The following is a 111,742-nucleotide window of genomic DNA, read 5'->3' on the forward strand; positions in this document are numbered from 1 at the left end:
GGCTACGGGCCGCCCCAGCGCCACTCCGAGCCTAAATCCGTCAAACATTCCGACACGACCGCGTAAGCCGGCGACAAAACAAATAATTGCCCAGTCTCTTCGCTCTATCCGGGCTACAAGGGCGCCGCTAATCCTTCACCCGCATCAACAGTCCCAGCCCCGCGACGAAGAACACGACCAGCACGGCCATGCCGGCCTTTTGACTCGCCGTCACCGCGGTGATCGTGCCGATCAGCAGCGGGCCGATGAAGGACGTTACCTTCCCCGTCAGCGCGAACAGGCCGAAATATTGCGCGATGCGGTCCTTCGGCGCGAGGCGGATCAGCAGCGTGCGCGAGGCGGCCTGTAGCGGACCGCCGGCCGCGCCGATCAGGCAGCCCAGCACGAGATAGGCGCGCTCGGCCGCGCTCGAGAACAGGGCAGCACCCGGCTGCGGTGGCGCGACCTTGACGAACAGGACGCTATCCTTGTCGACCAGAAGGATCGCCGCCACCGACAGCAGCAGGACCAGCATGCTGCCGGCGATGACGCGCTTCGGCCCAAGACGATCGTCGAGCTTGCCGCCCAGCCATGCGCCAAAAGCGCCGGCAATCGCGAGCATGATGCCGAAGGTGCCGATCTGGATCGTGTGCCAGCCGAAGGTGCCGGCCGCATAGATGCCGCCGAACGCGAACAGGGACACCAGGCCGTCGGTGTAGATCATGTTGGCGAGCAGGAATGCCGCGAGCGATTTCTGCTGCGGCAGACGTTTGATCGATTGCTTCAGCTCCGACAGTCCTTCGTGCAGCGCCTTGCGCACCGGGTGCTTCGCCGGATAATCCGGCGTGAACAGGAACAATGGCGTCACGAAAATGATGAACCACAGCCCGGTCAGCGGCCCCACGATGCGATCGCCCTCATGGCTGACCGGATCGAGCCCGAACAGGGGCTTGAAGCCGAGCAGCGTGCGGCCGGTCTCGGGATTGGCGGCGAGGAAGCCGAGCACGATGGTCAGACTGACGATGCCGCCGATGTAACCGGTGGCCCAGCCGGTGCCGGAGAGCCTGCCGATCCGCTCAGGCGGCACCAGGGTCGGCATCATCGCGTTGTTGAAGAGAGTGGCGAATTCCGCACCGACGCTGGCGAGCGCGACCGCAATGAGCAGCGGCGGAATAATGGCGAGATCGCCGGGCTTGCCGATCCACAGCGTGCAGGCCGCCAGTACCAGCAGGGCGCCGAATCCTGCGATCCACGGCTTCCTGCGGCCTGAGGCATCGGCAATGGCGCCGAGCACCGGCGACATCAGCGCGATCGCGAGGCCCGCAGCCGCCATCGCAAAGCCCCACAACGACTGGCCGGTGGCGGGATCTGGCGCAATGCTGGTGGCGAAATAGGGCGCGAACACAAAGGTCGTGATCAGCGTAAAATAAGGCTGTGCGGCCCAATCGAAGAATATCCAGCTGATGACGGCAGCGCGCGGCGGATAGGTCCGATCCGTGCCGGCCAGGCGCGCGTCCGAGACGATCGTCGTCATCATTCATGTCCCATCACAAACAGTTTTGCCTCTCTTGGCGCAAACCGTATAGCATTATAGCGACGCGTGTGAATTGGCCGAAGGCCACGGCGGAAGTTTGATGATGTCGTCATTCTCGACACGGCGGACGTTTTTCGCATTCGTCGCCATTTTGGCGCTTGGTCTCGCGCCCACCACCGCGCAGGATGCGCGCCGGGCGTATCTTCCACCGGCGCTCGGGACGGTGCACGCCGTTTCTTCCGAGCACGGCATGGTGGTGGCGCAGGAAAAGATATCGGCGCGAGTCGGCGCCGATATCCTGCGCCGCGGCGGCAATGCGGTCGATGCCGCGGTCGCCACCGGCTTTGCGATGGCCGTGACTTATCCGCGCGCCGGCAATATTGGCGGCGGCGGATTCATGGTGATCCATTCGGCCGAGCGCAACGAGGACATCACGATCGACTATCGTGAGACCGCGCCAGCGGCGGCCACGGCGCAGATCTTCCTCGGCCCCGACGGCAGACCCGATGCCGCGAAATCACGCGATTCCGCGCTTGGCGTCGGCGTGCCCGGCACTGTCGCCGGGCTTGCGCTGGCATTGGAAGGATATGGCTCCGGACGGTTCACGCTGGCGCAGTTGCTCGAACCTGCGATCGCGCTCGCCCGCGACGGTTTTGTCCTCAGCGACGATATCGCCGATACGTTGCCGGGCTGGCACCGGCGGCTCGCGCGCTGGCCCTCGTCGGCCAAAATCTTCTCGCGCCCCGACGGCACGCCGCTCGGCGAAGGCGACAGGCTGGTGCAAAGCGATCTCGCCGAAACGCTGTCGGCCGTCGCTGCGCAAGGCTCGCGCGGCTTCTATGAGGGACCGGTCGCGGAAATGCTCGCCAAGGCCGTCTCCGATGCTGGCGGCATCATGACGCCAGCTGACCTGAAATCCTATCAGGCGATGATCCGAGCCCCGGTGCGCGGCACCTATCGCGGCTACGACATTGTCTCGATGCCGCTGCCATCCTCCGGCGGCGTGGTGCTGGTGGAGACGCTCAACATCCTCGAGGGCTTCCAGCTCGCCGATCTGAAACAGGGGTCGCCGGCATCGCTGCATCTGCTGATCGAAGCCATGAAGCGCGCCTACGCGGACCGCGCGCGCTATCTCGGCGATCCCGCCTTCGTCAACGCGCCGATCGGGACGCTCACTGCAAAGGACTACGCCGCCAAGCTGCGCGCTGGCATCTCCACCGATCGCGCTACGCCGTCGAAGCAGCTCGTCTCCGCCCCTCCCGCGCCGCGCGAGGGCACTAACACCACGCACTTTTCGGTTGTCGATGCCGGCGGCAATGCCGTCAGCAACACCACGACGCTGAACTTCAGCTATGGTGTCGGCCTCGTCGCCGGCGGAACCGGCGTGCTGCTCAACAACGAGCTCGACGATTTCACCGCGGCGGTCGGCGCTTCCAACGCCTACGGCCTCGTCGGCTTCGAGCCCAATCTGCCCGGGCCCGGCAAGCGGCCGTTGTCCTCGATGTCGCCGACCATCGTGCTCAAGGACGGCAAGCCGGTGCTGGTGACGGGCTCGCCCGGCGGCAGCCGCATCATCTCGACCGTGCTCCAGGTCATCGTCAACGTGCTCGACTACAAGATGGATGTGGCCGCCGCCGTTGCAGCACCGCGGCTGCATCACCAATGGTTGCCGGACGAGGTGCGCATCGAGAGCGGCTTTTCCGACGATGTGCTGTTCGAGCTGAAGGCCATGGATCACCTCATCGTCGAGCCGATGGGACAGACGTCGGCCAATTCGATTCTGGTGACGCCGAACGGGCCACTCGGCGCACCTGATCCACGCACGCGAGGTGCGGAAGCAGCGGGGCAGTAACTCTGTCCCTGCATAGCAAGGGGGCACGCCCAGGCTTACGCAGGCCGCCGCCCGTGCTACCACCGCCCGAATAAGCAATTGCCGGGGAAACGCACATGAGCACAGCCGATCCGACCCAGCACATTGAGCGTGCGGAGATCGAAGATACCAGCCTCCTCGCCTTCTACCGCGACATGAACGCGCCGGAGCGGCGGACGTTCTGGGCCTGCGCGGCGGGCTGGGCGCTCGATGGCATGGACTTCATGATCTATCCGCTGGTGATCGGCACCATCGTCGCGCTGTGGAAGGTCGATGCGGGTTCGGCGGGGCTCGCCGGCACGGTGACGCTGCTGGCGTCCGCGATCGGCGGCTGGCTCGGCGGCTATCTTTCCGACCATATCGGCCGGGTCAGGACGCTCCAGATCACCATCATCTGGTTCTCGTTCTTCTCGCTGGTCTGTGCGGTCGTGCAGAATTTCGACCAGCTCCTGATCGCGCGCGCCGTGCTCGGCCTCGGCTTCGGCGGCGAGTGGGCGGCGGGCGCGGTGCTCATGGGCGAGGCGATCCGGCCGCAATATCGCGGACGCGCGGTCGGCTCGGTGCAGTCGGGCTGGGCGGTCGGCTGGGGCCTTGCCGTGCTGTCGCAGGCGATCCTGTTCTCACTGATGCCGGCGGAGACGGCGTGGCGCTGGATGTTCGTGATCGGCGCGCTGCCGGCGCTGCTGGTATTCTACATCCGCCGCTCCGTCACCGAACCCGAGATCGCCGCCGAGGCTCGAGCAAAGCAGGCCGCGAGCGGCGATCGTCCGGCGCTCTGGGAAATCTTCTCCGGCCCGATCCTGAAGACCACGATTTTGGCGTCACTGATGGCGACGGGCTGCCAGGGCGGCTATTACGCCGTCACCTTCTGGGTGCCGCAGTTCCTGACCAAGGAGCGGCATCTGTCGATCGTCGGTTCGACCGGCTATCTCTCGACGCTGATCATCGGCTCCTTCATCGGCTATCTCACCGGCGCGTGGCTCGCCGACCGGATTGGACGGCGCAATCTCTTTCTGATCTTCTCGATCGGTGCCATGGCGGTGGTGCTGCTTTACACGCAGTTGCCGCTGACCAACGAAATCCTGTGGGTGCTCGGTTTCCCGCTCGGCTTTTTCGCCTCGGGCTATTTCTCCGGCGTCGGCGCATTCCTGACCGAACTTTATCCAACGCGACTGCGCGGCTCCGGTCAGGGCTTTTGCTACAATTTCGGCCGCGGCATCGGCGCGCTGTTTCCGTACCTTGTCGGAGCGCTGTCGGCGACGACGTCGCTTGCGAATGCGATCGCGATCTTCGCGGTGGTGGCTTACGCGCTGTTCTTCATCGCCGCCTTCGCGCTGCCGGAGACGCGCGGGCGCGTGCTGCACGCGGACTAGCGGGCACTGTCGCCCCGGGGAGGGCGGTGAGGAAACTTACCGCCCCACCTGATACGGCCCGCCCTTCTCGAGCGCTCTGGCGTACGCCGGGCGCGCGTGAATGCGCTCCAGAAACCCCATCGCCTTTGGATGGCCGAGCTCGAGCCCGCCGCGAGCCTGCGCCGCCTCAAGCGGAAAGCTCATCTGGATGTCGGCCGCGGTGAACTCGTTGCCGGCGAACCACTCGCTCTTGCCGAGTTCGCCTTCCCAGTAATCCATGTGCTGCTTGAGCTGCGGATTGACCAACGCAGTGAGCGCCTGGTTGGAGACCTTGCGCACCAGCGGGCGCAGCAGCGCGGGCGCGCGCTTCGGCATCAGCGTGAACAGCAGCTTGAGCAGCAGCGGCTGCATCGCGGAGCCTTCCGCATAGTGCAGCCAATAGGTGAAGCGCAGCCGCTCCGGCGTGTTCGGCGGCGGAACCAGCCGTCCGTTGCCGTAGGTGGCGATGAGATATTCGATGATCGCGCCTGATTCGGCGATGGTGTTGCCGTTGTCGGTGATGACGGGCGACTTGCCGAGCGGATGGATGGCACGCAGCTCCTTCGGCGCACGCATGTCGGGCTGGCGCTGATAGCGCACGATCTCGTAGGGCACGCCCAACTCCTCGAGCAGCCACAGCACGCGCTGCGAGCGGGAATTGTTGAGGTGGTGAACGGTCAGCATCGCGTGGTCCCCGGGGGCTAGGCGTGATCGATCGGCCGCGCGTTCGTGCCAGCCGGGGAACGCAATGTCGAGCCATCCGGTCGGGTATTTTCATCCGGGTATATTGACGTGGTGAATTTACCCGGATACTAAATCGCCAGCACGATCGATATGGCAATGATTCCAATGCAAACGACTTTCACAGCCTTCATCGGCCAGCGCCGTCTGGCCTCCGGCCCGGCGGGCGACGTCGCGCTGGCCGTGAAGCGGGCCGGGCCGGCGCCCGCCGAGCCGATCATCATCTTCGACGACGGGACGGGCCGATCGGTCGACTTCGACCTGCGCGGCGAGGATCGCGAGGTGCTGGCGCGGCTGGCGAAGCTTGCCCCCCCGCCGTCGAGCGAGCTGCCCGAACTGCCGGCGGAGCGGCGCGGGCGCGGCCGGCCGAAGCTCGGCGTGGTCGCGCGCGAGGTGACGTTGCTGCCGCGGCACTGGGAGTGGCTCAACGCGCAAGCAGGCGGCGCCTCGGTCGCGCTGCGGAAACTCGTCGACGAGGCAAGACGCGCAAGCGGCGACAAGGACCGCGAGCGGCAGGCGCGCGATGCGGCCTATCATTTCATGTCGACTATGGCGGGTAATCTGCCGCAGTTCGAGGAAGCTTCGCGCGCGCTGTTTGCGGATGATCGGCGGCGCTTCACCGCGCTGATCGCCGACTGGCCCGCTGATATCCGCGACCACATCGTCAAGCTCGCCACCAGCGACCGCGCTTAAACCGCCCGCAGTATTTGCGCCACAGCAATGTGTAAGCAACGCCGGATCGCGCTTGTCTGATCTGACTGGATTATCAAGATATTATGACCATCATTAAACGGGTGGACCTGTGGCGCGCGCTGCGCCACAATGCGCGAAAAGCGACGTCAGGGAGAACGATTTTGACCCGCACAGCTCCGCAGTTCCTGTTCGATTTCGGCAGTCCTAACGCCTATCTCAGCCATCTCGCGATCCCAGCGATCGAGCAGCGCATCGGCATCAAGTTCGAATACGTACCGATCCTGCTCGGCGGCATCTTCAAGTCGACCAACAACAAGTCGCCGGCCGAAACGCTCGCCGGCGTCAAGAACAAGCGCGAATTCCAGGCGATCGAGACCGAGCGCTTCGTCAAGCGTTTCAAGGTCGAGCCTTATGTTATGAACCCGTTCTTTCCAGTCAACACGCTGAACCTGATGCGCACGGCGATCGCGGCCCAGCTCGAAGGCGTATTCGAGACATACGTCGAGGCCGCCTTCCACCACATGTGGCGCGAGCCGAAGAAGATGGACGATCCTGAGGTCGCGGCGAAGGCGCTGGCGTCCGCCGGCCTCGATGCGCAAAAGCTGTTCGCCCGCGCCCAGGAACCCGAGGTCAAGGGCAAGCTGATCAAGAACACCGAGGAGGCGGTCGCGCGCGGCGCGTTCGGCTCGCCAACGTTCTTCGTCGACAACGAGATGTTCTTCGGCAAGGAGCAGTTGCGCGAAGTCGAGGAGACGGTGCTGGGTAAATAGCCCCCTCGGTTTCCGAGCGACAGAATGTGATCGCGGCAACATTCCGGATTGCTTCGCTTCGCTGGCAATGACGCCTATAGATAGGCCGCCAAGATCAACAACAAGCAAGAGCAACAACAAGGAAGATCCCATGCGTATCCTCGTGGTCGGCGCCGGCGCCATCGGCGGCTATTTTGGTGGCAGGCTGTTGCAGGCCGGCCGCGACGTCACCTTCCTGGTCCGGCCGCGGCGCGCCAGCGAGCTTGCGAGCGCGGGCCTCGTCATCAGGAGCCCGAATGGCGACGTGACGCTGAAGGATCCGCCGCGGGTCGAGTCGGACAAGCTCAAGGACAAGTTCGACGTCGTGCTGCTCAGCTGCAAGGCGTTTGACCTCGACGACGCCATCAAGTCGTTCGCAGCAGCCGTCGGACCTGATACGGCGATCATCCCGATGCTCAACGGCATGAAGCATCTCGATACGCTCGACGGCAAGTTCGGCAAGGAGCGCGTGCTCGGCGGGCTCTGCGCCATCGCCGCGACGCTGAACGACAAGCGCGAGGTGGTGCAGCTCCAGCCGATGCAGTCGATCAATTACGGCGAGCGCGACGGAAAACTGTCGGATAGGGTCAAGGCGATCGACGAGGCCTTCAAGAGCGGCATCGTTGGGGCCACCGCCAGCCAGAACATCATGCAGGACATGTGGGAGAAGTGGGTGTTCCTCTCTTCGCTCGCGGCGTCCACCAGCCTGATGCGCACCTCGGTCGGCAATATTCTCGCCGCCCCCGGCGGCCGGGACTTTTTGCTCGGCATGCTGGATGAGACCAGCGCGACCGCCACCGCGTCGGGCTATACGCCGGGCGGTCCGTTCTTCGAACGCGTCAAGGGTCTGATTACCACCGAAGGCTCGCCGATGACGGCATCCATGTTCCGCGACGTCAAGGCGGGCCTGCCGGTCGAGGCCGATCATGTGATCGGCGACCTCATCGCGCGCGCGGATGCGGCCAAGGTGCCGGTGCCGAAGCTGCGCATCGCGTATACGCATCTGAAGGCGTATGAGAAGCAGCGGGCGGGATAGGTTAGCCCACACTCCGCCGTCGTCCCGGACAAGCGGGAGCGTTGATCCGGACCCTTAACCACGAAATTGAGTTGTTGCGCGAAGGTGCAACTCCGAATCTCCGTAACCACATCTCCCTGTGGTTATGGATCCGGGATCTGCGCGCGCGCTCTTGCAACGCGTCGCGTTGAAGCGCGCTTGTCCGGGACGACAGCAGCGTTAAGGGTTACTGCAAATGCGCGAGATAATGCGCCAACGCGGTGATCTCTTCTTCGCTGAGGGAATAGGCGACGTCGGCCATGGCGGCGCCGGCCCCGCCCACACGCTGATTCGTCTTGTAGTCGTGCAGCGCCTTCACGAGATATTCCTCGCGCTGGCCGGCGAGGCGCGCCACGGCCTTGGTGCCGGCGTAGCTATCGGTATGGCATGAGGCGCAGCGGCGGCCGGCGGCGGCCTGCGCACCCTTCTTCGACAGATCGGGGTCCTTGTCCTCCTGGACCTTCGGCGGCGCGAGCTGCGAAAAGTAAGCCCCTAGATTGCGGATGTCCTCGTTGTTGATCTCCTCGACGATCGGTTGCATCTGCTCGTTCTTGCGTGAGCCGGCGCGGAAGAACACCAGCTGCCATTGCAGGAATTGATCAGGCTGGCCGGCGAGCGAGGGAATGTTCTCGGTCTGCGAGATGCCGTTCTCGCCGTGACAGCCGGCGCAGATTTCGGCCTTGGCCTTGCCTGCCGCGGCGTCGGCAGCGTTCGCAGGCAGAGCGCCGAGTGCGAGGAGCGCAACCGCGCGGATTGCGTGCGAGATGAACTGCCAGCGCATGATCGATGAGTCCATTGTCCCAGCTCGTCATTCCGGGACGTGCGGAGCACGCGCCCGAAATCCATAACCCGCAGTCGCGGTCATGGGTTCCGGGCTTGCGCGCAAGCGGCGCGCAATCCGGAACGACAGTTTGCGAAATTGAAATGAGAGAGGCTGCGGACGCTCTTCGGCCGCCGCAGCCTTTCTTTCACGTCGCGCTACTTCTTGCTGTAGCTGATGCGGTAGATCGCGCCGGCCCAGTCGTCGGCGACCAGGATCGAACCATCCTTGGCGAGGATGATGTCGTCGGGACGGCCGAGATAGTTCTGGTCGCCCTCGAGCCAGCCGGACGCGAACACTTCTTCCTTCGCGTTCTTGCCGTCAGGCCCAACAATCACGCGCACGATGCGCGCGCCCTGATATTTGTGCCTGTTCCAGGAGCCGTGCTCGGCGATCAGGATGTTGTTCTTGTACTCAGGCGGAAATTGATCGCCGGTATAGAACTTCATGCCGAGCGGAGCGACATGCGCGCCGAGCTTCACCACCGGCGGCGTGAACTCCGAGCACTTGTGACCCATCGCGAATTTGTCGTCGGGCAGGTCGCCCTGATGGCAGTAGGGATAGCCGAAATGCTCGCCGATCTTGTTGATCATGTTCAGCTTGTCGCTGGGCTTATCGTCGCTGATCCAGTCGCGAGCGTTCTCGGTGAACCAGAACTTGCCGGTGCGCGGATCGACGTCGCCGCCGACCGAGTTGCGAACGCCGAGTGCGTAGATTTCGGCGTTGCCGGTCTTGGGATCGACACGGCGGATCTGCGACACGCTGGTCGGGGGAACGCCGATGTTGAAGGGCGGTCCGAACGGGATGTAGAACCAGCCTTCCTTGTCGACCGCAATGTACTTCCAGCCATGCGCGGCATAGGACGGCATGTCGTCATAGACGACTTTGCCGTCGCCGAGCTTGTCGAGATTGGCTTCGGCGTTGTCGTAGCGGATCAGCTTGTCCACCGCGATGACGTAGAGCGCGCCGTCCTTGAAGGCGAGACCGGTGGGCATGTTCAGCCCCTTGAGGATGGTCTTGACCTCCTTCTTTCCGTCCTTGTCCTTGATGGCATAGACGTTGCCGAGGCCGAACGAGCCGACGAACAGCGTGCCCTTGTCGCCCCAGGCCATCTGCCGCGCGGCCAGCACACCGGACGCGTAGACCTCCATCTTGAAGCCCGACGGCAGCTTGACCTTCTTGACGATGTTGGCGAGCTCGGCATCGGAAGCGCCGGTGGGCGGACCCGATGGCGGCGCGAGACCCTTCTGCGCCTCGGTCTCGTCGCCGAGGAACCAGTCATCCGGCGGATGGGTCCAGAACTCCTTGGTGCCGGATTCATATTTCTTCAGCGGCTTGTTCTTGTCCTGCTGCTGCGCAAGACCGACGGCTGTCCCCGCAAGAAGGGCAACCGCTGCAAGCGCCAGAACGGATTGATGGAATTTCATCGCGTCACTCCCCTAAGGCAGCCGTCGGGGCTGCACGTTATTTGGTTTTGCTAGTCGAGAGGCGAAGTTCGGAGTCTGTCGAGAGGCAGACCCAAAAAGGGTAGCACATCTGCGAGCGGTGAGAAGGTTTGCACGGCGACGATAACGGTCTCGCTGCAACGCGGAATCAAGATGGCGCGCGGCTGATTTGCAGGCAGCAGGAGGGGCGGGCGCACAAAAAGTGCGAAAACAACCCCATGCAAAGTAGAACGGCTCGGGCCAAATTACTCCCGGTGACGCTGGTCAGACATTTGATGCATCGAGCAAAACGGCAAACGCGGCGATTACGGGGCGACGGGATAAGGCCCGTGGTCGAACACTGTGTCATGATAGCCTTTCGACCCGATCTCGCGTGCCAGCATGCTGCGAAAGTCCGTCCCCTCGCGCAGGCTGTTCAGAACATGCGCGAAGTCGCATTCGGGCCGCCAGCCCAATTCGTGCCGCGCACGGTCGTTGACATAGACGCGGTCGATTGCGGGGAATAGCCGCCAGCCGCGCGCCGCATAGAGCTCCGCGCAATCCGGGTAGAGCTCGCGCACGACACCGGCCGCATCGCGCGCGAGCGCCGCGAGATGGCGCGGCTCGAATGGGGTCGTGGCAGAAATGATGTAGCGGGCGAAGCCGATCTTCGGCGCGCGCTCAACGGCGAGCAGATGGGCGCTCACCGCGTCGGTGATATCCAGCCGGCGATAGAGCAGCTCGTTGGCCTGCGCGTTCTCCGGCGCGTAGGCCGACCGCATCGCGGGATCGTCATCGTCCTCGGGGAAGAAGCGCGAGGTCCGCAAGACGATGACAGGCAGGCCGCGTTCGCGAAAGAACAGCTCGCCAAGAGCCTCAGCCATCAGCTTGGTCGTGCCGTAGATGTTCTTGGGCACCGGCGCCAGATCCTCGGTGACCCACACCGCGGCTTGTCCGGCTTCGGGGCGAAGCTGCGAGCCGAACGCGCTGGTGGTGCTGGTGAAGACGAAGCGGCGCACGCCGGCCGCCAGCGCCGCCTCGAGCAGATTGAGCGTGCCGGTGACATTGGTGTCGACAAAATCCTGCTTGGTATGGGTCGCCACATGCGGCTTGTGCAGCGTCGCGGTGTGGATCACGGCGCTGACGCCGTCCATCTGGCGCCGCACGAAGGCGGAATCGACGATCGAGCCGACCGCATCGGTGAAGGGCGATCTCTTCAAATCGATCCCGCGCACAGGTGACCCGCGCCCCCGCAGGGTCCGTAGAATGGCCTCCCCGAGGTGGCCCGCGCTCCCGGTAACCAGAATTGTCACGACAGACCCAATACAGCCGCCAGCGGCGTGGAAAACCACGCTTCCGTCCGGGCAAGCTGGATACTCTAGAAAAAATTGGAGCGGGCGAAGGGGCTCGAACCCTCGACCCCGACCTTGGCAAGGTCGTGCTCTACCACTGAGCTACACCCGCATCCTGTGTCGGCCGCGTGACGCGCCCGGCAACGGCTGTCGTATGCCAAAAGCGGACGGCGAATGCAACAGCTACGCGCGGGATAGATTCGCGTCTGGGGCCCCATATGGACCCCGATTTCGGTCAGATCGGCCAAAATCGCTCCGGAACCACCGAATCGGCCGCCATGGATTGAAATTCGGCCGGCCCGGCCCAATTTTAGGCCGACAGCGAAGCATATGAATTGGCGACGTGCTAAAGACCCGCCATTCCAGACATCAGACGAGGGGATCCCGTGACGATCATCGACCAGGGTAACGGAGCGGCGGGCCCGGCCGCAGCCGATCTGATCAAGGACACCACCACCCAGACCTTCGTGAAGGACGTCATCGAGGAATCGAAGCGCCAGCCGGTGCTGATCGACTTCTGGGCGGAGTGGTGCGGCCCCTGCAAGCAGCTCACCCCCGCGCTGGAAAAGGCGGTCAAGGCGGCCAAGGGCAAGGTCAAGCTGGTCAAGATGAACATCGACCAGCATCCGGCGATTCCAGGCCAGATGGGCATCCAGTCGATCCCGGCCGTGATCGCCTTCGTCAATGGCCAGCCCGCCGACGGCTTCATGGGCGCGGTGCCAGAGAGCCAGCTCAACGCCTTCATCGACAAGCTGACCAAGGGCGTGACCGCGCCGGGCGAGGTCAATGTCGCCGAGATCGTGCAGGAAGCCGACGGCGTACTCGCCGAAGGCGATGCCGCGGTGGCGGCGCAGATCTACGCCGAGGCGCTGCAGCATGATTCGACCAACATCGCGGCCCTCGCCGGGCTTGCAAAGTGCTACACCGTCTCCGGCGCGATGGAGCAGGCCAAGCAGACGCTGGCCATGGTGCCGGAATCCAAGCGCAACGACCCCGCGGTGAAGGCCGTGCAGACCGCGATCGATCTTGCCGAGCAGGCGGAATCGCTCGGGCCGGTGGCCGAGCTGGAACAGAAAGTCGCCGCAAACCCGCTCGATCATCAGGCCCGATTCGACCTCGCGACCGCACTCAACGCGCAAGGCAACCGCGCCGCCGCCACCGAGCAGCTGCTCGAGATCATCAAGCGCGACCGCAAATGGAACGACGACGGCGCCCGCAAGCAGCTGGTGCAGTTCTTCGAGGCCTGGGGCGGCACGGATGATGCAACCGTCGAGGGACGCAAGCGTTTGTCGATCATCCTGTTTTCGTAAGGCGCGCTGGCAAGGCCAGGGGACCGGGCAGATGCCGATCAACATCGAATATCGCGGCCCCGCCGACCTTCCGGAGATCATTCCGGTGTTTCCGCTGCCGGGCGCGCTTTTGCTGCCCCGCGGCCAGATGCCGCTCAACATCTTCGAGCCGCGCTACCTTTCGATGGTCGACGATTCCTTCCGCGACGGCCATCGCCTGATCGGCATGATCCAGCCCGACGCCGCACATTCGCCGAAGAATTCCGACAAGCCGGCACTGTTCCGCGTCGGCTGCGTCGGCCGCATCACCCAGCTCGCCGAATCCGGCGACGGCCGCTACATCCTCGAGCTCACCGGCGTCTCGCGTTTCAAGATCGTCGAGGAGCTCGAAGTGCTGACCGCCTACCGTCAGTGCAAGGTGGACTTCTTCGCCTTCGCCAACGACTTCACCGCGCGCATGGGCGAGGACGAGGTCGATCGCGAGGCGCTGCTCGCGGTTCTGGCGGACTTCTTGAAGGCCAACAATCTCAAGGTCGACTGGGAGGGCGTCGAGAGCGCGCCCAACGAGGCACTCGTCAACGCGCTGGCGATGATGTCGCCCTATGGCCCGGCGGAGAAACAGGCCATGCTGGAGGCGCCGGATTTGAAGACCCGCGCCGAGATTTTGATCGCGGTCACCGAGATGGATCTCGCCAAGAAGCGCACCAGCGGCGACCCGCCGCTGCAGTGAGGGCCTGAATGCTCAGGCCGCGCGGACGACTGCTCCGGCACCGGGCCGCAGCATTCTGGCGATGTCGGATGCAGGCATCGGCCGGCTGAAATAGTAGCCTTGCGTTTCGACGCACCCCTCTTCACGAAGGATGTCCAGCTGCTCCTTGGTTTCGACGCCTTCGGCGGTCGTCGTCTTGCCGAGGCTGACTGCGAAACGAACCACCGCTCGCGCGAGATGGTGCGCCTCTGCCCTCGCGCTGGATAGTTCGTTGACGAAACTGCGGTCGATCTTGATCTTGTCGAACGGGAACCTCTGCAGAAAGCTCAGCGATGAATAGCCGGTGCCGAAATCGTCCAAGGCGATTCGTACACCGAGCTCGCGCAGTTGACCGAGTACCGCGAAGACAACTTCGCTGTCATGCATGATCACCGTCTCGGTGACCTCGAGCTCGAGCCGGTGCGGCGCAACGCCCGAACTCGCCAGCGCGCCGGCAATGACCGGAACAAGGTCCTTGCTCCTGAATTGAGCGGGAGACAGGTTGATCGCGATCCTGACATGCGCAGGCCATTTGGCGGCTTCCGCACAGGCGGTCCTCAAGACCCATTCTCCCAGCGGCACGATCAAGCCGGTCTCCTCCGCAAGCGGGATGAATTCGCTCGGCATGACCAGACCCTGCTGCGGGTGATGCCAGCGTAGCAAGGCCTCGAAGCCCCTGACCTTGCCGGTCGCGGCGCCGACGAACGGCTGGTAATGCAGCTCGAATTGACGGCCGGCAAGCGCATCCCGCATGTCGCGCTCCAGGTTGCGTCGCGCATGCATGAGCGCGTCGAGTTCCGGCTCGAAGAAGCGGAATGCACCGCGTCCGCCACTCTTGGCCGAATAGAGTGCGAGATCCGCGCTCTTCATGATCACGTCGGAATCGTTGCCGTCGCGCGGCGCAATGGCAATGCCGATGCTGGTGCCCACCGTGATCCGGTGATCGTCGAGATCGAAGGGTTCGAAAAGCGCCTTTCTGATGTTCTCGGCAAGGGCGGCGGCCTCCACGGCCGGGTTAGTCACGTAATCGATCACCGCGAACTCGTCGCCGCCCAGCCGGGCGATCAACGCGGTTTCCGTGGTGCATTCGCGCAGACGCGCAGCGACGGCGCGCAGCAGGGAATCGCCCGCCGGATGTCCAAGCGTATCGTTGACTTCCTTGAAGCGATCGAGGTCGAGAATGAGCACGGCCAGATCGACGCTGCCGTTGCGCGCAACTGCAATGGCATGCTCCATCCGCTCCTTGAGCAGCACGCGATTTGGCAGATCGGTCAGCGCATCGTGTTGCGCCATATGCGTGATCTTGGCCTCGGATCGGCGTTGCTCGGTGACATCGAGATGCGTGGCCACCCATCCGCCGCCGGCCATTGGCTGTCGCGTCACGCAGATCAGGCGACCATCCGCAAACTCGTCGATCCTGCTCGAGACTGCATCGAACGGCAACGCGGCCAGTTTCGAGATGAATTGCTCGGCAGCGCCCTCGCTGGGGTCGCCCTTGAGGATTCCCTTCACGATGCGGTGCCTGATGATGTCGGTGTGCGATGTCCCTGTCCGCAGCAGTTCCGGCGGCAGCTGATAGAGTCGGGCATAACGCTCGTTGCAGACGACAAGCCGCTTCTCGGCATCAAACATGCAAAGGCCCTCAACCATGTGGTTGATCGCCGTATCCAGCCTGAGCTTCTGTTGTTGCAGTTCTTTTTGTGAATCTTCGAGCTGCTGCCGGGCGGTCGAAAGCTGCCTGATGATCTCCTCGAACCTGGCGGTTCTGACTGCCAGGCGGCGATCGGCCAGCACGCCGATCAAGCTCATCCCAAGTACAGATAGCGCTACGCCAGCGATGGCAAGCGCGAGGAAGGCTGGCGAAAGCGACAGGGTGTCGGTCGCACGCGTCGGATCCGGAACGATCTCCACGCCACCCATGGCCGTGAAGTGATGCGACACGATAGCGAGTGTCAGCAGGACTGCCGCTGTCAGCGTACCCCAGTGGTCCTGGTACCTGAGTGCGACAGCGAGCGCGGCGTAGCCGAGACACATGCCCAAGCTGATCGAAACGAATACCAGGTCCACTGACCATGCAACGCGACCCGGCACTTCAAGTGCCCACATCCCGAGATAGTGCATGCTGGCGATGCCGCCGCCGATGATGACACCACCCGCGGCGCGCCACCGGCCGGAAATGCTGGCGGCAACGCCGAAGCCGATCGAGGTCAGGAGCATTGCCGTAGCAAGCGAAAGCGCCGTCAACACGATGCCGTAGCCGGTCGTAACGCCAGGCTCGTAGGCAAGCATCGCGACGAAATGCGTTGCCCAAATCCCGTATCCGATGGCAGCGCCGGCAATCGCGATCCAGATCAATCGTGTTCTTGCGCGCGTGGCGATCGCACGATGAAAGATACTGATCGCCACAATACTCGCGACGAAGCAGACCAGGCCAGCGAGCAGGACGAGCCGCCAATCGTGCTCGAGAGTGAGGCAAGAGAAAACGCGGAACATTCAAAGCCGCTCCATCGTCAATATTGTCGATGGTGGATGGGCTAAACGTTCTTCGCGTTAATTTTGTGCAATGTCTGGTTGCATGCTTACCGGCAGGTTAACGCAGCCTGTGCAATTCGACTTGCCGAGCATTTGCGGGTGAGGATGTCGCGTATCGACGCAGCCCGTGAACAAACTGTGCCGTGATCAGCAAGGAACGTTTAGAGGCGGCTGCGGATGCGCTTGCGTCCGGTGATCATCGCGCGGATCAGATTCTCGCGCTGGAGAATTCCCATCAGAACCACGCCCACGACGTGCAGCACGACCAGCACGATGACGGCGTCCGATGAATAGGCGTGGGTGTCCTCGACCCACCAGACGCCGAAGAAGGTGACGGTTACCGCCATCGCGCCCGTGATCGTCGAGACGGCGAGCGCCAGCAGCAGCGCCACCAGCATCAACGTGCCGGCGGGGTTGAGACCGATATAGCGTCCGCTCATGCCGCGGCGCAGATTCCAGAGATAGCCTGGCGCGGCACGAATCCTGACGCCGACCATGCGGAAGCGCGAATAGCGGCTTCCCAGGAAACCCCAGGCCAGGCGGAAGGCCAGGAGGCCGAGCACTGTATAGCCGAGGATGCGGTGAAGCCCGTCATAGATGGTGGGGGTGAACCAGGCGGCCAGAACGCAAGCCGCGAGGGCCCAGTGCCAGAGGCGTAGCGGGAGGTCCCAGACCGAAATCGTCCGCAAGGCGGTTCGATCCGCGGGGGTCCTATCGGACACCCCGCGCGCTTCTGGTACCGCTTCTTCGATCAAGCCAGGACCACCCTCAAACCTTACTTTGCGCTGCTTACTTGGCGCCGCTTAGGTGGCGCAGATCACTTGGCGCAGATCACTTCGCAATCGTGTGCTTCAGGCTGAGATCTTCGGGGCTGTAGAACAGCTCGTACAGCTTGCCTTCCTTGACGCCGTAGACCTCATAGCACGACCCCTCGATCTTGGAGCGCCGCACCTCGTAGCCGAGCGCCTTGGCCTTGGCTTCGGCGTCGCTCGCCGGTTTCCACGACGCCTTGTCGAGCTTGGTGCAGTCCTTGAAACCGTCGGCCACCGCCGCCGATCCCGTGCCAATCCCGATCGTCAGTGCAACGGCAATAACACGAATGACCTTCACGAACGTCTCCTCCTCTGTCGTGTGCGCTGTGTGCTCAGCGCGAAGCGCAGCCGAAGGAAGCAAAGGAGAGGGTGAAGTCAATCCGGTTCGGGGTAGCTGCTCTTAGATTCATTCTAACGGACACCAAAAGATCAGCGCTCTCCGCATGCAGCCTGCATTTGAGGCGGCGCTGCGGCCTTACGCCTCACGGTTCGGGAGATGGCCCCACCGAACTCGCCAGTTGCGCTAGGCCGCACGTCGCGTCTCCGGGTAATGGCGATGCAGCCAATCCGCCCAGGACAGACGTCCGCGCACGCCCTGACTGACGACAAGCCCCATGCCGTACGCCTTCGCTTTCGAAAGGCTGATCGGCAGTATCTTTCGAGGCGGTCTCCTCGCGTCCTGATATTGCCGGGCAAAGGCGACGAGATCGAGATCTTCGGGGCCGCCGATTTCCGCCCGCACCCCGCGCTGCCCGTCGAAGGCGCAAGTCACGACATGATCGGCAACGTCAGACGTGTCGACGGGATTGAACGGCGTCGTCGGCACCGGCCACACCGGAAGCCAGGCGAGACCCGAAAGCAGCCTGTCGAGCAGATAATAGAACGGCATCGCGCGAATCACAGACCAGGACAGGGCGGATGCACGCACCAGCCGTTCGCCGGCCAGCTTGACCCGCGCGTACGGCAAGGTCGCTTCGTCGAGGCCGACGATCGAGACGTGCAGGAGGTGCCGCACCTCGGCTTCGCCACTGAGCGACACCAGCTGCTCAGTGCCCTCAACATCCACGGCCGAGGGTGACCTGAAAAAATCTATTGGACGAATGCCGCCGCGCCGCGCGATTGGCGAACAGGTGGCCGCATTGATGACCGTGTCGACATCGCGCAGCGCTTCCCGCAGCCCGATGCCCGTCGCGAGGTCGCCGATCGCCCATTCGACATCCGATCGCGCGCCCGGCGATCGTGCAAACACCCGGACGCGGCGCCCGTCCCGAACGAGACGATGGACGATATCCCGGCCGAGATGGCCCGTGCCTCCGGTGACCAGCGTCAGCGCCATGCCTCAACTCCCTTCGGCTTTGCGCCGCGGCTCACCGGTGGGAACGAGCACGGTCTCGCCGGTCGCGACGAGCGAGAGCTCGCCTTGCTCGTCCTCGGCAAAGAGCTCGGCGCGGGCAAACACCTGCCTGCGCCCGGCGCGGAGCGTCGTTCCGTTAGCGACGAAGTGGCGGCCGATGGCCGGCTTCAGGCAGTTCATCGAGAAGTGCGAGGCGGCGACCGCGCCAACGAGCGTCGCCGCGGCGAAACCGCAGGCAGTGTCGAGCAGGGCTGCAATCAGGCCGGCGTGGAGATGTCCGGAATATTGAGTGAGGTCGCCGCGCCATGTCATGCGGATCGTTACCACGCCATGGCCGGCCGCAACGATGTCGAAGCCGACGGAGCGGTTGAACGCCGCGGATGCATTGATCGCGTTGAGCGTTTGCAGATCGAACCCGGGCGTCGCGCTCATGAGTAGCTCCATCGCGGCGGACGATTGAGATTACTCCTGACCGCTTCGGCATGATTGGGCGTGCCGAGCAGCGCCGCCTGTTCGGCCGTCTCCGCGGCGAGACCGGTCGCCTCGTCAGAGGTCGCAGACAGATTGAGCAGTCGCTTGGCCGCGCGGATGGCATCGGGGCTTCGGCTTGCGATTTCATGCGCCGTCGCTAGCGCAGCTGCCACGGGATCGTCGAACATCCGCGTCGCAAAGCCGTAGGCGAGCGCCTCTTCGGCCGAGAAGATACGCCCGGTATAGGTCAGCTCCCGTACGATATCCTCTCGCGCGAGGTGGCGCGCGAGGTGCGTGCCGCACATATCGGGCACGAGGCCCCATTTGGCCTCGATGATCGCGAGCTTTGTTCCGGGCGCGAAGTAGCGAAAGTCGGCACCGAGCGCGAATTGGAAGCCGCCGCCGAAGGCAACGCCGTGGACCGCTGCGATCACAGGCACCGGAAGCTCGCGCCAGAGCCAGACGAGGTGCTGGGCATAGTTCGCGATGCTGTGGGTTCGACGCGTCAGGTCAATGGACGGGAGCAGCGGATCGCCGTTCGCCGTGGCGATGAGGCGGTCCAGGTCGAGGCCCGCGCAGAACGCGCGCCCTTCGCCAGAGATGACAGCGGCCCGAACGTCCTTGCGTGCACCAAGCTGCGTGCCGGCCTCGATGATCGCCTTGAACATCGCCGGATCGAGCGCATTCATTTTGTCCGGACGGTTTAGCCGGAGATGAGCCACGCCGCTCTCGATAGTCAGCCGAACACGATTTTCCATGATTCCGCTCCGTTTGAATGCGCCGCTCGTCATTGCGACGCTCAGTAACCGGCAAGCGCCATGGCAACAACGGCACTGAGCGCCATCCAGCCGAAATGCCGGCCGCGCGTCGCCCATGCGTTGGCGAAAGCGGAGAAGGCGAACACGAAAGCCATGGTGATGACGATCCAGTGGCGCGCCGGCTCCGATTCCATCCGGGGTGCCGCGATCAGGAGCACACCACCGCCGATCCAGGCGACGGTCGAGGCCTGCCAGACCAGGCGAATCAGGGTGCGAAGCCGTTCCGGCTCGATGCGGGTGCGGGCAAAGACCTTGGTCTCGCCGAGAATGCCATGGATGAGGGCCACGGCAATGGTTACGACGCCGGCACACTGGAGCAAGAGGTCACGCATCGTCGCCTCCATACAGTAATGTATGGTGAGATAGACGCTGGCACATTCCCTGTCAATACACTAGTGTATGGATCGATTCTGGAATCCGTCATGACCGAACAACTCTCCGCCGACGAGTGGATCAAAGAGGGCCTGAAGGCACTGGCCAAAAACGGCTTCACGGCCCTGAAGGCCGATCCGCTCGCAAAGGCCATGGGCGTCTCGCGCGGCAGCTTCTATTGGCATTTCGCCGATCTCGGCGCGTTCCACGCCGCGGTCCTGAAGCGCTGGCGCGAGATTGCGGCCGAACAGATCATTGCCGACGTCGAGGCCGCCAGCGACGAGCCGCTGAAGGCGCTGCTGCAACGATCCTTTGGCGCGCGGCTCGATCTCGAGCGGGCCGTGCGCAACTGGGCGGCGTTCGATGCGGCCGCGCAAGGCGCGGTCCGCGCGATCGACCGCCGCAGGATCGACTATATCGAGAGGCGGCTTACGATGCGGGGGCTGGAGCCGGCGAAGGCGCAGGCGCGCGCGCAGATCCTGTACTGGACGTTCCTCGGCTTTGCCTTGTCGGGCACATCGGTACCGGCGCCACGGCTCCAGGGCATGCTCGACGAGATTATGCGGATGGTCTCTGCCTAGCCGCAGCAATGGGCGACCGCGATTTTCTGTGCTAGAGGCAACCGATCGTCGGAGCCCCCAATGAACGCACCCACCGAACGCCCCGAAACCAGCGTCGATCCCAAATTGCTGGAGATCCTGGTCTGCCCGCTGACCAAGGGTCCGCTGGAGTTCGATTCCGCAAAGCAGGAGCTGATCTCGCGCAGCGCCAAGCTCGCCTACCCGATCCGCGACGGCATCCCGATCATGCTGCCGGAAGAAGCGCGGAAGATCGATTGAGGAACTTGTAGATCCGGATGGAGCGCAGCGAAATCCGGGGTTCTCCAAGCTGACGCAGCGGTCCCGGATTACGCCGTGCTCCATCCGGGCTGGGACGGCTTCGCCGTCACACCTCCAGCGTCACCGTCACCGGCACGTGGTCCGACGGGCGCTCCCAGCTCCGCGCGTCGCGCAGGATTTTGAAATCGCTGACCGCGTCCTTCAGTGCCCGCGAGACCCAGATGTGGTCGAGCCTGCGGCCGCGATCGCCGACGGTCCAGTCGGCTGAGCGGTAGCTCCACCATGTATAGACCTTCTCCGACATCGGAAAGCGCGCGCGTGCCACGTCAACCCACTCACCGGCCGCCAGCGCTGCTTGCAGCTTCTCGGTTTCTACAGGTGTATGCGAAACGACTTTCAGAAGCTGCCTGTGTGACCATACGTCATTCTCGTGCGGGGCGACGTTGAGATCGCCGACCAGGATGTGACGGTCCTCCCCGCGCGGATGCAGCGGCTCGCAGGCCTTCATCTCGTCGAGGAAGCGAAGCTTGTGGTCGAATTTTTCGTTCAGCGCGGGATCGGGAATGTCGCCTCCGGCGGGAACGTAGAAATTATGCAGCACCAGCGGCTTTGCGATGCTGGCCTTCTCGCCGAACGACACCGAGATGTGGCGCGAATCGATCTTGTCGCAGAAGGTGCGGATGTCCTTCGATTCGAACGGGATCTTCGAGACGATGGCGACGCCGTGATAGCCCTTCTGCCCGTTCAGCGCGACATGCTCATAGCCGAGCCGCTTGAAGCGTTTCAGTGGAAAGGAATCGTCGATGCACTTGGTCTCCTGGAGACACAGCACGTCCGGCCGCGCGCTCTTGAGAAACTTCGCGACCAGGTCGATGCGAAGCCGCACCGAATTGATGTTCCAGGTTGTCAGGGAAAGACGCATGAGGAGTGCGTCTTAGCAAGCTCTCGCAGGGTGGGCAAAGGCGCAAAGCGCCGTGCCCACCACTTCTTGTCTAATCGTGGAGAGATGGTGGGCACGGCGCAAGGGCGCCTTTGCCCACCTTACGCACTGCACTCAGCCCGGCGACGGGCCGTAATTAGTGAAGTCGATCTTGAACATGCCGGGATCGAGCTTCTTGGTCGTGTCGAGATTGTAGACTGCGATCGTGGTGTCGTAGCCCTGCGGGTCGGTCACGGTCCACTGCTTCAACTGGCCGTCCTTGGCGCCGAACATCAAGAGCAGGCGGCTGGTGCCGACCAATGCCTGCTTCTCCTCGATGGTGACGCTGACGAAGACATCGTCGGCCGAGACGTTGACGACGTTGGTGTCCTTCATCAGGTCGATGCGGTCGGACAACAGGAAGCGGAGTGGCGTCTGTGACAACGGATAGACGTCCTGGGTCGCGAGCTTGCGGTCGCGCACCACCAGCGAGGATCCATCGGCGACGATGTCGATCGGGCTCGGCGCGTCATATTCGAAGCGCACCTTGCCCGGCTTCTGGATGTAGAAATCGCCTTGGGTCTTGCTGCCGTCCGGGCCGACCTGGACGAAATTCCCGACCAGCGTCGAAAGCGACGACAGATAAGCGCTGACCTTCGCCGCCTGCGCCTTCTGGTTGGCGTCGAAGGTCTGGAAGATGCTGCTCGGCACGTTGCGACGCGGATCCGGAATGACCGGATTCGGCGGCGTCTGGGTCGCGCCGGTGATGCTGGGGCCCCCGGCGGACGCCCCACCGTCGCGGCCCTTCGGCGCGGGCTTCGGCACGGGCACGTTCTGCGCGAACGACGTCGCGGTCACCATCGCGGCGGTGACGAGAAGCACGCCGACCATGCGCGCGCTTCGCGCGGCGAGGGTGGCAGCGAATCGAATGTCCGGATGTCTGATCAACGCGTCGTCCTGTATGGCTGGGCGCCTTTTAGCGTGATTTCGGGCAAACAGATATCGATTTTGCGTGAAATTATGTTCAGAGGCAGCTCGCCTCACATATGGCTGTCTTCTTCCTCGACCAGAATCTCGCGCTTGCCGGCGTGGTTGGCAGGGCCGACGATGCCTTCCAGTTCCATGCGCTCCATCAAGGACGCGGCACGATTATAGCCGATCTGCAGGCGGCGCTGGATATAGCTGGTCGAGGCCTTGCGGTCGCGTTTGACGATCGCAACCGCCTGCGAGAACAGATCGCCGCCGCCGTCCGCGCCCATGCCGGTGGTGTCGAACACCGCGCCGTCCTCGTCCTCGGCCGGCTCTTCGGCGGTGACAGCTTCGAGATATTCCGGCTGGCCCTGCGTCTTGAGGTGACGCACCACCTTTTCGACTTCCTCGTCCGAGGCGAAAGGTCCGTGCACGCGGCTGATGCGGCCGCCGCCGGCCATGTAGAGCATGTCGCCTTGGCCGAGCAGCTGCTCAGCGCCCATCTCTCCCAAGATGGTGCGGCTGTCGATCTTGGAGGTGACCTGGAAGGCGATGCGGGTCGGGAAGTTCGCCTTGATGGTGCCGGTGATGACGTCGACCGAGGGACGCTGCGTCGCGAGAATCACGTGCAGGCCGGCGGCGCGCGCCATCTGCGCGAGGCGCTGCACCGCGCCTTCGATGTCCTTGCCGGCGACCATCATCAGATCGGCCATTTCGTCGACGATGATGACGATGTAGGGCAGCGGGTCGAGCGAGAGCTTCTCTTCCTCGTAGATCGCCTTGCCGGTTTCCTTCTCGAAGCCGGTATGCACCGTGCGCGTCGGCTCTTCGCCCTTGGCCTTCAATTCGAGCAGACGCGTATTGTAGCCGTCGATGTTGCGCACACCGAGCTTGGCCATGTTCTTGTAGCGCTCTTCCATCTCCCGCACGGCCCATTTGAGCGCGACCACCGCCTTCTTCGGATCGGTCACGACGGGCGTGAGCAGATGGGGAATGCCGTCATAGACGGAGAGTTCGAGCATCTTCGGATCGACCATGATCAGCCGGCACTGGTCCGGGCGCAGCCGGTAGACCAGGCTGAGGATCATGGTGTTGATGGCGACCGACTTGCCGGAGCCGGTGGTACCGGCGATCAGCATGTGCGGCGTGCGCGCGAGATCGATGATAACAGGGTCGCCGCCGATGGTCTTGCCGAGGCAGAGCGGCAGTTTTGCAACCGTCTCGGTCGTTTCCTTGGCGACTAGCAGTTCGCGCAAATAGACCTTTTCGCGATGCGCGTTCGGCAGCTCGATGCCGATGGCGTTGCGGCCGGGCACGACCGCGACGCGCGCCGACAGCGCGCTCATCGAGCGGGCGATATCGTCGGAGAGCCCGATTACGCGCGACGACTTGATGCCGGGCGCCGGCTCTAGCTCGTACAGCGTGACCACCGGGCCAGGATTGGACTTCACGATCTCGCCGCGCACGCCGAAATCCTGCAGCACGCCTTCGAGCGCGCGCGAATTGGCTTCCAGCTCGGCCTTGCTGAGCGGCTGGCGATCGCCCGCCTTGGGCGCGGCCAGCACGGACACGGACGGAAGCTCGAATTTGTCAGAGGATTTCTTCGAAGCGGCCTTCGGTGCAGCCTTCTTGCGCGGGGCGCGCGCGGCCGGCTCCTCCTCTTCCTCCTCCTCGTCCTCTTCTACGTGCTCGTCCTCGTCATCCTCGTTTCCGGACTGCGGCGAGATCGACGGTGCGGCGCGGCCGGCGGTGCCGCCGAGATTCGGCTCCTGGCGACTGAACGCAACGGCCTTGGTCTTCGGTCCGCTCGAGACCAGCGAGCGGTAAGCGGTGCCGAGCAGCCAGATCAGCCGCGCCTTCGTGCTCATCAACGCGTGGAACAGCCAGCCCAGCGATACCGAGCCGCGATCGCTCACTTCGTCTTCGTCGAGCGGCTTGTCATCGTCGTCGATCTCCGCGAGCTCGTCATCATGCTCGCGTGCGCCAAGACCGCAGGCGATCAGGAAGGTCGCCGCCATCGCGGCGAACAGGATCGTGCCCAGCACCATGCGATAGATCGTGCCCGCCGGTCCGAAAATCACGGCGGGCGCGCGCACCAGGGCATCGCCGACCACTCCGCCGAGGCCGGTCGGCAGCGGCCAGGCCGCGCCATGCGGCCAGCAGCTGACAAAGCCCGCAGCGATCACGGTGCAGAGAATCCAGGAACCGAGCCGCAGCGCCTCGCGGTCGAACGGGCGATGGGTCATCATGCGCCAGCCCCAGACCGCGACCGTCAGGACCAGCATGATCGCGCCGAGCCCGAGGATCTGCATCGCAAGATCGGCGCCGATCGCACCGGCATAGCCGAGAATGTTGCGGATCGGCCGTGAGGTCGCGTGGCTGAGGCTCGGATCCTGCACCGACCAGGTCATCAGCGCGGCCGAGGCGAGGCCCGCCAGCGTGATCAGGCCAAGGCCGGTCAGCTCGCGCATGCGCCGCGTCAACGCCTCGCGGATCGACGGCGGCAAATGGCCGACCAGGGGAATGACACGTTCGATTGCCGACATGCTCACGGGCCCCGCCTAACCCAGAGTCTCGACCAGGCGATGCAGCGCTGCCGCCGTGGTCTCGCCATCCTGCACCAGCGCGAGGCGAATGTAGCCTGCGCCCGGATTGAATCCGTCAGGCTGCTGCCGCGCCAAAAAGCTGCCAGGCACCACGCGCACGCCCGCTTCCTTAAAGAGTCTCAGACACACCGACACGTCGTCGCCGAGCTCGGACGTGTTGAGCCAGACGCAGAAGCCGGCGTCGGGCCGGCGATAGCCGTAACGATTACCGATGATCTGGTCGGCAAGATCGAACTTGATCCGGTAGAGCCGGCGGTTCTCCTCGACATGCGCTTCGTCGCCGTAAGCGACGGTCGCGACATGCTGGAGCGGCACCGGCACCTGCGGCGCTGCGATGTTGCGCAGCTCGAGGAACATGCCGATCAGCTTCTTGTCGCCGGCGGCGAAGCCGACGCGCAGGCCCGGAAGGTTGGAACGCTTCGACAGCGACTGGAACGCAACCACGCGGGTGAAGTCGGGACCGGCGCATTCGAGCGCGCTGCCCGGGGCCTCGCGGGTGTAGATCTCGGAGTAGCACTCGTCGCTGAGAATGACGAAGCCGTAGCGGTCGGCGAGCTGCTTCAGCCGCCTGAAATAATCGGGCTTGGCGACCGAACCCTGCGGATTGGCGGGCGAGGCCAGATAGAACGCCACGGTGCGCGCCAGCGTCGCTTCGTCGATGGCGTCGAGATCGGGGAGGAAGCCGTTTTCGGCGGTGGTCGGCAGATAGGCCGGCTCGCAAGCGGCTGCGCGGGCGCCGGCGCCATAGACCGGATAGAACGGGTTCGGCATCAGGATGGCCGGCTTGCCGGGGCGCGGGCCGACATAGCGCGCGGCCGCAATCGCGGCGAGGAACAGCCCCTCGCGGCTGCCATTGAGCACGAGAATCTCGCTCCTGGGGTCGAGCGGCCGCGGCAGCTTGAAGCGCGACGACAGCCAGGCGCCCGCTGCCTGGCGGAACGGCTCGGTGCCCTGGTTCATCGGGTAGCGGCCGAAATCGGCGATGTGCTTGGCCAGCACCGGGCCGACGAAATCAGGCACGGGATGCTGGGGCTCGCCGACCGCGAGCGAAATCAAAGGCTTACCCGGCTGATGCGGGGCCAGCAGCTCGTTCAGCCGGACGAAGGGCGAGCGTTCGCTGTCGGAGCTTCCACCTTCCAGCGGCGCACGGGATGAAGCGGTCATGACCATTCTGGACGCCAGCACTCTTGGAACAGCCGGTCGCACCAAGGCGCCGGCGGGAAGCGGTTCAGTTCACCATAGATAGGGCGAGGTTAAGACGCGATTAACCATCGGCGGGCCGGCCCGTCCGGAGCGGGAATATTGAGGCCGGATAACGAGGCCGGATAACAATGAAATGTGTGGCGCTTCGCCGAGGCCGCGTTGGCACCGACCCCGGCAAACGAGCGCCGCATCCGGACTTCTTGCGTCTGCGGGGCTAATGGCCCGGCAGCCTCTCGAACGTCGCCATGCCCGCAGGGATGGCGTGAAACTCCTGTTTGTCGCAGGTGTAGATCGCCATCTGCGGCTGGAACTGTTTTGGCTCGTCCAGCGTGCCGACTTTCAGGATCGCGGCGGGCAGTCCCGGAACCTTGGTCACCAAATGCGTGCCGCATTCGGCGCAGAACTCGCGTGTCACCGCGCGTTCGAGGTCCTTGCGCGTGAACTGCCTGGGCTGGCCGGTGATGTAGCTGAAGCCGGCCGCCGGCATCGCGATGAAGGTGTTGGGCGCGCCGCCTGAGATGTACTGGCACTCGCGGCAATGACATTGGGCCTGCATCATCGGATCACCCTCGGCCACGTAGCGCACCTCGCCGCAATAACATCCGCCTTCCAAGCGCATGACGACCTCCCGGTTCGTTTTTTGTGGTCGATATTTCTGCGCCGGCCGCCGGGAATGGCAATCTTTTTCTTCGGCCTTGACCCGGCCGATCAAGAAGAAAGGGGCTCCAACTTGCGCTGGAGCCCCTCAACGGTCAGGGCATTGCCGGGTATGTGCCCGAACCGTAGTTGCAGGCGGGGTCCCCGAGGAGACCCCGCCCGGGAGGAGAGTTACATGTTGTAGGCGCGCTCGGTGTGCTCGGTGATGTCGAGGCCTTCACGTTCGCTCTCGACATTGGCGCGGAGGCCAACGATCACATCGACGACCTTGTAGAGGATCGCCGAACCGATGCCCGACCACACCAGCGTGGTGCCGACGGCCTTGAGCTGGGCGATCATCTGTACTGCGAAGTCGTAATCGGCCACCTTCGGCGGGATCGCGGTGTAGTCCATGATCCCGGCGCCGCCGAGAGCAGGATTGACCAGGATGCCGGTGCCGAGGGCGCCGACGATGCCGCCGATGCAGTGCACGCCGAACACGTCGAGGGAGTCATCGTAGCCGAGCGCGTTCTTCACCACGGTGCAGAAGAACAGGCAGACCACGCCGACCACGAGGCCGAGCACGATCGCACCCATCACGCCGGAGAAGCCGGCGGCAGGCGTGACCGCCACGAGACCCGCGACGGCGCCGGAGATGACGCCGAGCACCGACGGGTGACCCTTGATGATCCACTCCGCAAACATCCACGACAGCGCGGCGGCTGCGGTGGCGACGAAGGAGTTGGTCATGGCGAGGGCTGCGCCGCCGTTGGCTTCGAGGTTGGAGCCGGCGTTAAAGCCGAACCAGCCGACCCAGAGCAGCGAGGCGCCGATCATCGACATGGTCAGCGAGTGCGGGGCCATCAGCTCCTTGCCGTAACCGACGCGCTTGCCGATCAGGAGAGCGCCGACAAGGCCTGCGATGCCGGCGTTGATGTGCACCACGGTGCCGCCTGCGAAGTCGATCGCACCGGCCTTGAAGATCCAGCCGGCGTCGGCGTTGATCTCGTCGAGCTTGGCCTGCGCCGCGGTCTTGGCGGCGGCGTCAGTGGCAGCAGCGAGCGCCTTGGCTGCGTCCTGGATCATGTCCGGGCCGGGCCAGTACCAGACCATGTGCGCGATCGGGAAGTAGATCAGTGTGACCCAGAGCGGGATGAACAGCGCGATCGCCGCGAACTTCATGCGCTCGGCAAAGGCGCCGACGATGAGGGCGGGCGTGATCGCCGCGAAGGTCATCTGGAAGCACATATAGATGAGCTCCGAGATGTTGGCGTCGACCGAGAAGGTCGCGGCCTTCGAGTCCGTGGTGACGCCCATCATGAAGGCTTTGGAGAAGCCGCCGATGAAGTCGGAGCCGCCGGTGAAGGCGAGGCTGTAGCCGTACACGGCCCAGATCACGGTAACGACGCAGACGGTGTAGAACACCTGCATCAGCACGGAGAGCATGTTCTTGGATCGGACCAGACCGCCGTAGAACAGCGCGAGGCCGGGGATCGTCATCAACAGCACGAGCACTGTCGATGTCAGCATCCAGGCGTTGTCTCCCTTGTTGACCGTTGGCTCGGCATAGGCCGCGGTCGCAGCGAACATGCCGAATGCGAGAGCCGCCAATCCCGCGCCATAGGGACGCTTAAACGTCATTTTATTCACTCCTGATTGATAAAGGTTGAGCGCGAAATCAAAGGGCCGCGGCATCGGCTTCGCCGGTGCGGATGCGAACCGCATGGTCGAGGTTGATGACGAAGATCTTGCCGTCGCCGATCTGTCCGGTTTTCGCGGCGGACGTGATGGCGTCGATGGTCTTGTCGACCTGATCGGAGGCGACAGCGACTTCGATCTTGATCTTGGGCAGGAAGCTCACGGCGTATTCAGCACCGCGGTAGATTTCCGTATGACCCTTCTGGCGGCCATATCCCTTGACTTCCGTCACCGTGAGACCGTGAACGCCGATGGCGGTCAGGGCGTCACGGACTTCTTCCAGCTTGAATGGCTTGATAATCGCCATAACAATTTTCATGGGTCCTATCCCCGCTTGGCCCGGTCCGGACATGGCCGGGCGTTTCTCGACTGGTTCGCCACGAGGGAGAAAGTTCACTACGCGGGCACAGCCAGCACCCATAGAATCAAATGCCGTGCCAGATCGGGCGCGTTGGCTAACGAACTATGAAAACGGGTGTTTTCGCGTTTGGCGCGTAGTGCGGCGCAGTGCGTTATTACGTCGCGCTCAATACCTGATCATGCCTGACTAAAATAAAGGCACGACAGGCTGCCGACACAATGGTGCTCACGCGTCGGGCAGCAGAAGGTAATTCAGTAAGGCATCCGCCCATTGCAAGGCTTCTCCTGCTGCCAAATATCAGGCCCGTCGCAATTGTGCTCACGGGATACGCGCAACCGGCCAGCCAGCTTGGGCGGGTCGAGGCTTGCCGGACGCAGCCGGCAGAGACCATCAGGCGGCGTCGCGCTCTGCAAAAACCCGGTCGATCAATCCCCATTCGACCCCTTGCTTCGCGGTCATGAAGTGGTCGCGGTCCAGGGTCCGTTCCACGTCCTGCTCAGGGCGCCCGCAATGCTGCGCATAGAGCCGGATGATGCGCCGCTTGGTTTCCTGCATTTCGGTGGCATGGATCAGGATGTCGGACGCCTGGCCCTGAAAGCCGCCAAGCGGCTGATGCACGTGAAGGCTCGCATTGGGCAGCGCGGCGCGGTGGCCGGGTTCGCCGGCCATCAGCAGGAACGAGCCCATGGAGCGCGCGGTGCCCATGCACAGCGTGTGGACCGGCGCCTTGATGAACTGCATGGTGTCGTACATCGCGAGGCCGCTGGTGACCACGCCGCCATAGGAATTGATGTAGAGATTGATCGGCTTGTTCGGATTCTCCGCCTCCAGGAACAAGAGCTGCGCGCAGACCAGTCCGGACATCGCGTCATTGACCTCGCCGTTGAGGAAGATGATGCGCTCGCGCAGGAGCCGCGAATAGATGTCGAAGGATCGCTCGCCGCGAGCGGATTGTTCGACAACCATAGGGACGAGCTGAAGCATGTCGCGCATCGGCGACCTCCATTTCTGCAGGTGATGAAGTCTTTTTGCCGCTAGGCCGCGCGCATCAGGCAGCAATTGGTATTGGCGGCCTGCGGCAGCTTTACGCGATCGTCACAGGCTTGCTGGATGATGCGAACGCGGGTGCCGCCGGCTTCGTTCGGTTCGATCCGGAAGATGACGTGGCTTTCGCGAAACGGCGGCTCGGAATCGCGAAGGCGGTAACTCACCTGTTCGCCTGTGACCGATGATTCCGGCTCGGCGCCCGCAAGGTCGGTATCCGGCAGCCAGCGCTCACGCAAAGCCGGAATGGTCACGGCGCGCCAGACTTTTGCTGGCGGCGCATCGAAATCAAATTCGAGCACCAGGTTTGCGTCGGGGTGATCAGGCTTCACTGCGTCGCTCATTGATCAAGGTCCTTATTGATCCATGTCCTTCAAGAGATCGGCAAGCGCTTCCATGCGCTTCGGCCAGTAGGCGCGGTAGCGCGCAAGCCATGTCCCGATGGTGGCGATCCCGTCAGGATCGACCTCGTAGTTCACAAAGCGGCCCTGCCGTTGTTCGCGCACCAGGCCTGCCGCACGCAGCACCGCGAGATGCTGCGACATCGCCGGCTGGCTGATCTCCAACCCGTCGCGCAAAGCGCTGGCAGTCAGGCTTCCGCCAGCGAGCTTTTCAAAGACCTTTCGCCGCGTCGGGTCGGCCAGCGCCTTGAAGATGTCTGCTTCGATCATGACGACACATAAGCACACGCTTATGTGTTGCGCAAGCCGGAAGTGACCCGAGGCTGTCGAGTGATCTGAGCGACCCGCTCGCCGTGCTACTGCAACGCCTCGCCGTGCTGCGAAATATCCAGTCCTTCCAGCTCGTGCTCACGGGATACGCGCAAGGGCACGAACAGGGCGACCAGCTTGAGCAGGATAAAGCTCACGCCGGCCGACCAGACGAAGGTGACGACGACCCCGTAGAGCTGGATCAGCAATTGCTGGGGATGGCCCTCGATCAGGCCGGCGGTGCCGCCGATCGCGCTGGTCGCGAACACGCCGGCCAGCAGGGTGCCGGTGAGGCCCCCGATGCCGTGGACGCCGAACACATCGAGCGAATCGTCGTAATTGAAGCGGTGCTTCAGCCAGGTGCAGGCCCAGTAGCAGACCGCTCCGGCGATGATGCCGATGACGATGCCATGCCACGGCGCGACGAAGCCCGAGGCCGGCGTGATCGTGCCGAGACCGGCCACAGCGCCGGAGACCATGCCGAGCACCGAAGGCTTGCGCCGGGTCGACCATTCGATCGCGCCCCAGGTCAGTGCGCCGGAGCAGGCCGCAAGATGCGTCGCGATGATCGCCAGCACCGCCCGCGAATTGGCCGCGCCCGCCGAGCCGCCGTTGAAGCCGAACCAGCCGACCCACAACAGGCCGGTGCCCATCACCGCGAGCGACAGATCGAACGGCGACAGATTTTCAGTGCCGTAGCCGTGGCGGCGTCCCATCACCTTGGCGGCGACGAGGCCGGCAGTACCGGCCGACAGATGCACGACAAGGCCGCCGGCGAAATCCAGCACGCCCATGCCGGCGAGGAAGCCACCGCCCCACACCCAATGCGCCAACGGAATGTAGACGAAGATGAACCAGGCGACCGAGAACACGAGATAGGCGGAGAATCGCATCCGGTCGGCGACCGCGCCTGCGACCAGCGCCACCGTGATGATGGCAAAGGTCATCTGGTAGAGCATGAACAGCGCTTCCGGGATCGTCTTCGCCGCAGGGTTGACGCTGTCCATCGTCATGCCGGCGAGGAACCAGCGGTCGAGCGTGCCGATCCATGGCCCGTCGCCGACGAAGCAGAGCGAATAGCCGAATGCCACCCAGAGAATCGAGATCATCGTCACCGCGGCGAGGCTCTGCGCCATGGTGGCGAGCACGTTCTTCTTGCGCACCATGCCGGAATAGAACAGCGCCAAGCCGGGGATCGTCATCATCAGCACCAGCGCGGTGGCGACGATCATCCAGGCGGTGTCGGCGGTGTTGATCTCGGAGCCTGCGGCGCGCGCCGGCGCGGCAATGATCAACATAAATCCGACCGGCGCAGCCATAACAGCTGCGCGGCGCAACAATTCCGCCATGTGATTCCCCCAGCATAGTGATTGCGTCGCACGCTGTGGCGTCGTTGCCCGGTGCGATCGAAGAAGAAGTATCAGAGCGTTTTCGAGCGAAGTGGATACCGGTTCGCGTGAAGAAAACGCGTCAAAGCAAAAATCTAGAGCGCGTCGCTGTCGGTTTCGCCGGTGCGGATGCGCAGCGCGTGGTCGATCGGCGTGACGAAGATCTTGCCGTCGCCGATCTGCCCGGTGCGCGCCGTCGCGGTGATCACGGCGACCGCCTTGTCGGCGATGTCGGAGGCGACAGCGATCTCGATTCTTAGCTTCGGCAGGAAGTTCACGACATATTCGGCGCCGCGATAGATCTCGGTATGGCCCTTCTGGCGGCCATAGCCCTTCACCTCGGTCACAGTCATGCCGTGGACGCCGATCGCCGTCAGCGCCTGGCGGACCTCATCGAGCTTGAAGGGTTTGATGATCGCGACGACGAGTTTCATGGTCAGGCCTATTCCCCGGGATGCGCCGCGCCGTATGTCCCCGGCGCTGCGTCAATCTGGCATCTTTCCGGGCAAATGGCATAAAAAAGTTGCAGATTGAAGCGGAAAAACGTTTGGCCATGTGAACGGCCGCCTCTGTACAGGGCAGCCGTTCATCCTCCACAATGCATTTTTGGCATGGATGCGGTGAACCCAAGCGTTCCGGCCGGTACATATTATGTTTGAGGGGACGCTTCATGGCGAGTTGGTTCTACGCATCCGAGGGCAAGCAGCAGGGGCCTTATCCGGAAGGGCAATTCCGCGACCTCGTCGCTCAGGGAATTGTGCGCCCGCATACGCTGGTGTGGTCCGAGGGCATGGCCGGCTGGCAGAAGGCTGCCGAAATCCCCGGCCTGATCGGCGGCGGCGGTGCGCCGCCGATGGTCCCGGCCGGCGGCCCGCCGACGATGGTCGCCGGCGGGTATGGTGGCGCTGGCGGCGGAGGATCGCTGTCGGTCGATTTCGGTATCCTCGAGTTCACCTGGCGCACGATCGTGGCGGTGATCGGTGTCTGCTTGATCATTCCGGGGCCGTGGGTGCTGGTCTGGTACGCGCAATGGATCGTGCCCTGTCTTCGGGTGCCGGGACGTCCAAATCTCAGTTTCACCGGCAACGCGATGACGCTGGTGCCGTGGTATTTCGGCGCCATCGTGCTCGCGATCGTCATCGCCTTCACCGGCAGCCAGGTGCTCAGCAATCTGATCTTCGTGGTCCAGATGGTTCTGTACTGGCTCCTGATCAAATGGACCGTCGCGAACATCGCGTCCAATGACCAGCCGCTGGGCCTCAGCTTCTCCGGTTCGATCTGGGCCTATATCGGCTGGAATCTGTTGTTCGCGATTTCGATCATCACGATCATCGGCTGGGCCTGGGTCGCTGCAGCTCAGCTTCGCTGGATGTGCCGCAACATCCAGGGCACGCGCCGCACCGTCGTGTTCAAGGCCAGCGGACTTGGGATTCTCTGGCGCGGAATCGTGGCCGCGATCCTGTTCAGCTTCATCATCCCGATCCCGTGGGTGTACCGCTGGATCATGAACTGGACTGCGTCGCAAACCGAGCTCGTTTCACGCGGGGCTCAGGCCTGATCGCTCAACTCCTCCGTTCGCGCACGGAGCCTTCCTGCGCGACGGAGGCCACCAGCGTGCCATCGGGCTTGAAGATCAGGCCGCGGGTCAATCCGCGGCCGCTTTGCGCGCTCGGCGAATCCTGCGCGTAGAGCAGCCACTCGTCGGCACGGAACGGGCGGTGGAACCACATCGCGTGGTCGAGACTCGCCGGCATCATGCGTTTGTCGAACAGCGTGCGGCCGTAGCGGGCCATGATCGCGTCGAGCAGCGAAAAGTCCGAGGCATAGGCCAGCGCGCACATGTGCAGCGCCGGGTCGTCCGGCAGCGTCGCCGCTGTCTTGATCCAGACGTGAATGCGGCCATCGTCGATCTTCTGGCCGAAGTAACGGCCGAGCTCGACCGGGCGCAGCTCGATCGGACGATCGGACTCGTAGTAGCGGCGGATGAACTCCGGCATCTCGCGGAACATCGGCTGCTTCGCGACCTCTTCCGCTGTGAGCTTTTCCGGCGGCGGCACGTCGGGCATCTTGTCCTGATGATCGAACGCGCTCTCCTCCTCGGCATGGAACGACACCATGATCGAGAAGATCGCGTTGCCATGCTGGATCGCGGTGACGCGGCGGGTCGAATAGCTCTTGCCGTCGCGCAGGCGTTCGACCTGGTAGATGATCGGGATCTGCGGATCGCCCGGCAGGATGAAATAGCAGTGCAGCGAATGCGGCAGCCGGCCCTCGACGGTGCGGCAGGCCGCAACCATCGCCTGCCCGATCACCTGGCCGCCGAACACCCGCTGCCAGCTCGTCTTCGGGCTGTTGCCGCGGAACAGATTCATCTCGAGCTGTTCGAGGTCGAGGATCGAGATCAGGTCGATCAGGCTTTTGGACATGATGGTGCTTTCTCGCGGTCGATCCGGACTGCATCTCTCACGCGGCGCCCCGGAATGGCACATCGGGCCAGTTCCGCCCTTGTTTCACCGCACTGTTTCGCCCACCTCAAGTCTGCTAGCAAGACCAAGAGTTAGTCGGGAATTTTCTATGTCGGGACAGGGTAGCATTGTCATTGGTGGCGGCGCGTTTGCCGGGCTGGCGCTGGCCCTGGCGTTGCGCCAGGGGCTCGGGCCCGAGATCCCCGTCATCGTCGCCGACCCGGCGCTCAGCATGCGACCGAGCCGCGACCCCCGCGCCACCGCGATTGTCGCGGCCTGCCGCCGCCTGTTCGAGGCGATCGGTGCCTGGGACGACGTCAGCGCCGAGGCGCAGCCGATCTTGGACATGGTCGTCACCGATTCCAAGCTGGAGGACGCCACCCGTCCGGTGTTCCTGAATTTTGCCGGCGATATCGCGCCCGGCGAGCCCTTTGCGCATATGGTCGAGAACCGCCGGCTGATCGACGCGCTGGTGGTGCGCGCCGAAGCCGAGGGCATCGATCTTCGCGCCACCACGGTCGCGTCCTATGACGCGCGCAGCGACGGCATCGACGTGACGCTCGGCGACGGCAGTGTAATCGCGGCCGGCCTGCTGGTCGCCGCCGATGGCGCGAAATCGAAGCTGCGCGAGCGCGCCGGCATCGCCACCCACGGCTGGGAGTATGATCAGTCCGGCATCGTCGTCACCGTCGGCCATGAGCGCGATCACGAAGGCCGCGCCGAAGAACATTTCCTGCCGGCGGGTCCCTTCGCGATCCTGCCGCTCTCGGGAAAACGATCCTCGCTGGTGTGGACCGAGCGCCGCCGCGAGGCCGAGCGCATCATTGCGCTCAGCGATGAGGCGTTTCACGGCGAGCTCGAGCGCCGCTTCGGCCTGCATCTCGGCGAGGTGAGGGCGCTCGACAAGCCGCGCGCATTCCCGCTGTCCTATTTCGTGGCGCGCTCCTTCATCGCCGAGCGTCTCGCGCTCATCGGCGACGCTGCGCATGTCATCCACCCGATCGCGGGCCAGGGCCTCAATATGGGGCTGAAGGACGTCGCCGCGCTGGCCGAGGTCGTGGTCGATGCGGCGCGGCTCGGCATGGATATCGGCGGGGCCGACGTGCTCGAACGTTACCAGCGCTGGCGCCGCTTCGACACCATGGCGATGGGCGTTGCCACCAACTCGCTGAACTTCCTGTTCTCCAATCAGTCGACGCTGCTGCGCACCGTGCGCGACATCGGCCTCGGCCTCGTCGACCGCGCCCCGCCGCTGAAGAACCTCTTCATCCGCCAGGCCGCCGGTTTGACCGGTGAGATACCGCGGCTGTTGAAGGGCGAAGCGCTGTAGGAGAGAAGCGCTGTAGGAGAGGGGGCTACGACCCTCAGGACATCAGCTTCGCGCCCGCCATCAGGATATCGCTCGCGATCTGGCTGGAGCGGACCGCGAATTCGTCGCGGAGGCGAACGGCGGCGGCGGGGTCACTTTCGAGCACACGCTGAAACAGACTGCGCGCGACGCGGATGACGGAGGCGTGCTCGATCGCGATCGCGCTCGACGGCCGCTTCATCGGCACCACCAGCGCAAGCTCGCCGATCAGTGCGCCGGGACCTGCGATCATCTCCGCGCCGGCGCCGTCGTCGACCCGAAAGGCGCCGCGCTGGACCACGAAGCCGGCATCGGCCTCATCGCCGAGATTGAACAGGATGTCGCCGCGGACGAAATTACGTTGCTCGGAGCCGATCGCCAGCATGCGCAACGAAGCGTCTCCCAACAGGCGCAGTGTCGGGACACGCTCAAGAAGCGCTACGTCGTCATCGATCGACATTCAGGTCCGGGGCTCAAAAGGCACGCGATCTAAAGCGATTCGCACGCCCTTCAAGCGTATCACGGCACCAGCTTGTAGCCACCGGCTTCCGTGACCAGGATCTCCGGGTTGGCGGCGTCCTTCTCGATCTTCTGGCGGAGGCGGTAGATGTGGGTTTCCAGCGTGTGGGTGGTGACGCCGGAATTATAGCCCCAGACCTCCTGGAGCAGGGTCTCGCGCGAGACCGGCATCTGGCCGGCCCGGTAGAGGAAGCGGAGGATGGCGGTTTCCTTCTCGGTGAGCCGGACCTTGCGCGCGTTGGCCGCGGTCAGCATCTTCGAGCCCGGGCGGAAGGAGTAGGGGCCGACCGAGAACACCGCGTCCTCGCTGGCCTCGTGCTGGCGGAGCTGGGCGCGGATGCGGGCCAGCAGAACGGCGAAGCGAAAGGGTTTTGCGACGTAGTCGTTGGCGCCGGATTCCAGGCCCAAAATCGTGTCGGAATCGGTGTCATGCCCGGTGAGCATGATGATCGGGGCCTTGAATCCCCCCTTGCGCAGGGAGCGGACAACCTCACGGCCGTCGGTGTCGGGCAGGCCGACGTCCATCAGGACGAGATCGGGAGCATTGGCCTTCGCGGCGCTCGCGCCCTTGGCGCCGGTATCGACGGCGGAGGCTTCAAATTCTTCGTGCAGCGATAATTGCTCCACCAACGTATCGCGCAGATCGGTATCGTCATCCACGATGAGGATCTTGCGGGCATTGGCCATAGGGGTCATCCTTTTGGAGTCCGGTTCGGCGCGCATGCATGCTGCACCCAGCCGCGAGGGGAAGTTAGGGGGTCGCCATTATTATTGTTGTTCGTGTTGAAGTAGTGGGCTGTTACCGATTCACAAGCCAGAACCAGTCTAACTCAAAATAGCAGGGCGTTTCGATGAATGTCCTGTAATGAATTCGACATCGCACGTTCACATGAAAAACAAAGCTGCTTCAGTTGGTTACGTCAGGAATCGTGGCTCCGGGCCGCTCCGAGCGATCCGCGTTAAGCCTGCCGCCGGGAATCCGCGCCGGGGCTGGCTGACGGCTGGTGCGCTGACGATCCCTGTGGCGCTGGGACGGGGCGGAGTCCTGGCGAACAAGCGCGAGGGCGATGGCGGCACCCCGAGGGGCAGCTTCCGTCCCAGGCAATTATGGTGGCGGGGCGATCGCCACAGCCGACCGCAGACCTTTCTTCCGGCCCGGACCATCGGTGACACCGACGCCTGGTGCGAGGACCCCGAAGATCGCCACTACAATCAGGCGATCCGGCTCGGGCCGGAGCAGGGCGGTGACCGGCTCAAACGGGCCGACCATCTCTATGACTTCATCATCGAGATCGACCACAACACCAGGCCGCGCATCGCCGGCCGCGGCAGTGCCGTGTTCCTGCACCTGGCCCGCGACAATTTCGGCCCCACCGCGGGCTGCGTCTCCATGACCAAGGCAGCCATGCTACAATTGCTGCGGCGGTTGGGACCGCGCACAAGAATCGTCATCGGGTGAGGAAACATGCTCGACAAAGATCAGATCACCGCCGCATCGCGTGTCCTCGTCAAACATTGGCGCGATGGCACCAGGTTTGACACGCTGGAGACTTCTTTGCGCCCGCAGAGCCGCGCCGACGGCTACGCCGTCCAGGCGGCGCTCGAAACGCAGTCGCTCGGAAAGCTGTTCGGCTGGAAGATCGCAGCAACGAGCGAAGCCGGACAGAAGCATATCAATGTCGCGGGACCGCTGGCCGGCCGCATCATGAGCGACACGGTCATTGCCGATGGCGGCACCGCGTCGATGAAAGGCAATGAGATGCGCGTCGGCGAGCCGGAATTCGCCTTCCGCATGGGACGTGATCTGCCGCCGCGAGCGGCGCCGTACACAGTCGACGAAGTGCTCGCCGCCGTCGACGCCTTGCATCCCGCGATCGAGATTCCCGACTCGCGCTTCGGCGATTTCGCCAGCGCCGGCGAAGCGCAGCTCATCGCCGACAATGCCTGCGCGCATCTGTTCGTGCTGGGCGCACCGACGGCTGCGAATTGGCGTGCAGTGGATCTCGTCGAGGAGCGGCCGAAGATCACGCTGCGGGGCGCGCATTATCTCGGCCATGGAATGAACGTGCTCGGCGATCCCCGCGTTGCGCTCACATGGCTGGCCAACGAGCTGCGCGGGCTCGGAATCACCTTGCGGGCAGGGGAAGTGGTGACCACGGGCACATGCCATCCACCGCTGCCGATCCAGGCCGGCGATCAGTTTGCTGCGGATTTTGGCGTTCTGGGGAACGTGTCGGTTGGGTTTGTGTAAGTATTCTCACGCTCCGCTGTCGTCCCGGACAAGCGAAGCGCAGATCCGGGGACCCATAGCGACAGGAAGACGTTTGGCGAAGACTGGAGATTGCTTAACTTTCTCCGGTACGAACACCCGCCCATAACGAGAGATCACGCAGTATCGGTCCCTGCGTTCGCAGGGACGATAGCAACTACCGGTGTCCGAAGATCGCGCTCCCGACGCGGACATGCGTGGCGCCGAGCATGATCGCGGTGGCAAAATCCGCGCTCATGCCCATCGAGAGATTCTTCAAACCGTTGCGCTCCGCGATCTTGGCCGTCAGCGCGAAATGCGCCGCTGGCGGCTCGTCGACCGGCGGGATGCACATCAACCCCGAAATCGTAAGCCCATAGGTGTCGCGGCAGCTCGCGATGAAGGCATCGGCCTCCCCGGGGGCGATTCCGGCCTTCTGCGGCTCCTCGCCGATATTGATCTGGACGAACAGTTCCGGGCGCTTGTTCTGGGATTCGATTTCCTTGGCTAACGCTTGGCAAATGCTCGGGCGATCAACCGAATGGATGGCATCGAACAACGCGACCGCCTCCTTCGCCTTGTTGGATTGCAGCGGACCGATCAGATGCAGCGCGATACCGGAATAAGCGGACGTTAACGCCGGCCACTTGCCTTTGGCCTCCTGCACGCGGTTTTCGCCGAATACGCGCTGTCCGGCGGCGATTACCGGCGTAATTGCATCCGCGGCGAAAGTCTTGGATACCGCGATCAGCGTCACGGAGGCGCGATCGCGTCGCGCTTCCTTGCAGGCGCGGACAATCTCGGCTTCGACCGCGGCGAGCGCGTTTGGTGAATGGCCGGTTAGCGGCGCGGCGTTGGATTCTGTCATGGCGTCGGATCGGACCGGATTGTTGCGGAGCTAGTTCTAATTTTACCGAATTCAAGAAAGAGTTTTTGAACCCTTTGTTTTACCTTGGCCCATGGGGTGGGTCGCGCAGATGGCAAACGTCAGTTTCAACCGCAAACGAGTGAAACTCAAGCAGGTTCTCGGAATCCGGGCGCGGCTTGCGTTGCTCGCGGTGATTCTGGTGACGCCTTTGATGTTCGAGCGCGTCCGTTCGCTCGAGGACACGCGTGCGCGGCAGATCGCGCAGGCCGTGACCGAATTCACCACCATTGCAAGACACAGCGCCGATGCGCAGCGCGAAGTGATCTCGTCGGTCGAGACCATCCTGAAATCTGAAGCCTTCATCCGCGCCTCGGCCGGCGGCATCAGCAAGAGCTGCGACGTGCTGCGCGCAAGCCTGCCGTCGAACCTTCCCTGGATCCGCACATTGTTGATCGCCGGCCAGGACGGACGCATCCAGTGCGCCACCAACAACATGTATGTCGGCCTCGACCTCGGCGACCGGCCTTACTTCCAGCAGGCGCAGGAAACCGGCCGCTTCGTGCTGAGCGACTTCATCCTGTCGCGGCCCGTGCTGTCGCCGACCGTCATGGCGGTTTATCCGGTGTCTGCCTTCAGCGGTGTCGCGGATGCGGTCGTGCTCGCCACCGTCAACCTCGACTGGATGTCGAAGGTCATGAGCAATCTCGGCGGCCGTGCCGGCATCACCGCCGTGCTGGTCGACAGCGCCGGTACCGTGCTGGCCGCGCCGGCTGACCAGCACAGCGCGATCGGCCGTCCCCTCGACAACATGCCGCTGATGTCGGCGATCGCCGACAAGGCGCTGCGGTCGGACCAGGACGAAGGCTCGCTGTCTTTCCTCGCCGCCGATGGCTCCCGCCGCGCGGTCAGCTACATCCGCATCGCCGGCACCAATGCCCGCCTGATCGCCAGCATCGACGAGGACAAAGTGTCGGCGGCGGTCAGCCGCGACATCCGCACCGCCTATCTCCAGCTCGCCTTCGTCGTCGTGTTCGTCCTGCTCGGCGCGCTGATCGCTGCCGAGAAACTGGTGATCAAGCCGATCGAGATGCTCGCCGACATGGCCAAACGCCTCGGCGAAGGCGATTTGTCGGCGCGTGCGGCACGCAATCGCCTGCCGGCCGAGTTCGTGCCGCTGGCCCGCGCATTCAATGCGATGGCCGCGCAGCTCAGCCAGCGCGAGCGCGAGCTGATCGCGAGCAACGACCGCCTGACGGTGATGGCCTCGATCGACATGTTGTCGGGTCTCGCCAATCGCCGCGGCTTCCAGAACCGGCTCGACTTCGAATGGATGCGCGCGCAGCAATATGGCAGCGACCTCGCGCTTCTGATGATCGACGTCGACCACTTCAAGCTGTTCAACGACACCTACGGCCATCTTGAAGGCGATTCCTGCCTGACCAGGCTCGGCGAATCGCTGTCCGGCATTGCCGCCGACACGATGGGCTTTGCGGCGCGTTATGGCGGCGAGGAATTCTGCCTCTTGCTGCCGAACACCGACGTGACGGGCGCCGCCGAGATCGGCGAGCAGGTGCGCGCGGCCGTGCTGAAGCTGTGCCTGCCGCACATCACCTCCGCCCACATGATCGTCACCGTCTCGATCGGCGTCGCCGCAGCAAAGCCCAACGAGAGCCTGCGTCCCGGTGATCTCATCGAAGCCGCCGACGCCGCGCTCTACGCCGCAAAACACCGGGGCCGCAACAACGTCGTCGAGCACGGCATCCTGGTGATCGAGAATGGCGCGACTGACATGGTGATGGCGGGCTGACCGCTAGAGCCAATTCCGTTCCGATTGCATCGGAACAGGGCTCCAGATTCTTGTTTTGACGCGTTTTCTTTACGCGAACCGGTACCCACTTCGCTCGAAAACGCTTTAACCCGCAGCCCCGGCACGATCGAGCTCGATCTCCGTCACGACGCGATTGCGGCCGCCGCCCTTGGCGAGGTAGAGCGCGCGGTCACAGCGCTCGATGAGATCGGTGATCGCCTCGCCGGTCCGGTATTGTGCCACCCCGATCGACACGCTGATGTTGGGCAGGACCTCGCCGGTCGAGCGTCGCGTAATCCTGCACTCCGCGATCGCGTGCCTGATGCGTTCGGCGATCTCGGCACAGGCGGCGAGATCGGCATCGGGCAGCACCGCGATCAGCTCCTCGCCGCCATAGCGGGCCGACAGATCCTGGTCGCGAACTTTTTCGCGCAGTACCTTGGCCATCAGGCGGAGCACCTGATCGCCGACGCTGTGGCCGAAATTGTCGTTGAAGGTCTTGAAGTGGTCGATGTCGAGCATCAGCACACTGAGCGGCTCGCCCCAGTCCGCAGTCGTCTGCACCTTGCGCAGGAATTCATCGAGCGCCCGCCGGTTTGCAAGGCCCGTCAGCGTGTCGGTCCGGGCGCGCTCCTCGGATTTGGAGAGCGAGTCGCGGATCACGTCGAGCTCGCGGGTCTTTTCCGCAAAGCCTGCCTCGAGCCGCGTCGCTTTCGTGGCGGCGCGTGCCAGCTCGTTCATGAGCTGGCCGACCAGCGCCTTCGGATCGACGCCGGCCTTGCCCTGGTCGGCGACCTCGCTGATCGCCTGCATCTGGGAATGATTGTCGGCGATCGCGGTCGCCAGAAACTCCTTCGCCGTACCCATGAGGGCATGCAGCCGCTCGGAAGTGACGACGACGGCACTCACCTGGGGCGCGACATAGGTCTCGAACAGATCCTGATTGGTCCTGCTGTCGAAGGAACGGTTGTGGTCGATCAAGAGATCGATGGCGTTGCGCAAATCGTCATGGCTGCCCGCGAAATATTGGAACCAGACTGCAAAATTGGTCGGCGTCGGCGGAATCCGCTGCTCGGCCATGCTCCGCATCGCCCGTCCGGCGATGGACGCGGCATAGTCGTGATCGAGATCGTCGAATCCTGAATCCATCGCCTATCGGGTGCTGTTGGCGGCCAACCTCGCACTGACCCCTTAATCCGATCCGAATAGGCTGCACCGTACTTTTGCGGAGCAGCCTTGCGGGGCGCCGCCGCCAGAGGCAACCCATTGACCCCCTGAGGACTTCTATGGCCTAGTCCGCCGTCTTTAGACGGCCGAATCCACGAAAACCCAACGATTCCATGACCTCCGAACGCTACAACGCCCGCGACGCCGAACCGCGCTGGCAAGCCGCCTGGGACCAGCAGGCGATCTTCGTCTCGAAGAACGACGATTCGCGGCCGAAATACTACGTCCTGGAGATGTTCCCCTACCCGTCCGGGCGCATCCATATCGGCCATGTCCGCAATTACACGCTCGGCGACGTGCTGGCCCGCTTCATGCGCGCCAAGGGGTTCAACGTGCTGCACCCGATGGGCTGGGACGCCTTCGGCCTGCCGGCCGAGAACGCCGCGATCGAGCGCAAGGTCGCGCCGAAGGCATGGACCTACGACAACATCGCCGCGATGAAGAAGCAGCTCCGCTCGATCGGGCTGTCGCTGGACTGGAGCCGCGAGATCGCGACCTGCGATCCCTCCTATTACAAGCACCAGCAGAAGATGTTTCTGGACTTCCTGCGCGAGGGCCTCGCCGAGCGCGAGAAGCGCAAGGTGAACTGGGACCCCGTTGACATGACCGTGCTCGCCAACGAGCAGGTGATCGACGGAAAAGGCTGGCGTTCGGGTGCCGTTGTCGAACAACGGGAAATGAACCAGTGGGTCTTCAAGATCACGAAGTACTCGCAGGAGCTGCTGGACGCGCTGGACGGACTGGATCGCTGGCCGGACAAGGTGCGGCTGATGCAGCGCAACTGGATCGGCCGCTCCGAGGGCCTGTTGATCCGCTTCGCCCTGGATGCGGCGACGACGCCGGCCGGCGAGAGCGAGCTGAAGATTTTCACGACGCGGCCCGACACGCTGTTCGGCGCAAAATTCATGGCGATCTCGGCGGATCATCCGCTGGCACAGGCGGCCGCCGCAAAGAATCCGAAGCTTGCGGAGTTCATCGCCGAGATCAAGAAGATCGGCACTGCGCAGGAGGTCATCGACACCGCGGAGAAGCAGGGTTTTGATACCGGCATCCGTGCGGTTCATCCGTTCGATCCCAGCTGGAAGCTGCCGGTCTATGTCGCGAATTTCGTGCTGATGGAATACGGCACCGGCGCGATCTTCGGCTGCCCCGCGCATGACCAGCGCGACCTCGACTTCGTCAACAAATACGATCTCGGCAACACCCCGGTCGTTTGCCCCGAAGGCCAGGACCCGAAGACGTTCGTCATATCGGACGCCGCCTATGACGGTGACGGCCGCATGATCAATTCGCGCTTCCTCGACGGCATGACCATCGATCAAGCCAAGGACGAAGTTGCAAAACGGCTTGAAAACGAGCTGCGCGGCAACGCGCCGGTCGGCGAGCGTCAGGTCAATTTCCGCCTGCGTGACTGGGGCATTTCGCGCCAGCGCTATTGGGGCTGCCCGATTCCCGTCATCCATTGCCCGACATGCGACGTGGTGCCGGTGCCGGATGCCGACCTGCCGGTCAAGCTGCCTGACGACGCAACCTTCGACAAGCCGGGCAACGCGCTCGATCATCACCCGACCTGGAAGCATGTCCCCTGCCCCAAATGCGGGGCGAAGGCGCTGCGCGAAACCGACACCATGGACACCTTCGTGGATTCGTCCTGGTATTTCGCGCGCTTCACCGATCCCTGGAACGAGAACGCACCGACGACGCCCGCTGTCGCCAACCGGATGATGCCGGTCGACCAGTATATCGGCGGCGTCGAGCACGCGATCCTGCATCTGCTCTACAGCCGCTTCTTCATCCGCGCGATGAAGGCGACCGGCCATATCGCGATGGACGAGCCGTTCGCCGGCATGTTCACCCAGGGCATGGTGGTGCATGAGACCTACCAGAAGGCCGACGGCACCTATGTGCAGCCGGCCGAGGTGAAGATCCAAGTCGGCGGCAATGGCAGGCGTGCGGTTCTGATGGCGACCGGTGAGGACATCACCATCGGCCCGATCGAGAAGATGTCGAAATCGAAGAAGAACACGGTCGACCCCGACGACATCATCGAGACCTACGGCGCCGACGTCGCCCGCTGGTTCATGCTGTCGGACTCCCCGCCCGACCGCGACGTGATCTGGAGCGACGAGCGCGTCCAGGGCGCCTCACGCTTCGTGCAGCGGCTATGGCGGCTGGTGAACGATGCCGTCGAACTCGGCAAGGCCGCGCCGGCGGCTCGCCCGGCGAGCTTCGGGGCTGATGCGACCGCCTTGCGCAAGGCCGCCCATGGCGCGCTGGACAAGGTCACCACCGGGATCGAGCGGCTGCACTTCAACGTCTGTCTCGCCCATATCCGCGAATTCGCCAATGCGTTTTCTGAGGTGCTCCAGCGCCCCGGCGAGCCCACCCCCGATCTCGCCTGGTCAATCCGGGAGGCCAGCCGGATCCTGGTCCAGCTGTTCTCCCCGATGATGCCGCATCTGGCCGAGGAGTGCTGGCAGGTCCTGGGCCATGGCGGGCTGGTTTCCGAGGCCAATTGGCCCCAAATCGAACGCGATTTGCTGGTTGAAGACAGCGTGACCCTGGTGGTCCAGGTCAACGGCAAGAAGCGGGGTGAGGTCACAGTTGCAACAGTGGCCCAGAATCCGGAAATCGAGGCTGCCGTTTTGGCCCTCGATGCGGTAAAACTGGCCCTGGACGGCAAGCCCGTCCGCAAGGTGATCATCGTCCCCAAGAGGATCGTGAATGTTGTCGGCTAGGATCCGCATCGCAGCCCGCTTGCTGGCAGTTGCCGCATTGGCGGCGCTGACGGCCGGCTGCTTCCAGCCGATGTATGCCGAGCGTACCGACGGCGCCCCGGGCCTGCGCGAAAAACTGATGGGGGTCGAGCTGCCCCCGATCGCCAAGGCGAATGCCTCCCGCGAAGCCCGCGTCGGCGTCGAGGTCCGCAACGCCTTGGCCTTCAAGCTCTACGGCACCGCCACGGGAATGCCGCCGACCCACCGTCTGGAGATCCGCTTCGCATCCAGCCGCACGTCCCTGATCGTCGATCCCAATACCGGCCTGCCGACCAGCGAGAATTACGGCATCGACGCCCAGTACAACCTGGTCGAGGTCGTCAGCGGCAAGTCGGTGATGACCGGCACCACGTTCTCGCGCGTGTCCTATGACATGCCCGGCTCCTACCAGCGCTTCGCCCGCAACCGGGCCTATCGCGATGCCGAGGACCGCGCCGCCGTCGAGATCGCCGAGAACATCACGACCCGGCTCGCCTCGTTCTTCACCGCCGGCACGTAATTCATTCCGTCATTCCGGGGCTCGCCGAGCGAGACCCCGGAATCTCGATCCTCCACCTCTGGATTCCGGGTTAGCGCTTGCGTGCCCCGGAATGACGAGCCTTAGGCAACATGGTCGCGCTGCGCGGAAAAGAGATCGACGCCTTCCTCGCCCGTCCTGATGCGGGTCGTCCGATCATCCTGCTCTACGGTCCCGATGCCGGCCTCGTGCGCGAGCGCGCCGATGCACTGATTGCCTCAGCCGTCGACGACGCCAACGATCCTTTCTCGCTCGTTAAACTCGACGGCGACGAGCTCTCCGCCGAGCCGTCGCGGCTCGTCGACGAAGCCATGACGGTGCCGTTGTTCGGCGGCCGCCGGGCCATCCGCATCCGCGCCGGCTCGCGCAGCTTTGCCAGCGGTATCGAGACGCTGGCGGAGATGAGCGTGAAGGATTGCCGCATCGTGATCGAGGCCGGCGAGCTGCGTCCGGAGGCGCCGCTGCGGAAAGCCTGCGAGCGCGCCAAGCTGGCCGTGGCGATCGGCTGCTATCCCGACACCGAGCGCGACCTGGCCAAGCTGATGGAGGACGAGCTCCGCATCGCGAACTTGCGCATCGCGCAGGACGCCCGCACCGCGCTGATGTCCTTTCTCGGCGGCGACCGCCAGGCCTCACGCAACGAGCTGCGCAAGCTCACGCTCTATGCCCACGGCAAGGGCGAGATCACCCTGGATGACGTAATGGCCGTGGTGGCCGATGCCTCCGAGCTGAAGCTCGATCCGATCGTCGACGGCGCCTTCGCCGGCCGGCCCGACATCGTCGAGACCGAATTCGCCAAAGCGATGATCGCCGGCACCTATCCTGGCGTGATCATCTCCGCCGCGCAGCGCCAGGCCGCGTGGCTGCACAAATCCGCGCTCGCGATCGCCGACGGCACGCCGGCCTCCACCGTGCTCGACGGCGGATTTCCGCGGCTTCACTTTTCACGAAAGCCTGCGGTCGAAACCGCGCTGCGCAATTTCAGCGTGACGCGGCTCGCAGGGATCATCGAGCAGCTCGCGACCGCCGCGCTCGACACCCGCAAGCAATCCACCCTCGCCGCCGCCATCGCCCAGCGTACGCTGATGGCGATCGCTGCGAATGCGAAGCGGCGGGGATAGGCCCCGCTCTCTCCGTTGCGAGCGCAACTCTCTCCACACGTCATTGCGAGGAGTTCGTGACAAAATTGCTTCGCAATTTTGCACTGAAGCGGCCAATCCAGGATAGCCAAATCCGTCATCCTGAGGTGCGAGGCTTGCGATGCAGCGCATCGCAAGGCGAGCCTCGAAGGATGTGCGGCCGCGATGCAGCCGGGCCGTCGCCCTTCGAGGCCTCCGCTTCGCTCCGGCGCCTCAGGATGACGGTGATAGAGGGTCGGCGCGGCTACAGCGCGCCCTTCGCCAGCCGCTTCATCACCTCGTCAAGCTGATCGAGGTTGCGGTAGTTGACCTGGACCGAGCCGCCGGGATCGCGGTGATTGACCGTGACCTTGAGGCCGAGCGCATCGCTGACGCGCTTCTCCAGATCGACCGTGTCGGGGTCCTTTTCCTTCGCGCCAATGCGCGCCTTTTGCGGCTTGCGTTCCGGCACGCCTTCTTCATGCGCCAGCGCCTCGGCCTGACGGACGTTGAGGCCCTCCTCGACGATGCGCTTGGCGGCCGCGCGCGGATCGGGCACGCCGATCAGCGCGCGGGCGTGACCGGCTGTCAGCTCGCCGGTCGCGATGAAGGCCTGCACCTCGACCGGCAGTTTCGTCAGCCGCATCATGTTGGCGACGTGGCTGCGGCTCTTGCCGACGACTTTCGCGATGTCGTCCTGGCTGCGTTTGAATTCGTTGGCGAGCGCGTGATAGCCCTGCGCCTCTTCCATCGGGTTGAGGTCTTCGCGCTGCACGTTCTCGACGATCGCGAACTCCAGCGCATCGCTGTCGCTGATATCGACCGGCACGATCGGCACTTCGTGCAGGCCGGCCATCTGTGAGGCGCGCCAGCGCCGTTCGCCGGCGATGATCTCGTAGCGGTCCTGCGCGCCCTTCACCGGACGCACCACGATCGGCTGGATCACGCCATGCTGCTTGATCGAATCAGAAAGCTCCTTGAGCTCGGTTTCCGAAAAGGTCCGGCGCGGGTTGCGCGGATTCGGCTTGATGAATTCGATCGGCACCTTGCGCTGCGCGCGCGGACGATCGGCATGCTGAGCCTCACCGCCGACATCGCCGATCAGACTCGCAAGACCCCGGCCCAGTCGCGAACGCGCTTCGTCGGCCATCGCCAGCTCCCTTGGATTCACGTAGCAGCACTCCAGAACTGAAATTCGAATTGTAGATCGTAGGGTGGGTTAGCGTAGCGTAACCCACCACAGGTTAGCTCGGGGCGAGAGACTTGGTGGGTTACGCTACGCTAACCCACCCTACGGACCGCCATCGTCAATGCGCCGTCCGCAGCTCGCGCTCGCGCTGGATCACTTCGGTGGCAAGCCGCAAGTAAGCTTCGCTGCCGACGCATTTGAGGTCGTAGACCAAGACCGGCTTGCCGTAGGACGGTGCCTCCGAGATGCGAACGTTGCGGGGGATCATGGTCTTGTAGACCTTCTCACCCATGAACTGACGGACGTCAGCGACGACCTGGTTCGAGAGGTTGTTGCGCGAGTCGAACATGGTCAGCACGATACCGTGGATCGACAGGTTCGGATTGAGCGTCGAGCGCACCTGCTCCACCGTCTGGAGCAGTTGCGACAGACCTTCGAGCGCGAAGAACTCGCACTGGAGCGGCACCAGGATCGCGTCGGAGGCCGCCATCGCGTTCACAGTGATCAAGTTGAGCGAGGGCGGACAGTCGATCAGCACGTAGGTGTAATCGGCGTCGGGCGAGACGTTGTTGTTGAGCGCGCTGATCGCGTCACGCAGCTTGTACGCACGACCGGGCGTGGTGCCGAGCTCGAGCTCGAGGCCGGAGAGGTCCATGGTCGAGGGTGCAATGTGCAGCCGCGGCACCGCGGTCGAGACCACCGCCTCGCGCAGACTGGCTTCGCCGATCAGCACGTCGTAGGTCGAGCAGGAGCGGTTGCGGCGATCGATGCCAAGGCCGGTCGAGGCGTTGCCCTGCGGATCGAGATCGATGATCAGGACGCGCTCGCCGATCGCCGCGAGTGCCGTGCCGAGATTGATCGCTGTGGTTGTTTTTCCCACGCCGCCTTTCTGATTCGCCAGCGCCAGGATGCGAGGATGACCCTGCGGGACGGCAGCGGCCTGTTCTTGGGCGGTCTGCTCTTGCTGCGGTTCGTCAATTACGCTCATCGCAAATTCCCCACTCAGCCCCTGAACGCCTCAGCCGCGCCGCTCGACGAACGTCAGCTCGACGATCCAACCGTCGCCTGTCCGGCTTTGGTGGAGCTGCGGCTGAATGTTCCAATATTTAGCGGCTTCGGTCAATTCAGCCTCTACATCTTGCCCCTTGAGAAACAGCGCTTTTGCGCCTTGGCGCATCAGCGGCTCCGCAAAGCCGATAAGTTGATGTAGCGGAGCCAGCGCGCGCGCGGTGACGCAATCGACGAGGCCAGTGATTCTATCCACATTATCCCCGATCTCAGCGAGATGTACGACTCCTGGAGATGTCGTGACGCGGATCGCTTCGCGGAGGAAGGCAGCCTTCTTGGCGATTCGCTCGACGAGATGGACGCTGGCGCCTGGCGTCCCGGCCATGGCGCAGGCGAGCACGACGCCGGGAAAGCCGCCGCCGCTGCCGAGATCGGCCCAATGTTTGGCCGAAGGAGCGATATCCACGAGCTGGAGCGAGTCGGCAATGTGCCGCGTCCACAGGTGCGGCAAGGTCGAGGGCGCGACGAGATTGGTCTTGGCCTGCCACGCCCTGAGCAGTGCGATGTAGCGATCGAGCCGGGCCTCGGTTTCACGTGAAACGGGCGCGAGCTTGAGCGCCGCGATCTTGTCCGCGGCGATGACCGAGTCCAGCGCTTGATCGTTGGCGCTGGCCTTGTCGATCTTCGGTCCGGGTGACGCCGGTTCGGGTCGACGACCGGCGCCCTCGCCCGCTGGAGGTTTTCCTGATAACGATCTCCCGCCGGGTCCGCGCTGTTTCACGTGAAACGCCTATGCAATCGCCTTAGAAGTCTTCCGTGCCTCGCGGCGAAGGTAGGCCGCGAGGATGCCGAGCGCCGCCGGCGTCATGCCGTCGATCCGGCCGGCCTGCCCGACGGTAAACGGCCGCGCCTTCTCCAGCTTGGCTCGCACCTCGTTGGAGAGCCCGGGGACCTGCTGGTAATCGATGTCCGACAGCACCAGCCCTTCGTCTCGCCTGAAAGCTTCGACGTCGGCGCTCTGGCGCTCCAGATAGACGTCGTACTTCGCGTCGATCTCGAGAGGGGTGGCAATGGCGGGGGCGATCGCCGCCAGCTCTGGCCAGATCGTGCGGACCTGGCTCCAGCCAATGTCCGGATAAGCCATCAGTTCGAAGGCGGTCCGGCGCTGGCCGTCCCGGTTGAGGGACAGCCCGTGCTTGATCGCCTCGTTCGGCGTGATGGCCAGGGACTTCGACAGCGCCTTGGCCGCATTCAGGGCGTCCATCTTGGCGCGGTGATGCTGTGTCCGGGCACTGCCGACACACCCCAGCGCAACCCCCTTCTCGGTGAGGCGCTGATCGGCATTGTCGGCTCGCAGGGTCAGCCGGTACTCGGCCCTGGAGGTGAACATCCGATAGGGCTCGCTGATCCCGCGGGTGACGAGGTCGTCGATCATCACGCCGAGATAGCCATCGGCACGGTCGAACACGATCAGCGCGGCGCCGCTCGCGGCCAAAGCCGCGTTCAGGCCAGCCACGATGCCCTGCCCGGCAGCTTCCTCGTATCCAGTGGTGCCGTTGATCTGACCCGCCAGGAACAGGCCACGCAACCGCTTGGTCTGCAGGGTCGGATCGAGTTCGCGGGGATCGATATGGTCATATTCGATGGCATAGCCCGGGCGGACCATCTTCACCTGCTTAAGGCCAGGAATGCTGGCGAGGATCGCGAGCTGGACCTCCTCCGGCAGCGAGGTCGAGATGCCGTTAGGATAGACGGTGGCATCGTCGAGCCCTTCCGGCTCAAGGAAGATCTGATGGCCGTCGCGGTCGCCAAAGCGGACGATCTTGTCCTCGATCGACGGGCAATAGCGCGGTCCGGAGCTCTTGATCTGGCCGGAGTACATCGGGGAGCGATGCACATTGGCCCGGATCACCTCATGGGTCGCAGACGTCGTCCGGGTGATCCCGCACTGGATCTGCGGCGTCGTGATCCGCTCCGTCATCATCGAGAACGGCTCCGGCGGCTCGTCGCCCGGCTGCATCTCAACCGCGGACCAGTCGATGGTGGCGCCGTCCAGACGGGGTGGAGTCCCCGTCTTCAACCGTCCAAGGGTGAAGCCTGCCCGCTCAAAGGACTCCGAAAGGCCCATCGCTGGCGCTTCACCGACCCGGCCGGCGGGCCAGTTCTTCTCCCCGAGATGGATCAGGCCGCGAAGGAAGGTGCCCGTCGTTACGACAATAGCCCCCGCCCGGAGCTCCCGGCCGTCGGCCAGACGCAAACCGGTGACCCGACCATCGGCCACGATCAACTCGTCGGCCTCGCCTTCGATCACCGACAGACCCTTCGTCTCCCGGATCGCGATCTGCATGGCTGCGGCATAGAGCTTCCGGTCGGCCTGGGCTCGCGGGCCACGGACAGCTGGGCCCTTGCGGCGATTGAGAACGCGGAACTGGATGCCACCGGCATCGCCGACCCGACCCATCAGACCATCGAGAGCATCAACTTCGCGGACCAGATGACCCTTGCCGAGACCGCCAATGGCGGGGTTGCAGGACATCGCGCCGACGGTGGAGAAACGGTGCGTCACAAGAGCCGTGATCGCACCCATCCGCGCAGCTGCAGCCGCGGCCTCACAGCCGGCATGACCGCCGCCAATGACGATGACGTCAAAACTCTCTCGCTCTGTTCGCATGGGCCGGACTTTTATCCCAGCGGCGGAGAAGCCGGAAGTAGAAAACTGGATGAGGGGCGGATGTTTCACGTGAAACAGGACAATTCAGGACTGAGGCGGTTTCGCGAAAACAACCCCATGCACAGTAGAAAGAGCCTTGTATTGCCTACTGTTTCACGTGAGCAAAAAAAGTGGCTTTGCGGGGCGCAAAACGCGGGCGGCGCGAAGTTGGGCTTGCTTGCGTGTCGATCCGGCAGTGTGTTTCACGTGAAACAGACTGGAACCCGATTGACGTTTTCAGGCCAAGAAACGGAACAAGCGCTAGTCTTACAATAAAGAACTAGTGCTACTTTCCGATACAAAATTTCTGGAAAATGGCGCCGAGGACGTCTTCGACGTCGACTCGGCCCAGCAACCGACCCAAGACATAGGCCGCAGCACGCAGCTCTTCGGCGGCAAGCTCTTCGCCGCCTTCTACAAGCTCCAGGCTCCGGCGCAAGCTGTCTGAAGCCCGGCGCAACAGATCCCGCTGGCGGACGCGGGTCACCAACGCGCCCTCGGTGGTCCCGAAAAACGCGGCTGCGAATTTCACGAGGGCATCGATCAGGTCGGGAACGCCGTCTCCCCGGCTCGCCGAGATCCCGAATTCGCCGCGCGGCCCGGCGGCCCCAGCCCCGCCGAGATCAATCTTGTTGCGCACGATCCAGACCGAGCCACCCGATTGATCACTCCCGGGGCCGGGCTTCCAGAGCGATCGCAGCGCGTCCGGATCGACCGCGCGTCCACCCTCCACCAGCCACAGCACGAGGTCGGCGCCATCGGCTCGGGCTCGCGCCCGGCGCACACCTTCCTGTTCCACGGGATCGTCGCTCTCTCGGATGCCCGCCGTGTCGATCACCGTGACCGGGTAGCCATCGAGATCGAGCTGCACCTCGATCACGTCGCGCGTGGTGCCGGCATGCGGCGAGACGATCGCGACCTCGCGGCGCGCGAGCTGATTGATCAGCGTCGATTTGCCGACATTCGGCTCGCCTGCAATCGCAACCACCAGGCCATCGCGCAGGCGTTCAGCTTGTCCCTGTGCCGCAAGGACTTCTGCGATTTCGCCATGCAGGGTCTTGATCGCCTTGACCGCGGGCGCCATCAATTCTGCGGGCACGTCGCCCTCGTCGGAGAAATCGATGCCGGCCTCGATCAAGGCCGAGGCCTCGATGATGCGCTCACGCCAATCACGCGCGCGATTGCCAAGCAAGCCCTGCAATTGGCGCAGCGCCTGGCGGCGCTGCCGGTCAGTGTCGGCGTGGATGAGATCGTCGAGACCCTCGGCCTCGGTGAGATCGAGCTTGCCGTTCTCGAAGCCGCGCCGCGTGAATTCGCCGGGTTCGGCCGCGCGCGTATTCGGAATATCAGAGATCGCGGCGAGGAGTGCCGCCAGTACCGCGCGGCCGCCATGGACGTGAAATTCGGCGACGTCCTCACCGGTCGCACTGGCCGGTCCCGGAAACCAGAGCACGATTGCGTCGTCGATCGGCTGGCCCGCGCCGTCGCGGAGCAGCCGTCGGCTGGCCAGCCGCGGCGCCGGCTGCCTGCCCGCAAGCGTCGTTAGCGCAAGGCCCGCTTGCGGCCCGGAGACCCGCACCACGGCGATCGCGCTCGGCGCCCGGCCGGACGACAGCGCAAAGATGGTCTGGTCTTGCGGATGCATGGCCTATTTGTCCGGCTGACGGGGAAAAGGCAAACGTCCCGTTGTTGAGGGCGGCAACCCCAATTTGCTGCGCGGAACTCGCAGTAATACTTTTGTTGCGTTGCAACATAGGGCGCAGCATTTTGCTGCAAACTCATCCTCTCAGGAATGATCGGCTCGGCCTGGGGCAAATATTATATAGATATATCTGGATATTACGAGAAATCCCGATTTGCGCTCCGGGCGGTCCGCCATGCTGCACTTTCACTGCAGCAAAGTCGCACAATCGAAAAAAGGGCGCCCGAAGGCGCCCTCTAACCACTTTGCTGCACTGCACTCAAGTGTTCATCGAATCGAAGAACTCGGAATTGCTCTTGGTCGAGCGCAGCTTGTCGAGCAGGAAGTCGATTCCGTCCATCGTCCCCATCGGGTTCAGGATGCGGCGGAGCACATACATCTTCTTCAGGAGTAGCGGATCGGTGATCAGCTCCTCCTTGCGGGTGCCGGAGCGCGAAATGTCGATCGCCGGGAAGGTGCGCTTGTCCGAAACCTTGCGGTCCAGGATCAGTTCCGAGTTACCGGTGCCCTTGAACTCTTCGAAGATGACTTCGTCCATGCGGCTGCCGGTATCGACCAGCGCAGTCGCGATGATAGTCAGCGAGCCCCCCTCCTCGATGTTACGGGCGGCGCCGAAGAAGCGTTTCGGGCGCTGGAGCGCGTTGGCATCGACACCGCCGGTTAGCACCTTGCCGGATGATGGCACCACGGTGTTGTAGGCGCGGCCGAGGCGCGTGATCGAATCGAGCAGGATCACGACGTCGCGGCCATGCTCGACCAGGCGCTTGGCCTTCTCGATCACCATCTCGGCGACCTGGACGTGGCGCACCGCCGGCTCGTCGAAGGTCGAGGAGACGACCTCACCCTTCACCGAGCGCTGCATGTCCGTGACTTCTTCCGGACGCTCGTCGATCAAGAGCACGATCAGGTAGCACTCGGGATGATTGTGCGCGATCGAGTGCGCGATGTTCTGCATCAGCACCGTCTTGCCGGTGCGCGGCGGCGCCACGATCAGCGCGCGCTGGCCTTTGCCGATCGGCGCGACGATGTCGATCACCCTTGCAGAAAGGTCTTTCCGCGTCGGGTCTTCGAGCTCCATGCGAAAGCGCTGATTGGGAAACAGCGGCGTGAGGTTGTCGAAATTGACCTTGTGCTTGGCCTTTTCCGGATCCTCGAAATTGAGTGTGTTGACCTTCAGCAGCGCGAAATAGCGCTCGCCCTCTTTCGGGCTGCGAATGTGGCCTTCGATGGTGTCGCCGGTGCGCAGGCCGAAGCGGCGGATCTGCGAGGGCGAAACGTAGATGTCGTCCGGGCCCGGCAGATAATTCGCATCGGGCGAGCGAAGAAAGCCGAAACCGTCGGAGAGCACCTCGACGACGCCTTCGCCGACGATATCGGTTTCGGCGAGCGCAAGCTGCTTGAGGATGGCAAACAACAGCTCCTGCTTGCGCATGGTGCTGGCATTCTCGACCCCATTCTCTTCCGCGAACGAGACGAGCTCGGCCGGCGTCTTCGACTTGAGGTCCTGGAGTTTAATTTCCCGCATTGGGGTGGTCCTGTGGGGTAACCTTGGAAGGGGGTGCGAGGAGGCTCTGAAATGCGGACGCGAGAAGGTAAGGTCCGCAGGTCTGGCAAGGAGAGCGCCGGTGAGGCTTCAAACCTGATGGGGTGTCCGGCCTCTGGGAAGCTCGGGCACAACCACATCCGCCTGCGTTGGGTGGGATATCGCTAATATAGAAAATCGCTTCCAACTCCGCAAGCCGAAGCGCTGAGCGATCGTTGACGATCGTTGCCTAGAACGGTTTCACGATCACCATGACGACGATGAAAATCATCAGAACAGTCGGTACCTCATTGATAATCCGATAGAATTTCTGGCTTCGCGGACGCCGGTCCGCGGCGAAATCCTTGCACCAGCGCGAAAAAAAGCCGTGGACCGCGGACATCGCTACGACCAGTGCCAGTTTTACGTGCAGCCACCCGAAAGAGAACCAGTGGCCGGACCAGGCGAGATAGAGCCCGGCGAGCCATGTGACGATCATCGCGGGGTTGATGATCGCCTTGAGCAGTCGGCGTTCCATCACCTTGAACGTTTCCGATTGCTTCGAGCCGATTTCAGCCTCGCAGTGATAAACGAACAGCCGAGGCAGATAGAGCATGCCCGCCATCCAGGAGATGACGGCAATCACGTGCAGCGCTTTGATCCAGAGATAGACGTCTTCGAACATTTCCTGCCCGGTTTCCTGTTCAGCGCAAGGGAGCGCTGGGGATAGTAAGAACTCGTTAAGGTCTTACCCTGCACACTTATCCGTCCGTAGCGCCCTTCTCAAATCTAGAATCTTAGATTCTTAAGGTTTGAGTCTATGTGACGGTGGATTGGACTCACACAATTCCGTCCGCAGGTTCACGCGCGCTTGTCCACATCCATCAACATATCCCTGATCGCTCTGGTCATTTCCGATAAGTCGGCCAGCTTCAAAGACTTGCGCCTTTTTGTCGGCAGCTTATCAAGGGGGTTGTCCGCGCAATCTCGTTTCCCTCTCGGCGGGCGGCCGGACTTGTTCTCACGGGCAGCGCTGTGAAGAAAATTGGCAGTTGTCCCGCCCCTGGTGTCGCGCATCCCTTTCCGAGGGGTTAAGGTCCACAGAAATCCACAAACCACACCGCCTTCATACAAAGGGCTTTTGTGCCGACCTCGAACAATTATTTCCATCTGCACCTCGTCTCCGACTCCACCGGTGAGACGCTGATCACGGTCGCACGCGCCGTCGCCGCGCAGTACGCCAACGTAACCCCGGTCGAACATGTCTACCCGCTGGTGCGCAGCCAGAAACAGCTCGATCGCGTGCTCGACGAGATCGAGGAAGCGCCGGGAATCGTGCTGTTCACGCTGCTGGAGAAGGATCTGGTCTCCAGGCTGGAGGACAAGTGCAAGCAGATCAATGTTCCGAGCCTGTCGATCATCGGTCCGGTGATGCAGTTGTTCGAAGCATATCTCGGCGCTGCGACCACGGGCCGCGTCGGCGCCCAGCACGTGCTCAACGCAGAATATTTCAAGCGCATCGATGCGTTGAACTACACGATGATCCACGACGACGGCCAGCACGTCGAAGGTCTCGACGATGCCGACGTGGTGCTCGTCGGCGTGTCCCGCACCTCGAAGACGCCGACATCGATCTATCTCGCCAATCGCGGCATTCGCACCGCCAATGTGCCGCTGGTTCCGGGTATTCCGGTGCCGACGCAATTGGGGACGCTGACGCGGCCGCTGGTGGTGAGCCTGCATGCGACACCGGAACGCCTGATCCAGGTGCGCCAGAACCGCCTGCTCTCGATGGGTGCCGACTCCAGCAGCGACACCTATACCGACAGGCAGGCGGTGGCCGACGAGGTCGCGTTCGCGCGCAAGCTGAGCGCCAAGCACGATTGGCCGCTGCTCGACGTCACGCGGCGATCGATCGAGGAAACCGCCGCGGCGATCATGAAGCTCTACAGTGATCGCCAGCGCAATCGGCCCACGGAATAGTTTCGGCGATGTCTCTCTGGCGCGGCGAAACTCCGTTGATCCTGGCCTCGCAGAGCAGCGCGCGGAAGATGCTGCTGGCCAGTGCCGGATTGGAGTTCAAGGCGATCACGGCCGATATCGACGAGCGCGGCATTCAGGCCGCCGCGAAGCTTTCGGATCCGCGTGAAGTCGCCCTGCTGCTTGCGCGTGAGAAGGCCAAGGCGGTCTCGGCTGGTCATCCGGGAAGCTATGTGATCGGCGCCGACCAGACGCTGGCTCTGGGCGCGCGTCTTTTCAACAAGCCCGCAGGCCGCGCCCAGGCGATGGCGCAATTGCTCGACCTCGCCGGCAAAAGCCACGAGCTGAATTCCGCGGTGGCCGTGGCGCGAAATGGCAAGATTGTTTTCGAGGATGTTTCGGTGGCCCGCATGACCATGCGGCCGATGACCGAGACGGAGCTTTCAGCCTATCTCGACGCCGCCGGCGATGCAGTGACGACCAGCGTCGGCGCCTATCAGCTCGAAGGTCTCGGCAGCCATCTGTTCGAGCGCATCGAGGGTGATCATTTCACCATTCTCGGCCTGCCGCTGCTGCCGCTGCTTGCGTTCCTGCGGTGCGAACGGTTAGTGGCGGTGTGAAGGACAGAGATGACTGGGCGCTGATGCGGATCCTTGGACTGACCGGCTCGATCGGAATGGGAAAATCCACCACCGCGAAATTGTTCGCGGAGGCCGGCGTTCCCGTCTACGACGCCGATGCTGCCGTGCACCAGCTCTACGAGGGCGAAGCCGCGCCCGCGATCGAGGCCGCCTTCCCCGGCACCACCGTGAACGGCAAGGTCGATCGGCCAAAACTGTCCGCGCGCGTCGTGCATGATCCGGCCGCGATCAAGCGACTCGAGCAGATTGTTCATCCGATGCTCGGCGCCTCCCGGCAAAAATTCTTTGCCGATGCGGAAGCGGCCAAGGCGCCCGTCGTGGTTCTGGACATCCCGCTGCTGTTCGAAACCGGCGGCGAGAAGCGGGTCGACGCCGTGGTCGTGGTGTCGACCTCGCCGGAACTCCAGCGCAAGCGTGTGCTGGAGCGCGGCACGATGGACGAGGCCAAGCTTGACGCGATCATCGCCAAGCAGACGCCGGATGCCGAGAAGCGCAAGCGGGCCGATTTCGTAGTGGATACGTCACACGGACTTGAACCCGTGCGTGCGCAGATCGCGCACATTCTGGCCGAGGTCGTTAAGATGCCGCAGCGGCGAGCCTGATTCGCTGTACTCACACGGCCTCCTGAATCATGCGCGAAATCGTTCTCGACACTGAAACCACCGGCCTCGATCCGCTCCGCGGCGATCGCCTGGTCGAAATCGGCTGCGTCGAGGTTTACAATCGCATGCCGACCGGACAGACGTTCCACCGCTACATCAACCCTGAAAGGGACATGCCGGCGGAAGCGTTTGCGGTGCACGGGCTGTCAGCCGAATTTCTGGCGACGAAGCCGTTGTTCCACGAGGTCGTCGACGAGTTTCTGGAGTTCATCGGCGATGCGCCGCTGGTGATCCACAACGCCTCGTTCGACATCAGCTTCATCAATGCCGAGCTCGACCGGATCAAGCGCGCAGCGGTTCCACGTGAGCGGCTGGTCGATACATTGCTGCTGGCGCGACGCAAGCATCCAGGCGTGTCGAACCGGCTCGACGATCTCTGCTCGCGCTATGCGATCGACAATTCACATCGCACCAAGCATGGCGCGCTGCTCGATGCCGAGTTGCTTGCGGAAGTCTATGTCGACCTGATCGGGGCGCGGCAGTCGCAACTCATCCTGGCTTCCGAAGGTGAGGAGATTCGCGTCAATGCGGCGGGCGATGCGCCGCGGCGGCAGCGGTCGGTGCCGCTCGCGCCGCGGATTTCTGATGCCGAGCGCGAGGCCCACCGGGCCTTCATCGCAACGCTCGGCGACAAGGCGATCTGGAACGAGTTCCTGCCCGCTCCAGTCGCCCCTTCGGCCGGTTAGGCCTGGCCGCTCGGCTGAGCGGCCATTTGCCGCTCCATGTTCTGACGATAGAGACCGACGAAGTCGACCGGATCCAGCATCAGGGGCGGGAACCCGCCGTCGCGCACGGCGGTGGCGATGATCTCACGGGCGAACGGGAACAGCAGACGCGGGCATTCGATCATGACCAGCGGATGCAAATTCTCCTTCGGCACGTTGGCGATCCGGAACACGCCGGCATAGGCGAGCTCGAACGAGAACATCACCTTGCCTGCGGTCTCGGCCTTGCCCTCGACCGACAACGTCACCTCGAACTCGTGTTCGCTGAGGTTGTTGGCGCTGACATTGATCTGGATGTTGATCTGGGGCGGCTGGCCCTGCTGCTGGAGCGAGGTAGGGGCGTTCGGATTCTCGAACGAGAGGTCCTTGGTATATTGCGCCAGCACGTTGAGCTGGGGAGCTTGGGCCGCCTCGGGAGGGGTGCCGTTGCCGTTGGTCATAAGAGTGTCTCCTTACCCGATTGGGGCTGAATTTCGCGGCGGTTGGCTAACATAGGGTCGCCTCTTTCCACAAGGACGAACGGTCCCGGATGGGGTATCCGGGCCGCGCCCACAACTGTGACCTTGACTCGGCCGATCCGGCCAGATCGCGCGTTAAACGATTGAAGATGCGCGATTTCCGGTCAGGATCGGGTTTCCCCTTAAGCATAAAACGCGCTACACTCGGCGCTGTGCCAAAAGGCGCCATTGGCCGGGCCAGATTTCGTGCCTACATCCCACGGACCTGACGCGCGGATCCAAAATGGCGACGTAGACTTGCCGTTCCCGTATGGAACGGTCCACTGGCCGGATTGATTTTCCCGGCGACGACCCCTTCGAGACGGCCCCTTTTAGAGAAGACCAGAAAGCGAATTCGACGTGGACATCTACACCATCATCTTCCTGGCGCTGGCAGTCTTCATTTTCCTGCGGCTGCGCAGCGTGCTCGGGCAGCGGACGGGTAACGAGCGGCCTCCGTTCGACCGCAGCGCCGCCCGCAATGCGCTGGGGGGTGCCCAGGACAAGAACGTCGTGACCATGCCGGGCAAGGTGATCGACCAGGCCCCGTTGGCGCCGGCGGCCGAGCCGACCGCGCCCTCCGACCGCTGGAAGGGCCTGACCGAGCCGGGCACCGCGCTTGCGCAGGGCCTCGACGCCATTGTCGACAAGGATTCCACCTTCGACCCGCGCCATTTCATCTCGGGCGCTCGCGGCGCCTATGAGATGATCGTGCTGGCGTTTGCCAATGGCGACCGCCGCGCGCTGCGCGACCTCTTGTCGTCCGAGGTCTATGACAGCTTCGACGCCGCGATCAAGGAACGTGAAAAAAACGAGCAGAAGACCGAGACGCGCTTCGTCTCGATCGACAAGGCCGAGCTCGTCGGCGCCGAGCTGCGCGATCGCACCGCTCAACTCACGATCCGCTTCGTCTCGCAGATGATTTCGGCCACCCGCGACAAGGCCGGCAACATCGTCGACGGCAGCGCCGATACGGTCGCCGACATCACCGATATCTGGACTTTCGCCCGCGACATGACCTCTCGCGATCCGAACTGGAAGCTGGTTGGCACCGGAAGCGCGAATTAAGGCATTCCTGAAGACCAGCGCGACGGCGCTTTGCGCAGGTGTCGTCGTGCTGTCGTCGTTTTCGCTCGGCGCCGAGGCAGCCCGGCGCCACTATCGCAGCCATCGCCATCATCTCCCGGAACAGCCTGCCGCCCCGCCGCGGGCCTTGCCCTATCCGCAGCTCCCCCTGCCGTTCGAAATTCCCGGCGCGCAATATCTGCCGCTGGCCTGGGCCGACGTGAAGGGCTGGAGCGATGACAATCATCTCGCCGCCTACAAGACCTTTCGGGCCAGCTGCCGGTCGATCAACGCGCAAACTGGCGCCGCCGAACCGAAGGCGCTGGGCGGCTCGCTGGCCGAACCCTGTCGTGCCGCCAAAGCGCTCGAGCTCGCCGACGACGCCAAGGCAAAAACCTTCTTCGAGGAGAATTTCGCGCCGCTGCGCATCTCGCGCCTCGGCGAGCCCGACGGTTTCGTCACCGGCTATTACGAGCCGGTGCTCGATGGCTCGCGCACGCAGACCGACGTCTACAACGTTCCGGTCTATCGTCGCCCGTCGAACCTGTTCGTGCGCGGCTACAGGCAGGATTCGGTCAGCCTGCCCAACAAGGGCCCGGTCTACCGCAAAATCGGCCGCCGCAAGCTCGTGCCCTATTACGACCGCGGCGAGATCGAGGACGGCAAGATCGCCGGCCGTGGGCTCGAGATCGCCTGGCTGAAGGACCCGACCGATCTGCTATTCGCCCAGATCCAGGGTTCGGCACGCATCAAGTTGGATGACGGCACCACGGTCCGGCTGAATTACGACGCCTATAACGGCTATCCCTATACGGCCGTCGGTCGCATCCTGATCGAGCGCGGCATCATTCCGAAGGAAGAGATGTCGATGCAGAGGATCAGGGAATGGATGGCGCAGACCCCGGATGGCGCCAGGGAGCTGCGCCGCCAGAACCGCTCCTACATCTTCTTCCGCGAGGTCAATCTGTCCGACAAGGACGAGGCGGTCGGCGCGCAAGGCATCCCGCTGACGGCCGGGCGCTCGATCGCCGTCGACAAGTCGCTGCATGTCTACGGCACGCCGTTCTTCATCGAGGGCGAGCTGCCGATCGATTCGGAGCGCTCGAAAACGCCGTTCCATCGGCTGATGATCGCGCAGGACACAGGCTCGGCCATTATCGGTCCTGCGCGCGCGGATCTCTATTTCGGTGCCGGCCACGAGGCCGGCCGTGTCTCCGGGCGACTGCGCCATGCCATGCATTTCGTGATGCTGGTGCCGAAGGGCCTCGATCCCACCGCGCGCGGCGCGAGGCTGCCGGTGCCGGACCCGCGTCCCTCGGAGAAGATCGCAAAACTGTTTCCGCAAACCGATCCAGCTAAGGATCCAGCCAAGGATCCGGCCAAGGATCCGGCCAAGCCGGCGGCTCCGGCCGCAGCCGTGGCGCAAGGCAAGGGTGAGACGGTCGCCGTTGCCAATCCGGTCCCGTTGCCGGCGCCGCGTCCCGCGATAGAGCCCGCTCGCGAGCCGCGCCGGCCCGTGAAGAATCGTCCCCATCGGCAGCAATGAAGCGATCGTCCCGTCCGCCCGTGCTGGAGCCTCGTCCCTCGCCGCGCCGCCGCGCGCTGAGCGAGGAGGAGCGCGCGCTGTGGGACGCGATCGCAAAGCAGGTCAAGCCGCTGAGGAAGCATCGCACGGCGAAGGCGCAAGCCGCGCCGCACACTGAACCTTCACCCGCAGCGCCGGCCGCGCGACCTGCTCTGTCGCCACGGCCGATTGCTGCTGCACCGGCGCCGCGCGCGGCAAAACCGGCGATGCCGCCGCTGGCACCGCTCGGCAAGCGCGAGCGCACAAAATTGTCGCGCGGCCGCAGCGAGATCGAGGCTCGGCTCGATCTGCACGGCATGACCCAGATACGCGCCCATCGGGCCCTGACCGGTTTCCTGCGCCGCGCCCATGATGACGGCCTGACCTTCGTGCTCGTTATCACCGGCAAGGGACGAACCGGCGGCCAAAGCGGCGTGCTCCGCCGCCAGGTGCCGGAATGGCTGAGCCTGCCGGAATTCCGCGCCTTCGTCGTCGGCTTCGAGGAGGCGGGCGTCGGCCACGGCGGCGAGGGCGCGCTGTATGTGCGCATTCGCCGCGCGAAATTCTAGAACGGCCGCACGATTCCGACGCGCGGGATCAGCGTGAGGACCAGGCCGCAGATATTGGTCTTTTGATCTTCTGAAGGGATCGGCGGGACCTCCCGCGCGGCGGGCAGCATTTTCACGGCATGCACGATCAGAAACATGCAGACCGCCCAGTTCGAGATCCAGCGCGAATAATCGAACACCATCGCGAACATCACGAGATAGGCGAGGCTGATGCCGATCAGCGCTGCGATAACGAGGCGCCGGTGCATGTCGATCGCGAGCGCGCCGATCAGAGTGGCAAGATAGCGCCAGAGCGGCGTGTGCAGCCAGGTCAGCAGGGCGAACACGGGCACGCCGAGAATGTTGTGCGGCAGGCGGCCCCAGGTGTCCGAAATTTCCGTCGCCAGCGGCTGATACCAGATGTAGGCGAATTGCAGAAGCTCGGTCCGCGCCGGATCAGCCATCCGGCTCTTCAGATACGCGACGAAATCCGCTTCGGGGATCGGCATCGTTCCCACAAATTGCGCGGCGAAAAACAGTGCGGAGATGAAGAGCAGCGCGCCGCCGCCGAAGGTCACGTTGGTGCGGTTGCAGCCGTAGGCGAGATAATGCCTGATCACGACGATGGTGATGATCGTCGGCACATACATCAAGAGGTGAATGTGGTGGATCAGCACGAGAATGATCGAGAACAGCGCGGCCAAAGCCACGAACAGCAACGAGCCGGCCGGCATCAGCAGCAGGACGAGCGCGAATGCGCAGCCATAGATGTCGAAATGGCCGAGCGTGTGCATGAAGTTCTTGAGGAAGAACGGCGAGCCCGCGATGAAGACGAACAGCGGCAGCGTCTTTGCGGCGAAGCCGAACGTCTTCTGGAATAGCCTCACGTACAACCCGAGCGTCACCAGCCACGCCGACCCGCCGAGCGCGAACACCAGCCAGACCGGCACCTTGTTCGTGCACAGTGCCACGATCGCCCCGATCAGCGCCCGCTTGATGAAGCCGAAATGATAGTCGACGAGGAGGTGGATGTAGGGGACGTAAGGCGGCAGCTGGATCTTGTGAACGAACACGCCGACGATGATTGCCGCGTTGATCGCGAGCAGGATGCGCCAGGGATTTTGCAGGATGCGTGCGGTCACGCGGCATCCATAGCCCGGCGGCGCCGAATTACAAAATGAACCGGCTCAGATCGGCGTTCTTGGCGAGGTCACCGACGTGCTTCTGCACGAAGTCCGCATCGACCCGGACGGTCTCACCGCTGCGATCGGGCGCGGTGAAGGAGATTTCGTCCAGCACCCGTTCCATCACGGTCTGGAGCCGCCGCGCGCCGATGTTCTCGACGGTGGAATTGACGGCGACCGCGACGTCGGCGAGCGCGTCGATGGCGCTGTCGGTGATGTCGAGCGTCACGCCCTCGGTCTGCAGCAGTGCGACATATTGCTTGATCAGCGAGGCCTCGGGCTCGGTGAGGATGCGCCGCATGTCGTCGCGGGTCAGCGCCTGCAACTCGACGCGAATCGGCAGGCGGCCCTGCAATTCCGGAAGGAGGTCGGATGGCTTTGCGACATGGAAGGCGCCGGACGCAATGAACAGGATGTGGTCGGTCTTGACCGCGCCGTGCTTGGTCGACACCGTGGTGCCCTCGATCAGCGGCAGCAGATCGCGCTGCACACCCTCGCGCGAGACATCGCCGCCGACCCGGCCGTCGCGCGCGCAGATCTTGTCGATCTCGTCCAGGAACACGATGCCGTTGTTCTCGACCACGCTGATCGCCTCGAGCGTGAGCTGCTCGGTGTCCAGCAGCTTGTCGGATTCCTCGTTGATGAGGATATCGTGCGAGCTCTCCACCGTCAGTCGCCGCGTCTTGCTGCGGCCACCCAGCTTGCCGAAGATGTCTCCGATCGAAACCGCGCCCATCTGCGCGCCCGGCATGCCCGGGATCTCGAACATAGGCATGCCGCCGCCCGAGGACTGCGTCTCGATCTCGATTTCCTTGCCGTTGAGCTCGCCGGCGCGCAGCTTCTTGCGGAACGATTCCCGCGTTGCCGCGCTGGCATTGGCGCCGACCAGCGCGTCGAGCACGCGCTCCTCGGCGGCGAGCTGGGCGCGTGCCTGCACGTCCTTGCGCTTGCGCTCGCGCACCTGGGCGATTGCGACCTCGACGAGATCGCGCACGATCTGCTCGACGTCGCGGCCGACATAGCCGACCTCGGTGAACTTCGTCGCTTCCACCTTCAGGAACGGCGCATTGGCGAGCTTGGCGAGGCGCCTCGCGATCTCCGTCTTGCCGACGCCGGTGGGGCCGATCATCAAGATGTTCTTCGGCAGCACCTCCTCTCGCAAGGAGCCGCTGAGCTGCTGCCGTCGCCAGCGGTTGCGCAGCGCGATCGAGACGGCGCGTTTGGCATCGGCCTGGCCGACGATGAAACGATCGAGTTCGGAGACGATTTCGCGGGGGGAGAAGTCTGTCATGTCTGTTTAGCTAGGACGGGAGGGGGCCAAGGACAAGCCGCATTTTACGTCAGATGATCGGCGGACCCGATTGCCATTGTTTCACGGCGTCGACCGGATGGACAAGCATCAGGATATTGAGCGTCAGATTGTCGCGAATGTGGAGCGCCAGCATGATTTCGAAGGTGAGCCCGAGCAGGATGGTCACCGGCACCGGCAGCACGCGCGCGGCGAGGAAGCCCAGCATCATGAACAGCGTGTCCGAAACCGAATTGACGATGCTGTCGCCGTAATAATCCAGCGAAATCGTGCCGGCGCGGTAGCGCTCGATGATGAATGGCGAGTTCTCGACGATCTCCCAGGCGCCTTCGATCAGCATCGCGATGATCAGCCGTGTCGGCCAAGACAGCCGTAGGACTGACAGCCGTAGGACTGGCAGGCGCGCGAACAGCAGCCAGGTCAATCCGTAGAACAGCAGGCCGTGCAGCACGTGCGAGAAACTGTACCAATCTGCGATGTGCTGCGAATTCTCCGAGCTGTTCACCACGCCGTGCCACAGCTTGATGGTGCCGCAGGTGCAGATCGGCACCCGTCCCATCGTGAACAGGGCCGAGGCCTGCAGCGCCAGCAGCAGCAGTGCGATGCCGACCCAGCCCAACGGCGGTACTGCGACCTTGCTTTCGTGCGTGCTCGTCAGCGTCACGGCTCGCGCACCATCAGCAGCGCGGTCCCATCCGGCGTCTCGACCATGCGGTCGCGAACGAAGCCGGCCTTCTCATAGGCGCGCACGGCACGTGCGTTGAGCGGATCCGGATCGGTGACGATGCGTGGCAGGCCCTGCCGTAGCTGCCCGTCGACGAACTGGCGGATGAACGCGGAGCCGTGGCCGCGCGCGATCATGTCGCTTTCGCCGATGAACTGGTCGATCCCACGGGTGCCCTCCGGTTGCGGCCCAAAGCCGGTATTCCAGGCTGTCAGGCGATAGCATTGAAAATAGCCGAACCCGGTGCTACGCGCCGACCTCTCCGGCAAGCGGGAGAGATTGCAGCCACTCCTGAGATCCGCTGTTCAGATAGGTCTCAGCCGCTCGAAAGCGCTTCAATGGTCACGTTGCGGTTGGTGTAGACGCAGATGTCGGCGGCGATGTCGAGGGAGCGGCGGACGATGGTCTCGGCGTCCTTGTCGGTGTCGAGCAAGGCCCGGGCGGCCGCCAGCGCGTAATTGCCGCCGGAGCCGATCGCCATTACCCCGGCCTCGGGTTCGAGCACGTCGCCGGTGCCTGTCAGCACCAGGGAGACGTCCTTGTCGGCCACGATCATCATGGCTTCCAGCCGCCGCAAATAGCGGTCGGTCCGCCAGTCCTTGGCCAACTCGACCGCGGCCCGGGTCAATTGCCCCGGATATTGCTCGAGTTTGGATTCCAACCGCTCAAAGAGGGTGAAGGCGTCAGCGGTGGCGCCGGCAAAGCCGCCGATCACGTCGCCCTTGCCGAGTCTCCGAACTTTCCTGGCGTTGGACTTGATCACGGTCTGGCCGATCGAGACCTGGCCATCGCCGCCGACCACCACCTTGCCGCCCTTGCGGACCGTCAAAATCGTGGTGCCGTGCCAGCCCGGCGAGCTGTTCTGGGAATCCTGCATAAATGACCCTCGTTGTCCGGCCTGATTTAGGCGGTCGGGAGCGGGGGCACAACGGGCCGCTTCGGGCCCAATTTCGCTCACCATAGGCAGAAGTAGAGGCCCGGCCGGCCGTTCCCGCAGTAGCGAAGGCGTCATTTGGCTGTTAAAAGACCGGCGTTTTCGGTCCAAAACCGAGCATGATCCGGAAAAGTGGGTAGCGGTTTTCCGAGAAGATCATGCTCAAAATCAAATTGGAAACCGCTTTTCAATGCGCACCGCGACGATCAAGCGCAAGACCAAGGAAACCGACATCGAGGTCACCGTGAACCTCGATGGCTCCGGCGTGTCCGATATCGCGACCGGCATCGGCTTTTTCGACCACATGCTCGATCTCCTCGCCCGCCATTCCCGCATCGACCTCACGGTCAAGGCGGTTGGCGATTTGCACATTGATCACCACCATACCACCGAAGACACCGGCATCGCGCTCGGCCAGGCGGTCAAGCAGGCGCTCGGCAACATGGCGGGCATCACCCGCTATGCCGGCGTGCACATGCCCATGGACGAGACGCTGTCGCGCGTGGTCATCGACATCTCGGGCCGCCCGTTCCTGGTGTTCAAGGCCGACTTCCCTCGCGACAAGATCGGCGAGTTCGATACCGAGCTGGTGCGCGAATGGTTCCAGGCCTTCGCCATGAACGCCGGCGTGACTCTGCACGTCGAGACCCTATATGGCGATAACAGCCACCATATCGCCGAATCCTGCTTCAAGGGTCTGGCGCGGGCGCTGCGCACCGCCGTCGCGATCGATCCCAGGGCTGTGGGCGAAATCCCGTCCACCAAGGGCTCGCTCGGCGGCTGACGTCTCGGGCCGGCGGCACGCGCCGCTCGCGGTATCACTGAATTCGAAGAACGGGGCATCACCATGCCTGTCTACACAGTTCATGCTCCCTCCCCTGCCGGAGCCGATCTGCGCGCGACCGACAAGTTCGTCTTCGTGCGCGACGGCTTCCATTTCTGGGCGCTGATTTTCGGCCCGCTCTGGCTGCTGTGGAATCGGCTGTGGCTGGCGCTGATCGGATGGGTGATCTTCGTCGCGGCGTTCAATGCGGGGCTGTCCAGCCTCGGAATCGGACGCAGCTCGATCTTCTTCGCCGATATCATCGTCGCGCTCCTGATGGGCTTCGAGGCCTCGAGCTTGCGCCGCTGGACGTTCTCGCGCGGCAATTGGCGCCAGCTCGATATCGTCGTCGCCGATGACGAGGACACCGCCGAACGCCGCTTCTTCGAGCGCTGGAGCCAGAAGCAGCACGGCATCGTCAACGATCAATGGGCCGTCGATCGCGGTGGTCCGCCGCCGACCCGGAGCGTGCCGGGTCAGCAATTCTCGAACCCGCCGCCACTGCCGGCCGGCGGCATCATTGGATTGTTTCCAGAACCGGGAGGGTCAAGATGAGCGTCGCCATCATCGATTACGGTTCGGGTAATCTGCATTCCGCCGCCAAGGCGTTCGAGCGCGCCACGCGCAGCCTGGAGACTCCGCAAAAGGTCTTCGTCACCAGCGATCCGGACCAGGCCTATGGCGCCGACCGTCTGGTGCTGCCGGGCGTCGGCGCCTTTGCCGATTGCCGGCGCGGGCTCGATGCCGTCAACGGCATGGTCGAGGCGATCACCGAAGCGATGCGCGTCAAGGCGCGGCCCTTCTTCGGCATCTGCGTCGGCATGCAGCTGATGGCGAGCCGCGGCAAGGAACATGTCACGACGGACGGTCTGAACTGGATCGGCGGCGACGTCGAAAAAATCACGCCGCGCGACGAGAGCCTGAAGATCCCGCACATGGGCTGGAATACGCTCGATGTGCTCCGCGACCACCCGGTGCTGGAAAGGCTGCCGCTCGGACCCAAGGGCCAGCACGCTTATTTCGTGCACTCCTACCACCTCAACGCTGCCGACGAGGCGGACGTGCTCGCGCGCGCCGATTACGGCGGGCCCGTCACCGCGATCGTCGCAAAGGACACCGCGATCGGCACCCAATTCCACCCCGAGAAGAGCCAGCGTTTCGGCCTGGCCCTGATCTCGAACTTTTTGCGATGGAAACCGTGATTCTCTTTCCCGCGATCGATCTCAAGAACGGCCAATGCGTGCGCCTCGAGCAAGGCGACATGGCACGCGCGACCGTGTTCAACCTCAATCCCGCCGCGCAGGCGCAGCGCTTTGTCGAACAAGGCTTTGAGTATCTCCACGTCGTCGATCTCGACGGCGCCTTTGCCGGCAAGCCGGTGAATGCGCAGGCCGTCGAGGCGATGCTGAAGACAATCGAGATCCCGGTGCAGCTTGGTGGCGGCATTCGCGATCTCGCAACCGTCGAAGCCTGGCTCGCCAAGGGCATCACCCGCGTCATCATCGGCACCGCCGCGGTGCGCGATCCTGAGCTGGTAAAAGCTGCGGCGAAGAAATTCCCCGGCCGCGTCGCGGTCGGATTAGACGCCCGTGACGGCAAGGTCGCGGTCGAGGGCTGGGCCGAGACGTCGCAGGTCACAGTTCTGGAGATCGCGCAGCGTTTCGAGGACGCCGGCGTCGCCGCCATCATCTTCACCGACATCGCGCGCGATGGCCTGCTCAAGGGCTTGAACCTCGATGCGACTATTGCGCTCGCGGACGCCATCTCCATTCCCGTGATCGCCTCGGGCGGCCTCGCCTCGATCGAGGACGTCAGGGCGATGCTGACGCCGCGCGCCAAAAAGCTCGCCGGCGCGATCGCCGGCCGCGCGCTCTATGACGGCCGGCTCGAGCCCGCCGCTGCGCTCGCTTTGATCCGCAACGCGCGCGCAGCCTAGGAGACCAACATGTTCAAGGTGCGCGTGATCCCCTGCCTCGACGTCAAGGACGGCCGGGTCGTCAAGGGCGTCAACTTTGTCGACCTGCGCGATGCCGGCGACCCCGTCGAAGCGGCGATTGTCTATGACGCCGCCGGCGCCGACGAGCTCACCTTCCTCGACATTACCGCGACCCATGAGAACCGCGGCATCATGCTGGATGTGGTCCGGCGCACGGCGGAGGCTTGCTTCATGCCAGTTACGGTCGGTGGCGGCGTGCGCAAGGTTGACGACATCAAAACGCTCCTGCGCGCCGGCGCCGACAAGGTCTCGATCAACAGCGCCGCGGTGTCGCGGCGCGAGTTCGTCAAGGAAGCCGCCGAAAAATTCGGCGAGCAGTGCGTGGTGGTCGCGATCGATGCCAAGCGCGTCAAGCGCCCGGGCGGCTCGGACCGCTGGGAGATCTTTACCCATGGCGGCCGCAATTCGACCGGCATCGACGCCATCGAATATGCCCAGGAAGTGGTTTCGCTCGGCGCCGGCGAAATTCTGCTCACCTCGATGGATCGTGACGGCACCAGACAGGGCTTCGACATCCCGCTGACCCGGGCGATCGCCGACAGCGTTCCCGTTCCGGTGATCGCCTCGGGCGGCGTCGGCAATCTCGACCACCTCGTCGACGGTATCCGCGACGGGCACGCTACCGCCGTGCTGGCTGCCTCGATCTTCCATTTCGGGGAATTCACCATCCGCGAGGCCAAGGAGTACATGGCCCGGCGCGGACTGGCTATGCGCCTGGATGCTTGACGACTCCCGTTCATAAAGATGCTACATAGGCTGGCGGGGAATGGCCTCCGTGGCCGGGTGTATTTCTGAGTAATTCCGATGCCGCGTTTCACGATCCACGATCTGGCCGAGACCATCGAAGCCCGCGCGGCGGCCGGCGGCGAAGCGTCCTATACCCGCAAGCTCCTGGACAAGGGGGCCGAGCATTGCGCCAAGAAGTTCGGCGAGGAAGCAGTCGAAACCGTAATCGCAGCAGTCGAAAACGATCGCGCGCATCTGATCGCCGAGAGTGCCGACCTGCTCTACCATTTCCTTGTGCTGCTCAAGGCCCGCGGCGTAAAGCTGGAAGAGGTCGAGGCGACGCTTGAAAAACGAACGACGATGTCGGGTTTGGAAGAGAAGACGTCGCGCAAGGGCGGCAACTAGCCGAGGCGAAAACGGAAAGGCGGCGTCATGGATATCCGCGCACCCGAGCAGCAGTATAATCCGTACCGCGTCTATACGCGCGAGGAATGGGCGCGCTTGCGCGACGACACGCCGATGACGCTGGAGCCGGGCGAGTTCGACCGGCTGCGCTCACTGCACGATCGCCTGGACTTGCAGGAAGTCGAGGACATCTACCTGCCGCTGTCGCGCCTCCTGTCGATCTATGTCGATGCGATGCAGCGCCTGTATTACGCAGAGCGCCAGTTCCTCAATATCCGTGATCGCAAGGTGCCCTATATCATCGGCGTCGCCGGTTCGGTCGCGGTCGGAAAATCCACCACGGCCCGCGTGCTCCAGGCCTTGCTGGCGCGCTGGTCGCCGCGTCCGAAGGTCGAACTGATCACCACCGACGGATTCCTGTATCCCAACGCCGTGCTCGAGCGGCAGGGCATCATGCAGAAGAAAGGTTTTCCGGAGAGCTACGACCTGCCGCTGCTGCTCAGCTTCCTCTCCGACATCAAGGCCGGCCGCCGCCACGTGCGCGCGCCGGTCTATTCGCATTTGACGTACGACATCGTGCCGAACCAGTGGGCCGAGGTCGACCAGCCCGACATCTTGATCGTCGAGGGCGTCAACGTGCTGCAAACCGGCAAGCTGCCGCGCGACGGCAAGGCGGTGCCGGTGGTTTCCGACTTCTTCGATTTTTCGGTCTATATCGATGCCGAAGAGGCGGCGCTGCGGCAATGGTACATCAAGCGCTTCCTGGCGCTGCGTGACACCGCGTTCATCAATCCAAAGTCCTACTTCAACCGCTACGCGCTGTTATCCGACGAGGAAGCCACCGCCACCGCGATCGCGATCTGGGAACGCACCAACCTTGCCAATCTCGAGGACAACATCCTGCCGACCCGCCCCCGCGCGACACTGATCCTGAAGAAGGGCGCCGACCACACGGTGTCGAGCGTGGCGCTGCGAAGGCTGTAGAACTTGTAGGGTGGGTTACGCCTTCGGCTAACCCACCCTATGCAGCATCGATCGTGTCTACACCGCCAGATGCCGCGCGGCCGCCAGCCCGGCCAGCGCCTCTTCCAGCTTCTCGCGATCCAGCGGCTTGATCAAAAACCCGTTCATGGCCGCCTCGAAGCAGGCATAGCGGTCCTCCACCAGCGTGTTGGCGGTGAGGGCGAGGATCGGCGTGTGGTGGCCGCCTTTGGCGGCCTCATGCGCGCGGATGCGCTTGGTCGCCTCGATGCCGTCGAGCTGCGGCATCTGGATGTCCATCAGCACGAGATCGTAGGGCGTGCCGGCCGATGCCGCGGCGAGCCAGGATTCCAGAGCGGCCTCGCCATGGACCGCGATGACGACGCGATGGCCGAGTTTCGTCAATAGCGACCGCATCAACAGCGCGTTGATCTCGTTGTCTTCGGCGACGAGGATCGACAGGCCTTTCGCCGGCATTGCATTGGCGGTGCGCTCAACCGGCGGCTCGGGGGCGAGATCTGGTGCGACAATTTCGGGCGTCAGCGCCAGGCGCGCGGCGAGCGAGGCGGCACGCAGCGGCTTGATCAGAAAGCCGGTGAAGGCTGCTGAAATTTTCTCGTGGCGTGAGCTCGACGTCAGCAGCACGAGCCGCTGCGACGCGTGTGTGCGAGCCGCTTCGCCGAGGCGGTCGGCGATAGCCGGACCGAGCGCACGGTCGATCAGCACCGCATGCCACGACCGTTCCGGCAACAACGCCTCCGCCACAGCGGCATCCGAAATCATGCAGGTCTGGCCGCCCCAGCGCTGCAGCCGCCGCGCGATTAGCGAGGCCTCGATGCCATCGGCGATCAGGAGGATCGACTTGCCGGTGAGATCAGGGCTTGGAAACGCCGTCTGTCCCGCGCCGGCTTGCGGTGGCGCAAGCGGGATCGCGACCTCGAAGGTCGAGCCCTTGCCCGGCTCGCTCGTGAGGCTGATGCGGCCGCCCATGCGCTTGACGATGCGGTCGCTGATGGGAAGGCCGAGCCCGGTGCCGCCATAGGTGCGCGCGACGCGCTCGTCGGCCTGCTCGAACTCGCGGAAGATGCGGGTCCGGGCTTCGGGTGCGATGCCGATGCCGGTATCGCGCACCAGAAAGCTGATCTCGTTCGGCCATATCCCGGGCTCGACGATCAGCGCGACGCTGCCGCTCGCGGTGAATTTGATGGCATTGCCGGCGAGGTTGAGCAGCACCTGACGCAGCCGCGCGGCATCGCCGACGACTTCGAGCGGCAGGCACTCGTCGACATAGGCGGCGATCTCGAGATTTTTAGCCTGCGCGCGCGGCGCGAGCAGCTCGGTGATCTCCTCGATCATGGTCGAAAGCGCGAACGGGCGCTGCTCGAGGTCGAGCTTGCCGGCTTCGATCTTTGAATAGTCGAGCAGCTCCTCGATCAGCGCCATCAGCGCTTCGCCGGAGGTTTTCACCGCCCTGGCATAGGTCGTCTGCTCCGGTGTCAGCGTGGTGTCGAGCAAGAGCCCGCCCATGCCGATGATGCCGTTGAGGGGGGTGCGGATCTCGTGCGAGGCCATCGCCAGGAAGCGCGACTTGGCGCGGTTGGCGGCGTCGGCCTGGTCGCGTGCGTCCGACAGCACGCGCTCGGTCTCGGTGCGGTCGGTGACGTCGCGTCCGACGCTCTGCAATTCGGCGGGTTGGCCGGCATCGAGACGGACATAGCCCTCGCGCCAGGCGATCCAGCGCGCGCCGAGCGGGGTTGCGATTTTCTGGTCGTGGACGCGCGTGCCGTTGCTTTCGCGGGCGCTGTCGCCCTGCTCCAGCAGGTCGAAATCGAAGCACGTGCCGGCCAGCGCATTGCGCGCCCGTCCTGCGAGCGCGCAATAGGCGTCGTTGGCGAAGGTGATGCGGCCCTGATGGTCGCGCAGCACGATCAGGTCGCCCTGCTGTTCGAACAGGCTGCGCGCGCGTTCTTCCGCTTCCTTCAGTTCCCAATTGCGGTCGATCAGCGCCTCGTTGTGGGCGGCCAGCGTGCGCAGCCGCCTGTTGACGAAGCGCAGCCGCATGCTCAGCGTGGCGAGGCCAAGGCAGGCGAGCGCGAACAGGAAGCTCGCGCCGATCGCAAACGCATTGGGGTCGTAGCCGGAATTCTCGGACCGGCTGCCGGAGACGAAGCCATAGGCGGCGCCGAACGTCGCCGAAAAGATCATGAAGGAGCGGATCGCGAGGGCTATTTTGGGATGCTGTCGCCTGAAGCGGCGCATGTGCACCTTGATCCGGAACGTCCGACCCATCGCAACCAACTCCGACTCTTTTCCGAAACCCTGTGATCGCCCTGTGCGACGATGGCGCGCCGACCTTGCGAACAGTTTGAGGCTTTGGGGCTGCCTCCGAACAGGGTTGACGAGGTGTTAACGCCGCAGGCCATGATCCGGAAAAGTGTGCAGCGGTTTTCCGGAGAGATCATGCTCAAACAACAAACTAAAGCGCGATTTCATCGCGCTTTAGAGCGAGGCAGCCTGGAGCGGGCTGTGGCCGCCATGGGCGCCGACGATCAGGGCCGCCGCCTCGCGTTGCGAAAACGTCTTCGATCGCACGTAGATGCGATAATCGGCCGGACCGTCGGTGGAGAGATAGATCACCGGGCCGCCGTCGACCGGCTGCGCGGCAATCGCGATGAGGCGCGTCGCTGGATTGGCCTGACAGGAGTCCGGCTCCGAGCCGAGACCGTCGTCCACGACCGCGAAGTCCGCCGCATCCGCATCGTCGGTGATCTGAACCCGCACCGTGGCCCGCGACAGATCGTCGGTGAAGGCGACATGGACGCCGGCCGTCCAGAACAGGGATGTCAGCTCGGCCGAGGTCTCGCCCAGCGCGATGCAGGGGTGCGAGACCGATCCGATCTCGCTGCGCGCGAATACCGCGGCCGCCAACAGGGGAACAACCGAGGCCAGGATCTTGAAACGCAGCATGACACTCTACTCGCCGGGCCCGGTATGGGAACGCGTACAGGAGCTCACTTGTAGCTGAACTCACTTGTAGCTCTTGGGCCTTATGGTTTGCAGAGCGTAAAGGAAACTCGTTACCGCCGGGTTGATGCGCGGGGCGCTCACGCCATCTGGCGCACATCCTCCGCGAGTGCGCGGTAGGACAGCGCCTCGGCGAGATGCAGCCGGCCGATCTTGTCCGCGCCGTCGAGATCGGCGAGCGTGCGCGCCACCCGCAGCACGCGGTGATAGCCGCGCGCCGACAGCCGCATGGTCTCGGCGGCGTCGCGCAGCAGTTTGGCGCCCTGCGCATCCGGCTTGGCGATCTCCTCCAGCACGGAGGCCGGCGCCTCGGCGTTGGTGCGGACCTTCGGCAGGCCGGCATCCGAATAGCGCGCAAGCTGGATGTCGCGCGCCGCGGCCACGCGCGCAGCGACCTCCGCCGAGCCCTCCGCCGCCGGCGGCAGAATCAGATCCGCCGCGGTCACTGCCGGCACCTCGATGCGCAGGTCGATGCGGTCCATCAGCGGACCGGAGATGCGGGCCTGGTAGTCGCCCGTGCAGCGGTCGATGCGGCCGCGCTTGCAGGCATAGCCGGGCTCGAACGCGTTGCCGCAGCGGCACGGATTCATCGCGGCAACCAGCATGAAGCGCGCCGGATAGGTGACGCGGTGATTGGCACGGGAGACCGAGACCTCGCCGTTCTCCAGCGGCTGGCGCAGCGAATCCAGCACGCGCGGATCGAATTCGGGCAGCTCGTCCAGGAACAGCACGCCCTGATGCGCGAGCGAGATCTCGCCGGGTTTTGCGCGCATGCCACCGCCGGTGAGCGCGGCCATGCTGGCGGAATGATGCGGCGAGCGGAACGGCCGCCGCGCCGTCAGCGCGCCGCCCTCGATCTCGCCGGCAACGGAGGCGATCATGGAGACTTCGAGCAACTCGCCCGGCGACAGCGGCGGCAGGATCGAGGGCAGGCGCGCCGCCAGCATCGACTTGCCGGCACCGGGTGCGCCGACCATCAAGAGGTGATGCCCGCCGGCGGCCGCGATCTCCAGCGCCCGCTTGGCGCTCTCCTGGCCCTTGATGTCGCGCAGGTCGAGCGTGGAGGCCGCGGCTTCATGCACCCGTGGCAAAGGACGCGACAGCACCTGCGTGCCCTTGAAATGGTTGGCGATCTGGATCAGCGAACTTGCGGCAATGATCTGGATGTCCGGGCTTGCCCACGCGGCTTCCGAGCCGCAGGCCGCCGGGCAGATCAAACCTTCCTCGCGCACATTGGCGCCGATCGCAGCGGGCAAAACGCCGGCCACCGGTGCAATCGAACCGTCGAGACCGAGCTCGCCGAGCACGGTAAACCCCGTCAGCGCATCCGGCGGAATCGCGCCGATCGCCGCCATCAGCCCGAGTGCGATCGGCAGGTCGTAATGGCTGCCCTCCTTGGGCAGATCGGCGGGCGCGAGATTGACGGTGATCCGCCGCGCCGGCAGCGCCAGCCCCGAGGCGATCAGCGCCGAGCGGACACGCTCGCGCGCTTCCGACACCGCCTTGTCCGGCAGGCCGACGATGGCAAAGGCAGGCAGGCCAGGCGCGACCTGCACCTGCACGTCGACCGCCCGGGCCTCGATCCCTTCAAAGGCGACAGTAGAAACCCGCTGAACCATGCCGAACCAGCCCTGCCCTCTCGCACAATCGAGGGTAGCAGAGCGGCTCACCCTCCGCAAGAACAATACGGGAACGATCCTGGCGGCCGGGAAAGTCCTAACCAATCGTAAACATCACGGAGACACTACGCCTCGAATGCGAGTGGCTCCGCTCAGCACATTCCAACGAATGTTCGCTACTCCTTGGGGTACGGATGGGCCGTGATCTAACGGGTGAACAATTCAAATGCTTGCAAATCGCCGCAGAAGCGAACGTCGGGTGTGCACGCGGCTCGCAAGATACATTTTGGCTCCGGCTCGCTGCCGCGGGACTGCACGATCACGGATATCTCGGACGGTGGCGTGAAGGTGGTGGCGGAGTTTCTGGAAGTGCCGCCGCAATTCACCATCATCTTCGCACCCGATTATTCCCGCCAATGCCGCCTGCGCTGGCGCATCGGCTGCGAATTCGGCGCTGAGTTCACCGACTAAGGTCTTAAGGGCCGCGTCCTTAACGGGACTTTAGCGTTAATCGGTAAGCATCTCTGATCAGTCGCCGAGTGATCAGAGTATGCCCAAGCGTTCGTCCCTTGCCTCTCCTCCGGCGAGATATCTGTTGTCCGCGCTTCTGATGCTTGCCCTCGGCGGCTGCCAGACCACGGGTCTGGAGGACGTCACCGGCGCGCTCGGTGGCAGGTCGGAAACGGCTGGCAAGGCCGACCCGAAGCCGGACATGGACGCACTTCGCGAGCGCTATCGCGCCAAGCCTGGTGATCCCAACGTCGCCCTCGACTATGGCAAGGCGCTGCGCGAGAGCGGCCAGCGCGCCCAGGCGGTCGCGGTGCTGGAGCAGGCCGTGCTCGGCCATCCCAGCAACAAGGCGCTGCTCGCCGGCTACGGCCGCGCGCTCGCCGACAGCGGTAATTTCCAGCAGGCTTTCGATGTGCTCAGCCGTGCGCATACGCCTGAGGATCCCGACTGGCGCATCCTGTCGGCGCAAGGCGCGGCGCTGGATCAGCTCGGCCGCAACGAGGAGGCGCAGCAATATTATGCGACTGCGCTGAAGATCGTACCCGACGAGCCGCAAGTGCTGTCCAATCTCGGCCTGTCCTACATGCTTCAGAACAACCTGCCGCGGGCCGAGGAAACGCTGCGCCGCGCGCATGAGCGCAATCGCGCCGATTCCCGCGTGCGCGCCAATCTGGCGCTCGTCGTCGGACTGCAAGGAAAGCAGGCCGAGGCCGAAACCATCGTGAAGGGCGACCTGCCGCCGGATCAGGCTGCCGCCAAGGTCACGGCGCTACGGCAGTTGCTGACGAAAAAGCAGCAGCGGGCGGACAAATAGCCCGGAGGCCACTTATCCTTACGATGCCTTGCGATGCGGGGCTGATCCGCGCCCCGATCTGCCCTTCAGCCTCTTCAGCAGCGGCCCGAGCAGCGAGCGCTTCGGCTTCTTCACCTCGCCGCGCCCCGCGAGGCGGTTCGCCATGTTCTGAAACAGCTGGGTGGTGCGGTGGCCTTTGGAGACCTCCGCGATCATCTGGCCGTTATTGGCCGCGGTCGAGAACAGTTTCGAATCGAACGGGATCACTGCGATCGGCTGGCTCTCCATGGTCTTGACGAACGCCTTGACCTCGATCTCCGCCCGCTTGTGCATGCCGACCTGGTTGATGCAGTACAGCGGCGGCCGGTCATTCGGCCGTGCCGCCTTGAGCACGTTCAGCATGTTCTTGGTGTTGCGCAAATTCGCTAGATCGGGCTCGGCCACGATCACGATGTCGTCGGCGTTCACGAGCGCGCGGCGCGTCCAGCCCGACCATTGGTGGGGAACATCGAGCACGATGCAGGGCGTGGTCATGCGCAGCGTGTCGAAGATCGCATCAAAGGCTTCGGCGCCGAAATCGTAGACGCGGTCGAGCGTCGCGGGCGCGGCCAGCAGGCTGAGGCGCTCGGTGCATTTGGAGAGCAGGCGCTCCATCAGCGCCGTGTCCGGCCGGTCCTGCGAGAGCACCGCGTTGGCGATGCCCTGCACCGGGTCCTGATTGTAGTCGAGGCCTGCGGTGCCGAAGGCGAGGTCGAGATCGATCACGACGGAATCGAGCGCGAGGTCGCGCGCGATGGTCCAGGCCACGTTGTGAGCGACCGTGGACGCACCGACGCCGCCCTTGGCGCCGACCACCGCGATGACGCGGCCGGTGATGATGGCTTCCGATGCCGAGAACAGGCTACAGATCGAGCGGACGACGTCGAGGGTCTCGACCGGTCCGATGACGTAATCGTTGACGCCGCGACGCACCAGCTCGCGATAGGGCGCCGTGTCGTTGGGGTTGCCGATCACGACGACCCGGGTGCCGGGATCGCAGACGCCGGCGAGATCGTCGAGGCCCTCGAGGATATCGCGGGTGCCGTCGGATTCGATCACGATGACGTTCGGCGTCGGCATCGTCTCATAGACTTCGATGGCCGCAGCAAGGCCGCCGCCCTTGGCGGTGAGATGCGCCTTGGCGAGACGGCGATCCTGCCCTGCCGCAGTCATCGCGGCGAGCGTCTGCTCGGTCTCGCAAAAGGCCTGCACCGAGATGCGAGGAACCGGCGCAATGTGTTCCTCGGGGTGCCGCGGATCGTCCGCTTCTTCGTCGTGGATGCCTGTCATTTGCCGGTGTCGCTGAGCTTGGCCTTGTCGGCCTCGGGATAGGGGGTCGCGGTCGTCGCGCCCTTGCGGTAGCGATCGAACGCGATGTCGCGCCGTGCGGTATAGGCCGGCGTCTCGGCGCGCGGCTGCTCGAGGTCGGCCGGGTTATCGATCATTGCCGCGAGGTTGCGCTGGCTGGCGCAGCCCAGATTGAAGTACGGCTTGTTCTCGTTGTAGCCGGGATCGAGGATGGACGGGCCGATGTCTTCCGGCCACAGCCCGCAGGGGCCCGCGACCGCGGCGATCCTGGAATAGCTCAGGCGGATGGTTGGCAGCAGGCCGGGATCCTCGGGGCGATAGGGATGCTGGACGATGGCGCGCGAAGGCACGCCGCCGGATGCGAGCACCGATCGGATTTCGTGATAGGTCGCGGCCGCGGCGCGCGAATTGGCAGTGTCGACCGGCACGTCGACGACGACGGAGCCGGTGCCTTCGCGCACCCAATCCTGGGCAATGCCCGCGACGTCCGCGTGCTGCGCGGCGGAGAGGCCGCCGCGCGCCTTGCCGACGAAGATCACGATCGACTTCTTGGCTTCCTGCACCGCGATCGGATGGCGCTGGCGATAGTCGGTCGGCACCGTCTGGGTGACGATCTCACCGGTGGTGTTGCAGGCGCCGAGCATGACGGAGAGCCCCGTCAGCGCGAGCGCGATCCCCAGGTTCCGACGTCGATCGACGATGGTCTTCGTCATCGCTTTGTCCCCTCTTGCCCCGTGTCTTGCCGCGGCCCCCAAACCGTCCGTCTCAGTCGATGATGAAGCCGAAATCGCCGCGGGTGCTTTCGATGGGATCCACGCGGCGCGTGATGCCGTAGAGGCGGTTCATGCGGCCGAGCAGCGCTGTCTGCGCGTCCGAGGCCGGCGCAAAGCCGTCATCGGGCCGCGACAATTCCTTCTGGGCGACCGCACGCACCACATAGGGCGTCACGATCACCATCAGCTCGGTCTCGTTGTTGACGAAGTCCTGGCTGCGGAACAGCGCGCCGATGATCGGCACCTGATCGACGCCGGGCAGGCCGTTGATCGCCTGCTTGGTCTGCTGCTGGATCAGGCCGGCCATCGCCATCGAGCCACCCGAGGGAATTTCGAGCGTGGTCTCGGCGCGGCGGGTCTGGATCGAGGGGATGGTGATCGAGTTGCTCGCGGTCAAGGACACCGCCTGCGTCAACGTGATCGAGTTCGTATTCGACAGCTCCGAGACCTCGGTCATCACACGCAAGCTGATGCGGCCTTCGCTGAGCACGACCGGGGTGAAGTTCAGGGAGATGCCGAACTTCTTGTAGGTGACCTGGGTGGTACAGACGTGGGTGACCGGATCGCAGGAATAGCCTGAGGGAATCGGGAATTCGCCGCCGGCGATGAAGGTGGCGGATTCGCCGGAGATCGCGGTCAGGCTCGGTTCGGCCAGCGTGCGCATGACGCCGGCGCTTTCCATCGCGCGCATCGTGGCGCTGACGGTGGCGACGCCCTTGGCGAGGCCGGCCACGCCGAGCCCGTTGCTGCCGACGATCGGGCCGCCGCTGACCGAGAACGGGTTGGAATTGTTGAAGTTCACGACCGCGGTGCCGGCATTCAGGCTGGCGCTGAGGTCGACGCCCAGCTGCTTGACGATGTCGCGCCTGACTTCACCGACCACGACCTTGAGCATCACCTGGTCGCGGCCGCGCACGACGATGTTGTTGACGACCTTGTCGGAGCCGCCGACCAGCTTCGCGGCGACGTCGCCGGCCTGCTGGGCCTCGACCGGGCTCGACACCGAGCCGGTCAGCATCACGCTTTCGCCGACGCCTTCGATCTGCACGCCCGGCAGCGACTGGCGCAGCGCCGTACGCATGCCGTTGAGGTCGCGCTTCACCGCGATGTCGTAGGAGGCGACCTGCTGGCCGTCGGCGGTGAAGAACACGACATTGGTCTGGCCGACCTGGCCGCCGATGATATAGGCGCGCTGGGACGAGCGGATCACCGCATTGGCGATCTTGGGATCGGCCACCAGCACGTCCTTGACCTCGCGCGGCAGGTCGATGACCACCGACTTGCCGACGCCGAGCGACAGCGAGCGCGTTCGCGCCGGGGCGATGGTCGCAACCGGCGACACGTCGAGATCCGGCGCCTGCATCGGCGCCTGGTCTCCGACCGGCGCATCCGCGGCGCTGACCCGGTCGGGAGCTGCAACCAGCCCCAGCATCAGCATGGCCCCCGTCCAGAACGAGCGCGCGCGCTTCCCCCGAATGCGCGAGCCCGTCCGATCATCCCCGTAGCTCATGGTGTCCCCATCATCACTTCTGTGACGTCAGTTGCCGCGCCTGCACGCCGTAGCGGATCACGTTCACGCCGCCGGGCCGCTTGATCGCCTGGTCCTCGGGCGTGCCGTCGACAGCGTTGGCATCGACGATGCTGCGCAGCGCGAGCGTCAGCGTGCCGCCCTGACGCGCGGCCGAGAGTGCTGCGACCTGGTCCGGCCTGAGCTCGAGCGTGACGGTCTTGCCGAGGACGGCGTTCTGGCCGTCCTTTTCCTTCGGCGCCTGGTCGATTGCGAGCACGCGGATGTTGGTCAGGATGACCTCGGACAGGACGAGATCATTGCCTCCGGTCGGGCCATTGGCGCCCTCGGGATTCTTCAGGCGCCGGGTCAGGACGATGTCGACGCGGTCGTTCGGCAGGATGAAGCCGCCGGCGCCGGTCTCGGCTGAAATTTCGGTGGAGACGGCCCGCATGCCGGAGGGCAGGATCGCGGCCATGAAGCCGGAGCCTTCGGCCCTGACCAGCTTCTGCTCGCGGATCGGCTCGCCCTGCATCAACGGCACGCGCGCGATCGAGCCGGCGATCTGGGTCTGGGCCTCGGGCCTGTTGTCGCGGCGGATAAAGGTGCTGCTCGCCGTTGCCGCCGGCCACGCCTGCCATTGCAGGTCCTCGGGCTTGACGGCCTGGCCGAGCTGGATGTCGTTCTTCGCGATCAGGACCTCGACCGTCGGCAGCTTCTCGGCGACGGGAAGAACGGGCGCGGGCCTGTTCTCATAGCCGCTCGCCAGATACGCAGCGACGCCGCCGGCGCCCAGTGCGATGACGAGAACGACAATACGTGCGGTGTTCATACGCCTCTACTCTTACGCGGGGCGCTCGAACCGCAGTTGGCGGGTTCCCCGTGTCGATGAGTAGGGAGTAAAAGTATAAGGGGTGTTGCGAGGCCGAATGTGATGGCCAGTCACGCTCCGCGTTCTGGGCAGATGGTGAACGCGGCGTTATCCGGTCGGCCAGCGTCCCCGTAGAATCACGCGTGGCGGCACGTTCGTTCGCATGACGCGCGCGGCGTCATGGTGAATGGGTGGTTAGGGATGTGTGGGTCGGCGAAGTTGGGAGGTGCGAAGCCCGGATAGAGCGCAGCGCAATCCGGGGCCGCTGAGTATGGCGCACGATCCCGGATTTCGCTGCGCTCCATCCGGGCTACAAGTCGGGCTACTTCGCCCGCTTTTGCTCGATCGCGTCCCAGACCTTCGCCGCGACATCCGGGCCGCCGAGCTTTGCAATCGCACGGATGCCGGTCGGCGATGTCACGTTGATCTCGGTGAGGTTGCCGTTGATGACGTCGATGCCGACGAACAGCAGGCCGCGCTCGCGCAGCGCCGGTCCGACGGCGGCGCAGATCTCGCGCTCGCGTGGGGTGAGCTCGGTCTCCTGCGCCGCGCCGCCGCGCACCATGTTGGAGCGGAGATCGTCTGCGGCCGGCACGCGGTTCACCGCGCCGGCGAACTCGCCGTTGACCAGGATGATGCGCTTGTCGCCGTGCTTCACCTCGGCGATGAACTGCTGGATCACCCAGGCCTCTTTGAACGTCACCGAGAACATGTCGAACAGCGAGCCGAAATTCATGTCCTGCGGCATCACGCGGAACACCGCGGCGCCGCCATGGCCGTGCAGCGGCTTCATCACGACAGCGCCGTGCTTGTCGCGAAAGGCGTTGATCTCATCCAGGTCGCGCGAGATCAGGGTCGGAGGCATCAGCTGCGGAAAGTTCATCACGAACAGTTTTTCCGGCGCGTTGCGCACCGAGGCAGGATCGTTGACGACCAGCGTCTTCGGATGGATGCGCTCAAGGAAATGCGTCGAGGTGATGTAGGCGAGGTCGAATGGCGGATCCTGGCGGAGCAGCACCACGTCGAAGCCGTTGAGCGCTTCGCGCTTGGGCTCGCCCAACGTGAAGTGATTGCCGGGCTCGTCGCGCACGGTCAGGAGCTGAACGGGCGCGACGATCTCTTCGCCGACCATCGAGAGCTTGTCGGGCGTATAATAGGACAGGCCGTGGCCGCGCTTCTGGGCCTCCAGGAGCAGCGCAAAGGTGGAATCGCCCTGGATGTTGATCCGGGCGATGGGGTCCATCTGGACGGCGACGTTCAGTTTCATGGTCTGCCTTTCAGGTCGAGGCGTCGAATGCCGCCAACACATGGCGCGGAAGTCGTTTCGGCGCAATCAGCATGGCATCGAATCGCAACTCGAATTCGGCATGCTCGGGATGCGCGACGAGCCAGCCTTGCGCGGCATCGATGATGCGCTGCTGCTGGCGCGGCGTCACGGCGAAGGCGGCCTCGTCCAGCGTCGCGCGCGCCTTGACCTCGACGAAGGCGATCAGGTTGCGGCGGCGTGCCACGATGTCGATCTCGCCGTGCGGGGTACGGTAGCGCTTGGCGAGGATGCGATAGCCCTTGGCCATGAGATAGGCGGCAGCGCGGCTTTCCGCGGAGATGCCGGTGCGGAACGCGGCGATGCGTTCGGGCGAGGCGACTTTCGGTTCCGCCGGGACCTCATTCTTCGCCATCGCCGCCCCGCAGGTCTTTGGCAAGCTCAAGCGCGCGGGCATAGACCTCCCGGCGCGGCCGGCCCGAGAGCGCGACCGCATGCGCGACGGCATCCTTGACGCTGTGCGCGGCCAGCTTTTCGCGCAGCAGACCGTCGAGCGCATCCGGTGTCAGCACATCGGCGCCCGCCGCAGGCGGCGCGATCACCAGCACGAATTCGCCGCGCGTCTCCAGCGTGTCCGCTCCGCGTGCCAGCTGTTGCAGCGGCGCGCGCGAGATTTCCTCGTGCAGTTTCGTCAATTCGCGGCAGATTGCGGCCTCCCGCGTCCCCATGATCTCGGCGAGTTCGGCGAGCGTGTCCTGCACGCGATTGCCGGATTCGAACATCACCAGCGTCGCATCGATGCGGGCGAGCTCCGCAAGGCGCGACTTTCGCGCGGCGGATTTCGCCGGCAGAAAGCCCTCGAAAAAGAAGCGGTCGGTCGGCAATGCGGCGACCGACAGCGCGGCCAGCACCGACGACGGGCCGGGCAGCGCGTAGACCGCATGGCCGGCCGCGCAGACCTCGCGCACCAGCTTGAAGCCGGGGTCGGAGATCAACGGCGTGCCGGCATCCGACACCAGTGCGACCGAGCCGCCCTGCCCCAGCGCCTCCAGGATCTTTGGACGCGCGGCTTCTGCGTTGTGCTCGTGATATTGCTTGAGCTGCGCCGCGATCGCGTAGCGCTCGGTCAGGCGCCGGGTGATGCGGGTGTCCTCGCAGGCGATGACGTCGACGCCGGCGAGCGTCTGAAGCGCGCGCAGCGTGATGTCGCCGAGATTTCCGATGGGGGTCGCGACCAGATGGAGTCCCGGCGCCGCCTTCGGCACGGCGAGCCGATGAGCGTCGATGGAGAAACCGCGCGTGGCGGGATCCGTAGTTTCAGGTGTATTTATCGGGACCGGCTTTGCGCGCATAATGAGATGAACTTAGGCATGATCCCCGGGACTGGGAACCGGTCCTCGGAAAAAGATCGCGCTTGGGTGAGGGCGAGGAAGATCTGGAATGTGATCCATCCGGCATCACATTCCAGGGGGAACGAAGCGTCAGCGCCATATTCGCGGCGGAAACGCCGCCTTGATGCTGGGTAACGGACGGCGGACAGCTGACCGGAGCTTAGGTGAGGCTGCGTTAAACAGTCATTATCCTTTTGTTTTGGTTAACTATTTGCCGACAATATGCCTGAATCCGCGGCTCGTGTCGCGGAAAGAGTATTGTGACCTGCTGGCGACGGCGGGTCAGAAGAGAAGCTGCCATGCCGGGCCCGCGCGATTCACAGTCTTCATTTTCGGAGGAGTCTCCCGTTCAGGGGCCCCGATTATCAGGGGCGACCCGGCGGAGCGCGCTCGGCCTGTTGCTCGGCACGCCCCTGCTGTCGGCCTGCGCCGGCGTGCAGCAGAGTCTCAGCCAATTCTCCAATCCGTTCAGCAGCTCCTCGCCTCCGGCTCAGCCGGCAGGCCCCCCGCAACAGGCCACGACCGCCGGCAGCGGCGGAGTGAAGGTCGCGGTGATTCTGCCGCTCTCGGCCGCGGGTAACGCCGGTTTGGCGGCACAATCGATGCGCAATGCCGCCGAGATGGCGTTGGCCGAGTTCCAGAATCCCAACATCCAGCTCCTGATCAAGGACGACAACGGCAGCCCGCAAGGTGCGCAGGCGGGTGCACAGCAGGCGGTCGATGAGGGCGCCGAGATCATTCTGGGGCCGTTGTTCGCGCAGTCGGTGCCGGCGGTGGCGCAGGTCGCGCGCACCCGCGGCATCTCGGTGATTGCGTTCTCGACCGACTCCAGCATCGCCGGCCGCGGCGTCTATCTGCTGAGCTTCCTGCCGGAGTCCGACGTCAACCGCATCGTCGAATATTCCGCCGGCATCGGAAAGCGCTCCGTTGCCGTGCTCGTGCCCGACAATGCCTATGGCAATGTCGTCGAAGCCGCGGTGAAGGCGGCAGCGCCGCGACGCGGCGGGCGCATCGTCGCATTCGAGAAATACGGCGCCGATCGCGCTGCGCCGGCGCGCACCGTGGCGCAGCAGCTTGGCAGTGCGGATGCACTGTTCATCGCGGATGATGGCGATGCCGTCGTTGCCGTCGCGGATGCGATGAGCGCGGCGGGCGCGAATTTGCGCAACATCCAGCTGCTCGGCACCGGGCTGTGGGACAGTCCGCGCGTCTATGCCAGCTCGAGCTTGCAAGGCGGGCTCTACGCCGCGCCGGACCCGGCCGGCTTCCGCGCCTTCTCCGGCCGCTACCGCACCAAATACGGCGCCGAGCCGATCCGTACCGCCACGCTCGCCTATGATGCCGTCGCCCTCGTCGCCGCGCTCGCGCGCACGCAAGGCCCCACGCGTTTTTCGTCCGACGTGCTCACCAACCCCTCCGGCTTCGCCGGCATCGACGGCCTGTTCCGCTTCCGCGCCGACGGCACCAACGAGCGCGGGCTTGCGGTGATGAAGGTGACCACCGGCGGCGGTGTGGCCGTGGCGGGTTCGCCGAAGAGTTTTGGGGCGTAGCTCGGGACGGCGGTGCCGTAGGTGGGCAAAGGCGCGCGGTTTGCGCGCCGTGCCCACCATCTTTCTGCACATGTGGTGAGAATGGTGGGCACGCTTCCGCTTTGCCCACCCTACGGCACCTGACTACGCCGCCAGATCCGCCACCACCGCGTCCAGCACCGGGAATCCGCTGCTGGTCACGCGCAGCCGTCCCGTTGCGTCGACCGTGATCGCGCCTTCTTCGCGCAACAGCGCGATGCGTTTGGGGTCGAGCGGGCGGCCGGCGAGTGCGGCGTAGCGCTCGGGGTCGATGCCTTCGGCCAGCCGCAATCCCATCAGCAAGAACTCGTCGGCGCGCTCCTCGCTGTTGAGGAGATCGTCGGTGACGACGCCGTGTCCGTTGGTCTCGACCCGCATCAGCCAGGCCTCGGGACGCTTCTCGGTGGCGGTGGCGTGCCTGATACCGTCGATATCGAGCCTTCCGTGTGCACCCGGGCCGATACCGGCGTATTCGTGGCCGCGCCAATAGACGAGATTGTGCCGGCACTCGGCGCCGCGCCGCGCGTGGTTGGAAATCTCGTAGGCCGGCAGCCCGAGCTTGTCGCAGGTCTCCTGCGTGACGTCGTAGAGCGCACGCGCGACCGCTTCGTCCGGCGTCTTCAATTTACCGGCCTGATGCAGGCCGAAGAACGGCGTGCCTTCCTCGATCGTCAATTGATAGAGCGACAGATGCTCGGCCGCTTCATCGATGGCGAGACGCAGTTCATCGGCCCACATCGCCGGCGTCTGGTCGGGACGGGCGTAGATCAGGTCGAACGAATACCGGTCGAACGAGCGGCGCGCGATGGCGACGGCATCGAGCGCCTCGCGCGCGCTGTGCATCCGGCCCAGCGCTTTCAGCGAGGCATCGTCAAGCGCCTGCACGCCGAGTGAAACGCGATTGACGCCGGCGTTGCGATAGCCGGCAAAGCGCGTGGCCTCGACGCTGGTCGGGTTTGCTTCCAGCGTTACCTCGACGTCGCTGGCGACGTGCCAGTGCTTGCCGATGGCATCGAGCACCGCGCCGACGGTTGCGGGCTGCATCAGGGAAGGCGTGCCGCCGCCGAGGAAGATCGAGGTCACTTCGCGGCCGGGCGTGCGCTCGGCGGTCGCAGCGATTTCGCGGGCGAAGGCGGAGGCAAACCGCGCCTCGTCGATCGCGGCGTGGCGGACGTGGCTGTTGAAGTCGCAATAGGGGCACTTCGACAGGCAGAACGGCCAGTGCACGTAAACGCCGAAGGCTTCCTTAGCGCGGCTCAAGGCAGATCTCCGCCAGTTTCACGAAGGCGCGGGCGCGGTGCGACAGGCCAAGGCCGAGCGGCGGTAGGCCGTGCTTCTCGATGCTCTCCATCTCGCCGAAGGTGCGGCTGTGGCCGTCCGGCAAAAACATCGGGTCGTAGCCGAAGCCGGCATTGCCGCGCGGCGGCCAGACCAGCGTGCCGTCGACGCGCGCCTCGACCTCTTCGAGATGATCGTCGGGCCAGGCGACGCAGAGCGCGGAGACGAAATGGGCCGTGCGCTTGTCCGGCGTGGTCGCGCCGCGCTCCTGCAACAGGCGCTCGATCTGCGCCATCGCTGCGGCGAAGTCTTTGCCCGGACCAGCCCAGCGCGCGCTGTAGATGCCGGGTGCGCCGTCGAGCGCGTCGACCACGATGCCGGAATCATCGGCAAAAGCCGGAAGCTTCGTCGCCTGCGTGGCCGCGATCGCCTTGATCGCGGCGTTGCTGCGGAAATCGTCGCCGGTCTCTTCCGGTTCGGGCAGGCCGAGCTCACCGGCCGATACCGCCTCGACGCCGTGAGGCGCCAAAAGCTCCCGCATCTCGGCGAGCTTGCCGGGATTGTGGGTGGCGATGACCAGCTTTCCGGTGATTCGGCGGTGCATGGGCCTATTGACTACGCCACGGCCAGTTTCTGCAAGTCCACGAGGCGCGCGACGCCCTTGCGGGCCAGCACCATCAGCGCCAGGAACTCGGCTTCTGTGAATGGCTCGCGTTCCGCGGTGCCCTGCACCTCGATGATGCGGCCATCGCCCGTCATGACGAAATTGGCGTCGGTGTCGGCTTCGGAATCCTCGGCATAGTCGAGATCGAGCACCGGCGTGCCGTTGTAGATGCCGCAGGAGATCGCGGCGACGTTGTCGCGCATCACGTTGGCCTTGATCATGTTGCGCGCCTTCATCCAGCTGATGCAATCGGCGAGCGCGACCCAGGCGCCGGTGATCGAGGCCGTGCGGGTGCCGCCGTCGGCCTGGAGCACGTCGCAATCGACCGTGATCTGGCGCTCACCAAGTGCTTCGAGATTGATGATGGTGCGAAGCGAGCGGCCGATCAGGCGCTGAATCTCGACGGTGCGGCCGCTTTGCTTGCCGGCGGCGGCCTCGCGGCGGGTGCGTTCGGAGGTCGCGCGCGGCAGCATGCCGTATTCGGCGGTGACCCAGCCGCGGCCCTGGCCCTTCAGCCAAGGCGGCAGGCGGTCCTCCAGCGTGGCGGTGACCAGGATATGAGTGTCGCCGAATTTCACCAGGCACGAGCCTTCCGCATATTTGACCACGCCGCGCTCCAGCGTCACGGGGCGCAGTTCGTCGGGCGCACGGCGGCTTGGCCGCATGGGAAATCCTCCAAAACTCTCGAAAAAGGGCTATTCGCGGTGCTTGTAGGTGGGGTGAGGGTGGGCGGCAAGGGGGAAGATCAAGGCCTTATTCACTCCTGCTTTCGAGCCCGCAAACACCACGCTTGTCAGAACGGTCCAGGATGGACAAATTATGAGCGTCTGAGAGGAGTTACCGTCTGTGGCCCATCACGATCCGATCCATCTGATCGCGCCGCGCGCAGGCCTCGCCCAGCTCAACGAGCGTTCCCGCGACATCTTTCGTCAAATTGTCGAAAGCTATCTTGCGACCGGCGAGCCGGTCGGCTCGCGCAATATTGCGCGCCTGATCGCCATGCCGCTGTCGCCGGCCTCGGTGCGCAATGTCATGGCCGACCTGGAACAGCTCGGCCTGATCTATGCCCCGCACACCTCCGCCGGCCGGCTTCCCACGGAACTCGGCCTGCGCTTCTTCGTCGATGCCCTGATGCAGATCGGTGACCTCAGCGAGCCCGAACGGCAATCGATCCAGAGCCAGCTTGCCTCCGTTGGCCAGGCGCAGTCGGTCGAGGCGGCGCTCGATCAGGCGCTGACGCGGCTGTCCGGTCTCACCCGCGCCGCAGCGGTCGTGCTGACGCCGAAATCCAATGCGCGGCTGAAGCACATCGAATTCGTCCGTCTGGAACCGGAGAAGGCGCTGGTGATCCTGGTCGGCGAGGACGGCCAGGTCGAAAACCGCGTGCTGGCGCTGCCGCTCGGAGTTCCCTCCTCCGCGCTCACTGAAGCCGGTAATTTCCTCAATGCGCGAATCCGCGGCCGGACCTTGGCCGAGGCGCGGCTCGAGCTCGAGACGGCGCTCGGTGAGGCCCGCGCCGAGCTCGACCAGCTGACGCAGAAGGTGATTTCGGCCGGCATCGCAAGCTGGTCCGGCGGCGAGAACGAGGACCGCCAGCTCATCGTCCGTGGCCATGCCAATTTGCTCGAAGATCTGCATGCGCTGGAGGATCTGGAGCGAGTTCGCCTCCTGTTCGACGATCTCGAGACCAAGCGCGGCGTGATCGACCTTCTGGGACGCGCCGAGACCGCCGAGGGCGTGCGGATATTCATCGGCAGCGAGAACAAGCTGTTCTCGCTGTCCGGCTCTTCCACCATCATCTCGCCCTATCGGGATGCCGCCGGCCACATCGTCGGTGTTTTGGGCGTGATCGGGCCGACCCGGCTGAATTATGCCCGCGTGATCCCGACCGTGGACTACGCCGCGCGCATCGTCAGCCGCCTTTTGGGGGGCTGACCGGCGTTTCCTCCGATCACGGGCGCTTGATTTTCGGCGCCCGAAGCACGATATCCGGGCCAGAAAAATCCGTTGAGACGAGTTCGAGAAGAGAGCTGATGACCGATCGAGACCGGCAACCCGACGACATGACCCCGCCGACCGGGGAACCCGTAGTGTCGAAGCCCTACATCATGCCCGACGATCCCGAGCCCGGCTCAGTCGAGCTGTTGCAGACGGAAGCCGCCGAGGCGCGCGACCGCATGCTGCGCACGCTGGCCGAGATGGAGAATTTGCGCAAGCGCACCGCCAAGGAAGTCGCCGATGCGCGCCTTTACGGCATCACCGGCTTTGCCCGCGACGTGCTCGACATCGCCGACAATCTCCAGCGTGCGCTCGATGCCGTTCCAGCCGAGGCCCGTGCCACAGCCGATCCCGGCCTGACCTCGCTGATCGAGGGCGTCGAGCTCACCGAGCGCTCGCTGCTCAACGCGCTGGAAAAGCACGGCGTGAAGAAGTTCGATCCGCAGGGCCAGAAGTTCGATCCGAACTTCCAGCAGGCGATGTACGAAGTGCCTGATGCGTCGGTGCCCGCGGGCACCGTCGTGCAGGTCATGCAGGCCGGCTACACCATCGGCGAGCGCGTGCTGCGCCCGGCCCTGGTCGGTGTCGCCAAGGGTGGCGCGAAGGCGGCGCCGGCGGCCAACACCAACGAGCCGAACAGCGCGGCTTAGGCTGCGCCTACGCGCTCACCGCGATATCCGCAGACTGAATCCGCTTCACGCCGGCCTTGGCCATGTCGGCCCAGGCTTTTGCGAGCGAACCCTGCGTGTCGATGCCGCGGCAGGCGTCCTCCACCACATAGACCTCGAAGCCCGCCTTGCGCGCGTCGAGCGCGGTCCAGGCGACGCAGAAATCTGTCGCGAGGCCGGCGACGAAGATGCGCTTGATCTTGCGCCCCTTGAGATAGCCGGCAAGGCCCGTCGAGGTCTTGCCGTCGGCTTCCAGGAAGGCCGAGTAGCTGTCGACGTCCTTGTGGAAACCCTTGCGGATGATGAGCTCGGCATGCGGGATCGCAAGGTCCTTCGACAGCGCGGCGCCATCGGTGCCTTGCACGCAATGGTCAGGCCACAGCACCTGCTTGCCGTAGGGAAGATCGATGGTCTCGAACGGCTTCTTGCCGGAATGCACCGATGCGAATGAGACGTGGCCTTGCGTGTGCCAGTCCTGCGTCATCACCACGTTTGCGAACGCTTTTGCCATCTTGTTGATGACGGGCACCACCTGCTCGCCTTCCTTCACGGCGAGGCTGCCGCCGGGCAGGAAGCAGTTTTGCACGTCGATCACCAGCAGCGCGGATGCATCGTCCGGCTTGATCGATGCCGCTGCAAGGAGCTTGGTTGGAGCGAGAGCCGCGAGCGCCGTCGTCCCAAGCGCCGTCAAGATGTGTCGCCGATTCAGCATCGTTCGCCTCCCTCCGGAATGAATCCAGGTGGAGAGGAGCCTAGTTCCGCTTGTGTACGAACAGAAGCCCGAAAATGCTGCCTGCATTGGCGAGGAATCGAGCTTGAGCCGCCGGCGCGCTCAACCTCTCCCGCTTGCGGGGCCCCTAACCCTACCCCGCAGGCGGAGAGGGAGCGCATCTCGTTCGGAGATGCAGCTACCCCTTCGGCTGGATGCCGTCTCGCACGGCGCGGAAGCGGGTGAAGGCGGCGGACCACTGCTCGCGCGGGGCGCTGGCGACGATGCGCAGCGAGGCGCCGCCGCTGCTGAAGCGAATCCACTGCACCACGGTCACGGGCGTCTTGTCCTTGCCGCTGACGCCATCGATCCGGGTCTCGAAACCCTGCTGGCCGTTGATGCGCATCGGCTCGGACATGGTGACGCGCGACTCGCGCAAGCCTGGGATCTGGAGCGCCGCCTCCTGGGCGAAGCGGGCGCGGTCGTCGACCTGCTGCGGGGTGGCGCCGATCAGGCCGAGGATCATGAACGGCTTCGACTCATAACCTGAGCTCTCGTCGCCATCGGCCAGGATGATGCTGCTGCCCGGCGCCAGGGTGCGGATGTCCTTGAAGTCGGCAAGATCGGTGATCTTGAACGGCATCAGCGCGATCTGCTCTTCGGCCGAGACCTGCTTGCGGGTGACGGCGCTCGCAAACATCTGCCGCACCGCCTCGTCGCTGTAGATCCTGGTCGCGTTCTCCGGGATCTGCACCGCGACATAGCCGGAGAAGCCGGCGCCGGGCACGATCATCGAGTAGCGCTTCACCGGGGTATCGCCCGCCTTGCCGCTTTCCGTGGTGAAATAGGCAAGACCCGCGGGGGTTTCGATCTTGTCCTGCTTGACGCCGGCGGTGCCGGCGGGATTGGAATTGAAGGCGCTCACGACCTCGCCATAGGCCGCTGGCGGCAGCTCGGTGATCAGCACCTTGACGCTGCCGTCCTCGCTCTCGAAGCCTGGAAAGGTCTTGGCCGTGCTGAGGCCGACCAGCGGCACCATGCCGAGGCGCAGCCCGGGCGGGAAGATGGCATCGGCGGCGAGGGCCGGAAACGCCGAGGCGGCGAGGAGGGCGAGCGCGGCGAGGGGGCGGATCAGCTTCATGGGCACTCTGATTGGTTCACATTGAGGCCGTTCGATGGTGGGCCATCGGGCCGCTTTGTCGCGCGAGGCAGCCTCAAGGGCGGCTGTCCGGCCGCCCGCCTTTTAGCGGGTTTGGCGTTGCCGTAACAGAGCAGGACGGATCAGGGTGGCAGGGCCGGCGATAACCGAACCTGTTAATAATTCCTCACCCGCAAGGGCGGCTCAGCCCCGATATGATCTTCCAAAACCCAATGTTTTCACGGCCGAAACTTGCGTTCGGTCCTTGCGGGCCCCTCCCCCCCTCCTATATGAGCGTCAACCATCGCAATATCGCGGATGTTTGATCTTAGGGGGTTTCGGTTCGGGTGCCTTCTGGGCCCAGCCAGCCTGCCGCAAAAACAAGGATATCAGGACCATGGGAAAGGTCATTGGGATCGACCTCGGCACCACGAATTCGTGCGTCGCCGTAATGGATGGCAAGAACGCCAAAGTCATCGAGAATTCCGAAGGCATGCGCACGACGCCTTCGATCGTCGCCGTCACGGATGATGGCGAGCGCCTCGTCGGCCAGCCGGCCAAGCGCCAGGCGGTCACCAATCCCGAGCGCACCTTCTTCGCAGTGAAGCGCCTCATCGGCCGCCGCTACGACGACCCGATGGTCGAGAAGGACAAGAAGCTCGTTCCGTACAAGATCGTGAAGGCTTCCAACGGCGACGCCTGGGTCGAGGCCGACGGCCAGACCTACTCGCCCTCGCAGGTGTCTGCGTTCATCTTGCAGAAGATGAAGGAGACCGCGGAAGCCCATCTCGGCCAGAAGGTCGACCAGGCCGTCATCACCGTTCCCGCTTACTTCAATGACGCCCAGCGCCAGGCGACCAAGGACGCCGGCAAGATCGCGGGCCTTGAAGTGCTGCGCATCATCAACGAGCCGACCGCGGCCGCGCTCGCCTATGGTCTGGACAAGACCAAGACCGGCACGATCGCCGTGTACGATCTCGGCGGCGGCACGTTCGATATCTCCATTCTCGAAATCGGCGACGGCGTGTTTGAGGTGAAGTCGACGAACGGCGACACCTTCCTCGGCGGCGAAGACTTTGACATGCGCCTCGTGGGTTATTTGGCCGACGAGTTCCAGAAGGAGCAGGGCATCAACCTGCGCAACGACAAGCTCGCGTTGCAGCGCCTGAAGGAGGCCGCTGAAAAGGCCAAGATCGAGCTGTCGTCGACAACGCAGACCGAGATCAACCTGCCCTTCATCACTGCGGACCAGACCGGCCCCAAGCATCTGACGATGAAGCTCACCCGCGCCAAGTTCGAGGCGCTGGTCGACGACCTCGTCCAGAAGACCGTCGAGCCCTGCCGCAAGGCGCTGAAGGACGCGGGCCTCACCGCAGCCGAGATCGGCGAAGTGGTGCTGGTCGGCGGCATGTCGCGCATGCCGAAGGTCCAGGAAGTCGTGAAGCAGCTGTTCGGCAAGGAGCCGCACAAGGGCGTCAACCCGGACGAAGTCGTGGCGATCGGTGCCGCGATCCAGGCCGGCGTGCTCCAGGGCGACGTCAAGGACGTGCTGCTGCTCGACGTGACCCCGCTGTCGCTGGGCATCGAGACGCTGGGCGGCGTGTTCACCCGCATCATCGACCGCAACACCACGATCCCGACCAAGAAGAGCCAGGTGTTCTCGACCGCCGAGGACAGCCAGAACGCGGTCACCATCCGCGTCTTCCAGGGCGAGCGTGAAATGGCGGCCGACAACAAGATGCTCGGCCAGTTCGACCTGATGGGCATTCCGCCGGCCCCGCGCGGCATGCCGCAAATCGAGGTGACCTTCGACATCGACGCCAACGGTATCGTCAACGTCTCGGCCAAGGACAAGGCCACGGCCAAGGAGCAGCAGATTCGCATCCAGGCCTCCGGCGGCCTGTCGGAAGCCGACATCGAGAAGATGGTCAAGGACGCCGAGGCCAATGCCGAGGCGGACAAGAAACGCCGCGAGGCCGTGATGGCCAAGAACGATGCGGATGGTCTGGTGCACTCCACCGAGAAGGCTCTGGCCGAGCACGGTTCAAAGGTCGCAGAGACCGAGCGCCGCGCCATCGAGGATGCCGTCAGCGATCTCAAGGAAGCGCTGAAGGGCGACGATGCCGAGGCGATCAAGGCCAAGACCCAAACGCTGGCCCAGGCGTCGATGAAGCTCGGCGAGGCCATGTACAAGCAGCAGGCCGAGGCCGACGCCAAGAAGGATGCGGCCAAGGACGACGTCGTCGACGCAGAATTCACCGAAGTCGACGACGACAAGAACAACAAGAAGTCCGCCTGAACCCCAAGAGGGTGATGATGCGGACGGCTTGCACCCCAGACGCGCTACCGGCCTCCTCCCTCGCGGGGGAGGCCGTCGTGTCGGGCTCGGCGGGGCACGCCCCCGTTACGATCGATCAATTCCCAGCCGTTATGATGAACGCCGCCGTGCTGCCCTCTGCCGCGAAGCGACGGGGTGCTTATATCGTCTCATGGCGACGCTGTTTCGCTCCGACTTGAATCGCGATTGGATAGACCGAGTTCAACATGTCCACGTCCACCAAGCGCTGCTATTACGAAACGCTCGAAGTCGAACGCGACGCCGACGAATCCAAGCTGAAATCGTCGTTCCGCAAGCTCGCGATGAAATTTCATCCCGACCGAAATCCGGGGGACGACACCAGCGAAGTCCGGTTCAAGGAAATCAACGAGGCCTACGAGGTCCTCAAGGACAAGGACAAGCGCGCGGCCTATGACCGCTTCGGCCATGCGGCCTTCGAGCAGGGCGGCCCCGGCGGCGGCGCCGGTTTCGGCGCGGGCTTCGCCTCCTCCTTCTCCGACATCTTCGAAGACCTGTTCGGCATGGCCGGGCAGCGCGGCCGCGGCGGCCGTGAGCGCGGCGCCGACCTGCGCTACAACATGGAAATCACGCTCGAGGAAGCCTTTGGCGGCAAGACCGCCCAGATCGAGATTCCGGTCTCGGTCACCTGCGAGGCCTGCTCGGGCATCGGCGCCAAGGCCGGCACCAAGCCGAAGACCTGCTCGACCTGCGGCGGCGCCGGCCGCGTGCGGCAGTCACAGGGCTTCTTCACGCTGGAGCGCACCTGCCCCGGCTGCCAGGGCCGTGGCCAGATGATCGAGGACGCCTGCCCGTCCTGCTCGGGCCAGGGGCGGGTCACCCGCGAGCGGACGCTGTCCGTCAACATTCCCCCGGGTGTCGAGGATGGCACCCGGATCAGGCTCGCCGGCGAAGGCGAGGCCGGGGTCCGCGGCGGCCCGCCCGGCGACCTCTACATCTTCCTGTCGCTGGTCCAGCACCAGCTCTTCCAGCGCGACGGCGCCGATTTGCATTGCCGGGTGCCGATCTCGATGGTGACGGCCGCTCTCGGCGGCGAATTCGAGGTGCCGACCATCGACAGCGGCAAAACCAGGGTGAAGGTGCCGGCCGGAACCCAGTCGGGCCGCCGGTTCCGCATTGCGTCAAAAGGCATGCCGGTGCTGCGCTCGCGCCAGATGGGCGACATGTACGTCCAGGTCGCGGTCGAGACCCCGCAGAACCTCACCAAAAAGCAGCAGGAATTGCTGGCCGAGTTCGAGAAGCTCTCCTCCGGCAATACTCAGCCGGAATCCGTCGGCTTCTTCGCCAAGGTCAAGGATCTGTTCAGCAATCGGGCGAACTGACTCGTCTTGACCGTACCGCCTTCGGCCTATACCTGTTTATGACCATTTTCTGACACGCCGCGGTCCTGCGGTCCCGTCCGGTCCTGACATGCCATTGCCATCGTCCGCGCGTGCGTTGAAGAAGCCTCGTCTTGATGACGAGGTGCGTTTTCTCAGGTCGTGGATCGAAAAGCCCCTGCACATGGGCGCGGTAATGCCGTCGGGCAAGCTGCTGGCCCGGACCATGGCCCATTACGTGGACGTCAACTCGGACGCACCTGTGGTCGAGCTCGGGCCCGGCACCGGCGCCATCACCACGGCCCTGGTCGAGCGTGGCGTCGACCAGAAGCGCCTCGTCCTGGTCGAATACAATCCGGGTTTCTGCGCCCTGCTGCGCGACCGCTATCCGCAGGCCAAGGTGGTGCAGGGCGATGCCTATCGCCTGCGCGACACGCTCTGGAATGTCTTGAGCGCGCCGGCCTCCGCGGTTGTCTCCGGCCTGCCGCTCGTCACAAAACCGATGCTGACGCGGCTGCGACTGATCCGCGACGCTTTCACGGCGCTGGCACCCGGGGCCCCCTTCGTGCAGTTCACCTATGCGGTGGTGCCGCCGATCCCGAAATCGCTGCCCGGCGTGTCCACAGAGGCCTCGGAACGGATCTGGATGAACCTTCCGCCGGCCCGCGTCTGGGTGTATCGCAAGGGCTAATTCCGCCGGCAGCTTTCTTGCGTGGCGGGGTGGTTTCGCCGAACGCATGGAAGCGGATGTCCGCACCCAAAATCCTGGTCATTCCTGGCTCGCTGCGCACCGGCTCGCACAATGTGAAGCTGGCGGCGGTTGCCGCGTATGAATTTGCCCAGGCCGGCGTCGACGTCACCCGCATCTCGCTCGCCGATTTTCCGCTGCCGATCTATGACGGCGATCTTCAGGCCAAGTCCGGCGTGCCCAAGCACGCGATCAATCTCAAGCGCATGATCGGTACGCATCATGGTGTGTTGTTCGTCTCGCCCGAATACAATGCTTCGGTGCCGCCGCTGCTCAAGAATGCGATCGACTGGGTCAGCCGCGTGCAGGATCCGCAGGAGGCGCGCGGCGACGTGTTTCGCAACCGCGCCTTCGCGCTCGCCGGCGCATCGCAGAGCCGGCTCGGTGCAGCCCGTGCACTCCAGGCGTTGCGGCTGATCCTGACTTCCTGCCACGCCAATGTGATTGCCAGCCAGCTCACGCTCGCCTTTGCCGGAGAGGCCTATGACGATATGGACAGGCTGAAGAACGAGGGCGACATCGCCGCCTTGAAGGAGCTGGTGCGGCAATTGATCGACATTTCCCAACGCATGATGTGAGGTGACATGATTCCAGCCGAGATCGCCCCGAAAGACCGCCTGATCGTTGCGCTCGATCTGCCCAGCGTCGACGCCGCGGAGGCGATGATCGCAAGGCTCGGCGATAGCGTCACCTTCTACAAGATCGGCTATCAGCTCGCTTATGCCGGCGGCCTGCCGCTGATCGGCAAGCTCGCCGACAAGGGCAAGAAGGTGTTTGCCGATCTCAAGATGCACGACATCGGCAACACGGTGACGCGCGGGGTCGAGAGCGTCGCCAGGCTGGGCGCGACTTTCGTCACCGTGCACGCCTATCCGCAGACCATGAAGGGTGCCGTCGAAGGCCGCGGCAGCTCGAACCTGAAAATCCTCGCCGTCACGGTGCTGACCTCCTACAACGACGACGATCTGCACGCGGCAGGTTTCCGGCTCGGCGTCTCCGAGCTGGTTGAAGCGCGCGCGCAGCAGGCGCAGGTGCTCGGTGTCGACGGGCTGGTGTCGTCGCCAGAAGAGGTCGGCGCCTTGCGCAAGATCGTCGGCCACCAGATGAGCCTCGTCACCCCCGGCATCCGGCCGGCGGGCGCGGCGAGGGGTGACCAGAAACGCATCATGACGCCGGGCCGTGCGATCACTGCCGGCGCCGATTATCTCGTCGTCGGGCGGCCGGTGCTGGAAGCCACAGACCCCAGGGCGATCGCGGACGCCATCCACGCCGAGATCGCCCAAGCGATCGGCTAACCAAAAACACAGGGAGAAGAACAATGGCAAAAGGCTACTGGATCGGGCGCGTGGATGTGAGCAATGACGAGGGCTACAAGCCCTATGCTGTCGCCAACGGTCCGATCTTCAAGAAATGGGGTGGCCGCTTCGTCGTCCGCGCCGGCAAGTTCACCACCGTCGAAGGCGCCAGCCGCACCCGCAACGTCGTGATCGAATTCCCGGACTACGAGGCCGCGATCGCCTGCTATAACTCGCCGGAATACCAGGCCAACATCAAGGTGCGCCAGCCGCACTCGATCGCTGACCTTATCATCATCGAGGGCTATGACGGTTCGCAGCCGTCGGACGGCTGAGGCTGGGTCTGCGTGCGCGCCTCGTCCTTCGAGACGACCGCTCCGCGGTCTCCTCAGGATGAGGCTAAGCAGCATCGGCGCCCGTCGAATTTGCTGCCACATATTCCGACCTCATCCTGAGGGCCGGCCGTAGGCGGGTGTCTCGAAGGATGGCCGCAAGCGACCTGCCCGCCAAGGGCGGGAGCGCCCGTGCCCCCAGATCCCCTCGGTTGCCGGAACTGCGTCCCCCCGCTACAACGGCCGTGAGAGGATAACACCATGTCCGACATGCGCTTGATTGTTGCTGGAGCCGGCGGCCGGATGGGCCGGGCGCTGACACGGGCAATCGCCGAGAGCAAAGGCGCCGTGCTGGCCGGAGCGCTGGAGGCGCCAGGCTCCGAGCTGCTCGGCAAGGATGCCGCCGTGCTCGCGGGTCTGCCTGCCAACGGCATCAAACTCTCCGGCGATCTCTGGGCGTTGTCGAAGGACGCCGACGGCATTCTGGATTTCACCGTGCCCGCGGCGACCCTCGCCAATGTCGCGATCGCCGCCGAGCGCGGCCTCGTGCACGTCGTCGGAACGACCGGGCTGTCGGGCTCCGACAACGCCGTGATCAAGAGCGTCACCAACCGCGCGGTCGTGGTGCAGTCCGGCAATATGAGCCTGGGTGTCAATCTGCTTGCCGCAGTGGTCAAGCGCGTCGCCAAGGCGCTCGATGAGAGTTTTGATATCGAAATCGTGGAAACCCACCACCGCATGAAGATCGATGCGCCCTCGGGCACGGCGCTGATGCTGGGCCAGGCCGCGGCGGCCGGCCGTGGCATCTTGCTCGATGAGCATGCGGACCGCGGCCGCGACGGCATCACCGGCGCGCGCAAGCCGGGCGACATCGGCTTTGCCTCCTTGCGCGGCGGCACCGCCGCCGGCGATCACAGCGTGAGCTTCCTCGGCCCGTTCGAGCGACTGACGCTGTCGCATCATGCCGAGGACCGCATGTTGTTCGCCCATGGCGCGCTGAAGGCGGCGCTGTGGGCGCAGGGCAAGAAGCCGGGGCTCTACTCCATGGCCGACGTGCTCGGTCTCGCCGATATCTGAACGAAAGTAACGGACAGCAGTCAATGAGCGAACGTCTTCTCGTGCTTGTGCGCCACGGCCAGAGCGAATGGAATCTGAAGAACCTGTTCACGGGCTGGAAGGATCCCGATCTCACCGAGCTCGGCGCGAAGGAGGCCACGGAAGCCGGCCGCAAGCTGAAGGCGCAGGGCCTCGTGTTCGACGTCGCCTACACCTCGGTCTTGACGCGCGCGCAGCACACGCTCGATCTTATCCTTGGTGAGCTCGACCAGAAAGGCCTGCCGACCTCCAAAGACCTCGCGCTGAACGAGCGCGACTATGGCGATCTCTCCGGCCTCAACAAGGACGACGCCCGCAAGAAATGGGGCGAGGACCAGGTGCTGATCTGGCGCCGCTCCTACGACGTGCCGCCGCCCGGCGGCGAAAGCCTGAAGGACACCCTCGCGCGAGCACTGCCGTATTACGTTCAGGAGATCCTGCCCGGCGTGCTCAACGGCAAGCGCACCCTCGTCGCCGCGCACGGCAACTCGCTGCGCGCGCTGATCATGGTGCTGGAAAAGCTCTCGCCCGAAGGCATCTTGAAGCGCGAGCTCGCCACCGGTGTGCCGATCATCTACCGGCTCAACGCGGATTCGACGGTGGCCTCGAAGCTGGACCTGGCGGGGTAGGCGCGATCCCGTAGGGTGGGCAAAGCGTAGCGTGCCCACCATGCCTCAGCGATTGCGGAACGATGGTGGGCACGGCGCGCGAAGAGCGCGCCTTTGCCCACCCTACGAGACCTCTACTGCATCCCCAGCTGCCCGGCTTCCCAGCCCAGCATCGCCTGCTTGCGGGTGATGCCCCAGTGGTAGCCGGTGAGCGTGCCGCTTTTGCCGAGCGCGCGGTGGCAGGGCACGACGAAGGAGACCGGGTTCTTCCCGACTGCAGCGCCGACGGCGCGTGAGGCCTTCGGGCTGTTGATGTTGCAGGCGATGTCGGAATAGGACACTGCACGGCCCATCGGGATCTTCAGCAGCGTCTCCCACACCCGCACCTCGAAATCGGTGCCGATCATGACCACGCGCAGCGGCTGGTCCGGCCGCCACAGCTTTGTGTCGAAGATGCGCTGTGCGAGCGGTGCGGTGCCTTCGTGATCCTCGACATAGGTTGCGTTCGCCCAGCGCCGCGTCATGTCGGCGAGCGCAACTTTCTCCTCGCCGTGATCGGCAAAGGCGAGGCCCGACAGGCCGCGATCGGTCGCGATCACGATCGCCGTGCCGAATGGTGAAGGATGGAAGCCGTAGCGCAGGGTGAGACCGGCGCCGCCGTTCTTCCATTCGCCCGGCGACATCGCTTCATGGGTGACGAAGAGGTCGTGCAGCCGCCCCGGCCCCGAGAGACCGGAGTCGAGCGCTGCGTCGAGAATGCTCGCGGAATCCCGCAGCAGACCCTTGGCGTGGTCGAGGGTGAGCGCCTGCATGAAAGCCTTCGGCGTGATCGAGGCCCAGCGGCGGAACAGATGGTGCAATTCATCCGGCGTGACGCCGGCCGCATCCGCCATCGCTTCGATAGCCGGCTGGGTGCGCCAGTTCTCCGAGATGAACGCGATCGCCCGACGCACGGAATCGTAGTCGCGCAACGCGGCGTTCTGGGGGCCCGGCTTGGCCAGGCGCTGGTCATGTATGGCGAGTGTCATCATGAGCGGAAATGTAGGCGCGGCGCAGGCCTGAGACCACCCGATTTCCGACTCGGCGGTCAGGTCACCGGATTGTAGGTCGGGCCGCGCCTGGCGGCGTTTAACGCCTCGACCAAACCTTTGTAAAAACTTGCTTTTTCGTCTGGCCCCAGGAAGCGGGCGATCTGGATCTGGTGGCCACGCGAGATCAGATAGAGGTGCTCAATGCCAAACTCCTCGTCGATTTCCATGTCGAGCCGGACCCAGAGGGGATTGAAGATCCACTCGACGACTTGGCCGCGCTGGCTGACGCGCCGCACGCGCAATTCAGACGGCGTGACCACGATCTCCTCGCTGGCCCGCGCCGCGCGGAAATTGACCTTGAAGGCCCACCAGATCACCAGCACGTCGAGGCCGAAAAAGCCGAACACCGGCCATGCCCCCATCATCAGGAAGACGAGGCCGGTGGCAAAGCTCACCACGCTCAGGAACAGCATCACGGCGAGGAAGCCGGTGCGGTTCAGCGAGCGGTGCGGCGTCAGGCGCGCGGAGAAGATCTGAGGCTCCTTGCTTTCAAATCGCTCGCGTTCAATTTGGTTGCCTGTGCTCATCGTCCCTCAGTATATCCCGATCATGGCGAAAATCACCCGCAAGGCGACCCCGCGCAAAGCGTCCGTGCCGAAGAAAAAGGCAAAGGCGATGGTTGCAAGGCCGAGAGCTCCGGCCAGGAAATCGCTCAAGGCCACAAGGCCCTGGACGCCGGCCGAGGTCCATGAGGTCTTCAAGCGCTTCCGCAAGGCCAATCCCGAGCCGAAGGGCGAGCTCGAACACGTCAATCCCTTCACGCTGCTGGTCGCCGTAGTGCTGTCGGCACAGGCCACCGATGCCGGGGTCAACAAGGCGACGCGCGCATTGTTCGAGGTCGCCGACACGCCGCAGAAGATGCTCGATCTCGGCGAAGAACGCCTGCGCGAGGCCATCAAGACCATCGGCCTCTATCGCACCAAGGCGAAGAACGTGATCGCGCTGTCGGCCAAGATGCTCAGCGAGTTCGGCGGCGAGGTGCCGCGCACGCGGGCCGAGATCGAGTCACTGCCCGGAGCCGGGCGCAAGACCGCCAATGTCGTGCTCAACATGGCCTTCGGCGAGCACACCATGGCGGTCGACACGCATGTCTTCCGCGTCGGCAACCGCACCGCGCTTGCGCCCGGCAAGACGCCGCTCGAAGTCGAGCTTGGTCTCGAAAAGGTAATCCCGGCCGAGTTCATGCTGCATGCGCATCATTGGCTGATTCTTCACGGCCGCTATACTTGCCTCGCGCGCAAGCCGCGTTGCGAGGTTTGCCTGATCAACGATCTCTGCCGATGGCCGGAGAAGACGGTCTGAGGCGGTGTTCATTCCCTGTCATTCCGGGCGGCTGGTTTTCCCGCGGCCCTCCATGCCGGCCTCGATCAACACGGATCGCCGTCACCGCATCTGACGCGCCGGCTCGATCAGCTCGGGCCGTGGGCCGGACAGGCGCTTGTGCATGTGGACCATGAATGCCATGCCGAAGATCGGCGTTGCCAGGTTGACGATCGGGATGGAGACGAAGGCCGCAATGAATAGGCCGGCGGTGAAGATGGTCGCGGCATTGTCACGCCGCATCGCCCTGGCCTCGTCCGGCGGGCGGAAGCGCATCGCGGCGAGCTCGAAATATTCGCGCCCGAGCAGCCAGGCGGCGGCGACGAAGAAGACCAGGAAACCGGCGCCGGCGAAAAGTACCAGTGGCAACGCTATCAGATAGACCACGATCGTCAGCAGCGCGGTCTTGACGCCCTCGTAGATCGCCTGGCTGAACGGCAGCGCAGCGCCCGGCCGCTCGGCGGGATAGTGCTCGCGCTCGATGATGTCGGCGACGTCGTCGACGAACAGGCTCGCCACCAGCGAGGTGATCGCAGGCATCAGGAACACGCCGCCGAACACGACGCCGAGGCCCGCCATGATCGAGACGATCCAGGCCAGGACCTCGAGCGACGAATGCCAGCCCGGCCCGAGCAGGCCTTCCAGCCAGACCTCGCCATAGGTCGCAAACCAGCTCAGGAGCCGCTGCAAGCCGATTGCCAGCACGATGATCAGCACCAGTGCAAGCCCGATCGATCGCCACAGGATCGTGCGCATCGGCGGCGAGATCATTTGCGACAGCGCCTTTATGGCGGCATCCAGCATGGGAGTACCTCTCGGGAAAACCACCCGCGAGAAGTAGACATGCGTGGAAGGTTCGACAAGAGGTCGAGCCTTCCGGGGCGGATTGCCGCGCTTGTAGCCTCGGTTCTGATTGAATCAGAACCCCAAGCTCCAGGTTCTTGTTGCGACGCGTTTCTTCACGCGAACCAGTGTCCGCTTCGCTTGGAAAAGCTCTAGCTCATCCTGATGACGAGGGCATAATTCTGCGGCGCGACGGCGATGGAATGAGCGATGACGGAAATCACGGCTTCGCCGGGCGGCGGATTCTCGACGATGACCTGCTCCACATTGTTCTTGCGGTCGAAGTCCTTCGAGCCGGCCGGCATGTTGCCGTGGCGTTCCTGCTTGTTGGCCACCACGACGAGGTCGAGGTCGCTTTGCAGGCCTTCGCCGGCGGTCCGGTTCCTGAACCAGGTGGGCCCGGCTCTGCAGCCCACCGCTGTAGAAGCGCTGCGCTGCGTCCAGGGCACGAGAGGATAGCTCCTACTCTTGCCTGTGCCCGTGCTTCCGCGCTTTCGCCTGCTTGCCATCCCCCGTCGGGATCATCACCACGCGGCCGTAACGGACGCCGCGTTCGGCGATGATGTGATCGGCGAAATGCCTGACCTCGCCGGCATCGCCGCGCAGCGCCGTCATCTCCATGCAATTGTTGTCATCGAGATGGACGTGCAGGGTCGCCAGCGCGAGGTCGTGATGGCCGTGGAATTCCTGCACCAGGCGTTTTGAGAGATCGCGCGCGGCGTGGTCGTAGACATAGACGAGGCCGGCGACGCAGGGGCCGGTCTGCGCGGTGTCCTCGGTGCTCTGTTGCAGGCCGGCGCGTGCGAGGTCGCGAATGATCTCGGAGCGGTTCTGGTAGCCGCGCGCCTCCGCCGCAGCGTCGATCTCCGCCAGCAGATCGTCCTCGATCGTGATCGTAATCCGCTGCATCAGACCCTCTTCGTGCGTGCCGTTGGATGACAGTGGCTCGTTAGTGCGGAGCCTGGATGGAGCAAAGCGCAATCCGGGACAGTTTCGCTATGTGGACAGAACCCGGATTTCGCTTCGCTCCATCCAGGCTACGGAGATCTTACCTTGGTTCGCGAGCCAGGCGAGGGAGCAACCGTCACCTTCACAGCCGTGTCGCACGCAGGCGCAATGCGTTGCCGACCACGCTCACCGAGGACAGCGCCATCGCGGCCGCCGCGATGATCGGTGACAGCAGCACACCGAAGACCGGATAGAGGATGCCGGCCGCAATCGGAATGCCGGCGGCGTTGTAGATGAAGGCGAAGAACAGGTTTTGCCGGATATTGCTCATCGTCGCCTGCGACAGTTTTCGCGCGCGGATGATGCCGGTGAGGTCGCCCTTGAGCAGGGTGACGCCGGCGCTCTCCATCGCGGCGTCGGTGCCGGTGCCCATGGCGATGCCGACTTCGGCCGCCGCCAGCGCCGGTGCGTCGTTGACGCCGTCGCCGGCCATCGCGACACTGCGGCCGGCCTTTTGCAGCTTCGTCACGACCGCGCTCTTCTGGTCCGGCAGAACCTCGGCCTCGACCTCCGCGATACCCAGCCTGCGTGCGACGGCTTCGGCCGTGGTGCGGTTGTCGCCGGTCAGCATGATCACCTTGATGCCTTCGGCCGCGAGCGCCTTCAGCGCCTCCGGGGTCGAGGCCTTGACCGGATCGGCAATTGCAAACAGGCCCGCGAGCGCGCCATCGACGGCCACGTTGATGACGGTGGCGCCATCGCCGCGCAGGCGCTCGGCTTCGGCATCGAGCGCCTTGGTGTCGATGCCGATCGAGGTCAGATATTTCGCATTGCCGAGTACGATGGCCCTGCCGTCGACCTTGCCGGCCGCACCCTTGCCGGTCGGCGAATCGAAATGTTCGACGTTGCCGGGGGTGAGTTGCTTCTCCTTTGCCGCGCGCACGATGGCATCGGCCAAAGGATGCTCGCTGGCGCGTTCGACGCTGGCTGCCCAGCGGAGGATGTCATCTTCCGCAAAGCCCGCGGCCGGCACGATCGCGACCACCTTGGGCTTGCCCTCGGTCAGCGTGCCCGTCTTGTCGACCACGAGTGTGTCGATCTTCTCCATCCGCTCCAGTGCCTCGGCGTTCTTGATCAGGACGCCTGCCTGCGCACCGCGGCCGACGCCGACCATGATCGACATCGGGGTCGCCAGGCCAAGCGCGCAGGGGCAGGCGATGATCAGCACGCTGACGGCCGCGACGAGGCCGAAGGCGAGCCGCGGCTCCGGTCCGAACCAGGCCCAGGCGGCGAAGGCGACGATGGCGACCGCGATGACCGTCGGGACGAACCAACCGGCGACCTGATCGGCGAGGCGCTGGATCGGCGCGCGCGAGCGCTGCGCATCGGCGACCATCTGCACGATCTGCGACAGCAGCGTCTCGCGCCCGACCTTGTCTGCGCGCATGATGAAGCTGCCCGACTGGTTGAGCGTGCCGGCGATCACTCTTGCGCCGGTCTCCTTGGTGACCGGCATGGATTCGCCGGTTACGAGGGATTCGTCCAGCGCGGAGCGGCCTTCCAGAATGACGCCGTCGACCGGCACTTTTTCGCCCGGACGCACGCGCAAGCGGTCGCCGGCATGGAGTGCGTCGATCTCGACCTCGTGCTCGCCGCCGTCGCCATCGATGCGGCGCGCGGTCTTCGGGGCGAGCTGCAACAACGCCTTGATCGCACCCGACGTCGCATCGCGGGCGCGCAGCTCCAGCACCTGGCCGAGCAGCACCAGCACGGTGATGACCGCTGCGGCTTCGAAATAGACGGCGACCGCGCCTTCATGGCCGCGGAAGGTGGCGGGGAAAATCTGCGGCGCGATGGTGCCGATCAGGCTGTAGACATAGGCAACGCCCGTTCCCATCGCGATCAGCGTGAACATGTTGAGATTGCGCGTCACCAGCGAGTGCCAGCCGCGGACGAAGAACGGCCAGCCCGCCCACAACACCACGGGGGTCGCGAAAACGAGCTGGATCCAGTTCGACAGCGTCTGATCGATCCAGTTGTGTGGCCCCGCGAGATGGCCGCCCATCTCCAGCACCACTGCCGGCAGCGCCAGCGCGCCGCCGATCCAGAACCGCCGCGTCATGTCGGCGAGCTCGGGATTGGGTCCGGTCTCCAGGCTCGCGACCTCCGGCTCCAGCGCCATGCCGCAGATCGGACAGCTGCCGGCTCCGACCTGGCGGATCTGCGGATGCATCGGGCAGGTGTAGATCGTGCCCGCCGGCATCTCCGGCGACTTTTCCTTGGCGAGATATTTTGCGGGATCGGCCGCGAATTTGGTGCGGCAGCCGGCCGAGCAGAAATGAAAAGTCTCGCCGTGATGCTCGAAGCGGTGCTTGGAGGTCGCGGGATCGACCGTCATGCCGCAGACGGGATCGCGGACCTTCGTTGCCGCGTCTCCATGGTCATGGCCGGCGTGATCGCCGTGTCCGCCGCAGCATGAGGAAGCCGCAGGCGTCGCCGGTGCCTTGGCGGAACAGCCGCATCCGGAATGAGTTTCTGCCTTGTGATGGTGCCCGTGCTCGGTGTCGTTCATCATCATGCTCCGGCCTTGCAATATATACCCTGGGGGGGTATATAGAGGCCATGCGCAAGGACATCAAGGCATCCGTCGGAAAACGTCTCGGCCGGATCGAGGGTCAGGTTCGCGGTCTCTCGAAGATGGTCGAGGAGGACCGCTATTGCATCGACATCGTGACGCAGATCTCGGCCGTGCGGGCCGCACTGCGCCGGGTCGAGGAAGAGGTTTTGAAAGACCACGTCGCCCATTGCGTCGAGCACGCGATTGCCAGCGGCGACAAGGCCGATCAGCGCGAGAAGATCGCGGAACTGATGGCGGTGATTGGCCGGGCGGAGCGGTAGCACCCGCTGCACCTTCCCCTCGCCGGGACGACGGCGGGCGTGTTGGCTAGGCTGCCTTCTCGCGCGCACGTGCCCGTCGCCTCGGGCGGTACATCGCGATCCTCTTCAGCAGCAGGAAATGCTCCGAGACGGAGGCGCATTCGACCATCTGCGCAGGCTGCGCGCTCACTTCTTCAGCCGGAACTTCAGCCGGAACCGGCGCCTCTTCGTCAATCGCTTCAGGAACGAGCGGCGGCGCACGGAGCGTTTCTGGAAACACACTGAATGTGCCGGCTACCTCCTCGAGCGGCTTCTGCTTGTCGGCCCAGTGCAGGGCGGTGTAGTCGAAACCGTGCACGATGGTGGGTTTGACGACTTCGAAATAGGGCGAGATGTCGAAGTCGCGGGGCATGTAGAGCGAGGAATCGCGGATGTGCAGGATCTCGCGCCGCGCGGCGCGGCTGCCGGCCTTGGTGATCTTGGGCAGGATCGGATAGCGCACGGCGTCGAACGCCTGCGCGATCAACGCCGAGCAGATGATCTTGGTCGGATCGCCAGAGCCGATGGCGATCATGCGCCGTCGCCAGCGCTGCGGGATCGGCAGCGGAAACAGGAAGCGCATCAGGTCAATGATATTCTTGGTGTCGTAGCCGAAGCCGATGCGGTTGATCGCATAGCGGCAGACCGTGGTGCGGTCCTCATAGGACAGCCCGACCGGGCGGCAGAGGCGGGTGTGATACGGGAAATATTTCGACAACGGCGCGGAGGTGACGCCTTCGCCGATATTGGCCTCGATCAGCACATGCGGCTCGCCGTCGGGCTCCACCGCGCCCTCGATCGGGCCGACGTAGAGCGCGCCATGCGACCAGGTCGACTGCGTCAGATATTTGATGATGCCGGAGATGCGGTTATTGCCCTCGACCAGCAGCACGTCGCCGGGCTCGATGACGCCGCGCAGATGCTCGGGGTCGCTCGGCGTGAACGGCTCATAGCCCGGCACCTCCTTCGAGAGGTACGCGGCAATCAGCTTGCCGACTGAATCCAGGACCGTCCCCATTTCAAACTCCCCCCACGGCCTTTTCCGGCCGTCTTTTTCCCTTCTCTATCATGGTTGGAACGTGTTGCAATTCGGTTCATCTCCCCTGTGACATCAAGCACGATTGATTCACTACGATGGTTGCTGCGCAACATCAGATACGGCAAGGTTCCCTAGGTGTTCCCATTCGCCGCAAGTCTCCGGAAACCATGACATGACAATCACGCGTCGCAGTTTCCTATCGGCGTCGGCGGCTCTTGCCGCCCTGCCGGTCCTGCGCGCAACCGCCGCGACCCTGCCGCGTGAGGCCGACATCGTCGTGATCGGCGCGGGGGTTGCCGGAATTGCCGCGGCGCGGCGCATCATGGCGGCCAACCGCAGGGTCGTGGTGGTGGAAGCCGCATCCCAGATCGGCGGGCGCTGCATCACGGACAGCACGACCTTCGACGCGCCGTTCGATCGCGGCGCGCGCTGGATGCACAATCCCGAGACCAATCCGATGATCCGCCTGGCGCGCAACGTCGGGCTCGACGTGGTGCAGGCGCCGGCCGGCCAGAAGATACGTATCGGCCGCCGCAACGCGCGCGCCGGCGAGACCGAAGAGTTTCTGGCGGCGCTGGTGCGCGCCAACCGCGCCATCGACGAGGCCGCGCGCGGCAAGCTCGATACCGCCTGCGGATCGGTGCTGCCGAAGAACCTCGGCGACTGGGCCGGCGCGGCCGAATTCGTGCTGGGCGCCAGCTTTGCCGGCAAGGACCTGAAGGAGCTGTCGGCGATCGACAAGGCGCGGGCTCAGGACCGCAACGCCGCGATCGCGTGCCGCCAAGGCCTGGGCACCCTGATCGCGAAGCTCGGCGAGCAGGCCCCGGTCGCGCTCGCGACGCCGGCGAGCCGCATCGGCTGGAGCAATCGCGACGTCAGCGTCGAAACGCCGTCCGGCAAGATCACCGCGCGCGCCGCCATCATCACGGTCTCGACCAATGTGCTCACCGCAGGCGCAATCAAGTTCGCGCCCGACATCCCGAAGCGCACCCTTGACGCGGCGTCAAAGCTCGGTCTCGGCAGCTACGATCACATCGTGCTGCAACTGCCCGGAAATCCGCTCGGGCTGTCGCGCGACGATATCCTCATCGAGCAGAGCAATTCGACGCGCACTGCGCTGCTGTTCGCCAACATCGGTGGCTCCTCGCTGTGCTCGATCGATGTTGGCGGCTCGTTCGGCCGCGATCTCTCCGAGCAGGGCGAGAAGGCGATGGTGGCCTTCGCGAGGGAATGGCTCACAAAGCTGTTCGGCAGCGAGGCGGCGGCCGCCGTGCAAAAGACCAGCGCGACGCGCTGGAACGCCTCGCCTTTCATCATGGGGGCGATGTCGGCGGCCTCGCCCGGCGGTCAGCTTTCGCGCAAAATCCTGGCCGAGCCGATCGGCACCATTTTCCTCGCCGGCGAAGCCACGCACGAGACGCTCTGGGGCACCGTCGACGGCGCCTGGGAAAGCGGCGAGCGCGCCGCAGACGCAGCGCTGCGCAAGATCGGCGCGCTCAAGGACGAGCCTGCCGACGTGCCGACGCAGTCGACGAAGCGCCGCAAGACGACGCGGCCGCAGGGCAATTAAGCCGCAACACATTCAGCTGTCGTCCCGGATCGGCGCTTCGCTTCGCTGCGCTTGTCCGGGACGACGAGCACCGCTCAACGCAAAATCCCGTCTAACACCGGCAGTCCCGCGATCACCGCCATCGCAATCAGCCCGTAGCAAATGCTGCGAAACACCTTTTCACTGGCGCGGCCGAACAGCGAGGCGCCAAAGGCTACGCCGACCGCATAGACCGGGCCGACGATCAGCGACAGCACCAGCGATTCGCGCGAGATCAGTCCTGTCGTCGCGTAGCTGACCATCGAGAAGAAATCCGAGGCGCCGAAGAACAGCACGATGTTGGCGCGCGCGACGATCGGGGCGATGGGACGGCCGAGCCAGTAGCCGACGATCGGCGGACCGCCGGTCTGCGCCAGTCCACTACAGAAGCCCGACAGGCCACCGATCCCGACCGAGAGCCAGGTGTGGTCCTTGCCGCGATAGCGCCAGCCCGAGAGCAGCAGAAGCAAGAGCGCAGCGACGAAGCAGGAGATGATCCAGCGCGTGGTGACGGGCTCGAGCACGCTGAGGACATAAGTGCCGATGGGCACGCCGATCAGCGCGCCCAGTACGATGACCGCAGTGGCCTTGCGGTCGGCCTTCCGCCATGCGTCCGGAAGCAGCGGTGCGGCCGCAATGAAATCGATGACGAGCAGGAGTGCTGCGACCAGCCGCGGCGCCGCCACGCTGCTGGCAAGCGGCATGAAGATCAGTGCCGAGCCGAACCCGGAGAAGCCGCGTGCGGTGCCGGAAACGAAAGCGATGGCACAGAGCGCCATCGCGATGGTGAGGCTGACGTCCTTGGGAAGAAAGTCCGTGAGGCTCATCCCCGCAAAGTACCGCCGGTTTTCTTGGTGACCTCGGCCACGATCTTCCCGGCGACGGCCTCGATCTCCTGATCGGTCAGCGTCTTCTCGC

General features: G+C 64.5%; 111 protein-coding genes, 1 tRNA gene and 2 pseudogenes (1 of these 114 cut by a window edge). 47 read left to right on the plus strand and 67 right to left on the minus strand.

Annotation, left to right across the window (positions count from 1 at the left end; translation table 11 throughout):
- Positions 1–127 precede the first annotated feature (127 nt).
- The gene (locus tag IVA80_RS02920) at positions 128–1,513 is read right to left on the minus strand and encodes an MFS transporter (protein WP_247425498.1); all 1,386 of its coding nucleotides are present in this window, start codon (positions 1,511–1,513) and stop codon (positions 128–130) included.
- A gap of 100 nt (positions 1,514–1,613) precedes the next feature.
- On the opposite strand from IVA80_RS02920, the gene ggt reads away from it, so the two are divergent.
- Complete coding sequence (gene ggt, locus IVA80_RS02925; RefSeq protein WP_247425501.1) at positions 1,614–3,365, plus strand: gamma-glutamyltransferase; 1,752 nt, start codon at positions 1,614–1,616, stop codon at positions 3,363–3,365.
- A 95-nt stretch (positions 3,366–3,460) separates the two neighbouring features.
- Positions 3,461–4,756: an MFS transporter gene (locus IVA80_RS02930; RefSeq protein ID WP_247425503.1), complete on the plus strand. Its 1,296-nt coding sequence runs from the start codon at positions 3,461–3,463 to the stop codon at positions 4,754–4,756.
- Positions 4,757–4,792: 36 nt separating this feature from the next.
- Here the strand turns inward: IVA80_RS02930 and IVA80_RS02935 are convergent, their stop codons facing one another.
- Positions 4,793–5,458: a glutathione S-transferase gene (locus IVA80_RS02935; RefSeq protein ID WP_247425505.1), complete on the minus strand. Its 666-nt coding sequence runs from the start codon at positions 5,456–5,458 to the stop codon at positions 4,793–4,795.
- A 165-nt stretch (positions 5,459–5,623) separates the two neighbouring features.
- On the opposite strand from IVA80_RS02935, the gene IVA80_RS02940 reads away from it, so the two are divergent.
- The 3 genes from IVA80_RS02940 (at position 5,624) to panE (ending at position 8,032) form a co-directional block, all read left to right on the plus strand.
- A complete protein-coding gene (locus IVA80_RS02940; RefSeq protein ID WP_247425507.1) occupies positions 5,624–6,208 on the plus strand; it encodes a DUF2239 family protein in 585 nt (194 codons plus the stop codon).
- A gap of 161 nt (positions 6,209–6,369) precedes the next feature.
- The gene (locus IVA80_RS02945) at positions 6,370–6,978 is read left to right on the plus strand and encodes a 2-hydroxychromene-2-carboxylate isomerase (protein ID WP_247425509.1); all 609 of its coding nucleotides are present in this window, start codon (positions 6,370–6,372) and stop codon (positions 6,976–6,978) included.
- Between the two features lie 130 nt (positions 6,979–7,108).
- On the plus strand, positions 7,109–8,032 hold the full coding sequence (gene panE / locus IVA80_RS02950; RefSeq protein WP_247425510.1) for a 2-dehydropantoate 2-reductase: 924 nt from the start codon (positions 7,109–7,111) through the stop codon (positions 8,030–8,032).
- A gap of 205 nt (positions 8,033–8,237) precedes the next feature.
- Here the strand turns inward: panE and IVA80_RS02955 are convergent, their stop codons facing one another.
- The 4 genes from IVA80_RS02955 to IVA80_RS02970 form a co-directional block, all read right to left on the minus strand.
- On the minus strand, positions 8,238–8,831 hold the full coding sequence (locus IVA80_RS02955; RefSeq protein WP_247425666.1) for a c-type cytochrome: 594 nt from the start codon (positions 8,829–8,831) through the stop codon (positions 8,238–8,240).
- A 197-nt stretch (positions 8,832–9,028) separates the two neighbouring features.
- Positions 9,029–10,297 carry a PQQ-dependent sugar dehydrogenase gene (locus IVA80_RS02960; RefSeq protein ID WP_247425513.1) on the minus strand — a complete coding sequence of 423 codons (1,269 nt, stop codon included), beginning with the start codon at positions 10,295–10,297 and terminating at the stop codon, positions 9,029–9,031.
- Between the two features lie 323 nt (positions 10,298–10,620).
- Positions 10,621–11,607 (minus strand): NAD(P)-dependent oxidoreductase, encoded by a 987-nt coding sequence (locus tag IVA80_RS02965; protein WP_247425515.1) that lies wholly within the window; start codon positions 11,605–11,607, stop codon positions 10,621–10,623.
- 76 nt (positions 11,608–11,683) lie between these two features.
- Positions 11,684–11,758: transfer RNA gene (locus IVA80_RS02970), tRNA-Gly, on the minus strand.
- Positions 11,759–12,032: 274 nt separating this feature from the next.
- Between IVA80_RS02970 and trxA the strand changes: the two genes are divergently transcribed.
- Together trxA and IVA80_RS02980 are read left to right on the plus strand one after the other, a co-directional pair.
- A complete protein-coding gene (gene trxA / locus IVA80_RS02975; protein WP_247425517.1) occupies positions 12,033–12,956 on the plus strand; it encodes a thioredoxin in 924 nt (307 codons plus the stop codon).
- 31 nt (positions 12,957–12,987) lie between these two features.
- The gene (locus IVA80_RS02980; protein ID WP_247425518.1) at positions 12,988–13,665 is read left to right on the plus strand and encodes an LON peptidase substrate-binding domain-containing protein; all 678 of its coding nucleotides are present in this window, start codon (positions 12,988–12,990) and stop codon (positions 13,663–13,665) included.
- Positions 13,666–13,677: 12 nt separating this feature from the next.
- Here the strand turns inward: IVA80_RS02980 and IVA80_RS02985 are convergent, their stop codons facing one another.
- The 7 genes from IVA80_RS02985 to IVA80_RS03015 form a co-directional block, all read right to left on the minus strand.
- Positions 13,678–16,176 (minus strand): EAL domain-containing protein, encoded by a 2,499-nt coding sequence (locus IVA80_RS02985; RefSeq protein ID WP_247425521.1) that lies wholly within the window; start codon positions 16,174–16,176, stop codon positions 13,678–13,680.
- Positions 16,177–16,376: 200 nt separating this feature from the next.
- Positions 16,377–16,970, minus strand: coding sequence for a cytochrome b/b6 domain-containing protein (locus tag IVA80_RS02990; RefSeq protein ID WP_247425523.1), 594 nt, complete (start codon positions 16,968–16,970; stop codon positions 16,377–16,379).
- Between the two features lie 76 nt (positions 16,971–17,046).
- The gene (locus IVA80_RS02995) at positions 17,047–17,325 is read right to left on the minus strand and encodes a PepSY domain-containing protein (protein ID WP_247425525.1); all 279 of its coding nucleotides are present in this window, start codon (positions 17,323–17,325) and stop codon (positions 17,047–17,049) included.
- Positions 17,326–17,550: 225 nt separating this feature from the next.
- On the minus strand, positions 17,551–18,363 hold the full coding sequence (locus tag IVA80_RS03000) for an NAD(P)H-binding protein (protein ID WP_247425528.1): 813 nt from the start codon (positions 18,361–18,363) through the stop codon (positions 17,551–17,553).
- A gap of 3 nt (positions 18,364–18,366) precedes the next feature.
- Positions 18,367–18,813, minus strand: a complete 447-nt coding sequence (locus IVA80_RS03005) for a PaaI family thioesterase (protein ID WP_247425529.1) — start codon at positions 18,811–18,813, stop codon at positions 18,367–18,369.
- Positions 18,810–19,610: a crotonase/enoyl-CoA hydratase family protein gene (locus IVA80_RS03010; RefSeq protein ID WP_247425532.1), complete on the minus strand. Its 801-nt coding sequence runs from the start codon at positions 19,608–19,610 to the stop codon at positions 18,810–18,812. Before IVA80_RS03010 ends, IVA80_RS03005 begins: the two co-directional genes overlap by 4 nt.
- A 41-nt stretch (positions 19,611–19,651) precedes the next feature.
- The gene (locus IVA80_RS03015; RefSeq protein WP_247425534.1) at positions 19,652–20,002 is read right to left on the minus strand and encodes a hypothetical protein; all 351 of its coding nucleotides are present in this window, start codon (positions 20,000–20,002) and stop codon (positions 19,652–19,654) included.
- Between the two features lie 90 nt (positions 20,003–20,092).
- Here IVA80_RS03015 and IVA80_RS03020 point away from each other — a divergent pair, with 90 nt between their 5' ends.
- Positions 20,093–20,623: a TetR/AcrR family transcriptional regulator gene (locus IVA80_RS03020; RefSeq protein WP_247425536.1), complete on the plus strand. Its 531-nt coding sequence runs from the start codon at positions 20,093–20,095 to the stop codon at positions 20,621–20,623.
- 60 nt (positions 20,624–20,683) lie between these two features.
- Complete coding sequence (locus IVA80_RS03025) at positions 20,684–20,881, plus strand: Trm112 family protein (protein ID WP_011083431.1); 198 nt, start codon at positions 20,684–20,686, stop codon at positions 20,879–20,881.
- Between the two features lie 106 nt (positions 20,882–20,987).
- Here IVA80_RS03025 and xth read toward each other — a convergent pair whose 3' ends face one another.
- From xth to IVA80_RS03085, 12 genes are all read right to left on the minus strand, one after another.
- Positions 20,988–21,803: an exodeoxyribonuclease III gene (gene xth, locus IVA80_RS03030; protein ID WP_247425538.1), complete on the minus strand. Its 816-nt coding sequence runs from the start codon at positions 21,801–21,803 to the stop codon at positions 20,988–20,990.
- Positions 21,804–21,935: 132 nt separating this feature from the next.
- Complete coding sequence (locus IVA80_RS03035; RefSeq protein WP_247425667.1) at positions 21,936–22,691, minus strand: outer membrane lipoprotein carrier protein LolA; 756 nt, start codon at positions 22,689–22,691, stop codon at positions 21,936–21,938.
- A 149-nt stretch (positions 22,692–22,840) separates the two neighbouring features.
- Positions 22,841–25,321, minus strand: coding sequence for a DNA translocase FtsK (locus tag IVA80_RS03040; RefSeq protein WP_247425540.1), 2,481 nt, complete (start codon positions 25,319–25,321; stop codon positions 22,841–22,843).
- A gap of 9 nt (positions 25,322–25,330) precedes the next feature.
- Positions 25,331–26,545 carry an aminotransferase class I/II-fold pyridoxal phosphate-dependent enzyme gene (locus tag IVA80_RS03045; protein WP_247425542.1) on the minus strand — a complete coding sequence of 405 codons (1,215 nt, stop codon included), beginning with the start codon at positions 26,543–26,545 and terminating at the stop codon, positions 25,331–25,333.
- A 247-nt stretch (positions 26,546–26,792) separates the two neighbouring features.
- Positions 26,793–27,197 carry a GFA family protein gene (locus IVA80_RS03050; RefSeq protein ID WP_346347955.1) on the minus strand — a complete coding sequence of 135 codons (405 nt, stop codon included), beginning with the start codon at positions 27,195–27,197 and terminating at the stop codon, positions 26,793–26,795.
- A gap of 209 nt (positions 27,198–27,406) precedes the next feature.
- A complete protein-coding gene (locus IVA80_RS03055) occupies positions 27,407–28,855 on the minus strand; it encodes an ammonium transporter (RefSeq protein WP_247425546.1) in 1,449 nt (482 codons plus the stop codon).
- Positions 28,856–28,892: 37 nt separating this feature from the next.
- The gene (locus IVA80_RS03060) at positions 28,893–29,231 is read right to left on the minus strand and encodes a P-II family nitrogen regulator (protein WP_008142813.1); all 339 of its coding nucleotides are present in this window, start codon (positions 29,229–29,231) and stop codon (positions 28,893–28,895) included.
- A 432-nt stretch (positions 29,232–29,663) separates the two neighbouring features.
- Positions 29,664–30,266, minus strand: coding sequence for an ATP-dependent Clp protease proteolytic subunit (locus tag IVA80_RS03065; RefSeq protein ID WP_247425548.1), 603 nt, complete (start codon positions 30,264–30,266; stop codon positions 29,664–29,666).
- A 41-nt stretch (positions 30,267–30,307) separates the two neighbouring features.
- Complete coding sequence (locus IVA80_RS03070) at positions 30,308–30,661, minus strand: SRPBCC domain-containing protein (RefSeq protein ID WP_247425550.1); 354 nt, start codon at positions 30,659–30,661, stop codon at positions 30,308–30,310.
- A gap of 12 nt (positions 30,662–30,673) precedes the next feature.
- The gene (locus tag IVA80_RS03075) at positions 30,674–30,988 is read right to left on the minus strand and encodes a metalloregulator ArsR/SmtB family transcription factor (RefSeq protein ID WP_247425552.1); all 315 of its coding nucleotides are present in this window, start codon (positions 30,986–30,988) and stop codon (positions 30,674–30,676) included.
- Positions 30,989–31,074: 86 nt separating this feature from the next.
- A complete protein-coding gene (locus IVA80_RS03080; protein WP_247425554.1) occupies positions 31,075–32,376 on the minus strand; it encodes an ammonium transporter in 1,302 nt (433 codons plus the stop codon).
- Positions 32,377–32,510: 134 nt separating this feature from the next.
- Positions 32,511–32,849: a P-II family nitrogen regulator gene (locus IVA80_RS03085; protein WP_247425556.1), complete on the minus strand. Its 339-nt coding sequence runs from the start codon at positions 32,847–32,849 to the stop codon at positions 32,511–32,513.
- Positions 32,850–33,085: 236 nt separating this feature from the next.
- Here IVA80_RS03085 and IVA80_RS03090 point away from each other — a divergent pair, with 236 nt between their 5' ends.
- Positions 33,086–33,973, plus strand: coding sequence for a DUF4339 domain-containing protein (locus tag IVA80_RS03090; RefSeq protein ID WP_247425558.1), 888 nt, complete (start codon positions 33,086–33,088; stop codon positions 33,971–33,973).
- Positions 33,974–33,977: 4 nt separating this feature from the next.
- On the opposite strand, the gene tesB is transcribed toward IVA80_RS03090, so the two are convergent.
- Positions 33,978–34,841 (minus strand): acyl-CoA thioesterase II, encoded by an 864-nt coding sequence (gene tesB / locus IVA80_RS03095; protein ID WP_247425560.1) that lies wholly within the window; start codon positions 34,839–34,841, stop codon positions 33,978–33,980.
- A 148-nt stretch (positions 34,842–34,989) separates the two neighbouring features.
- On the opposite strand from tesB, the gene IVA80_RS03100 reads away from it, so the two are divergent.
- Positions 34,990–36,210, plus strand: coding sequence for a ubiquinone biosynthesis hydroxylase (locus IVA80_RS03100; RefSeq protein ID WP_247425562.1), 1,221 nt, complete (start codon positions 34,990–34,992; stop codon positions 36,208–36,210).
- 34 nt (positions 36,211–36,244) lie between these two features.
- Here the strand turns inward: IVA80_RS03100 and IVA80_RS03105 are convergent, their stop codons facing one another.
- Positions 36,245–36,688, minus strand: coding sequence for a cyclic nucleotide-binding domain-containing protein (locus IVA80_RS03105; RefSeq protein ID WP_247425564.1), 444 nt, complete (start codon positions 36,686–36,688; stop codon positions 36,245–36,247).
- Between the two features lie 59 nt (positions 36,689–36,747).
- On the minus strand, positions 36,748–37,434 hold the full coding sequence (locus IVA80_RS03110) for a response regulator transcription factor (protein WP_007598630.1): 687 nt from the start codon (positions 37,432–37,434) through the stop codon (positions 36,748–36,750).
- A gap of 202 nt (positions 37,435–37,636) precedes the next feature.
- Here IVA80_RS03110 and IVA80_RS03115 point away from each other — a divergent pair, with 202 nt between their 5' ends.
- On the plus strand, positions 37,637–38,206 hold the full coding sequence (locus IVA80_RS03115; RefSeq protein ID WP_247425566.1) for a L,D-transpeptidase family protein: 570 nt from the start codon (positions 37,637–37,639) through the stop codon (positions 38,204–38,206).
- Positions 38,207–38,212: 6 nt separating this feature from the next.
- Entirely contained in the window at positions 38,213–38,998 is a 786-nt protein-coding gene (locus IVA80_RS03120) for a hydratase (RefSeq protein ID WP_247425568.1), read from the plus strand.
- A gap of 175 nt (positions 38,999–39,173) precedes the next feature.
- Here IVA80_RS03120 and IVA80_RS03125 read toward each other — a convergent pair whose 3' ends face one another.
- Positions 39,174–39,863, minus strand: a complete 690-nt coding sequence (locus IVA80_RS03125; RefSeq protein ID WP_247425570.1) for a YggS family pyridoxal phosphate-dependent enzyme — start codon at positions 39,861–39,863, stop codon at positions 39,174–39,176.
- Positions 39,864–39,972: 109 nt separating this feature from the next.
- Here IVA80_RS03125 and IVA80_RS03130 point away from each other — a divergent pair, with 109 nt between their 5' ends.
- Positions 39,973–41,670, plus strand: a complete 1,698-nt coding sequence (locus IVA80_RS03130; RefSeq protein WP_247425572.1) for a diguanylate cyclase — start codon at positions 39,973–39,975, stop codon at positions 41,668–41,670.
- Positions 41,671–41,775: 105 nt separating this feature from the next.
- Here IVA80_RS03130 and IVA80_RS03135 read toward each other — a convergent pair whose 3' ends face one another.
- Complete coding sequence (locus IVA80_RS03135) at positions 41,776–42,819, minus strand: GGDEF domain-containing protein (protein ID WP_247425574.1); 1,044 nt, start codon at positions 42,817–42,819, stop codon at positions 41,776–41,778.
- 191 nt (positions 42,820–43,010) lie between these two features.
- Between IVA80_RS03135 and leuS the strand changes: the two genes are divergently transcribed.
- From leuS to holA, 3 genes are all read left to right on the plus strand, one after another.
- Positions 43,011–45,635: a leucine--tRNA ligase gene (gene leuS / locus IVA80_RS03140; RefSeq protein WP_247425576.1), complete on the plus strand. Its 2,625-nt coding sequence runs from the start codon at positions 43,011–43,013 to the stop codon at positions 45,633–45,635.
- The gene (gene lptE / locus IVA80_RS03145; protein ID WP_247425577.1) at positions 45,622–46,173 is read left to right on the plus strand and encodes an LPS assembly lipoprotein LptE; all 552 of its coding nucleotides are present in this window, start codon (positions 45,622–45,624) and stop codon (positions 46,171–46,173) included. Before leuS ends, lptE begins: the two co-directional genes overlap by 14 nt.
- A 110-nt stretch (positions 46,174–46,283) precedes the next feature.
- On the plus strand, positions 46,284–47,312 hold the full coding sequence (gene holA / locus IVA80_RS03150) for a DNA polymerase III subunit delta (RefSeq protein ID WP_247425579.1): 1,029 nt from the start codon (positions 46,284–46,286) through the stop codon (positions 47,310–47,312).
- A gap of 262 nt (positions 47,313–47,574) precedes the next feature.
- Here the strand turns inward: holA and IVA80_RS03155 are convergent, their stop codons facing one another.
- The 7 genes from IVA80_RS03155 to hemJ all read right to left on the minus strand — a co-directional run bounded on the left by IVA80_RS03155 (position 47,575) and on the right by hemJ (position 56,125).
- The gene (locus IVA80_RS03155) at positions 47,575–48,459 is read right to left on the minus strand and encodes a ParB/RepB/Spo0J family partition protein (RefSeq protein WP_247425581.1); all 885 of its coding nucleotides are present in this window, start codon (positions 48,457–48,459) and stop codon (positions 47,575–47,577) included.
- Between the two features lie 157 nt (positions 48,460–48,616).
- Positions 48,617–49,486, minus strand: coding sequence for a ParA family protein (locus tag IVA80_RS03160; protein ID WP_247425582.1), 870 nt, complete (start codon positions 49,484–49,486; stop codon positions 48,617–48,619).
- Between the two features lie 30 nt (positions 49,487–49,516).
- Positions 49,517–50,158, minus strand: a complete 642-nt coding sequence (rsmG, locus tag IVA80_RS03165) for a 16S rRNA (guanine(527)-N(7))-methyltransferase RsmG (protein WP_247425668.1) — start codon at positions 50,156–50,158, stop codon at positions 49,517–49,519.
- 138 nt (positions 50,159–50,296) lie between these two features.
- A complete protein-coding gene (gene mnmG / locus IVA80_RS03170) occupies positions 50,297–52,177 on the minus strand; it encodes a tRNA uridine-5-carboxymethylaminomethyl(34) synthesis enzyme MnmG (RefSeq protein ID WP_247425584.1) in 1,881 nt (626 codons plus the stop codon).
- A gap of 325 nt (positions 52,178–52,502) precedes the next feature.
- Complete coding sequence (gene mnmE, locus IVA80_RS03175; protein WP_247425586.1) at positions 52,503–53,861, minus strand: tRNA uridine-5-carboxymethylaminomethyl(34) synthesis GTPase MnmE; 1,359 nt, start codon at positions 53,859–53,861, stop codon at positions 52,503–52,505.
- A 316-nt stretch (positions 53,862–54,177) separates the two neighbouring features.
- Entirely contained in the window at positions 54,178–55,443 is a 1,266-nt protein-coding gene (rho, locus tag IVA80_RS03180; RefSeq protein ID WP_247425588.1) for a transcription termination factor Rho, read from the minus strand.
- Between the two features lie 247 nt (positions 55,444–55,690).
- Positions 55,691–56,125, minus strand: coding sequence for a protoporphyrinogen oxidase HemJ (gene hemJ, locus IVA80_RS03185; RefSeq protein ID WP_247425590.1), 435 nt, complete (start codon positions 56,123–56,125; stop codon positions 55,691–55,693).
- 458 nt (positions 56,126–56,583) lie between these two features.
- On the opposite strand from hemJ, the gene IVA80_RS03190 reads away from it, so the two are divergent.
- The 4 genes from IVA80_RS03190 to dnaQ are packed head-to-tail and all read left to right on the plus strand — an operon-like array spanning position 56,584 to position 59,409.
- A complete protein-coding gene (locus IVA80_RS03190) occupies positions 56,584–57,423 on the plus strand; it encodes a pyruvate, water dikinase regulatory protein (RefSeq protein WP_247425591.1) in 840 nt (279 codons plus the stop codon).
- A gap of 8 nt (positions 57,424–57,431) precedes the next feature.
- Positions 57,432–58,040 carry a Maf family nucleotide pyrophosphatase gene (locus tag IVA80_RS03195; protein WP_247425593.1) on the plus strand — a complete coding sequence of 203 codons (609 nt, stop codon included), beginning with the start codon at positions 57,432–57,434 and terminating at the stop codon, positions 58,038–58,040.
- 23 nt (positions 58,041–58,063) lie between these two features.
- Entirely contained in the window at positions 58,064–58,663 is a 600-nt protein-coding gene (gene coaE / locus IVA80_RS03200; protein ID WP_247425669.1) for a dephospho-CoA kinase, read from the plus strand.
- Positions 58,664–58,692: 29 nt separating this feature from the next.
- Positions 58,693–59,409, plus strand: coding sequence for a DNA polymerase III subunit epsilon (gene dnaQ / locus IVA80_RS03205; RefSeq protein ID WP_247425594.1), 717 nt, complete (start codon positions 58,693–58,695; stop codon positions 59,407–59,409).
- On the opposite strand, the gene secB is transcribed toward dnaQ, so the two are convergent.
- A complete protein-coding gene (gene secB / locus IVA80_RS03210; protein WP_247425596.1) occupies positions 59,406–59,888 on the minus strand; it encodes a protein-export chaperone SecB in 483 nt (160 codons plus the stop codon). The genes dnaQ and secB overlap by 4 nt on opposite strands.
- 417 nt (positions 59,889–60,305) lie before the next feature.
- Here secB and IVA80_RS03215 point away from each other — a divergent pair, with 417 nt between their 5' ends.
- Genes IVA80_RS03215 through IVA80_RS03225 form a run of 3 tightly spaced genes read left to right on the plus strand, consistent with a single transcriptional unit; the run spans position 60,306 to position 63,143 of the window.
- Positions 60,306–61,013, plus strand: coding sequence for a Tim44/TimA family putative adaptor protein (locus tag IVA80_RS03215; RefSeq protein ID WP_247425598.1), 708 nt, complete (start codon positions 60,306–60,308; stop codon positions 61,011–61,013).
- On the plus strand, positions 60,991–62,556 hold the full coding sequence (locus IVA80_RS03220; RefSeq protein WP_247425600.1) for an MltA domain-containing protein: 1,566 nt from the start codon (positions 60,991–60,993) through the stop codon (positions 62,554–62,556). The genes IVA80_RS03215 and IVA80_RS03220 overlap by 23 nt, the downstream gene beginning before the upstream one ends.
- Positions 62,553–63,143 (plus strand): Smr/MutS family protein, encoded by a 591-nt coding sequence (locus tag IVA80_RS03225; protein ID WP_247425603.1) that lies wholly within the window; start codon positions 62,553–62,555, stop codon positions 63,141–63,143. Before IVA80_RS03220 ends, IVA80_RS03225 begins: the two co-directional genes overlap by 4 nt.
- Here IVA80_RS03225 and IVA80_RS03230 read toward each other — a convergent pair.
- From IVA80_RS03230 to hslV, 5 genes and pseudogenes are all read right to left on the minus strand, one after another.
- The gene (locus IVA80_RS03230) at positions 63,140–64,264 is read right to left on the minus strand and encodes a hypothetical protein (RefSeq protein WP_247425605.1); all 1,125 of its coding nucleotides are present in this window, start codon (positions 64,262–64,264) and stop codon (positions 63,140–63,142) included. The genes IVA80_RS03225 and IVA80_RS03230 overlap by 4 nt on opposite strands.
- Positions 64,265–64,292: 28 nt before the next feature.
- Positions 64,293–65,597 carry an ATP-dependent protease ATPase subunit HslU gene (gene hslU / locus IVA80_RS03235; protein WP_247425606.1) on the minus strand — a complete coding sequence of 435 codons (1,305 nt, stop codon included), beginning with the start codon at positions 65,595–65,597 and terminating at the stop codon, positions 64,293–64,295.
- A gap of 49 nt (positions 65,598–65,646) precedes the next feature.
- On the minus strand, positions 65,647–66,279 hold the full coding sequence (locus IVA80_RS03240; protein ID WP_247425608.1) for a DUF2585 domain-containing protein: 633 nt from the start codon (positions 66,277–66,279) through the stop codon (positions 65,647–65,649).
- A pseudogene (locus IVA80_RS03245) lies at positions 66,276–66,578 on the minus strand (GNAT family N-acetyltransferase); the annotation flags it as partial. The pseudogene IVA80_RS03245 and the gene IVA80_RS03240, both read right to left, overlap by 4 nt.
- Before the next feature lie 77 nt (positions 66,579–66,655).
- Positions 66,656–67,216 carry an ATP-dependent protease subunit HslV gene (gene hslV / locus IVA80_RS03250; RefSeq protein WP_247425610.1) on the minus strand — a complete coding sequence of 187 codons (561 nt, stop codon included), beginning with the start codon at positions 67,214–67,216 and terminating at the stop codon, positions 66,656–66,658.
- 247 nt (positions 67,217–67,463) lie between these two features.
- Here hslV and hisB point away from each other — a divergent pair, with 247 nt between their 5' ends.
- From hisB to coaA, 7 genes are all read left to right on the plus strand, one after another.
- Complete coding sequence (gene hisB, locus IVA80_RS03255; RefSeq protein WP_247425611.1) at positions 67,464–68,057, plus strand: imidazoleglycerol-phosphate dehydratase HisB; 594 nt, start codon at positions 67,464–67,466, stop codon at positions 68,055–68,057.
- A 63-nt stretch (positions 68,058–68,120) separates the two neighbouring features.
- Positions 68,121–68,651 carry a DUF2628 domain-containing protein gene (locus IVA80_RS03260; protein WP_247425613.1) on the plus strand — a complete coding sequence of 177 codons (531 nt, stop codon included), beginning with the start codon at positions 68,121–68,123 and terminating at the stop codon, positions 68,649–68,651.
- Positions 68,648–69,298 carry an imidazole glycerol phosphate synthase subunit HisH gene (hisH, locus tag IVA80_RS03265; RefSeq protein WP_247425615.1) on the plus strand — a complete coding sequence of 217 codons (651 nt, stop codon included), beginning with the start codon at positions 68,648–68,650 and terminating at the stop codon, positions 69,296–69,298. The genes IVA80_RS03260 and hisH overlap by 4 nt, the downstream gene beginning before the upstream one ends.
- The gene (hisA, locus tag IVA80_RS03270; RefSeq protein ID WP_247425670.1) at positions 69,295–70,032 is read left to right on the plus strand and encodes a 1-(5-phosphoribosyl)-5-[(5-phosphoribosylamino)methylideneamino]imidazole-4-carboxamide isomerase; all 738 of its coding nucleotides are present in this window, start codon (positions 69,295–69,297) and stop codon (positions 70,030–70,032) included. Before hisH ends, hisA begins: the two co-directional genes overlap by 4 nt.
- Before the next feature lie 9 nt (positions 70,033–70,041).
- Positions 70,042–70,818 carry an imidazole glycerol phosphate synthase subunit HisF gene (gene hisF / locus IVA80_RS03275; RefSeq protein WP_247425616.1) on the plus strand — a complete coding sequence of 259 codons (777 nt, stop codon included), beginning with the start codon at positions 70,042–70,044 and terminating at the stop codon, positions 70,816–70,818.
- A gap of 78 nt (positions 70,819–70,896) precedes the next feature.
- Positions 70,897–71,223, plus strand: coding sequence for a phosphoribosyl-ATP diphosphatase (locus tag IVA80_RS03280; protein ID WP_247425618.1), 327 nt, complete (start codon positions 70,897–70,899; stop codon positions 71,221–71,223).
- 27 nt (positions 71,224–71,250) lie between these two features.
- Positions 71,251–72,207, plus strand: coding sequence for a type I pantothenate kinase (coaA, locus tag IVA80_RS03285; RefSeq protein WP_247425619.1), 957 nt, complete (start codon positions 71,251–71,253; stop codon positions 72,205–72,207).
- Between the two features lie 57 nt (positions 72,208–72,264).
- Here coaA and IVA80_RS03290 read toward each other — a convergent pair whose 3' ends face one another.
- The 3 genes from IVA80_RS03290 to IVA80_RS03300 form a co-directional block, all read right to left on the minus strand.
- On the minus strand, positions 72,265–74,493 hold the full coding sequence (locus IVA80_RS03290) for a PAS domain-containing hybrid sensor histidine kinase/response regulator (RefSeq protein WP_247425620.1): 2,229 nt from the start codon (positions 74,491–74,493) through the stop codon (positions 72,265–72,267).
- Between the two features lie 210 nt (positions 74,494–74,703).
- Positions 74,704–75,171, minus strand: a complete 468-nt coding sequence (locus IVA80_RS03295; RefSeq protein ID WP_247425621.1) for a hypothetical protein — start codon at positions 75,169–75,171, stop codon at positions 74,704–74,706.
- A gap of 137 nt (positions 75,172–75,308) precedes the next feature.
- A complete protein-coding gene (locus IVA80_RS03300) occupies positions 75,309–76,847 on the minus strand; it encodes a YifB family Mg chelatase-like AAA ATPase (RefSeq protein WP_247425622.1) in 1,539 nt (512 codons plus the stop codon).
- A gap of 226 nt (positions 76,848–77,073) precedes the next feature.
- Between IVA80_RS03300 and IVA80_RS38520 the strand changes: the two are divergent.
- Positions 77,074–77,318: pseudogene (locus tag IVA80_RS38520) on the plus strand (PilZ domain-containing protein).
- A 79-nt stretch (positions 77,319–77,397) separates the two neighbouring features.
- The gene (locus IVA80_RS03305; RefSeq protein ID WP_247425623.1) at positions 77,398–78,171 is read left to right on the plus strand and encodes a tetratricopeptide repeat protein; all 774 of its coding nucleotides are present in this window, start codon (positions 77,398–77,400) and stop codon (positions 78,169–78,171) included.
- An 18-nt stretch (positions 78,172–78,189) separates the two neighbouring features.
- Here IVA80_RS03305 and IVA80_RS03310 read toward each other — a convergent pair whose 3' ends face one another.
- The 7 genes from IVA80_RS03310 to rsmI all read right to left on the minus strand — a co-directional run bounded on the left by IVA80_RS03310 (position 78,190) and on the right by rsmI (position 85,264).
- Positions 78,190–79,479 (minus strand): AAA family ATPase, encoded by a 1,290-nt coding sequence (locus IVA80_RS03310; protein WP_247425624.1) that lies wholly within the window; start codon positions 79,477–79,479, stop codon positions 78,190–78,192.
- Positions 79,476–80,210: a CpaD family pilus assembly protein gene (locus IVA80_RS03315; RefSeq protein ID WP_247425625.1), complete on the minus strand. Its 735-nt coding sequence runs from the start codon at positions 80,208–80,210 to the stop codon at positions 79,476–79,478. The genes IVA80_RS03310 and IVA80_RS03315 overlap by 4 nt, the downstream gene beginning before the upstream one ends.
- A 52-nt stretch (positions 80,211–80,262) precedes the next feature.
- Positions 80,263–81,780 (minus strand): type II and III secretion system protein family protein, encoded by a 1,518-nt coding sequence (locus IVA80_RS03320; protein WP_247425626.1) that lies wholly within the window; start codon positions 81,778–81,780, stop codon positions 80,263–80,265.
- A 13-nt stretch (positions 81,781–81,793) separates the two neighbouring features.
- The gene (gene cpaB, locus IVA80_RS03325; RefSeq protein ID WP_247425627.1) at positions 81,794–82,609 is read right to left on the minus strand and encodes a Flp pilus assembly protein CpaB; all 816 of its coding nucleotides are present in this window, start codon (positions 82,607–82,609) and stop codon (positions 81,794–81,796) included.
- 361 nt (positions 82,610–82,970) lie between these two features.
- Positions 82,971–83,915, minus strand: coding sequence for a glutathione synthase (gene gshB, locus IVA80_RS03330; RefSeq protein WP_247425628.1), 945 nt, complete (start codon positions 83,913–83,915; stop codon positions 82,971–82,973).
- 10 nt (positions 83,916–83,925) lie between these two features.
- Positions 83,926–84,327, minus strand: coding sequence for a YraN family protein (locus IVA80_RS03335; RefSeq protein WP_247425629.1), 402 nt, complete (start codon positions 84,325–84,327; stop codon positions 83,926–83,928).
- Positions 84,314–85,264 (minus strand): 16S rRNA (cytidine(1402)-2'-O)-methyltransferase, encoded by a 951-nt coding sequence (gene rsmI / locus IVA80_RS03340; protein WP_247425630.1) that lies wholly within the window; start codon positions 85,262–85,264, stop codon positions 84,314–84,316. The genes IVA80_RS03335 and rsmI overlap by 14 nt, the downstream gene beginning before the upstream one ends.
- A 338-nt stretch (positions 85,265–85,602) precedes the next feature.
- Between rsmI and IVA80_RS03345 the strand changes: the two genes are divergently transcribed.
- Positions 85,603–86,853 (plus strand): penicillin-binding protein activator, encoded by a 1,251-nt coding sequence (locus IVA80_RS03345; RefSeq protein WP_247425631.1) that lies wholly within the window; start codon positions 85,603–85,605, stop codon positions 86,851–86,853.
- Between the two features lie 123 nt (positions 86,854–86,976).
- Here IVA80_RS03345 and hemW read toward each other — a convergent pair whose 3' ends face one another.
- Genes hemW through rph form a run of 3 tightly spaced genes read right to left on the minus strand, consistent with a single transcriptional unit; the run spans position 86,977 to position 89,478 of the window.
- Positions 86,977–88,131 carry a radical SAM family heme chaperone HemW gene (gene hemW, locus IVA80_RS03350; RefSeq protein WP_247425632.1) on the minus strand — a complete coding sequence of 385 codons (1,155 nt, stop codon included), beginning with the start codon at positions 88,129–88,131 and terminating at the stop codon, positions 86,977–86,979.
- The gene (rdgB, locus tag IVA80_RS03355) at positions 88,118–88,753 is read right to left on the minus strand and encodes an RdgB/HAM1 family non-canonical purine NTP pyrophosphatase (RefSeq protein WP_247425633.1); all 636 of its coding nucleotides are present in this window, start codon (positions 88,751–88,753) and stop codon (positions 88,118–88,120) included. The genes hemW and rdgB overlap by 14 nt, the downstream gene beginning before the upstream one ends.
- A gap of 11 nt (positions 88,754–88,764) precedes the next feature.
- Complete coding sequence (gene rph, locus IVA80_RS03360; RefSeq protein ID WP_247425634.1) at positions 88,765–89,478, minus strand: ribonuclease PH; 714 nt, start codon at positions 89,476–89,478, stop codon at positions 88,765–88,767.
- Between the two features lie 181 nt (positions 89,479–89,659).
- Here rph and hrcA point away from each other — a divergent pair, with 181 nt between their 5' ends.
- On the plus strand, positions 89,660–90,748 hold the full coding sequence (gene hrcA, locus IVA80_RS03365; protein ID WP_247425635.1) for a heat-inducible transcriptional repressor HrcA: 1,089 nt from the start codon (positions 89,660–89,662) through the stop codon (positions 90,746–90,748).
- 98 nt (positions 90,749–90,846) lie between these two features.
- Positions 90,847–91,461, plus strand: a complete 615-nt coding sequence (gene grpE / locus IVA80_RS03370; protein WP_247425636.1) for a nucleotide exchange factor GrpE — start codon at positions 90,847–90,849, stop codon at positions 91,459–91,461.
- A gap of 7 nt (positions 91,462–91,468) precedes the next feature.
- Here the strand turns inward: grpE and pncA are convergent, their stop codons facing one another.
- Together pncA and IVA80_RS03380 are read right to left on the minus strand one after the other, a co-directional pair.
- On the minus strand, positions 91,469–92,191 hold the full coding sequence (gene pncA, locus IVA80_RS03375) for a bifunctional nicotinamidase/pyrazinamidase (protein WP_247425637.1): 723 nt from the start codon (positions 92,189–92,191) through the stop codon (positions 91,469–91,471).
- A gap of 196 nt (positions 92,192–92,387) precedes the next feature.
- The gene (locus IVA80_RS03380) at positions 92,388–93,329 is read right to left on the minus strand and encodes a hypothetical protein (protein ID WP_247425638.1); all 942 of its coding nucleotides are present in this window, start codon (positions 93,327–93,329) and stop codon (positions 92,388–92,390) included.
- 394 nt (positions 93,330–93,723) lie between these two features.
- Here IVA80_RS03380 and dnaK point away from each other — a divergent pair, with 394 nt between their 5' ends.
- The 8 genes from dnaK (at position 93,724) to IVA80_RS03420 (ending at position 101,100) form a co-directional block, all read left to right on the plus strand.
- Positions 93,724–95,625 (plus strand): molecular chaperone DnaK, encoded by a 1,902-nt coding sequence (gene dnaK, locus IVA80_RS03385; RefSeq protein WP_247425639.1) that lies wholly within the window; start codon positions 93,724–93,726, stop codon positions 95,623–95,625.
- A gap of 245 nt (positions 95,626–95,870) precedes the next feature.
- The gene (dnaJ, locus tag IVA80_RS03390) at positions 95,871–97,004 is read left to right on the plus strand and encodes a molecular chaperone DnaJ (protein WP_247425640.1); all 1,134 of its coding nucleotides are present in this window, start codon (positions 95,871–95,873) and stop codon (positions 97,002–97,004) included.
- Positions 97,005–97,092: 88 nt separating this feature from the next.
- Entirely contained in the window at positions 97,093–97,692 is a 600-nt protein-coding gene (locus IVA80_RS03395; protein ID WP_247425641.1) for an rRNA adenine N-6-methyltransferase family protein, read from the plus strand.
- Positions 97,693–97,748: 56 nt separating this feature from the next.
- Complete coding sequence (locus IVA80_RS03400) at positions 97,749–98,327, plus strand: NAD(P)H-dependent oxidoreductase (RefSeq protein WP_247425642.1); 579 nt, start codon at positions 97,749–97,751, stop codon at positions 98,325–98,327.
- 6 nt (positions 98,328–98,333) lie between these two features.
- Positions 98,334–99,044 carry an orotidine-5'-phosphate decarboxylase gene (gene pyrF / locus IVA80_RS03405; RefSeq protein ID WP_247425643.1) on the plus strand — a complete coding sequence of 237 codons (711 nt, stop codon included), beginning with the start codon at positions 98,334–98,336 and terminating at the stop codon, positions 99,042–99,044.
- Between the two features lie 23 nt (positions 99,045–99,067).
- Complete coding sequence (locus tag IVA80_RS03410) at positions 99,068–99,379, plus strand: DUF1330 domain-containing protein (RefSeq protein ID WP_247425644.1); 312 nt, start codon at positions 99,068–99,070, stop codon at positions 99,377–99,379.
- Positions 99,380–99,637: 258 nt separating this feature from the next.
- Positions 99,638–100,453, plus strand: a complete 816-nt coding sequence (dapB, locus tag IVA80_RS03415) for a 4-hydroxy-tetrahydrodipicolinate reductase (protein ID WP_247425645.1) — start codon at positions 99,638–99,640, stop codon at positions 100,451–100,453.
- A 23-nt stretch (positions 100,454–100,476) separates the two neighbouring features.
- Positions 100,477–101,100, plus strand: coding sequence for a 2,3-bisphosphoglycerate-dependent phosphoglycerate mutase (locus IVA80_RS03420; protein WP_247425646.1), 624 nt, complete (start codon positions 100,477–100,479; stop codon positions 101,098–101,100).
- A 113-nt stretch (positions 101,101–101,213) separates the two neighbouring features.
- On the opposite strand, the gene IVA80_RS03425 is transcribed toward IVA80_RS03420, so the two are convergent.
- Both IVA80_RS03425 and IVA80_RS03430 read right to left on the minus strand, forming a co-directional pair.
- On the minus strand, positions 101,214–102,110 hold the full coding sequence (locus tag IVA80_RS03425; protein ID WP_247425647.1) for a bifunctional helix-turn-helix domain-containing protein/methylated-DNA--[protein]-cysteine S-methyltransferase: 897 nt from the start codon (positions 102,108–102,110) through the stop codon (positions 101,214–101,216).
- A gap of 56 nt (positions 102,111–102,166) precedes the next feature.
- Positions 102,167–102,697 carry a DUF2244 domain-containing protein gene (locus tag IVA80_RS03430; protein ID WP_247425648.1) on the minus strand — a complete coding sequence of 177 codons (531 nt, stop codon included), beginning with the start codon at positions 102,695–102,697 and terminating at the stop codon, positions 102,167–102,169.
- A 22-nt stretch (positions 102,698–102,719) separates the two neighbouring features.
- Between IVA80_RS03430 and nth the strand changes: the two genes are divergently transcribed.
- Positions 102,720–103,472, plus strand: a complete 753-nt coding sequence (gene nth, locus IVA80_RS03435) for an endonuclease III (RefSeq protein WP_247425649.1) — start codon at positions 102,720–102,722, stop codon at positions 103,470–103,472.
- Between the two features lie 81 nt (positions 103,473–103,553).
- Here nth and IVA80_RS03440 read toward each other — a convergent pair whose 3' ends face one another.
- From IVA80_RS03440 to IVA80_RS03455, 4 genes are all read right to left on the minus strand, one after another.
- A complete protein-coding gene (locus tag IVA80_RS03440; RefSeq protein WP_247425650.1) occupies positions 103,554–104,294 on the minus strand; it encodes a sulfate transporter family protein in 741 nt (246 codons plus the stop codon).
- A gap of 191 nt (positions 104,295–104,485) precedes the next feature.
- Positions 104,486–104,782, minus strand: coding sequence for a hypothetical protein (locus tag IVA80_RS03445; RefSeq protein WP_247425651.1), 297 nt, complete (start codon positions 104,780–104,782; stop codon positions 104,486–104,488).
- A 13-nt stretch (positions 104,783–104,795) separates the two neighbouring features.
- Positions 104,796–105,242, minus strand: coding sequence for a nickel-responsive transcriptional regulator NikR (nikR, locus tag IVA80_RS03450; RefSeq protein WP_247425652.1), 447 nt, complete (start codon positions 105,240–105,242; stop codon positions 104,796–104,798).
- A 181-nt stretch (positions 105,243–105,423) separates the two neighbouring features.
- Positions 105,424–107,853, minus strand: a complete 2,430-nt coding sequence (locus IVA80_RS03455) for a heavy metal translocating P-type ATPase (protein ID WP_247425653.1) — start codon at positions 107,851–107,853, stop codon at positions 105,424–105,426.
- 50 nt (positions 107,854–107,903) lie between these two features.
- Here IVA80_RS03455 and IVA80_RS03460 point away from each other — a divergent pair, with 50 nt between their 5' ends.
- Positions 107,904–108,179, plus strand: a complete 276-nt coding sequence (locus IVA80_RS03460; protein WP_007598521.1) for a metal-sensitive transcriptional regulator — start codon at positions 107,904–107,906, stop codon at positions 108,177–108,179.
- A 46-nt stretch (positions 108,180–108,225) separates the two neighbouring features.
- On the opposite strand, the gene IVA80_RS03465 is transcribed toward IVA80_RS03460, so the two are convergent.
- A complete protein-coding gene (locus IVA80_RS03465) occupies positions 108,226–109,215 on the minus strand; it encodes a YiiX/YebB-like N1pC/P60 family cysteine hydrolase (protein ID WP_247425654.1) in 990 nt (329 codons plus the stop codon).
- A gap of 193 nt (positions 109,216–109,408) precedes the next feature.
- On the opposite strand from IVA80_RS03465, the gene IVA80_RS03470 reads away from it, so the two are divergent.
- Positions 109,409–110,806: an NAD(P)/FAD-dependent oxidoreductase gene (locus IVA80_RS03470; protein ID WP_247425655.1), complete on the plus strand. Its 1,398-nt coding sequence runs from the start codon at positions 109,409–109,411 to the stop codon at positions 110,804–110,806.
- 74 nt (positions 110,807–110,880) lie between these two features.
- Here the strand turns inward: IVA80_RS03470 and IVA80_RS03475 are convergent, their stop codons facing one another.
- Positions 110,881–111,651: a sulfite exporter TauE/SafE family protein gene (locus IVA80_RS03475; protein WP_247425656.1), complete on the minus strand. Its 771-nt coding sequence runs from the start codon at positions 111,649–111,651 to the stop codon at positions 110,881–110,883.
- On the minus strand, positions 111,648–111,742 hold the end of the coding sequence (gene pheT, locus IVA80_RS03480; protein ID WP_247425657.1) for a phenylalanine--tRNA ligase subunit beta. 2,314 nt of this gene lie beyond the right edge of the window; only the last 95 of its 2,409 coding nucleotides appear in the window; its start codon lies beyond the right edge, outside the window; its stop codon occupies positions 111,648–111,650. Before pheT ends, IVA80_RS03475 begins: the two co-directional genes overlap by 4 nt.

This window comes from Bradyrhizobium sp. 139, assembly GCF_023074175.1.
In the GTDB taxonomy this organism is placed as follows: domain Bacteria; phylum Pseudomonadota; class Alphaproteobacteria; order Rhizobiales; family Xanthobacteraceae; genus Bradyrhizobium.

Bases quoted from the DNA above. Each gene is read 5' to 3' on its own strand.
- IVA80_RS02920 (WP_247425498.1), bottom strand. From the start codon at position 1,513: ATGACGACGATCGTCTCGGACGCGCGCCTGGCCGGCACGGATCGGACC.
- ggt (WP_247425501.1), top strand. From the start codon at position 1,614: ATGATGTCGTCATTCTCGACACGGCGGACGTTTTTCGCATTCGTCGCC.
- IVA80_RS02930 (WP_247425503.1), top strand. From the start codon at position 3,461: ATGAGCACAGCCGATCCGACCCAGCACATTGAGCGTGCGGAGATCGAA.
- IVA80_RS02935 (WP_247425505.1), bottom strand. From the start codon at position 5,458: ATGCTGACCGTTCACCACCTCAACAATTCCCGCTCGCAGCGCGTGCTG.
- IVA80_RS02940 (WP_247425507.1), top strand. From the start codon at position 5,624: ATGCAAACGACTTTCACAGCCTTCATCGGCCAGCGCCGTCTGGCCTCC.
- panE (WP_247425510.1), top strand. From the start codon at position 7,109: ATGCGTATCCTCGTGGTCGGCGCCGGCGCCATCGGCGGCTATTTTGGT.
- IVA80_RS02955 (WP_247425666.1), bottom strand. From the start codon at position 8,831: ATGCGCTGGCAGTTCATCTCGCACGCAATCCGCGCGGTTGCGCTCCTC.
- IVA80_RS02960 (WP_247425513.1), bottom strand. From the start codon at position 10,297: ATGAAATTCCATCAATCCGTTCTGGCGCTTGCAGCGGTTGCCCTTCTT.
- IVA80_RS02980 (WP_247425518.1), top strand. From the start codon at position 12,988: ATGCCGATCAACATCGAATATCGCGGCCCCGCCGACCTTCCGGAGATC.
- IVA80_RS02985 (WP_247425521.1), bottom strand. From the start codon at position 16,176: ATGTTCCGCGTTTTCTCTTGCCTCACTCTCGAGCACGATTGGCGGCTC.
- IVA80_RS03000 (WP_247425528.1), bottom strand. From the start codon at position 18,363: ATGGCGCTGACGCTGGTCACCGGAGGCACGGGCCATCTCGGCCGGGAT.
- IVA80_RS03005 (WP_247425529.1), bottom strand. From the start codon at position 18,813: ATGAGCGCGACGCCCGGGTTCGATCTGCAAACGCTCAACGCGATCAAT.
- IVA80_RS03010 (WP_247425532.1), bottom strand. From the start codon at position 19,610: ATGGAAAATCGTGTTCGGCTGACTATCGAGAGCGGCGTGGCTCATCTC.
- IVA80_RS03015 (WP_247425534.1), bottom strand. From the start codon at position 20,002: ATGCGTGACCTCTTGCTCCAGTGTGCCGGCGTCGTAACCATTGCCGTG.
- IVA80_RS03020 (WP_247425536.1), top strand. From the start codon at position 20,093: ATGACCGAACAACTCTCCGCCGACGAGTGGATCAAAGAGGGCCTGAAG.
- IVA80_RS03025 (WP_011083431.1), top strand. From the start codon at position 20,684: ATGAACGCACCCACCGAACGCCCCGAAACCAGCGTCGATCCCAAATTG.
- xth (WP_247425538.1), bottom strand. From the start codon at position 21,803: ATGCGTCTTTCCCTGACAACCTGGAACATCAATTCGGTGCGGCTTCGC.
- IVA80_RS03035 (WP_247425667.1), bottom strand. From the start codon at position 22,691: ATGGTCGGCGTGCTTCTCGTCACCGCCGCGATGGTGACCGCGACGTCG.
- IVA80_RS03045 (WP_247425542.1), bottom strand. From the start codon at position 26,545: ATGGTCATGACCGCTTCATCCCGTGCGCCGCTGGAAGGTGGAAGCTCC.
- IVA80_RS03050 (WP_346347955.1), bottom strand. From the start codon at position 27,197: ATGCGCTTGGAAGGCGGATGTTATTGCGGCGAGGTGCGCTACGTGGCC.
- IVA80_RS03055 (WP_247425546.1), bottom strand. From the start codon at position 28,855: ATGACGTTTAAGCGTCCCTATGGCGCGGGATTGGCGGCTCTCGCATTC.
- IVA80_RS03060 (WP_008142813.1), bottom strand. From the start codon at position 29,231: ATGAAAATTGTTATGGCGATTATCAAGCCATTCAAGCTGGAAGAAGTC.
- IVA80_RS03065 (WP_247425548.1), bottom strand. From the start codon at position 30,266: ATGCGCGACATGCTTCAGCTCGTCCCTATGGTTGTCGAACAATCCGCT.
- IVA80_RS03070 (WP_247425550.1), bottom strand. From the start codon at position 30,661: ATGAGCGACGCAGTGAAGCCTGATCACCCCGACGCAAACCTGGTGCTC.
- IVA80_RS03075 (WP_247425552.1), bottom strand. From the start codon at position 30,988: ATGATCGAAGCAGACATCTTCAAGGCGCTGGCCGACCCGACGCGGCGA.
- IVA80_RS03080 (WP_247425554.1), bottom strand. From the start codon at position 32,376: ATGGCGGAATTGTTGCGCCGCGCAGCTGTTATGGCTGCGCCGGTCGGA.
- IVA80_RS03085 (WP_247425556.1), bottom strand. From the start codon at position 32,849: ATGAAACTCGTCGTCGCGATCATCAAACCCTTCAAGCTCGATGAGGTC.
- IVA80_RS03090 (WP_247425558.1), top strand. From the start codon at position 33,086: ATGGCGAGTTGGTTCTACGCATCCGAGGGCAAGCAGCAGGGGCCTTAT.
- tesB (WP_247425560.1), bottom strand. From the start codon at position 34,841: ATGTCCAAAAGCCTGATCGACCTGATCTCGATCCTCGACCTCGAACAG.
- IVA80_RS03100 (WP_247425562.1), top strand. From the start codon at position 34,990: ATGTCGGGACAGGGTAGCATTGTCATTGGTGGCGGCGCGTTTGCCGGG.
- IVA80_RS03105 (WP_247425564.1), bottom strand. From the start codon at position 36,688: ATGTCGATCGATGACGACGTAGCGCTTCTTGAGCGTGTCCCGACACTG.
- IVA80_RS03110 (WP_007598630.1), bottom strand. From the start codon at position 37,434: ATGGCCAATGCCCGCAAGATCCTCATCGTGGATGACGATACCGATCTG.
- IVA80_RS03115 (WP_247425566.1), top strand. From the start codon at position 37,637: ATGAAAAACAAAGCTGCTTCAGTTGGTTACGTCAGGAATCGTGGCTCC.
- IVA80_RS03120 (WP_247425568.1), top strand. From the start codon at position 38,213: ATGCTCGACAAAGATCAGATCACCGCCGCATCGCGTGTCCTCGTCAAA.
- IVA80_RS03125 (WP_247425570.1), bottom strand. From the start codon at position 39,863: ATGACAGAATCCAACGCCGCGCCGCTAACCGGCCATTCACCAAACGCG.
- IVA80_RS03130 (WP_247425572.1), top strand. From the start codon at position 39,973: ATGGCAAACGTCAGTTTCAACCGCAAACGAGTGAAACTCAAGCAGGTT.
- IVA80_RS03135 (WP_247425574.1), bottom strand. From the start codon at position 42,819: ATGGATTCAGGATTCGACGATCTCGATCACGACTATGCCGCGTCCATC.
- leuS (WP_247425576.1), top strand. From the start codon at position 43,011: ATGACCTCCGAACGCTACAACGCCCGCGACGCCGAACCGCGCTGGCAA.
- lptE (WP_247425577.1), top strand. From the start codon at position 45,622: ATGTTGTCGGCTAGGATCCGCATCGCAGCCCGCTTGCTGGCAGTTGCC.
- holA (WP_247425579.1), top strand. From the start codon at position 46,284: ATGGTCGCGCTGCGCGGAAAAGAGATCGACGCCTTCCTCGCCCGTCCT.
- IVA80_RS03155 (WP_247425581.1), bottom strand. From the start codon at position 48,459: ATGGCCGACGAAGCGCGTTCGCGACTGGGCCGGGGTCTTGCGAGTCTG.
- IVA80_RS03160 (WP_247425582.1), bottom strand. From the start codon at position 49,486: ATGAGCGTAATTGACGAACCGCAGCAAGAGCAGACCGCCCAAGAACAG.
- mnmG (WP_247425584.1), bottom strand. From the start codon at position 52,177: ATGCGAACAGAGCGAGAGAGTTTTGACGTCATCGTCATTGGCGGCGGT.
- mnmE (WP_247425586.1), bottom strand. From the start codon at position 53,861: ATGCATCCGCAAGACCAGACCATCTTTGCGCTGTCGTCCGGCCGGGCG.
- rho (WP_247425588.1), bottom strand. From the start codon at position 55,443: ATGCGGGAAATTAAACTCCAGGACCTCAAGTCGAAGACGCCGGCCGAG.
- hemJ (WP_247425590.1), bottom strand. From the start codon at position 56,125: ATGTTCGAAGACGTCTATCTCTGGATCAAAGCGCTGCACGTGATTGCC.
- IVA80_RS03195 (WP_247425593.1), top strand. From the start codon at position 57,432: ATGTCTCTCTGGCGCGGCGAAACTCCGTTGATCCTGGCCTCGCAGAGC.
- coaE (WP_247425669.1), top strand. From the start codon at position 58,064: ATGCGGATCCTTGGACTGACCGGCTCGATCGGAATGGGAAAATCCACC.
- dnaQ (WP_247425594.1), top strand. From the start codon at position 58,693: ATGCGCGAAATCGTTCTCGACACTGAAACCACCGGCCTCGATCCGCTC.
- secB (WP_247425596.1), bottom strand. From the start codon at position 59,888: ATGACCAACGGCAACGGCACCCCTCCCGAGGCGGCCCAAGCTCCCCAG.
- IVA80_RS03225 (WP_247425603.1), top strand. From the start codon at position 62,553: ATGAAGCGATCGTCCCGTCCGCCCGTGCTGGAGCCTCGTCCCTCGCCG.
- hslU (WP_247425606.1), bottom strand. From the start codon at position 65,597: ATGACAGACTTCTCCCCCCGCGAAATCGTCTCCGAACTCGATCGTTTC.
- hslV (WP_247425610.1), bottom strand. From the start codon at position 67,216: ATGCAGGATTCCCAGAACAGCTCGCCGGGCTGGCACGGCACCACGATT.
- hisB (WP_247425611.1), top strand. From the start codon at position 67,464: ATGCGCACCGCGACGATCAAGCGCAAGACCAAGGAAACCGACATCGAG.
- IVA80_RS03260 (WP_247425613.1), top strand. From the start codon at position 68,121: ATGCCTGTCTACACAGTTCATGCTCCCTCCCCTGCCGGAGCCGATCTG.
- hisH (WP_247425615.1), top strand. From the start codon at position 68,648: ATGAGCGTCGCCATCATCGATTACGGTTCGGGTAATCTGCATTCCGCC.
- hisF (WP_247425616.1), top strand. From the start codon at position 70,042: ATGTTCAAGGTGCGCGTGATCCCCTGCCTCGACGTCAAGGACGGCCGG.
- IVA80_RS03280 (WP_247425618.1), top strand. From the start codon at position 70,897: ATGCCGCGTTTCACGATCCACGATCTGGCCGAGACCATCGAAGCCCGC.
- coaA (WP_247425619.1), top strand. From the start codon at position 71,251: ATGGATATCCGCGCACCCGAGCAGCAGTATAATCCGTACCGCGTCTAT.
- IVA80_RS03290 (WP_247425620.1), bottom strand. From the start codon at position 74,493: ATGGGTCGGACGTTCCGGATCAAGGTGCACATGCGCCGCTTCAGGCGA.
- IVA80_RS03295 (WP_247425621.1), bottom strand. From the start codon at position 75,171: ATGCTGCGTTTCAAGATCCTGGCCTCGGTTGTTCCCCTGTTGGCGGCC.
- IVA80_RS03300 (WP_247425622.1), bottom strand. From the start codon at position 76,847: ATGGTTCAGCGGGTTTCTACTGTCGCCTTTGAAGGGATCGAGGCCCGG.
- IVA80_RS03305 (WP_247425623.1), top strand. From the start codon at position 77,398: ATGCCCAAGCGTTCGTCCCTTGCCTCTCCTCCGGCGAGATATCTGTTG.
- IVA80_RS03310 (WP_247425624.1), bottom strand. From the start codon at position 79,479: ATGACAGGCATCCACGACGAAGAAGCGGACGATCCGCGGCACCCCGAG.
- IVA80_RS03315 (WP_247425625.1), bottom strand. From the start codon at position 80,210: ATGACGAAGACCATCGTCGATCGACGTCGGAACCTGGGGATCGCGCTC.
- IVA80_RS03320 (WP_247425626.1), bottom strand. From the start codon at position 81,780: ATGAGCTACGGGGATGATCGGACGGGCTCGCGCATTCGGGGGAAGCGC.
- cpaB (WP_247425627.1), bottom strand. From the start codon at position 82,609: ATGAACACCGCACGTATTGTCGTTCTCGTCATCGCACTGGGCGCCGGC.
- gshB (WP_247425628.1), bottom strand. From the start codon at position 83,915: ATGAAACTGAACGTCGCCGTCCAGATGGACCCCATCGCCCGGATCAAC.
- IVA80_RS03335 (WP_247425629.1), bottom strand. From the start codon at position 84,327: ATGGCGAAGAATGAGGTCCCGGCGGAACCGAAAGTCGCCTCGCCCGAA.
- rsmI (WP_247425630.1), bottom strand. From the start codon at position 85,264: ATGCGCGCAAAGCCGGTCCCGATAAATACACCTGAAACTACGGATCCC.
- IVA80_RS03345 (WP_247425631.1), top strand. From the start codon at position 85,603: ATGCCGGGCCCGCGCGATTCACAGTCTTCATTTTCGGAGGAGTCTCCC.
- rdgB (WP_247425633.1), bottom strand. From the start codon at position 88,753: ATGCACCGCCGAATCACCGGAAAGCTGGTCATCGCCACCCACAATCCC.
- rph (WP_247425634.1), bottom strand. From the start codon at position 89,478: ATGCGGCCAAGCCGCCGTGCGCCCGACGAACTGCGCCCCGTGACGCTG.
- grpE (WP_247425636.1), top strand. From the start codon at position 90,847: ATGACCGATCGAGACCGGCAACCCGACGACATGACCCCGCCGACCGGG.
- pncA (WP_247425637.1), bottom strand. From the start codon at position 92,191: ATGCTGAATCGGCGACACATCTTGACGGCGCTTGGGACGACGGCGCTC.
- IVA80_RS03380 (WP_247425638.1), bottom strand. From the start codon at position 93,329: ATGAAGCTGATCCGCCCCCTCGCCGCGCTCGCCCTCCTCGCCGCCTCG.
- dnaK (WP_247425639.1), top strand. From the start codon at position 93,724: ATGGGAAAGGTCATTGGGATCGACCTCGGCACCACGAATTCGTGCGTC.
- dnaJ (WP_247425640.1), top strand. From the start codon at position 95,871: ATGTCCACGTCCACCAAGCGCTGCTATTACGAAACGCTCGAAGTCGAA.
- IVA80_RS03395 (WP_247425641.1), top strand. From the start codon at position 97,093: ATGCCATTGCCATCGTCCGCGCGTGCGTTGAAGAAGCCTCGTCTTGAT.
- IVA80_RS03400 (WP_247425642.1), top strand. From the start codon at position 97,749: ATGTCCGCACCCAAAATCCTGGTCATTCCTGGCTCGCTGCGCACCGGC.
- pyrF (WP_247425643.1), top strand. From the start codon at position 98,334: ATGATTCCAGCCGAGATCGCCCCGAAAGACCGCCTGATCGTTGCGCTC.
- IVA80_RS03410 (WP_247425644.1), top strand. From the start codon at position 99,068: ATGGCAAAAGGCTACTGGATCGGGCGCGTGGATGTGAGCAATGACGAG.
- dapB (WP_247425645.1), top strand. From the start codon at position 99,638: ATGTCCGACATGCGCTTGATTGTTGCTGGAGCCGGCGGCCGGATGGGC.
- IVA80_RS03420 (WP_247425646.1), top strand. From the start codon at position 100,477: ATGAGCGAACGTCTTCTCGTGCTTGTGCGCCACGGCCAGAGCGAATGG.
- IVA80_RS03425 (WP_247425647.1), bottom strand. From the start codon at position 102,110: ATGATGACACTCGCCATACATGACCAGCGCCTGGCCAAGCCGGGCCCC.
- IVA80_RS03430 (WP_247425648.1), bottom strand. From the start codon at position 102,697: ATGAGCACAGGCAACCAAATTGAACGCGAGCGATTTGAAAGCAAGGAG.
- nth (WP_247425649.1), top strand. From the start codon at position 102,720: ATGGCGAAAATCACCCGCAAGGCGACCCCGCGCAAAGCGTCCGTGCCG.
- IVA80_RS03440 (WP_247425650.1), bottom strand. From the start codon at position 104,294: ATGCTGGATGCCGCCATAAAGGCGCTGTCGCAAATGATCTCGCCGCCG.
- nikR (WP_247425652.1), bottom strand. From the start codon at position 105,242: ATGCAGCGGATTACGATCACGATCGAGGACGATCTGCTGGCGGAGATC.
- IVA80_RS03455 (WP_247425653.1), bottom strand. From the start codon at position 107,853: ATGAACGACACCGAGCACGGGCACCATCACAAGGCAGAAACTCATTCC.
- IVA80_RS03460 (WP_007598521.1), top strand. From the start codon at position 107,904: ATGCGCAAGGACATCAAGGCATCCGTCGGAAAACGTCTCGGCCGGATC.
- IVA80_RS03465 (WP_247425654.1), bottom strand. From the start codon at position 109,215: ATGGGGACGGTCCTGGATTCAGTCGGCAAGCTGATTGCCGCGTACCTC.
- IVA80_RS03470 (WP_247425655.1), top strand. From the start codon at position 109,409: ATGACAATCACGCGTCGCAGTTTCCTATCGGCGTCGGCGGCTCTTGCC.
- IVA80_RS03475 (WP_247425656.1), bottom strand. From the start codon at position 111,651: ATGAGCCTCACGGACTTTCTTCCCAAGGACGTCAGCCTCACCATCGCG.